Origin of the sequence: Rubrobacter marinus, from assembly GCF_011492965.1 — a bacterium.
Lineage (GTDB): Bacteria > Actinomycetota > Rubrobacteria > Rubrobacterales > Rubrobacteraceae > Rubrobacter_F > Rubrobacter_F marinus.
Window position 1 is genome coordinate 1407803 of sequence record NZ_CP045121.1, and the last position, 115343, is coordinate 1523145.

The 115343-nt window shown below is 67.6% G+C and carries 111 protein-coding genes and 4 pseudogenes (2 of these 115 running past the window's edge); 81 read left to right on the top strand and 34 right to left on the bottom strand.

The window, feature by feature from the left end; all coding sequences use genetic code 11:
• The 10 genes from GBA65_RS07230 to GBA65_RS07275 all read left to right on the top strand — a co-directional run.
• Positions 1-242, top strand: partial view of a hypothetical protein gene (locus tag GBA65_RS07230; protein ID WP_166395995.1) — the 3' portion only. The gene continues 139 nt to the left of window position 1, outside the view; only the last 242 of its 381 coding nucleotides appear in the window; its start codon lies off the left edge, out of view; it ends in the stop codon at positions 240-242.
• Between the two features lie 2 nt (positions 243-244).
• Positions 245-505: a hypothetical protein gene (locus tag GBA65_RS07235; protein WP_166395996.1), complete on the top strand. Its 261-nt coding sequence runs from the start codon at positions 245-247 to the stop codon at positions 503-505.
• Between the two features lie 89 nt (positions 506-594).
• Entirely contained in the window at positions 595-2397 is a 1803-nt protein-coding gene (locus GBA65_RS07240; protein ID WP_166395997.1) for a hypothetical protein, read from the top strand.
• A 168-nt stretch (positions 2398-2565) separates the two neighbouring features.
• Positions 2566-3054, top strand: a complete 489-nt coding sequence (locus tag GBA65_RS07245) for a nuclease-related domain-containing protein (RefSeq protein WP_166395998.1) — start codon at positions 2566-2568, stop codon at positions 3052-3054.
• Complete coding sequence (locus GBA65_RS07250) at positions 3051-3848, top strand: hypothetical protein (RefSeq protein ID WP_207956212.1); 798 nt, start codon at positions 3051-3053, stop codon at positions 3846-3848. Before GBA65_RS07245 ends, GBA65_RS07250 begins: the two co-directional genes overlap by 4 nt.
• Positions 3779-4480, top strand: coding sequence for a hypothetical protein (locus GBA65_RS07255; RefSeq protein ID WP_166396000.1), 702 nt, complete (start codon positions 3779-3781; stop codon positions 4478-4480). The genes GBA65_RS07250 and GBA65_RS07255 overlap by 70 nt, the downstream gene beginning before the upstream one ends.
• Before the next feature lie 527 nt (positions 4481-5007).
• Positions 5008-6369 (top strand): hypothetical protein, encoded by a 1362-nt coding sequence (locus GBA65_RS07260; protein WP_207956213.1) that lies wholly within the window; start codon positions 5008-5010, stop codon positions 6367-6369.
• Positions 6370-6397: 28 nt separating this feature from the next.
• On the top strand, positions 6398-7153 hold the full coding sequence (locus GBA65_RS07265; protein WP_166396002.1) for a replication-relaxation family protein: 756 nt from the start codon (positions 6398-6400) through the stop codon (positions 7151-7153).
• Positions 7150-7548, top strand: a complete 399-nt coding sequence (locus tag GBA65_RS07270) for a hypothetical protein (protein WP_166396003.1) — start codon at positions 7150-7152, stop codon at positions 7546-7548. Before GBA65_RS07265 ends, GBA65_RS07270 begins: the two co-directional genes overlap by 4 nt.
• Before the next feature lie 197 nt (positions 7549-7745).
• Complete coding sequence (locus GBA65_RS07275) at positions 7746-7925, top strand: hypothetical protein (RefSeq protein ID WP_166396004.1); 180 nt, start codon at positions 7746-7748, stop codon at positions 7923-7925.
• 91 nt (positions 7926-8016) lie between these two features.
• Here the strand turns inward: GBA65_RS07275 and GBA65_RS07280 are convergent.
• Positions 8017-8888, bottom strand: a protein-coding gene (locus GBA65_RS07280) for an IS5 family transposase (RefSeq protein ID WP_407691074.1) whose coding sequence is annotated in 2 segments (ribosomal slippage) — positions 8017-8519 and positions 8519-8888 — 873 coding nt in all. Because the reading frame shifts where the segments join, the coding sequence is not laid out codon by codon here.
• A gap of 264 nt (positions 8889-9152) precedes the next feature.
• Here GBA65_RS07280 and GBA65_RS07285 point away from each other — a divergent pair.
• The 6 genes from GBA65_RS07285 to GBA65_RS07310 all read left to right on the top strand — a co-directional run bounded on the left by GBA65_RS07285 (position 9153) and on the right by GBA65_RS07310 (position 15373).
• Positions 9153-9497 (top strand): hypothetical protein, encoded by a 345-nt coding sequence (locus tag GBA65_RS07285; protein ID WP_166396005.1) that lies wholly within the window; start codon positions 9153-9155, stop codon positions 9495-9497.
• Positions 9437-9709 (top strand): hypothetical protein, encoded by a 273-nt coding sequence (locus GBA65_RS07290; protein WP_166396006.1) that lies wholly within the window; start codon positions 9437-9439, stop codon positions 9707-9709. Before GBA65_RS07285 ends, GBA65_RS07290 begins: the two co-directional genes overlap by 61 nt.
• Before the next feature lie 412 nt (positions 9710-10121).
• Complete coding sequence (locus GBA65_RS07295; RefSeq protein WP_166396007.1) at positions 10122-10835, top strand: hypothetical protein; 714 nt, start codon at positions 10122-10124, stop codon at positions 10833-10835.
• Positions 10836-11232: 397 nt separating this feature from the next.
• The gene (locus tag GBA65_RS07300; RefSeq protein ID WP_166396008.1) at positions 11233-11727 is read left to right on the top strand and encodes a hypothetical protein; all 495 of its coding nucleotides are present in this window, start codon (positions 11233-11235) and stop codon (positions 11725-11727) included.
• 153 nt (positions 11728-11880) lie between these two features.
• A complete protein-coding gene (locus GBA65_RS07305) occupies positions 11881-13116 on the top strand; it encodes a hypothetical protein (RefSeq protein WP_166396009.1) in 1236 nt (411 codons plus the stop codon).
• A gap of 547 nt (positions 13117-13663) precedes the next feature.
• A complete protein-coding gene (locus GBA65_RS07310; protein ID WP_166396010.1) occupies positions 13664-15373 on the top strand; it encodes a competence protein CoiA in 1710 nt (569 codons plus the stop codon).
• A gap of 265 nt (positions 15374-15638) precedes the next feature.
• Here GBA65_RS07310 and GBA65_RS26220 read toward each other — a convergent pair whose 3' ends face one another.
• The 6 genes and pseudogenes from GBA65_RS26220 to GBA65_RS07335 all read right to left on the bottom strand — a co-directional run bounded on the left by GBA65_RS26220 (position 15639) and on the right by GBA65_RS07335 (position 22993).
• Complete coding sequence (locus GBA65_RS26220) at positions 15639-15866, bottom strand: pentapeptide repeat-containing protein (protein WP_407691049.1); 228 nt, start codon at positions 15864-15866, stop codon at positions 15639-15641.
• 7 nt (positions 15867-15873) lie between these two features.
• Positions 15874-15978, bottom strand: a pseudogene (locus GBA65_RS26225) (pentapeptide repeat-containing protein); the annotation flags it as partial.
• Positions 15979-16090: 112 nt separating this feature from the next.
• On the bottom strand, positions 16091-16807 hold the full coding sequence (locus tag GBA65_RS07320; protein ID WP_166396011.1) for a hypothetical protein: 717 nt from the start codon (positions 16805-16807) through the stop codon (positions 16091-16093).
• 88 nt (positions 16808-16895) lie between these two features.
• Positions 16896-20450 carry a VWA domain-containing protein gene (locus tag GBA65_RS07325; protein ID WP_166396012.1) on the bottom strand — a complete coding sequence of 1185 codons (3555 nt, stop codon included), beginning with the start codon at positions 20448-20450 and terminating at the stop codon, positions 16896-16898.
• Positions 20451-20684: 234 nt separating this feature from the next.
• Entirely contained in the window at positions 20685-21350 is a 666-nt protein-coding gene (locus GBA65_RS07330) for a response regulator (protein WP_166396013.1), read from the bottom strand.
• Entirely contained in the window at positions 21347-22993 is a 1647-nt protein-coding gene (locus tag GBA65_RS07335) for a sensor histidine kinase (protein WP_166396014.1), read from the bottom strand. Before GBA65_RS07335 ends, GBA65_RS07330 begins: the two co-directional genes overlap by 4 nt.
• Positions 22994-23380: 387 nt before the next feature.
• On the opposite strand from GBA65_RS07335, the gene GBA65_RS07340 reads away from it, so the two are divergent.
• Both GBA65_RS07340 and GBA65_RS07345 read left to right on the top strand, forming a co-directional pair.
• Complete coding sequence (locus GBA65_RS07340; protein WP_228281735.1) at positions 23381-23587, top strand: hypothetical protein; 207 nt, start codon at positions 23381-23383, stop codon at positions 23585-23587.
• Between the two features lie 53 nt (positions 23588-23640).
• Complete coding sequence (locus GBA65_RS07345; RefSeq protein WP_166396015.1) at positions 23641-24195, top strand: hypothetical protein; 555 nt, start codon at positions 23641-23643, stop codon at positions 24193-24195.
• A 264-nt stretch (positions 24196-24459) separates the two neighbouring features.
• Here the strand turns inward: GBA65_RS07345 and GBA65_RS07350 are convergent, their stop codons facing one another.
• The gene (locus tag GBA65_RS07350; protein ID WP_166396016.1) at positions 24460-24870 is read right to left on the bottom strand and encodes a hypothetical protein; all 411 of its coding nucleotides are present in this window, start codon (positions 24868-24870) and stop codon (positions 24460-24462) included.
• Positions 24871-25257: 387 nt separating this feature from the next.
• The gene (locus tag GBA65_RS07355) at positions 25258-25752 is read right to left on the bottom strand and encodes a helix-turn-helix domain-containing protein (RefSeq protein WP_207956215.1); all 495 of its coding nucleotides are present in this window, start codon (positions 25750-25752) and stop codon (positions 25258-25260) included.
• A gap of 319 nt (positions 25753-26071) precedes the next feature.
• Here GBA65_RS07355 and GBA65_RS07360 point away from each other — a divergent pair, with 319 nt between their 5' ends.
• The 3 genes from GBA65_RS07360 (at position 26072) to GBA65_RS07370 (ending at position 27962) form a co-directional block, all read left to right on the top strand.
• The gene (locus tag GBA65_RS07360) at positions 26072-26488 is read left to right on the top strand and encodes a TIR domain-containing protein (protein ID WP_207956216.1); all 417 of its coding nucleotides are present in this window, start codon (positions 26072-26074) and stop codon (positions 26486-26488) included.
• Positions 26485-27486, top strand: coding sequence for a caspase family protein (locus tag GBA65_RS07365; RefSeq protein WP_166396018.1), 1002 nt, complete (start codon positions 26485-26487; stop codon positions 27484-27486). The genes GBA65_RS07360 and GBA65_RS07365 overlap by 4 nt, the downstream gene beginning before the upstream one ends.
• 65 nt (positions 27487-27551) lie before the next feature.
• Complete coding sequence (locus tag GBA65_RS07370; RefSeq protein ID WP_207956217.1) at positions 27552-27962, top strand: hypothetical protein; 411 nt, start codon at positions 27552-27554, stop codon at positions 27960-27962.
• A gap of 216 nt (positions 27963-28178) precedes the next feature.
• Here GBA65_RS07370 and GBA65_RS07375 read toward each other — a convergent pair whose 3' ends face one another.
• Positions 28179-28916, bottom strand: coding sequence for a DUF6338 family protein (locus GBA65_RS07375; protein WP_166396020.1), 738 nt, complete (start codon positions 28914-28916; stop codon positions 28179-28181).
• 1054 nt (positions 28917-29970) lie between these two features.
• Here GBA65_RS07375 and GBA65_RS07380 point away from each other — a divergent pair.
• From GBA65_RS07380 to GBA65_RS07420, 9 genes are all read left to right on the top strand, one after another.
• A complete protein-coding gene (locus tag GBA65_RS07380; RefSeq protein WP_166396021.1) occupies positions 29971-30315 on the top strand; it encodes a DUF6883 domain-containing protein in 345 nt (114 codons plus the stop codon).
• A gap of 7 nt (positions 30316-30322) precedes the next feature.
• Positions 30323-30562 (top strand): DUF4926 domain-containing protein, encoded by a 240-nt coding sequence (locus GBA65_RS07385; protein ID WP_166396022.1) that lies wholly within the window; start codon positions 30323-30325, stop codon positions 30560-30562.
• A 371-nt stretch (positions 30563-30933) separates the two neighbouring features.
• Positions 30934-32427, top strand: coding sequence for a hypothetical protein (locus tag GBA65_RS07390; protein ID WP_166396023.1), 1494 nt, complete (start codon positions 30934-30936; stop codon positions 32425-32427).
• A 288-nt stretch (positions 32428-32715) separates the two neighbouring features.
• Entirely contained in the window at positions 32716-33153 is a 438-nt protein-coding gene (locus GBA65_RS07395) for a single-stranded DNA-binding protein (RefSeq protein WP_166396024.1), read from the top strand.
• Between the two features lie 122 nt (positions 33154-33275).
• Positions 33276-33932: a hypothetical protein gene (locus tag GBA65_RS07400; protein WP_166396025.1), complete on the top strand. Its 657-nt coding sequence runs from the start codon at positions 33276-33278 to the stop codon at positions 33930-33932.
• 858 nt (positions 33933-34790) lie between these two features.
• Entirely contained in the window at positions 34791-35000 is a 210-nt protein-coding gene (locus GBA65_RS24115; protein ID WP_228281736.1) for a hypothetical protein, read from the top strand.
• 163 nt (positions 35001-35163) lie between these two features.
• Positions 35164-35592 carry a hypothetical protein gene (locus tag GBA65_RS07410; RefSeq protein WP_166396027.1) on the top strand — a complete coding sequence of 143 codons (429 nt, stop codon included), beginning with the start codon at positions 35164-35166 and terminating at the stop codon, positions 35590-35592.
• Positions 35592-36143 (top strand): hypothetical protein, encoded by a 552-nt coding sequence (locus GBA65_RS07415; RefSeq protein WP_166396028.1) that lies wholly within the window; start codon positions 35592-35594, stop codon positions 36141-36143. Before GBA65_RS07410 ends, GBA65_RS07415 begins: the two co-directional genes overlap by 1 nt.
• A 43-nt stretch (positions 36144-36186) precedes the next feature.
• Positions 36187-37065: an ArdC-like ssDNA-binding domain-containing protein gene (locus GBA65_RS07420; RefSeq protein ID WP_166396029.1), complete on the top strand. Its 879-nt coding sequence runs from the start codon at positions 36187-36189 to the stop codon at positions 37063-37065.
• A 98-nt stretch (positions 37066-37163) separates the two neighbouring features.
• Here the strand turns inward: GBA65_RS07420 and GBA65_RS07425 are convergent, their stop codons facing one another.
• Entirely contained in the window at positions 37164-37514 is a 351-nt protein-coding gene (locus GBA65_RS07425; protein WP_166396030.1) for a hypothetical protein, read from the bottom strand.
• A gap of 1615 nt (positions 37515-39129) precedes the next feature.
• Here GBA65_RS07425 and GBA65_RS07430 point away from each other — a divergent pair.
• Entirely contained in the window at positions 39130-39798 is a 669-nt protein-coding gene (locus GBA65_RS07430; protein ID WP_207956218.1) for an alpha/beta hydrolase, read from the top strand.
• A gap of 217 nt (positions 39799-40015) precedes the next feature.
• On the opposite strand, the gene GBA65_RS07435 is transcribed toward GBA65_RS07430, so the two are convergent.
• Complete coding sequence (locus tag GBA65_RS07435; protein WP_166396032.1) at positions 40016-40489, bottom strand: GNAT family N-acetyltransferase; 474 nt, start codon at positions 40487-40489, stop codon at positions 40016-40018.
• A gap of 423 nt (positions 40490-40912) precedes the next feature.
• On the opposite strand from GBA65_RS07435, the gene GBA65_RS07440 reads away from it, so the two are divergent.
• Entirely contained in the window at positions 40913-41053 is a 141-nt protein-coding gene (locus GBA65_RS07440) for a hypothetical protein (protein ID WP_166396033.1), read from the top strand.
• Between the two features lie 415 nt (positions 41054-41468).
• On the opposite strand, the gene GBA65_RS07445 is transcribed toward GBA65_RS07440, so the two are convergent.
• The 5 genes from GBA65_RS07445 to GBA65_RS07465 form a co-directional block, all read right to left on the bottom strand.
• Complete coding sequence (locus GBA65_RS07445) at positions 41469-41912, bottom strand: vitamin K epoxide reductase family protein (protein WP_166396034.1); 444 nt, start codon at positions 41910-41912, stop codon at positions 41469-41471.
• Positions 41913-41914: 2 nt separating this feature from the next.
• On the bottom strand, positions 41915-42601 hold the full coding sequence (locus tag GBA65_RS07450; protein ID WP_166396035.1) for a DsbA family protein: 687 nt from the start codon (positions 42599-42601) through the stop codon (positions 41915-41917).
• A gap of 722 nt (positions 42602-43323) precedes the next feature.
• Positions 43324-44028, bottom strand: coding sequence for a response regulator transcription factor (locus GBA65_RS07455; RefSeq protein WP_166396036.1), 705 nt, complete (start codon positions 44026-44028; stop codon positions 43324-43326).
• A complete protein-coding gene (locus GBA65_RS07460) occupies positions 44021-47002 on the bottom strand; it encodes a PAS domain S-box protein (protein ID WP_166396037.1) in 2982 nt (993 codons plus the stop codon). Before GBA65_RS07460 ends, GBA65_RS07455 begins: the two co-directional genes overlap by 8 nt.
• A 29-nt stretch (positions 47003-47031) precedes the next feature.
• A complete protein-coding gene (locus GBA65_RS07465; RefSeq protein ID WP_166396038.1) occupies positions 47032-48771 on the bottom strand; it encodes an ATP-binding protein in 1740 nt (579 codons plus the stop codon).
• 186 nt (positions 48772-48957) lie between these two features.
• Here GBA65_RS07465 and GBA65_RS07470 point away from each other — a divergent pair, with 186 nt between their 5' ends.
• The 24 genes from GBA65_RS07470 to GBA65_RS07580 all read left to right on the top strand — a co-directional run bounded on the left by GBA65_RS07470 (position 48958) and on the right by GBA65_RS07580 (position 74183).
• Positions 48958-49788, top strand: a complete 831-nt coding sequence (locus GBA65_RS07470) for a sigma-70 family RNA polymerase sigma factor (protein WP_166396039.1) — start codon at positions 48958-48960, stop codon at positions 49786-49788.
• A 199-nt stretch (positions 49789-49987) separates the two neighbouring features.
• Entirely contained in the window at positions 49988-50416 is a 429-nt protein-coding gene (locus tag GBA65_RS07475) for a hypothetical protein (protein WP_166396040.1), read from the top strand.
• Entirely contained in the window at positions 50409-51428 is a 1020-nt protein-coding gene (locus GBA65_RS07480; RefSeq protein ID WP_166396041.1) for a diacylglycerol/lipid kinase family protein, read from the top strand. Before GBA65_RS07475 ends, GBA65_RS07480 begins: the two co-directional genes overlap by 8 nt.
• Before the next feature lie 13 nt (positions 51429-51441).
• A complete protein-coding gene (locus tag GBA65_RS07485) occupies positions 51442-52089 on the top strand; it encodes a hypothetical protein (protein ID WP_166396042.1) in 648 nt (215 codons plus the stop codon).
• Positions 52086-52838 carry a PRC-barrel domain-containing protein gene (locus tag GBA65_RS07490; protein ID WP_166396043.1) on the top strand — a complete coding sequence of 251 codons (753 nt, stop codon included), beginning with the start codon at positions 52086-52088 and terminating at the stop codon, positions 52836-52838. The genes GBA65_RS07485 and GBA65_RS07490 overlap by 4 nt, the downstream gene beginning before the upstream one ends.
• A 425-nt stretch (positions 52839-53263) precedes the next feature.
• Entirely contained in the window at positions 53264-54316 is a 1053-nt protein-coding gene (locus GBA65_RS07495; protein ID WP_166396044.1) for a YncE family protein, read from the top strand.
• Between the two features lie 9 nt (positions 54317-54325).
• Positions 54326-55438 carry a S1C family serine protease gene (locus GBA65_RS07500; protein WP_166396045.1) on the top strand — a complete coding sequence of 371 codons (1113 nt, stop codon included), beginning with the start codon at positions 54326-54328 and terminating at the stop codon, positions 55436-55438.
• 297 nt (positions 55439-55735) lie between these two features.
• Entirely contained in the window at positions 55736-57205 is a 1470-nt protein-coding gene (locus tag GBA65_RS07505) for an ABC transporter permease (protein WP_166396046.1), read from the top strand.
• Position 57206: 1 nt separating this feature from the next.
• On the top strand, positions 57207-58154 hold the full coding sequence (locus tag GBA65_RS07510) for an ABC transporter ATP-binding protein (RefSeq protein WP_166396047.1): 948 nt from the start codon (positions 57207-57209) through the stop codon (positions 58152-58154).
• Between the two features lie 401 nt (positions 58155-58555).
• A complete protein-coding gene (locus GBA65_RS07515; RefSeq protein WP_166396048.1) occupies positions 58556-59341 on the top strand; it encodes a hypothetical protein in 786 nt (261 codons plus the stop codon).
• A 152-nt stretch (positions 59342-59493) separates the two neighbouring features.
• Positions 59494-59967, top strand: a complete 474-nt coding sequence (locus tag GBA65_RS07520) for an STAS domain-containing protein (RefSeq protein WP_166396049.1) — start codon at positions 59494-59496, stop codon at positions 59965-59967.
• A 130-nt stretch (positions 59968-60097) separates the two neighbouring features.
• Positions 60098-60406 carry a hypothetical protein gene (locus tag GBA65_RS07525; RefSeq protein ID WP_166396050.1) on the top strand — a complete coding sequence of 103 codons (309 nt, stop codon included), beginning with the start codon at positions 60098-60100 and terminating at the stop codon, positions 60404-60406.
• Positions 60407-61184: 778 nt separating this feature from the next.
• Positions 61185-61970 (top strand): TerC/Alx family metal homeostasis membrane protein, encoded by a 786-nt coding sequence (locus GBA65_RS07530; RefSeq protein WP_266096554.1) that lies wholly within the window; start codon positions 61185-61187, stop codon positions 61968-61970.
• Positions 61971-62396: 426 nt separating this feature from the next.
• Positions 62397-63389 (top strand): hypothetical protein, encoded by a 993-nt coding sequence (locus GBA65_RS07535; RefSeq protein ID WP_166396051.1) that lies wholly within the window; start codon positions 62397-62399, stop codon positions 63387-63389.
• Between the two features lie 112 nt (positions 63390-63501).
• Entirely contained in the window at positions 63502-64149 is a 648-nt protein-coding gene (locus GBA65_RS07540; RefSeq protein ID WP_166396052.1) for an HAD family hydrolase, read from the top strand.
• Positions 64150-64329: 180 nt separating this feature from the next.
• Positions 64330-64740 (top strand): hypothetical protein, encoded by a 411-nt coding sequence (locus GBA65_RS07545; RefSeq protein WP_166396053.1) that lies wholly within the window; start codon positions 64330-64332, stop codon positions 64738-64740.
• 504 nt (positions 64741-65244) lie between these two features.
• Positions 65245-66045: a phospholipase D-like domain-containing protein gene (locus GBA65_RS07550; protein WP_166396054.1), complete on the top strand. Its 801-nt coding sequence runs from the start codon at positions 65245-65247 to the stop codon at positions 66043-66045.
• Between the two features lie 106 nt (positions 66046-66151).
• On the top strand, positions 66152-66946 hold the full coding sequence (locus GBA65_RS07555) for a heparan-alpha-glucosaminide N-acetyltransferase (RefSeq protein ID WP_166396055.1): 795 nt from the start codon (positions 66152-66154) through the stop codon (positions 66944-66946).
• Positions 66947-67344: 398 nt separating this feature from the next.
• Positions 67345-68979 carry a molybdopterin-dependent oxidoreductase gene (locus tag GBA65_RS07560; RefSeq protein ID WP_166396056.1) on the top strand — a complete coding sequence of 545 codons (1635 nt, stop codon included), beginning with the start codon at positions 67345-67347 and terminating at the stop codon, positions 68977-68979.
• A 531-nt stretch (positions 68980-69510) separates the two neighbouring features.
• The gene (locus tag GBA65_RS07565; protein ID WP_166396057.1) at positions 69511-70035 is read left to right on the top strand and encodes a hypothetical protein; all 525 of its coding nucleotides are present in this window, start codon (positions 69511-69513) and stop codon (positions 70033-70035) included.
• Between the two features lie 152 nt (positions 70036-70187).
• Positions 70188-70841 (top strand): DUF389 domain-containing protein, encoded by a 654-nt coding sequence (locus GBA65_RS22895; RefSeq protein ID WP_207956220.1) that lies wholly within the window; start codon positions 70188-70190, stop codon positions 70839-70841.
• Between the two features lie 240 nt (positions 70842-71081).
• Positions 71082-71456: a hypothetical protein gene (locus GBA65_RS22900; protein WP_207956221.1), complete on the top strand. Its 375-nt coding sequence runs from the start codon at positions 71082-71084 to the stop codon at positions 71454-71456.
• 133 nt (positions 71457-71589) lie between these two features.
• Complete coding sequence (locus GBA65_RS07575) at positions 71590-73095, top strand: DUF2254 domain-containing protein (RefSeq protein WP_166396058.1); 1506 nt, start codon at positions 71590-71592, stop codon at positions 73093-73095.
• Positions 73096-73118: 23 nt separating this feature from the next.
• Positions 73119-74183 carry a mechanosensitive ion channel family protein gene (locus GBA65_RS07580; RefSeq protein WP_166396059.1) on the top strand — a complete coding sequence of 355 codons (1065 nt, stop codon included), beginning with the start codon at positions 73119-73121 and terminating at the stop codon, positions 74181-74183.
• 320 nt (positions 74184-74503) lie between these two features.
• Here the strand turns inward: GBA65_RS07580 and GBA65_RS24120 are convergent.
• Positions 74504-75292, bottom strand: a pseudogene (locus GBA65_RS24120) (formate/nitrite transporter family protein).
• A 30-nt stretch (positions 75293-75322) separates the two neighbouring features.
• Positions 75323-75901: a calcium-binding protein gene (locus GBA65_RS07595; RefSeq protein WP_166396061.1), complete on the bottom strand. Its 579-nt coding sequence runs from the start codon at positions 75899-75901 to the stop codon at positions 75323-75325.
• A gap of 1051 nt (positions 75902-76952) precedes the next feature.
• On the opposite strand from GBA65_RS07595, the gene GBA65_RS07600 reads away from it, so the two are divergent.
• The 3 genes and pseudogenes from GBA65_RS07600 to GBA65_RS24125 all read left to right on the top strand — a co-directional run bounded on the left by GBA65_RS07600 (position 76953) and on the right by GBA65_RS24125 (position 79361).
• The gene (locus tag GBA65_RS07600) at positions 76953-78140 is read left to right on the top strand and encodes an AI-2E family transporter (protein WP_166396062.1); all 1188 of its coding nucleotides are present in this window, start codon (positions 76953-76955) and stop codon (positions 78138-78140) included.
• Between the two features lie 598 nt (positions 78141-78738).
• Positions 78739-79065 (top strand): annotated as a pseudogene (locus GBA65_RS25810) (DedA family protein); the annotation flags it as partial.
• 95 nt (positions 79066-79160) lie between these two features.
• Complete coding sequence (locus GBA65_RS24125; RefSeq protein ID WP_228281737.1) at positions 79161-79361, top strand: DedA family protein; 201 nt, start codon at positions 79161-79163, stop codon at positions 79359-79361.
• Positions 79362-79617: 256 nt separating this feature from the next.
• Here GBA65_RS24125 and nhaA read toward each other — a convergent pair whose 3' ends face one another.
• Both nhaA and GBA65_RS07615 read right to left on the bottom strand, forming a co-directional pair.
• The gene (gene nhaA, locus GBA65_RS07610) at positions 79618-80916 is read right to left on the bottom strand and encodes a Na+/H+ antiporter NhaA (RefSeq protein WP_228281738.1); all 1299 of its coding nucleotides are present in this window, start codon (positions 80914-80916) and stop codon (positions 79618-79620) included.
• A gap of 509 nt (positions 80917-81425) precedes the next feature.
• Positions 81426-81800 carry a hypothetical protein gene (locus GBA65_RS07615; protein ID WP_166396063.1) on the bottom strand — a complete coding sequence of 125 codons (375 nt, stop codon included), beginning with the start codon at positions 81798-81800 and terminating at the stop codon, positions 81426-81428.
• A 1514-nt stretch (positions 81801-83314) separates the two neighbouring features.
• Between GBA65_RS07615 and GBA65_RS22905 the strand changes: the two genes are divergently transcribed.
• The 3 genes from GBA65_RS22905 (at position 83315) to GBA65_RS07630 (ending at position 86337) form a co-directional block, all read left to right on the top strand.
• Positions 83315-83632 (top strand): hypothetical protein, encoded by a 318-nt coding sequence (locus tag GBA65_RS22905; RefSeq protein WP_207956223.1) that lies wholly within the window; start codon positions 83315-83317, stop codon positions 83630-83632.
• A 258-nt stretch (positions 83633-83890) separates the two neighbouring features.
• Positions 83891-85138 (top strand): cation:proton antiporter domain-containing protein, encoded by a 1248-nt coding sequence (locus tag GBA65_RS07625; protein ID WP_166396064.1) that lies wholly within the window; start codon positions 83891-83893, stop codon positions 85136-85138.
• A 290-nt stretch (positions 85139-85428) separates the two neighbouring features.
• Positions 85429-86337 carry a Gmad2 immunoglobulin-like domain-containing protein gene (locus GBA65_RS07630; RefSeq protein WP_166396065.1) on the top strand — a complete coding sequence of 303 codons (909 nt, stop codon included), beginning with the start codon at positions 85429-85431 and terminating at the stop codon, positions 86335-86337.
• Positions 86338-87102: 765 nt separating this feature from the next.
• Here the strand turns inward: GBA65_RS07630 and GBA65_RS26230 are convergent.
• The 3 genes from GBA65_RS26230 to GBA65_RS07645 are packed head-to-tail and all read right to left on the bottom strand — an operon-like array spanning position 87103 to position 89077.
• Positions 87103-87684 (bottom strand): cation-transporting P-type ATPase, encoded by a 582-nt coding sequence (locus GBA65_RS26230; protein ID WP_166398397.1) that lies wholly within the window; start codon positions 87682-87684, stop codon positions 87103-87105.
• 54 nt (positions 87685-87738) lie between these two features.
• The gene (locus tag GBA65_RS07640) at positions 87739-88719 is read right to left on the bottom strand and encodes a universal stress protein (protein ID WP_166396066.1); all 981 of its coding nucleotides are present in this window, start codon (positions 88717-88719) and stop codon (positions 87739-87741) included.
• Between the two features lie 4 nt (positions 88720-88723).
• On the bottom strand, positions 88724-89077 hold the full coding sequence (locus GBA65_RS07645) for a hypothetical protein (protein WP_166396067.1): 354 nt from the start codon (positions 89075-89077) through the stop codon (positions 88724-88726).
• 553 nt (positions 89078-89630) lie between these two features.
• Here GBA65_RS07645 and GBA65_RS07650 point away from each other — a divergent pair.
• The 18 genes from GBA65_RS07650 to GBA65_RS07735 all read left to right on the top strand — a co-directional run bounded on the left by GBA65_RS07650 (position 89631) and on the right by GBA65_RS07735 (position 108701).
• Positions 89631-90953: a GAF domain-containing protein gene (locus tag GBA65_RS07650; protein WP_166396068.1), complete on the top strand. Its 1323-nt coding sequence runs from the start codon at positions 89631-89633 to the stop codon at positions 90951-90953.
• A 318-nt stretch (positions 90954-91271) separates the two neighbouring features.
• Positions 91272-91910 (top strand): V-type ATP synthase subunit D, encoded by a 639-nt coding sequence (locus tag GBA65_RS07655; protein ID WP_166396069.1) that lies wholly within the window; start codon positions 91272-91274, stop codon positions 91908-91910.
• On the top strand, positions 91907-92287 hold the full coding sequence (locus tag GBA65_RS07660; RefSeq protein ID WP_166396070.1) for a hypothetical protein: 381 nt from the start codon (positions 91907-91909) through the stop codon (positions 92285-92287). The genes GBA65_RS07655 and GBA65_RS07660 overlap by 4 nt, the downstream gene beginning before the upstream one ends.
• A 4-nt stretch (positions 92288-92291) precedes the next feature.
• Positions 92292-94286: a V-type ATP synthase subunit I gene (locus tag GBA65_RS07665; protein ID WP_166396071.1), complete on the top strand. Its 1995-nt coding sequence runs from the start codon at positions 92292-92294 to the stop codon at positions 94284-94286.
• Positions 94287-94357: 71 nt separating this feature from the next.
• Positions 94358-94576, top strand: a complete 219-nt coding sequence (locus GBA65_RS07670) for an ATPase (protein WP_166396072.1) — start codon at positions 94358-94360, stop codon at positions 94574-94576.
• Between the two features lie 13 nt (positions 94577-94589).
• Positions 94590-95195, top strand: a complete 606-nt coding sequence (locus GBA65_RS07675; protein WP_166396073.1) for a V-type ATP synthase subunit E — start codon at positions 94590-94592, stop codon at positions 95193-95195.
• Positions 95192-96652 (top strand): V-type ATPase subunit, encoded by a 1461-nt coding sequence (locus GBA65_RS27005; RefSeq protein ID WP_166396074.1) that lies wholly within the window; start codon positions 95192-95194, stop codon positions 96650-96652. The genes GBA65_RS07675 and GBA65_RS27005 overlap by 4 nt, the downstream gene beginning before the upstream one ends.
• Complete coding sequence (locus tag GBA65_RS07685; RefSeq protein WP_166396075.1) at positions 96649-98436, top strand: V-type ATP synthase subunit A; 1788 nt, start codon at positions 96649-96651, stop codon at positions 98434-98436. Before GBA65_RS27005 ends, GBA65_RS07685 begins: the two co-directional genes overlap by 4 nt.
• A 20-nt stretch (positions 98437-98456) precedes the next feature.
• Positions 98457-99881, top strand: a complete 1425-nt coding sequence (locus tag GBA65_RS07690; RefSeq protein WP_166398398.1) for a V-type ATP synthase subunit B — start codon at positions 98457-98459, stop codon at positions 99879-99881.
• Entirely contained in the window at positions 99878-102700 is a 2823-nt protein-coding gene (locus GBA65_RS07695; RefSeq protein WP_166396076.1) for a cation-translocating P-type ATPase, read from the top strand. Before GBA65_RS07690 ends, GBA65_RS07695 begins: the two co-directional genes overlap by 4 nt.
• Positions 102701-102877: 177 nt before the next feature.
• On the top strand, positions 102878-103342 hold the full coding sequence (locus GBA65_RS07700) for a hypothetical protein (RefSeq protein WP_166396077.1): 465 nt from the start codon (positions 102878-102880) through the stop codon (positions 103340-103342).
• 214 nt (positions 103343-103556) lie between these two features.
• On the top strand, positions 103557-103874 hold the full coding sequence (locus GBA65_RS07705; protein WP_166396078.1) for a hypothetical protein: 318 nt from the start codon (positions 103557-103559) through the stop codon (positions 103872-103874).
• Entirely contained in the window at positions 103871-104242 is a 372-nt protein-coding gene (locus GBA65_RS07710; RefSeq protein ID WP_166396079.1) for a hypothetical protein, read from the top strand. The genes GBA65_RS07705 and GBA65_RS07710 overlap by 4 nt, the downstream gene beginning before the upstream one ends.
• 192 nt (positions 104243-104434) lie before the next feature.
• Positions 104435-105358, top strand: a complete 924-nt coding sequence (locus tag GBA65_RS07715) for a sodium:calcium antiporter (protein WP_166396080.1) — start codon at positions 104435-104437, stop codon at positions 105356-105358.
• A 64-nt stretch (positions 105359-105422) separates the two neighbouring features.
• Positions 105423-105800 carry a hypothetical protein gene (locus GBA65_RS07720; RefSeq protein ID WP_166396081.1) on the top strand — a complete coding sequence of 126 codons (378 nt, stop codon included), beginning with the start codon at positions 105423-105425 and terminating at the stop codon, positions 105798-105800.
• Between the two features lie 266 nt (positions 105801-106066).
• A complete protein-coding gene (locus GBA65_RS07725) occupies positions 106067-106987 on the top strand; it encodes a DUF5996 family protein (protein WP_166396082.1) in 921 nt (306 codons plus the stop codon).
• 849 nt (positions 106988-107836) lie between these two features.
• Entirely contained in the window at positions 107837-108160 is a 324-nt protein-coding gene (locus tag GBA65_RS07730; protein WP_166396083.1) for a hypothetical protein, read from the top strand.
• 223 nt (positions 108161-108383) lie between these two features.
• Positions 108384-108701 (top strand): hypothetical protein, encoded by a 318-nt coding sequence (locus GBA65_RS07735; RefSeq protein WP_166396084.1) that lies wholly within the window; start codon positions 108384-108386, stop codon positions 108699-108701.
• 238 nt (positions 108702-108939) lie between these two features.
• Here the strand turns inward: GBA65_RS07735 and GBA65_RS07740 are convergent, their stop codons facing one another.
• Together GBA65_RS07740 and GBA65_RS07745 are read right to left on the bottom strand one after the other, a co-directional pair.
• Positions 108940-109245: a DUF4383 domain-containing protein gene (locus tag GBA65_RS07740; RefSeq protein ID WP_166396085.1), complete on the bottom strand. Its 306-nt coding sequence runs from the start codon at positions 109243-109245 to the stop codon at positions 108940-108942.
• Between the two features lie 78 nt (positions 109246-109323).
• Entirely contained in the window at positions 109324-109692 is a 369-nt protein-coding gene (locus tag GBA65_RS07745; RefSeq protein ID WP_166396086.1) for a hypothetical protein, read from the bottom strand.
• A gap of 645 nt (positions 109693-110337) precedes the next feature.
• Here GBA65_RS07745 and GBA65_RS07750 point away from each other — a divergent pair.
• On the top strand, positions 110338-111153 hold the full coding sequence (locus GBA65_RS07750) for a universal stress protein (protein WP_166396087.1): 816 nt from the start codon (positions 110338-110340) through the stop codon (positions 111151-111153).
• A gap of 242 nt (positions 111154-111395) precedes the next feature.
• On the opposite strand, the gene GBA65_RS07755 is transcribed toward GBA65_RS07750, so the two are convergent.
• The 8 genes and pseudogenes from GBA65_RS07755 to GBA65_RS07790 all read right to left on the bottom strand — a co-directional run.
• On the bottom strand, positions 111396-111773 hold the full coding sequence (locus GBA65_RS07755; RefSeq protein ID WP_166396088.1) for a hypothetical protein: 378 nt from the start codon (positions 111771-111773) through the stop codon (positions 111396-111398).
• Between the two features lie 127 nt (positions 111774-111900).
• Positions 111901-112356 (bottom strand): cupin domain-containing protein, encoded by a 456-nt coding sequence (locus GBA65_RS07760; protein ID WP_207956224.1) that lies wholly within the window; start codon positions 112354-112356, stop codon positions 111901-111903.
• A gap of 98 nt (positions 112357-112454) precedes the next feature.
• Positions 112455-112709: a YgaP family membrane protein gene (locus GBA65_RS07765; RefSeq protein ID WP_166396089.1), complete on the bottom strand. Its 255-nt coding sequence runs from the start codon at positions 112707-112709 to the stop codon at positions 112455-112457.
• 185 nt (positions 112710-112894) lie between these two features.
• The gene (locus tag GBA65_RS07770) at positions 112895-113215 is read right to left on the bottom strand and encodes a DUF6176 family protein (protein ID WP_228281928.1); all 321 of its coding nucleotides are present in this window, start codon (positions 113213-113215) and stop codon (positions 112895-112897) included.
• 174 nt (positions 113216-113389) lie between these two features.
• Positions 113390-113725, bottom strand: a pseudogene (locus GBA65_RS07775) (tryptophan-rich sensory protein); the annotation flags it as partial.
• A gap of 63 nt (positions 113726-113788) precedes the next feature.
• The gene (locus GBA65_RS07780; RefSeq protein ID WP_166396091.1) at positions 113789-113941 is read right to left on the bottom strand and encodes a hypothetical protein; all 153 of its coding nucleotides are present in this window, start codon (positions 113939-113941) and stop codon (positions 113789-113791) included.
• 2 nt (positions 113942-113943) lie between these two features.
• Positions 113944-114297 (bottom strand): hypothetical protein, encoded by a 354-nt coding sequence (locus GBA65_RS07785; protein ID WP_166396092.1) that lies wholly within the window; start codon positions 114295-114297, stop codon positions 113944-113946.
• 88 nt (positions 114298-114385) lie between these two features.
• Positions 114386-115343, bottom strand: the 3' portion of a protein-coding gene (locus tag GBA65_RS07790; protein ID WP_166396093.1) for a glutamate-cysteine ligase family protein. It continues 641 nt past the right edge of the window; only the last 958 of its 1599 coding nucleotides appear in the window; the start codon falls outside the window, past its right edge; it ends in the stop codon at positions 114386-114388.

Sequence of the window (115343 nt, forward strand, 5' to 3'; positions counted from 1 at the left end):
GCTACGCCGCGCAGGTCGGGAAGACCGGCACGGAGAGCGCCGCTTTGCTCACCCGCTTCGACGTCGAGAAGACGACGCCAGATACCGCCGAAGGCTACGCCCGGTTCGAGACGGGCGGCGGCTACGGACCCGACGGCGAGCTCGCCGGCAAGAAGCTTGCATACCGCCAACGAATGGTCCTGGCACGCTCCGGCTCGGTCTGGAAGGTACGGGCCGCCGAGAAGGTAGAGGAGACGCGATAGCTATGTTGCAAGAGTTGGTGTTTCTCGCCCAGGCTGAAGACTATGGCTTCTGGAGCTCGACAATCTCGACACTGAGAGGCGTGGGGTTGGCCGTCTCCGGGGTGGGCCTGATGATCTCCATCCTCATAAAGGGCGCCGCCGGCACGAACGGTGATCGGCACGCACTCGCCGCGAGGGTGGCCGAGGGCGTGTTCGCCGGCCTCTTCGTGGTGCTGCTCGGTTGGTTTATCTACGAGAGGATGATCGAGTGGACCCCGCTGTAAAGGGCGCGCGACACGTGCCCGCGCCGTCTGCAAACGCTCGAGGAGCGCGTTACCCGACCCGCCCGTCGAGCATTGGGGCTCGTCGCAGGGTGATGCTGGTCCTGACCATGTTCTTAGCCTTCTTCGCGACACTGCCGACCACGGCCCGGGCAGCCTCCCCGGCCGACGAGGCCTGCCGCGGCTGGTACGGGGAGCAGGCCCCCGACGAGCAGGCCCGGGAGGACAACGAGGCGCAGGTGGGTCAGGACGTGGACGAGGATGGCTGCACCGGAATGCTCGCGACCCCCGGCTCGAACGGCCCGGTCGAGGGAGCATCGACAGAGGAAGACACGCCGGAGAAGGACGGCGCCTCCGGCGGGGAGGAGTTCGCACAGGCAGAGGGTCCGCCTGACGCGCCCGGAACGACCACCGGGGAGGGGCAGCCAGAGTGCGCCGAGCGGTTCGAGTCCGATACCCCCGAAGAGCAGACGCGCGAGCGGGAGGAAGACCGGCAGTTCAACGTGGACAACGACGGGGACGGGTGCATAGCCGAGGAGCCCGCGGAGGACTCCACCGGTATGGACGGAACGCCCGCCGATGCCCCTTCGGGGGAGGGCGTCCCAAGAGGGACCTCCGGGTCCGCAGACGACGGTGGCCTGACCGGGATGGTTCTGGGCTTCTTCCGGGGCATCCTGCAATGGTTGTGGGACAACACCTTCGGTTGGGCCCTGGAGCAGATGGCCGAGGCCTTCGAGACCGACCTGCTCTCCCTGCCTACCCTGGAGGGTCGAGGCGACCTGCTCGGATTCTACACGGGGGCCGTTGAGAAGCTCAGGCCCGCGATCCTGGTCGGCATCCTGCTCCTCGGGATTCTCATGATGGTCCGCTCGGACAACTACGACCTCGCCTACGCCGGCTTCCAGGGGCTCCCGAAGCTAATGGGCGTGGCGATGGCGATGGCCTTCCTGCCGCAGTTCATGGGAGAGTTATCGCGCATAACCGCGGGCATCACCGACGCCTTCTTCCCGAGCAGCGGGGACGTGAACGGCGCCGGCCAGGAGCTCTTCAAGGCGGCCGTCGGGAACATGGCCGTGGCGAACTTCTTGAACGTCATCTTGCTCGTAGCGGCGGCCTGGGTCGGGATGTTGGTGATGATCGTGGCGCTCCTGAAGAGCGTCCTCTACGCCGTCCTCTTCGTCGCCGGGCCCTTTGCCCTCGTCGCCTCGCTCGTGCCCGGCCTCAGCTCGCTCGCCGGCTCCTGGTTTCGGGGCGTCCTCGCCTGCGCGGCGATCCCCGCGCTGTGGTCGATCGAGCTCGGCGTCGGCGTGCTCGCGGTCGAGAGCCCGCAGGCGTTCTTCGGCGAGGGGGCGAGCACGCTGGGCTTCGTCTCCGAGGGCGCCGTAGTGGCCGTAGGCGCCATCCTTATACTGTGGGTGATGTACAAGACGCCGTTCAAGGTCATCGAGTGGGCCTTCAACGTCCAACTGCCGGGCCGCGGGGGACTCGTAGGCTTGGCGAAGACAGCGGCGAGCTTGGCCGTTGGCATACCCGTCAAAACCGCAGTGGCCTCCGCCGTAAAGAGCGCCACGAACCGCACCTCCAGTGGTTCCACCGGGGGCACCGTGACGAATTCCGGTGGGGGTAGCGCGAACGGTGCGTCGCCGCAACGCATGCCCGGTAGGACGGAGAAAGCCGATAGCGGTGAGGCGACCCGGAGGATCCAGCAGGCCCGGCGCCAGGGCCAGCAGGCGCGCAGGGCCGAAAACGTCTCCAGGAGCACTCTGAAATACCTCAAGCAGATGGACGTACGCGACGAGGGCAAGGAGAGGTTTATGCAAGGTCGACCGCGCGGAGGCAGAGATACCGGTATGGGCGGCAGCCGCACTGGCGATCGGTCGTGGGACAAGCGGTAACCGAGAAGCGGTGAGCCGTCCGACGAAGCGAGAGGCGCGAACATCCGCATCCTCCAGACGACGATTCTGCTAGCGCTGCTCCTGGAGCTCCCGAGTGGGAGTGGTCGGGAACGGCATCGCCCCTCCGCCAGGGAGAAGAGGATCGCGCGTGCCGAGAGGAGGGAGCTTGTGCGATCGGCGCTGCGTGCCACGGCGGCCCACGGCTACTACGTCTTCGACGAGCTCATGACCGAGGAGGCCGGGACCATCGACTTCCTGGCCGTGGGGCCCGTGGGCGCGTGCGTGATCGTCGTGCGCGAAGAGGAGGGAGACGTCACCGCGGACGTGGACGGCGCGCTGTACCTCAACGGGCGGTGCTTCGAGGACGACCCTAAGCGTCAAGCCGAGGACCTCGTGGCCGCTGTGAACTCAAAATTGGCAGACACTGGAGCGCACACTTACCACGTCGTCTGCTTCACGCGGGCGGAGCTCTACTACCTGGGCGAGAACCCCGACGAGACACTGAAGGGGATCTGCCCGACTTGGGATCTGGCTCTGCCTTTTGCGAGCGCGCCGACGGCGCATACGCCGGCCGACGTGGCGGAACTGGCCGACCGGATCAGCGAGGCCTACGGACGCCCTCCATTCGTGATCCCGGAGGGAGTCGATGCCCGGTGAGCACGCGTACCGGCAACCAGGGAAGCGACGGGATGCCCACCAGCCGTAAGCGGTACGACAAGAAACTCGTTCGCGACAGGACGACCGAGCTGCTTGCCATCCGGCTGGGCCCGGGCAAGGACCAGGGCGCCAGGCTGGTGTGGGGCTGCCCGGCCTGCGGCAAGCAGGACAAATACTCCGTGAAGAGGTCGGAGCGGAAGGGCGGCTGCCTGGTCGAGGACTGCCGCCTCTCGGGCTACGACGACGTCTTCGGCATGCTGGCCAAGCTCGAGGGCCTCGACTACCACGCGGACTTCCTGGCCGTGCTCGCCAAGGCCTACGAGCTGCTCGGGCTGGAGCCCGCTGGCGGAGGTGCCGAGCCCCCAGCAAAGGCCGGTATCCGGAAGAACGTCGGCGTCACGCCGCCGGTCAAGGTCTCCTCGAAGGCGTCGTCTCGGGCAGTGCCGGTACGTCAGCGCGCCGCGGACTCGAAGAACCGGGAACGGCGCGGCAACGAGGAAGACGTCCCCGAGAACCTCGACGCACGCCTGGACCTCGCCGGACGGGTGTACAGGCGGATACTCGAGCTCTGCCCCCTGGAGACCAGTGACCGCAGCTACCTCAGAGCTCGCGGGCTCTCCCATGAGACCATAAGGAAAGGGCGCTTCGGCACCGTGACCGCCGGGCGAGCCCGTCACCTCAAGGGGTACTCCAGCGCGAGTTCGGACGCGAGGAGTTGCTGTCGGTGCCCGGTTTCTCCGAGGACACGGAGAACGGCCGCTTCAAGTTCACGCTCACCGGGGACTACTTGTTGATCCCTTACCACGACGCGAGGGGCCGCGTCACCACGATCGAGGGCCGCTGCGTGGGGGAGCCGCCGGAGGGGATGGGCAAGTACGTCTCCTTGCGCCGTGCGGGTAACCACCTGTATCTCTTCCCCGGTCACCGGCCGGAGGACACCTTGGCCGTCTGCGAGGGCGCGATGGGAGCGATCGTGGCCGCCGAGTGCGGGCTCGCGGTCGGAGCAATCATGGGTTGCGAGTGCTTCCGCGCCAGTTCCTCGCTTGAGACGCTCGACGGCGATCCTGGTGACCCGCTTCTGGAGCTGAAGGGCACGGACTTCGGCGGCCGGACGGTCCCGTACATCCCGGACGCCGACGATCCGCCGAACCCGAACGTGCTCAAGGCAGCCCCCAAAGCGGCGCGTTGGATCGCAGAGCCCCAGAACGGCCGTGCGGCCGTGGCACTGCTGCCCGTAGGGGCCGACCTAGACGAGTGGCTACTCTCCCTGCCGGCAGGAACCGAAGAGCGCCGCGCACGCTTCGCCGCGCTCCTGGCGGAGGCCAACCCGTCCGAAGAACACGTCGAACTCTCCCCGGCTCCCCCACAGAGAGGAACCAACCCAAAGCCCCTCCCGCAAGGACGGAAGGGGCCGGTGCGCCGTTAGCGCGGACCGGGGCGGGAGGCGGACGGCGGTCGGAGACCCCGGTTCAAGCTTGGCCGCAGCGGCGCCACGAGACCGCCGATCGTACCCCCCCGAACGGTACGACTCCGGATGGCGGCGCCGAGAAGGGCGGGCATGGCTCCGGCGATGATGTCTCTTCGCCGGCCGCCTCGACCCTCGGGGACACTACGAAGCCTGTGGTTGAAGCCCCCGCGTCTCAGACCGGCTTGTGGGAAGGGGCGGGGGACTTAGACCCGAAAGTTTTTAAGGTGAAGGACGCGGCTACGGAAGCTGACGGGCGGGCGGAGCAGCGTGGAGTTTCCCGGGGCGCACGCAAACTGCGCGATGAGGTCTACCGGGCCATGATCGAAGCCCTGCCGCCCAAGAAAGAACACCTCGAGGCGCTCGAGAAGGAGGGCGTCATGCCCGCGACGGCCCGGGTGGGGCGCTTCGCCTCCCTCGACCGGGACCGGGCCGAGCGGGTCGCTACCGAACTGACCGGGCGCTTCGGCGCCAAGAGGCTCCTCCGCGTGCCCGGTTTCGAGCCAAACGGTGCGAGAAGGATTCGACTCTCCCTGGCCGCAAGCTCCGCTGAAGAGCACGTGCTCGTCCCCTGCTTCGATGTCGAGGGCATGCTCTCCGGCGTCGAGGCCCTGGCGTTCGATCCCAAGACCGGCAATCTGGAGGTCGAAGAGACGGTGCCGCTCGGAGGAGCGGGCAGCCATCTCTATGTCTTTGCGTACTATGAGCCCGGGCAGGTGGAGGGCTTCTGCGAGGGGGTTCTGGGCGCTCTGCTCGCCGCCCAGGAGGACATCGTGGTCGGCGCGATCGGGGGCTTCAGGCGCTACGGGGCCGCCTCGGGTCCCGCCGGGAAGCGCCAGCCCTTGGACGCGGTGCTCCCGGAGTTGGAAGGGGTGGACTTCGACGGGAGGATGGTCGCCTACGTTCCGCGCGCAGGCGCTGCCGTCGGCGAGGGGAACGCCCGCTATCACGAGGCGACGGTGGCGGCCCATTGGCTCGTCGAGCGTCAGAACGGACGACCCGCCGTGGCGGGCCTGCGAGGCGAAGGGGAGCCCGTCGAGAACCAGCATGAAGCAGACGCCGGCGGCCCCACCTCACTGGGGGAATGGATCCTGTCTCTGCCGCAGGACGAAGTTAGGGAACGCCTTCGCGAACTCTTCCCTGAGAGTCCCGTCAGAAACGCAGTGCAGGAAGGCGGAGACTACGGGAAGGATGCGGTCTGCAACAGGGAAGACGTGCCCCCGCCGCTTCCGTCGAGGACCCTTTACGGCGCCCTCGCGCTCGCCGCCGCCGTCGCGTCCTCCCTCGACGCCCTGCTCGTTCGCCTGGACAGCTTCGCCGGGCACGTGGTCGTCGGATCCGGAGGCGAGCAGGTACTCTACCCCGGACCCCTGGGCCCTCTCAGGCGCCTAGCCGACTCGTCGCCCTTCGACGTCCTCCACGAGCTGCACGCCCCCGCCGCGCTCGCCGCCGGCCTAGTGCTGGCTCTCGTTCTCATCGCCAGGGCCCGTCGGTGCCACCTGGCGCGCTGGAGCGCGTCCAGGATGCGCCTGGAGAAGCGGTGGGAGTTGCACCGGGCGCCTGGTAAAACCGCCTCCCCGCGCTTCCCCGTCACACCGGGTGAAGCTCTCGCCGCGGCACTCGCGTGGATCTTGACCTTCTTATTCGTGGGCTGGATCACCCGGACTACGGAGGCCCTGTCGTCTCTAGCCGAACAGCTCGAAGCCGCGCCGGATGTGGGAATTCCCGTCGCGGACCCGCCCCTGATCTCCGCTGGCGCCGCGACGCTGCTCTCGGCGTTCATTCTCTGGCGGCGCCGGTCCATAAAGGTCGCCGAGGCGAGGATGCTGCAGGGGAAGGTACGACATTGAGCATGCGCCCCGACGATAGGGGGTCTGAGTGACGCTCGCGTCTGGTAAGGCAGGTACGCTGACCCCCAGGGACCAGGACATCCTGGAGACGATCTTCTTCTGCCGCTATCTCTCCACGGGGCAAATAGCGGCGCTGTTCTTCACCAGCACGAGCCGCGCCCGCGCCCGTCTGCCGGAGTTGCGGAGGAAGGGCTACGTCGAGGGGCGCACCATGTACGTCAGGGACCCGACGTGGGAGGATCGCGCGGCGAGGGAGACCGTCTGGCACCTCAAGAAGGCCGGCTTCGACTCGGTGGTCGAGACGCTAGGCCTCGAAGAGGCCTACGTTCCCAAGCCGCTCCTGCCCAGGCAGGCCCGTCATTACGTGCTCACCAACGAGCTCTACGTCGCCGCCAAGCCCGGCCTCGACGCCGAACTCGGTCCGTACCCCGAATGGGAGTGGCGCCACGAGAAGCGCGCCGCCTACGCTGGCGAGTACGAGAACGTCCCCTACGTCCACAAGCCCGACGCCCACATCGTCTTCTGCGGCCACACCTTCATCGTGGAGAGGCAGACAGCGGAGTCGAAGATCGGGCCGAAGGCCATCCAGAAGAAGGTCCACGACCACAAACGGTACGCTACTCTGAAATTAAAGACGCCCACCGAGGTTCTCTTTGCCTGCGATGATCCGGCGGTGGCTCAAAGAGCCGAACGAATTGGCGAGCAGCATGGTCTACGAGTAATGGGTGGGGACGTGACAAGTATCGCCGATTACGTGTACGCGAGCGCAGTACGGCTCTCATGACGACAGCGGAGTTCCTGCACGAAGCTACCCGCTGTTCAAGGGAGAGGCCTGCGAGCAAGACCGCTGCAACGGCGCTGACGGTCGGTAGTGCGCTCCACGAACCTCCGCAGTCGGCGTACGAGGAGCAGGACGCGCTGAGGGAGCGGGGGCGCGAGGAGATCGAGGAGAGGGTCGTCTCCCTGAAGCTGCGCCTCCTCTTCGACGAGATCGCCCGCGTCGACGAGAGTGCCGTCGCCACGGCCCCCGGAACCGGCGAGGGGCGATTCTGGCGCTCCCTCTCGTCCTCCCTTTGGGCGGAGGCGGAGGAGATGGTCCCGAACCCCGAGGACCTGTACACACACCAGATGACCGCCCTCCTGAGGAAAGCGGCGCGGGAGGACGAGTGGCGGGCGTAGGGCGCTTGCCGGCGCTACTTCACCTCCCTTCCCGCTAAAAATCTTGCCCGTCTGCCGGACGTAGGGTGCACCCGGACGGACCGGTACGAAGCGCGTTGCGCGGCCTTCGGGTTTTCCTGCTCGCTTCGGTCCCCTGGCTCCCTTGCAGTAAGGAGGCATACCGAAGGGACGTGCTATCCGTGCCGAAAATCGGACGCATGGGCGGAAGCAGAGGAAAGATCAGGCCCGGCGAGTGCGGCCACGTGGCGCCGGTGATCATACGCGAGGTGGAGCACGGCTACGTGGCCAAGTGCCTCACGTCCGGCACCGACAGACCCGCCAAGGAGAGCTCGGAGGAAGCCCTCAAGGCCCTGCAGGAGCTCGCGCGAGGTCGGTAGCGCAACGACCGACGAACGCCGCCGGGTTCCCTCGGGGCTTCAAGTGCCGCAGAGTACCTGCCATACTTTCGGCTAGGGCCTGTCTGACGGCTCACGAGGACAGCCAGACCATCAGCGAGACGATGACTACCGTCGCCCGGTAGTTGCACGCCCGCTTCTCGTACCTCGTGGCGACGCCGCGCCACTGCTTGAGCCGGTTGACGCACCTCTCCACCACGTTGCGCCCGCGGTAAGCCTCCGCGTCGAAGAGCGGCGGCCTGCCCCCGCGCCTCTTCCTGCGCTCCTTCTGGTCGCGCCTCTCGGGGATGACGTGCGGGATGCCCCGCCGCCTCAGCAGCTTCCGGCACGAGTCGTGGGCGTAGCCGCGGTCGGCCAGCAGCCGGTGGGGCCGCTTCCGGGGACGGCCGGGAGCTCCGTCGGGGCGCGCCACCCGGATGCCGTCGAGCAACGCCCCGAGCTCGGGGGCCTCGTTGCGCTGCCCGGCCGTCACCAGCAGAGAGAGCGGGCGGCCCCTGGCGTCGCAGGCGAGGTGCAGCTTGGTCGAGAAGCCACCCCTGCCGCGCCCCAAAGCCTCGTCGTGCGTGTGCTCTACCCCCCTTTTGAGTCACGACCGCTCGGCCGGTGTCGCGCGCCGGCGGCGTGCTGGTGCGCCCGCACCACCGTCGAGTCGACGCTCACCTCCCACTCCACCCCGCCGACCGCGTCGGACTTCGTCTGCGCGTGGGCCAGCAGGCGGTCCCAGGTGCCGTCGCGCCGCCAGCGGACGAAGCGGTCGTAGCAGGTCTGCCAGGGGCCGTAGCGCTCGGGCAGGTCGCGCCAGGGCGAGGCGGTCCTCAGCTTCCACAGGATGCCGTTCACCACCCCGCGGTGGTCGCGCCAGCGCCCGCCGGGCCGGCCGTGCTCGGGCAGAAGCGGCGCGATCCGCTCCCACGCCCGGTCCGTGGTCTCGCCCCGCTTCACCATCGCCATCGCCCCCTCGGCTCCGTCCGCTCCACGGCGAGAAGCTAGCACGACGATGGCGAGCCGTCAGATAAGCTCTAAGCCACGAAAGCTCTGCCGGAAGTCAGACCTCGCCATCGATCCCCCAGCGTGGAGCCGGAGCGACGGCGGCGGAGAGCCCGTCCCGACCCCCGCCCGACGGTCGGCGCTGTTGGGCCGACCGACGCGGGTTCCCCAATACGGCCGCCGCCAACTCCTTGTGGCGCGGTGCCAGGGGAAGGAGTATCGGTGGGTCAAGAACGGAAAGAAGGGTTCGATGGCCTGGTGAGGCTGGTGCGCGGGCGCATCAGCCTCACCAGGAACAAGCGTCTTCGGGCCGCACTCTCGGAGGGCGGCGACCCCTTCCAGCGCCTCTCCGAGGAGCTGCTGGCCGCGGTGGTGATCGAGTGGACGAAGGATCGTCCGGACGGTAGCCCCCCGGCCTCTGCGGAGGACCTCTCGCCTCGGGAGCTCGGCTCGTTGACCAACCGGGTCGCAAGACGCCTGGAGAGGCAGGCCGACGAGGGGACAAGGTGGTTGGCGCCCTCCGGCGGGAGCCCGGGTATCTCGACGAGGACGAAGTATCCGAGATAGAGGAGAAGCTGAGGAGCATCACGAAGCTCGCGGGCCTGAGCCCGCGGGAGAGGGACGTTTACGAACTCTCGCTGCACCCCGACGTGGAGGAGGCCGAGATACCGTACATACTCGGCCTGGAGCCCGAGTCGGTCACCAAAACCAAGTACCGCATGATGAAGAAGTTGAGGCAAGCGGCTGCTGAGGGCGGGTACTCGGAAAAGTTTGAGTAATTTCTGGGAGAACTGTCCATAATCGGCTGCACCAAGTGCATAGCAGGTGACGACGAAGGTTTCCCGCTTGGAGCAGTAAAACGGGGTCGCCCTTGACGGACTCGTCGTAACCCCCGAGACGCACAGCGGGACAAATCTTGTCCGCTCAAGGCCAGATTTCCGGTGCCAAGTGTTACGGGTATTGACTTCTGCAATGGTGGTCTGTATTCTGGCTCAAGTTGTCGGACTGCGCCCAAAAGCGGGCGCTCTTACTTTTTGTACGTCTTTCGCCGTTTCCGTGGGGGGTATGACCCGGGTGGATGGTACCGGCCTGAGCGCGCGCGCACGGTTGATGGAGACCCGACGCGGTACCTGGGTGGACGAAAGCCTTTTTCCGGATGCCCACCGTGAATGCCTCGAGATTATCGGGCGGGTGGCCCGCGAGACGGAGGACTCCGGCATCGTGGAGCTTCTGAGGGGCGAGAGGAAGCACCTAGACGACACCGAGCTTGGCGAGCGCATCAGCCAGCGGGAGAAGAGCTACGCGCGGTTCGGGTGGGAATACGGCAGCCGGCACTTCAAATGGGATGCGATGGAGCTTTTCGCCGAAAGGGTCCGCGAGCACGAACTTCCGGAGGAGCGCGAAGCAAGGTCGTTGGCTTTCAGGGCGCGTGAGCATGTGGACGAGTGCGGGGCCTGCGGCCACTCGTTGCTCCCCGGAGAGCCCGTGCACTTCGGGGCGGAGGTCTACGTGGGCTTCCCTCCGATCAGGTGGCGGTGGGTGGATCCCCCGCTGGTCGGCAAGCCCCACTACCAGCGCACGGTGCTGTGCGGATCGTGCTCCCCGGAGTGGTTGACGCCGGGCAGGGGAGACGTCGTCGCCCAGCTCTGCGCGAGGTGCGAGAGGCCGATGGTCTATCGGCTCACGGCCTCGTCGATGCGCCGGACCTTCTGCTCCGAGGATTGCGGGCGCGCCTACCGCGACCAGCTCCGCAACCAGAGCCGCAAGGAGAGGGGCGCGGTCGAGCGCGAAAAGGTCTGCGAGGTCTGCGGCGAGGAGTTCACCGCGGCCCGCAAGGACGCCAAGACCTGCTCTCAGGGGTGCAAGCAGAAAGCGTACCGGCGTCGGCGGAGGAAGCCGGGGTAGGACCGGCGATGCAGCCTCCCACGCCGTTCGGCGCAGTTTTATTGCCCCGAAGGTTCGCGCGACGGGCCGGCGAGTAGACCGCTAGTAGACCCCGCGAACCTCATGCAGTACCTTTTCCTGTAGGTTAGGAAAGTAGCGCGAAGAGCCGCCCGCCGGGGCGGCTTTGTCGTTGCGGATCAAGTGCAGAGCCGAGCCGTCCCGCCGGGGCGGCTCTTTCTTTTGCGAGGTGCTCGCCGTGGAGAATGGCGTCTGATGCTGCCCGTTAAGGTAGCAAAACATAGCTCTCGAATAAGCGCCGGGGTTAACCCCCCGGCCCTTTTTATGCCCTTTTTCGGGTCCTTCCCGGCCGGCACCGGCTCGCCCCTGCACTTTTTTGGCCCGGAGGCGGCTAGTTAGTATGGGTCTCTACGCCAACAACCTCCACCGGCTGGCCCGGTTCCTCGCCGGGGCTCCCCCCGACGCGGCGACGATGGTGCTCGCTATCCTCGGACGCCCGGATCTCCTCGTCGGCTTCGCGGCGTGGGCCTGGAGCACCGCCATCGGGGACGTCTTCATGACGGTCGTTCTTCTGATACTCGGGGTGTGGGTGTGGCCCAGGCTCCCCTACCCCGTGCGGCAGCACCTGCTCGCCCTGCGCGAGCACTTCCTTCCGTTCGCCGGATCCGACGGTCCCCCTCCATACGAGCAGGACCGCGCCCCCCGCAAGGCCGGGCCACGAGCCGGGGAGCCTCCACTCGAGGAGGTCGAGCTTCTACGCCAGGAGCTGAAAGCGTACGAGAAGCGCCTCGAGGATGCGGAGGCCGCCAACCTGCAACAAAGCCGGCGTATGGAGCGGCTGGAGCGGGAGTCGGAGGAAGCCCGACGGCCGTGGTGGCGGTTCTTCTCAAGGTAGCATCCCGGCTGCCGACGGATTGCTTCCGCTCGTCGCCAAGATTCTGGCGAACTCTCAAAAAACCTCCGATTTTCGGCTAGAGACCTCGCAAAACGGCACCTTTACGTAGTGAGCCCAATCCCGGGCCCCTAGAATTAGAGAGGAACGATCATCATGCGATTCGACTTCGGGAACATCAACGACGCCCTCTGGGCCTTGGACGCCTCCGAGCAGGCCAGGGCCGCCATCGACTACCGCAGCATCGCCGAGATCGCCAGCAGGGCCAACCTCGCCTTGAGGGCCGCCGACGTGGCGGCCGGCTTGAACCGCCCCTTTGTGCCACCGGAGCCGATCGCGCGTCTCGCCGCCGCAGACTCTTCGGCCAGTTCCCTCGCCTCCGTCGCGGAGCAGGGCCGGCGGTCCGCGATCGGGGCGGCGTTGTCGGCGACGGAGATCTCCCGCCCGAGCGCGCTCGGCGGCCTGACCTTCCCGAAGCTTGACGCGGGCATCTCGGGGCTAGCGCGGTCCATAACCCCCGCGTTCGACCATCTGGCGGGCGCCCGGGCTCTCGCGGCCCCCGAAATCTTCGGCTTCACGCGCGGGCTGGGCCGTCTGTTCGACAACTACTCGCACGCGGCGGACTCGATAAACAAAATCTTTGAGGCGGTCCCGCCGCTCGCAGACTGGCCCCGCATCGACTGTCCCCGCATCGACTGTCCCGACGTTGGTTTACCGGCGGAGGAGCCGTTCGACTCCATGGTCTTCGCCGCCCTGGAGGTCTGGGACGAGTTCGGCCGGGGGCGCTGCGGCGCCGCGGACGCCTTCATGACGCGGCGCCTCAAGCTCCGCCGACCCCGGACCCGTTGGACGGCCTACGACCGGCGCCAGGCGCTGTGGGTGGTTCTTAGGTCGGCCTTCGAGCGCCCCTCCGGGGACGGCGGCCTGCCGCCGTGGATGGAGATGGAGGACGAGGGGGAGGTCGCCGCCTACCTAAGGACCGCGATCTTCGCCGAGGTCCGGCGCATCGAGCGGGACCGCGAGGTGCCGGAGCGGGTCTGGTGGAAGGAGAAGGACCTGCCGGAGGGCCTCTCGGAGGACGAGAAGACAGAACGCGAGAAGCCGAGCTTCGACCCGGAGATCATGCGGCTGATCCGAGGGACGACGGAGGATCCGGCGGACGTCGTGATCCGGTGGGAGTCGTACGAGATCGACGCGCGCTTCCAGGCCCTCGCGCTGCTCCACCACCACGGCACGCAGCGGGACCGGGACATGGCGACGCTCGTGCTCAAGGGGTACGAGCCGGTCGACCTCGCGCACGTCTACGGCTGGCCCAAGGTGCAGGCGTTCCAGCGCAAGGCCCGGACCTGGAGGGTGAAGAAAGTTGGGAAACTCCCCTTCGGAAGTGGCTAGAAACCTTCGGTAAACGCCCCTTTACGGGACGTAGGGACAAATCAGGGGGACGGCGCCGGCGCCGTCCCCCTCCGATCGTAGAAAGGAGGTGATGAGGTTGGCCGGCAAATCCAAGAAGGGCTCGGGCTACGCCTATCGCAGCGCGATCAGCGGCAGGTACGTGACCAAGAAGCACGCCCAGCGCTCCCCGAAGACGACCGTTCGGGAGAAGAGGTAAGGACACAGCCGCATCGCGGGTGGAGGGGCCCGGGCAAGTTACGGACCCCTCCATGTTCTTGCCGTACAGGCACACCGGCACCGTGCCGGACTTCTAAAGTGCCCTCGTCTTCCGTGCCGATAACGCGCCAGAAGGACTACGATACGGACCTGCGCGTGAGGAGGGTAAACGCTGCACGCCGCGCCGGAGCATAAGGTCGCGCTGATTCTGTCCGGCGACGACCGCGAGGGGGCAAGGGAGGTCCGCGCGCCAGACCTACAGAAGCTCTGCCGGAAAAACCCCAACCACGCGGAGGCGCGGAGCGTCTCGCGATCGTCTGGCCTCGGCCTCTTGCGCTGCGCCGTTTGTGGGACCCGCCTAGTTAAGAAGTTTGGTCTGATCAATGCATGGCACTTCGCCGCAGTCCCCGGACAGGCCCCCTGCGACCACGAGAGTGAGACCGTCGAGCACCGCGAGGCGAAGCTCGCGCTCTTCGAGGCCCTACGACGCGTCCTGCACGAGGGCTGGTCGGTCCTCCTCGAGGAACGCCTCCCCGACGCGAACCGCAGGCCCGACGTCTTGGCCGTCCACGCGAGCGGTCTCCGGGTCGCCTTCGAGGTGCAGTACGCTGACCTACCAGAGGAAGAGTGGAGGGCGCGTCGCGAGGACTACGAGGCCGCGGGCGTCCGGGACTACTGGCTCCTCGGCCACCTCCGGCAAGAGAAGGAAAGGGACGCCCTCGCGGACCTTCTGGCCACGGAGGAGGGCCAGAGGGTGGCATACGTCGGACGGTGGGAGGACGCGACCCCCGACGAAGCCGGCGTCCGGGTTGAGGAGCCGCTCTTCCTCGATCCCGACGGCCCCGGCCTCCTGCCGCCGGGCGCCGCCGCGAGGGGACGCCACCACGATCCCGTTAGGTGGGCCGGGTACAGCCTCGACGCCTTCTCGCTTTCCGAGGAGGGCGTGTTGACCACCCCCGCGAACGCTCTTCGCGAACGCCTAGAGCGCAAGCGTCTGGAGGAGGAGCGGCGCCGCGCCAGGCGCGAGGAGGCCGCGCGCAAAGCCAGGGAGATCGACGCCGAAAGTCGGGAAAGGAGGCGTAAGTGGGCGGCGGAGAAGAAGGCCGAAGAACGAAGGGCCTGGCTTTCCTCCCCCGAGAGGGCCAGGGCGCTCTCCCTCCTCGGCAAACGCCGTCTCGCGGCATTGGAGGAGGAAGGCGGGCTCGACCGCAACATCTACGCCCCTCCGGGGCGCTGGAAGACGGAACTCTTCCTCGCCTGCGTCCACGGGCGAAAATCGGGGACCGTCTTCGACTGGTTCGGGGCTGCCGGAGGAGTGCTCCGCCGCTACAGGCACTCGAATTTGGAGAGTTGGGCGTGGAAGGCGCTATGGGCCTTCCTCGATGGCCTAGAGCGCGAGGGGCTCGTCGAGTTCCACGAGCCCGACGTTCGGGGCAAGCGAAGGTACTGGAGGACGACCTCCGAGGAGACCCTGGCGAGGCGGCGCCGGGACCTCGCGCAGAGGCAACAGGAGGAGGAACGGAGGCTCGAACGCGCCCGGCAGGAGGCGGACGAGATGAGCGTGCTAGAGGCGAAGTGGGAGAAGAACCGCCTGAGGAGGCTGGAGCGGGAGCGGTGGGAGGCCGAACGCCTACGAGCTTGGTCATTGCCCGAGGATGACCCTTACCGCGAGGCGGGAATGGACCGTGCCGAACGAGCCCTCTCTTGGCTCTCGTCATCCGAACGCGGGGAAATCCTAAAGCTACTGGGTGAGGGCAAGATGGTCCTGCTCGAGCGTGAGCACCCCGACGACCGGGCCATCCTGACGCACCCCGGCGAGTGGAAGAGCGTGGTCTTCCTGCTGTTCGTTCGCGGCAAGGCGGGCCAGACCTTTGCTGGCAGCGATGTGGCGAGCGAGGTGGGCGAGCACTACCCCGAGGCCCCAGAGGGTTCTACGGCGCCTGCCACCAGCGACCGCGCCGTGCGAAGCTTCCTCCTCGCTCTGTGCAGGGCCGGACTCCTGAGGGACGTCGGAAGTGGCCGTTACGAGGTGACCTCTTAGTGGCCACGAAATTCACATATGCGTAAGCGCAGGACGTAGGTTTGGAATGCGAAGAAACTTGTAGCTGAGTTACTATCCCAGTGCGGACTCGCTCTGCATAAAGCTTTCGAGTAAGTTCGGCACGGGTACGGTCGTGGCCGAAAGCGTAGTCGTAGACGTGGACGGCATGCCATTGGACATAGATGTAGGTTCCGAAGCGAGTAAAGTCGCGGACCTCTTAGAAGCAAAGCCTGCCAGCAGTTGCGCCCGGACCTCCGGCGACCCCTTACCGAACTACGCCCTGCATCACGGCGTCCGTGATGTCCGCCTCGTCCAGGTCGACGCCGCGGAGGTCCGCCCCGTGAGGTCCGCCCCGACAGGTCGGCGTGGCGCAGGTCGGCGCCCGAGAGGTTCGCCTCCCGCAGGTTGGCCCGTCCGAAATCGGCCCCCGCAGGTCCAGCCCGGACAGGTCGGCCCCGACAGGTCCGCTTCGGAAAAATTCGGGTCCTGGCACTCGGCCCCGCGAGCCTCGCGCCCTTCAGGATCGCGCCCCGAAAGTTCGTCTCGATCAGCTCCGTGCGGGAGAGGTTCGCGTCCGAGAGGTTTGCGTCGACCAGCACGGCCAGGGAAAGGTCGGTGTCGGAGAGGTCGGCGCGCGAGAGGTCCGCCCCGAGAGGTCGGCCTCGTCCAGGGACTGAAGGCGGAGGTCGGCGCCCTTCAAGTTGGCCCTGGCGAGGTTCACTCCGCGCAGGTCCTTTCCCGAAGGTCCCGTTCTTGAAGGTCCGGACCTCCCGTCCCTGCGGCATTACCACGCCGTACTACACCCCCGACTTCATCCGCAACAGCTGCGGGGCCTTCCCCTCTTTCCGACTGCACCCCGGTCTCGAGCGCCAATTCGTACCAGTCCCACAGATTTACGTTACCGGTGTCGGAGACCTTCGCGCGGCTCTTGCGGATCATCTCCGCCAACTCCTCTGCCGCCTCCTCCGACACCCGAAGGTCGCCGGTGCGTCTGGCGCGGGCGAGCTTGCCCACCGCGTGGATGCGCAGCCCGGGGTCCGGGTCGAGCTCGCGGTAGCGATCGGCGAGCCTCTCTGCCTCCTCGTAGTCCCCCGCGAGGAAGGCGGCCTCCGCCGTGGCGGCCACGCTCATGAAGTCGTCCTCGTTAAGCCTCTCCTTGAAGCCCCCGAACGCCTGGCCGAAGTGGCGCCGGGAGAGCTCTTGCTCGCCCAGCATCCTGTAGAAGTTCCCGATCATCTGCCGGTTCTGCCCGTAGCTCTCGATGGTCCGTAGGAGATACTCGCGCGCCTCGGAGTCGTGCAGCCAGTAGAGGCAGCGGGCCGCGCGCTCGAGCGTCGCCGCGAAGGCCCGCCCGTAGCGCTGCTCTTCGAACCCCATCATCCTGCGGGCTTCGTCGAGTTCCTTGCGTATCTGCTTTCGGTTCGGTTCCAGCATCTTCTCCCCGAGGTTAAACTTACTGGGGGCGGGTCGCAAGACCCACCCCCGACCCACTACGGTTACCGGGCGTCGACGCCGTAGATCTTCACCCCCGTAGCCCCCGTCCGTTCGGGTCGAGCGGATCGGACTTGAGCGCGGCTGTGGCGTCGTCCAGCTTGCCCAGGTTGGTACTCGCATCACCATACCCCACCAGCACGGCCTCATAGGGAGCGCCACCAAGCACCTTCTCGAGCTCCAGGGCAGCGTCACCGATCTTGGGATCCTCGGCGAGCTTCATGGTGTCGAGGTAGCGATTGCTCTTGGCGTTCAGCCAACTGAAAGCGGGCTGGGTGCGCTTCTGCCCGTCGACGGTGGAGCGGTAGAGGCTGCTGTTCATAGACAGATCCGCCTCCTTACCCTTCACCTCGACCACCACGAGCGTGCCGTCGGGCTTCCTCGCCACGATGTCGGGCCCCACGCTCAGGTACTTCTCGGTCCTGCCCTTGCTGTCCGGGGTGGCGAGCTTGAGCGGCTGGTTGCGGCCAACGTAGAGCACCTCGTAGTTGAGGTCCCGAAGAATCTTGACGGACGCCTCCACGGCCAGGGCCTCGGCCTTCTTGCCGGACTTGGTCAGCTTGGCCTGGTTCCATAACAGCTGGCCCTTGTCGTCGGTGGCGGTCCTGACCGTGTTCTCGAGGTCGGCCTTGCTGAACGACGCCTTGCCCGTGATCTCAACACCCTCGCCGAGGTATTTCTTGATGAGGGCCGGGTCGTTGCGGGCCGCGGCCAACTGTTGCTTCGCCGCGTCGTCGAGGGGTACGTCGTCTCCCCATCCCGCTGCGCCCAAGGCAGCGAACATGAGGGTCGGGTGGTCGGCGAACTGCACCGTGATCCAGCGGGCGGTCGGAACGAGGAGGTTGTCGGCCCAGGAGATGAAGGTGGCGAAGACCTTCACCGTCTTGGCCGCGTCCCCAATAAGCGGCAGGAGCCCTATGGCGTTGAGGAAAGTGTCGACCAAGTCGCCCCTCACCAGCGAGGCTATGGTGTCGCGGACGTCGCCGATGACGAGGTAGCCGCTCGCCAGCCAGCCCGCGAGGTACCCGAAGGTCTGGTGGTAATCGTAGGGGTCGAGCCCCCAGTCGGCGAGGTTCTGCCCGGCGTCGCCCGTGACGAAGCCCATCACGATGGCCGCACCGTGCTCGACGGCCGTCAGGTCGTAGCTGAACGGATCGGACTGCTTCTCTAACTCGACCGCGTCGTCGCGGTGGTCATTATCGGGGTTGGCGTCGAGGGGGTCGAAGTTCGCGGCGAGCTCGGTGGCATCGTCGACGCCGTCGACGTCGGTGTCGATCATGGTCGCGCTCAGGCCCATGTCGACCTCTTGGAAATCGTCGAGGGTGTCGCTGTCGGTGTCGGCCATGGTGGGGTTGGTCGGCATCGGGTAGTAGCCGCCGTCGAGGCCGGTCGCGAGCTCCCCGGCCTCCTCGCCGTCGGTCGCGCCGTCGCCGTCGGTGTCCTCGTCCTTCGGATCTGTGGTGACGGAGACGCCGTTGCCCCCGACGAAGCCGTTGATCTCGGCGCAGTCGGAGAGGCCGTCCTTGTCGGCGTCCTCGTCCGCCCCGGGCGCGGGCTCGCCCTCGGCGATGCCCCTGAATACCTGCGGAAGGTCCTCGGCGCTGGTGACGTGGTAGAAGTCTCCGCCCGTGCCCTCGGCGATGGATCGCAGCAGGTACTCGTCGGTGCTGTAACCGAGGCCTATGGTGTAGACGGCGACCCCGGAGTCCTTCGCCCTCCTGGTCAGGGCGTCGTAGTAGTACCCCTCGCCGTCGGTGAGGAGGATGACCGCCTTGAGGTGCCCAGGCTTCGCGTTTCTGTCGAGCTCGTTCAATGAGGTCTCGAGCCCGGCGGCGATGTTCGTGCCGCCCGATGAATCTATGCGGTCGATGGCGGCCTTGGCCGCCGCGCGGTCGGTCGTGAGGGGCTGCAGGAGTTTGGCGCGGCTATCGAAGTCCACGACGGCGGCCTGGTCGCCTTCGATGAGGGCGTCCACGAAGGCCTTCGACGCGGTCTTGCGGTACCCGCGTGGGTCGTTCCAGCTCATTGAGCCCGAGGAGTCGATGTCGAGGACGACGTCGAGGTTCTTGAGGTTCGGGTCGGTCGGGGCCCTCGTCCCGTCGTCCTCGCACGCGACCTGGGTGAACGACTTTTCCCAGGTCGGGATGTGGAAGAGAACGAACGTCGTGAAGTGGTCGGTCTCGGCCCAGGCGTAGCCGCCCGAGACGTCCACCCCGCCCTCGTTGAGGGGCACGAAGACGCGCGAGCCCTCGTCCCAGTACATCACGCCGAGGTTCTCGACATCGCCGCCCGGCACCTTTGCCCGGTCGAACGGGATCTTGACCCGCGCCTTCTCGAACGGCTTCTCGGAGGTGACGTCCATTGCGGAAGAGGCCTGCCCCGGCATGCCCTGGAACAACTTGTCCTCGGAGAGGTCCTTGAACTCCACGCCCCGGGCCACGTCGCCGGTGCCCGTCATCTCGACGGCGACGCCGCCCTCCTCGGCGGACTCTTCGGTGGTGTAGGTCTCGAAGCCGTCCGCGGCGCCGTCGCCGTCCGTGTCGGGGTTCTTCGGGTCCGTGCCGAGGCGCTTCTCGGAATCGTCGGTGAGGCCGTCGGCGTCGGTGTCCTGCTTGTTCGGGTCGGAGAAGCCCTCGAGCTCCTCGCCGTCCTCGAGGCCCTCGCCGTCGGTGTCGGGCTTGAGGGGGTTCGTGCCGGCCTCGACCTCGTCGCGGTCCGTCATCCCGTCCTCGTCGCGGTCACTAGTCGCGGGGTCGGCCTTAGTGGGGTCGGTGCCGAGCTTGTAAAACTCGTCGCCGTCGTTCGCGCCGTCGCCGTCGGTGTCGCCCTTCTTCGGGTCGCTGCCGAGCTTCTTCTCCTGGTCGGGGAGGAGCTTGTCGCCGTCGGGGTCGAAGGCCTTCCACAAGAGGTCCGAGGCCGCGTCCGCATGCCCCCACGCCTTCTGGTAGTCGCGGATCGCGTCGACGGGCATGCCCTTCTGCGACTTGTCGTCGCCCTTCTGGAGCTCCTGTCGGGCCCGGTCGAGGGCGAGCTGGCCATCCTTGGGAAGGTCGGCGCCGAAGATGTTGGTCGCTCCGAGGGCCTTCTCGGTCACGAGCCGGTCGGCGCGGTGGACCTTCTTCAGGGCCTCGCGGGCCTTCTCCTTGACCCCCTCGTCGACCTTCGGGTCGGCGAGCATCCCCCTGAGGCGCTTGGCGGCGTTCACGTCGTGCTCGAAGGCGGAGCCGTCCTCGAGCCAGTTGTCGCCGCGGAAGGTGCCGTCGATGGAGGCCCGAAGCTCCCTGAGGATGTACTCCTTTCGGTCGTCCTTGCCTGGCGGCGTCTCGTCAGGGTTCGGGTAGTCCATCGACTCCACGACCTTTATCGCCTCGAGCTTGGCCGCCTTCGCGGTGCCAGCGGCGACGGGTGTGCCGTCGAGGTCGACCTTCGAAGGAGAAGACGAACCATCGGCTTGGCCTTGTTGGGCCGCTACCGCCTCCCGTGATGCGAGGAAGGTCGGCGCCACGGTCGAGAAGAGCACCAGCGCTGCGAGGAGGATTAGTACGATCCTTGGCGGCGGTCCGTAAAACTCCCCGCCGCTTCGCATACGCACACCCCTACCCAAGATTCGGCCCACTCCGACGCCCCTTTCCTCGCTCGTTGTAGCGACGGCGCGTGGCGTTCCGTCGACGACCGCGCCCCCTTGCCCCCGGGCCCGGACGGACCCGAGAAGAATGGTGCCGCACCTCGCGGGCGCCGTCATCCGAGGAATCGCTGATTTTTGCGTATAACTTTTGTGATAGATCGTGGGCGGGAGCTGGGGTAGCCCCCGCTACCGCTCTTAACGCCCTTCGACCTCCACCGCGCCGTGGCGTAAGGCGAAGACGAGCGCCTGCAACCTGGACTCGACGCCGAGCTTGGTGAGGATGCCGGTAAGGTGGGAGCGCACCGTGCCGGGCCCCACGCGAAGCCTCCTCGCTATCTCCTTGTCGTTCAGGCCGTCGGCGAGGGCTTGCAGGACCTCGAGCTCCCGGCGTGTCAGCCGGGCCAGCGCGGCGCGGGCGTCTCGGTCCTGCTCGCGGCGCTTGACGGCGAGCCTAACCATCTCGAGGACCTCGGAGGGCGGCATAATCTGCTCGCCCGCGGCCAGTCGCCTAATCGCGTTCGTTATCTCGTCGAGGTCGGCCGCCTTATTGAGCACGCTCGAGGCACCTGCCTCCACCGCCCCCGCGAGCCTGTTTTTGTCGGAGTGGGCGGTCAGGACGAGCGCCGAAGCTTCGCGGTTGGCGGCGCGTAGGTCGTCGATGAGGTCCGTGCCCGACCCGTCGGGTAGGTCCAGGTCCAGGAGCGCTACGTCCGCACCGCCGTCCAAGCCTCCCAGGGCTCGACGCGCCTCGGCCAAGGTTCCCGCCTGGGCGACCACGGAGAGGTCGGGCTCTTGGTCGAGGACGAGGGCGAGCGGGATCCGCGAGGAGGCATGGTCGTCGAGAAGCAGCAGGCGAATCATGCCTTCCCCTCCTCGTCTATCCGCCGGCGGGTGCCGCCGTCTAGGAGCTCCAACTCGAAAGAGAAGACCGAACCCTCGCCGGGGGCGGAGTGCGCGGAGAGCTCCGAGCCGTGGGCCAGGGCGATGCGGCGGCTTAGGTACAGCCCGAGTCCCAAGCCCTCGACCTTACCTCCTTCGGCGTCGCGCCCCCTCCCGAACTTGTCGAAGATCCGCTCGAGGTCGTCGGGGTGGATGCCCGCGCCCCGGTCCGCCACCTCGACGAGGACGCGGTGACGGCGGCCCCCGCAATCGCCGGAGGTTACACGCAGCTCGACAGGCACCCCTTCCGGGGAGTGCTTGGCCGCGTTCGAGAGGAGGTTCCTCAAGACCTGGCCTATGCGGGTGGGATCGGCCAGCACCTCTTCCTCCTCGGCACCCTCGGGCCGAACCAGTAGCCCCACGGAGTGGTCGCCGGGGAGCGACTCGGCGAACCCCTTGGCGTCCTCGAGGAGGGCGCCGAGCCTCACGGGGCGGGGCTCCACCCGGAAGTCGTCGCGCTCGGCTGAGGCCGTCTCCCGGACATCCTCTACGAGGGCCTTCAGAACGTCCGTCTGCTCGCGCATGGCGCCCAGGGCGTAGGAGCGCAGCTCGGGATCGGCAGCCCCGCCTCGCTCGAGGAGGTCTGCGAGCCTGCGTACCGCCGCTAATGGCCCGCCGAGCTCGTGGGCGACCATCGCGGTAAAGTCGGCCTTCATGGAGGCGAGCTCCCCGAGGCGCTCGGCTCGCTTCCTTTCCGTACCGAGGAGCAAGGCCCGCTCGCGCGCGATACGCGAGAGTTCCGCTATGCCGCCGACCACGACCACCGCCACGGAGGCCGCGCGAAGGACGTCGGCCGAGGCGAGGACGGGGCCGTAGACCGACGGCACGAAGACGTTGTGCAGCTGCGCGCCGGCCAGGAGCACCATGACCGAGGGCAACCATCCCGGCACGTCGCCGAGCCGGTACGCGCGCGACGCTCCGATCGCCGCGGCGGTAGCAAGGACGAGTGGCGCCGCCGAGAGCGCCGCGTACCATCCCGTCGACGCCGGCAGTTCCTCCCCCAAGTCGGGTAACGGACCGGGGGGCGGGGGCGACACCAGTGGTGGCAGCAGGCCTGCGGTCGAAGAGACCGCGAGCCCCGCGGCCCCGAACGCGAGGAGGACGGCCAGAACCGTCCTCCACCCCAGTGGACGCGCCCTGCTGGGAGCCAGGCCGAAGGCGAATAGAGCTCCGCTGGCGGTCCAGGTGAGCAACGCCCCGTAGGCGGCCGCATCGGGGTCGCGCTCCGTGTCCGACATCGCCCCCGCGTAGCCGAACCCCGCGTTGCCGAGGCCGAGCACCAAGAGGCCGGCAACTACCCAGGACAGTCGCCCGGAGGTGGTCCCCACGGTCCCCGCTGCGCAGAGGAAGAGCGCGAGCGCCCCAAACATCCTGGCGCAGGCTGCCGCCGCCTCCACCCCCGCCTGCGCCCTAGGCGCCTCCACCGCAAAAACGGCGTCCTCGACGACCAGCACGGCCGCCGCCCAAAAGGCGATCACGAGAGCCAGGGCTAGCGCGATGAAGGTGACGAAACGTGCGGTCGTGCTCCAGTGCCCTCCCAGCGGAAGCCCCCCAAAGTTTCTCAAGGCGGATCGTCGAGACCGGAAACCTTTCGGGCCGCCCGCTTTCCTGCCACTCTTGCGTCGCGGCTCCCTCGACCTATCCCTGTTGCACCCCCGACACGCCACCCCTCTAATATGCCTAGGTTACTTGTACCGCCAATCCGGCGCAACGGAAGCGGGTCCGCTTCCTTGCATTTGCCTCACGCAGCGAACCCCTCCACCCACAGAGGTGGGCTCAAGCGGGCGATGCAAGACTGGACAGAGGATCGCTGCAAGCTGAGTAAGACAACGTACTCCGAGCGGAAATCTCGGTAAAGTGACCGCAGTGCTCTGAGAGCGCGGTAGGGTGACGAGGACCGGTTCGCCTTCGAGGCCGACGGCGCCGCCACCCACCGGGCGCGCCTACACGGGTTGCCCGCCGACTACGACCTCGAGCTCTACGACGCCGGTGGCAAGAGCGCGGCGGCACCGGCGGAGCGCGGGAAGAGGTCGGAGGAGGTGAGACGTAAGCTGCCGGCGGGGCGGTACTACTTGAAGGTCTCCGGACACGACGGGGCGTGGAGCGCGCGGCTGCCCTACCGGCTCGACCTCGAGACGGTGGGTCCCGCCAAGCCGTAAGAGGAGCGAGACGGTCGAGGCAGCAGTGGACGAAACGGATCGAGGAGCGTAACGTGGACCCCGACAGGCTAGGCCGGACGGTGGTCTCGGGGATCGGGGCCGTGGCGGTAGTCCTGGTCGCGTGCCCGTTGGCTTTCTACGTCGCTCTGCCGGGCGAGGCCTTCAACCCCTACTCCTCCGGGTCGGGGGAGCGGGCGGAGGGCACCGATCCGATCCGCGCCGCGGCTTACTCGCTAGTTTTCGTGGCATTCGCGCTGGCCGGTGCCCTCCCGGCTCGGGCTCTCGGCCTCGGTTGGCCGGGGGACTTCGTGCTATCCGGCGTCGCGACCGGGATCCTGCTCGTGGTGGTACTCGCGGCGGGACCTTCCTACGGTAGGGTCCTGGCCGCCGTGGTGGCGGCCCCGGTGCTGGTGGCGCTGGTTGCCTCTTTGCTGACGAACAGCACCCGAGCCACCATGATCGTCGCCTCGGGTGCGGTAGCCTTCGTCGTCGCGGTAGCCGTTGTCTACTCGACCTCGACGCTGGCCGGCTTCGCTGTGGGTTTGTCCGGGTGGGTTCTTCTTCCGGCGATGGCTGGTCTGTTCAACCCCACGGGCACGGCCGATTGACGCTGGCCCCGGCCCCGGGCGGTGGTTCCCCCGTACGCCGCTCGAGTAGGAGTACGCCGTCGGTTTCCGACCCCGAAGTCGGTTACGAAAGCAACATCCATAGCGGCAACGAAAACGGCCGGTATCGGCGCCGCCCTCCCGGGAGGGGGTTTTGGGACTTTGTTTTGTGGAGGGGTTTCGGTGCGGCTCTTGCGTTGCATTACCCGTGGTTTTGGTGCGCGCCCGCGTAGGGGGAGGGGGTTTCGAGACGGACCCCCATCTTTGTCATCGACGGCGGCCACGTCGCTTCCGGGGCCTCGGTATTCGGCGGGGTGGGGCGTCGCGGAGCGCGTCCTCTATGCGTTGGGCCCTTCGGCGTTCGGCTCGTGCGTCTTCGCGTGCCCTTTGCTCGTCCTCCCGGGCCGCGTCCCTCTCGGCCTCCGCGCGACCCAACTCGCGTGACAGGCGTTCCACCTGCCCCCGCAGGGCGTCCTCCGTGGGAGGCGGGGGAGAGGGAAACCGGCGCTTGAGGACGTGCTCCGTCCAAAAATGGGAGACGGCCGCGTCCGCGACCTTGCTCCCCAAGTAGACCAGCACGGTCCAGGCACCCGCGAGCAGCATGGCCGCGACCGGGTGCTCGGGCACCACCTGCGAGAGGATTGCCAAGAGGCGCAGTATGTCGTAGTAGTGTTCCACTACTTACTAGGTGCGTTAGGGAACATTCGATGCAGGGGCAAGCCCACGGGGCCCCACAAGACCCCGATAAACGGCACGAAAAAGGCCGAGGTGTGATCCCCAGCCGAGTGCGTTATGCGGTTGTCGTGCGACACCCCTGCGGAGGGCATTAGGGATCGTCCTTCACGGCGTCACCTCACGACGAAGGCCGTCCCCGGAAAGGGACGGCCTATGGAGTTACGGGGAAGCTTTTACCTAAACAGGCGAAATGCCGAGCGAGAGCGAACCTTTCCCCCGGCGAAGAAAAAGTCATTCACGCGGGTAGGTGGAGCAAACGGGAAGCGGCCTCCCTGCCGCCCCAATACATTAAACAATCGAAAACGATACAGAAGTTGCCGTGCATCACGCTCAGTAGGTCCACGGCTCCAGACCCTGCGGCTCGAGCCCGAAGCCGGGGTGCTGCTTATAAAGTCGGCGGGCCTCGTCCTTGGCGCGGCAGATGGCGAGCCACCTGGCGTAGCGGTCGAACGGTACGCCGCGGGAGGGATCGTACTTGCGGCAAGCCTCGTAGAGGCCTTCCGGACCGGCCCCGACGAGCTCATCGATGTCGCCCGGGTTCAGAGCTAGCCTGCGGGCGGCCTTCTTTATGTAGGGTAAAGCCTCGTCCCTAATGCCAACAGTCATCCTCACGCCAACGTTGGGGTTCACCGCTTGAGCGTGCAGCTCCGGCGCGATCTCCGACGGCTCGACACCAAGGGCTCGGGCGAGCTTCGAGATGGTGCTCCTGTGGGGCCTCTGCTGGCCGTGCTCTACGCGATGAATTGTCGGCCTGGAGACGTTCGATAGCCCGGCCAAGGCCTCCTGGGTAAGCCCCCGCTCCTCCCGCATTTCCCTCAACCTCAAGCCTCGGGACCTCCGTCGCGGGTCGGTGCTAACAACCGGAGCCATTCGGACGAGAACAGTTCCGAACACAACTTCAAAGTATGCATTCTATTGTACCTGCGCCGGGTCACCCTCGCAAAGCCCGGTGGCGAGGCTGGACAGCAAGGAGAGTTATTCATACCGGGGGGCATGATCCCGGAGCGGTGGTGGTACCCAATCTTCCGAAACTTGGGGTAGTAGTACCTAGTAACGTGAGTAATATTCGAGAAACGCTTCTTCGGAAGCTGCCAGATCGGGGGGAGCAGCTTCCGAACCAACCCCACTTACGTCAAGAAGGAGCATGATGGCAGATCCACGCGCGTTCCTCAGTTTCGACTTCGACCACAACAAGCAGTCAAAGGATCTGTTTGCCGGGCAATGCAACTCCAAGTCGCCCACGCCCTTCACCGCCTTCGACTGGTCCTCGAAGACGTCCTTGCCCCAAGCGCAATGGGAGGCTGAGATAAAAAAGAAGATTAATCGGACCAACATGCTCATCGTGCTCGTCGGCAGGTCGATGGGCACCGCCACCGGTGTGGTCAAGGAGATCGCCATGGCGAAGAGTCAGAACGTCCCGGTCTTCGGCGTCTATGTCGACGGCGCCAACACCTTGAGCACACTCCCGACCGGACTCCCGCGCACCCGCACCGTGGCTTGGGACTGGGCTAAGGTCGCGGCGAAAGTTCGCCAGATGATGAACGAAGGCAAGAACGTTTGAAGCGCGCCCTTCTCGTCGGGATCGACCACTACCCGACTGTCGGGTCGCTGTCCGGCTGCGTCGCCGACGCCACTGCGCTCGTCGAGGTGCTGAGGACCCATGCCGACGGGAGCCCGAACTTCGCCACGGATCTGATGATCGGCGAAGCCGGGGCCGAGGACGTAAGCCGCGACGCGCTGCGCGACGCCCTCACGCGCCTGTTCAACAATGCCAAAGACACTGACCTGCTGTTCTACTTCGCAGGGCACGGCGGGCAAACGTTGTGGGGCGCTGACCTGGTCACTCAGGATGCCACGTCCAACAGCCTCGGCGTTTCTATGAACGACCTCATGACCCTGGCCAACGACTCCCCGGCCAGGAGCGTAACCCTAGTGCTGGATTGCTGCTTCGCTGGCGACTTGGGTAACACGCCTGGCCTCCAGTCCTCTGCGGTTTCGGACCCATTCCGCTTGAACAAGGCCTTGCTCCGCGAGAACGTTACCGTCTTGGCCGCGAGCCGACCGACCGAGACTTCCGCCGAGGTTGCCGGGCACGGCGCGTTCACTCGCATGGTGCTAGATGGACTCGAGGGCGGGGCCACCGATCATCTTGGCAACGTGACGAGCTTGGGCCTGTACGCCTACGTGTCCCCGGCCTTCGATGCGTGGCAGCAGCGGCCCCTCCTCAAGGCCCACATCACGGAACCGCCCGTCCTGCGCGTCGGGCCGCCGTGGATCGAGCCAGCTCTGCTTCGGCAACTACCGGATCACTTTCCGAGCGCCGACGCCCGTGTTCCGCTTACGCCGGCGCACGAAGGCGAAGGAAGGCCGTTCCCGCCCGGGCAGAGCGGGACCCCGGAGCAGCAGCAGTTCGATTATTTCGGACGGCTTCGTAACGCCAACCTTGTGACCACCGACGACCGGCGGGACCACTATTGGGTGGCGATGAAGGGCGGAGACGTTTATCTTACTTCGCTTGGTCGATACTTCTGGAAACGTGCAGAAAGAGGAGTTCTGTGACGGCTATTGGGTGTACGGGTCACCAGACGCTCAGTGAATTGACGCGGCGCCGGGTTGCGGCGGCCATGGCTACGGAGATCGCGAAGGTCGAGGACGAGCTCGTCGGTCTATGCAGCCTCGCGGTCGGAGCCGACCAGATTTTCGCTAACGTCCTCCTGGCTAGTGGAGGACGCCTTTACGCCGTCATCCCCTGCCGAGGCTACGCCGGCACCTTCGACGACGAAGCCGCACGACAGGAGTTCGAGCGCCTACTCTCCGCCGCGCACGAGGTCATCGAACTCCCCTTCTCCGAACCCAGCGAAGAAGCGTTCATGGCCGCGGGACGTGCGGTCGCAGACCAGTGCGATCTTCTCCTCGCCGTTTGGGACGGTCAACCCGCTGGTGGACTCGGAGGGACAGGCGACGTCGTTTCCCATGCAACCGACCGGAGTAAGAAGGTAAAGATACTTTGGCCCGAGGGCTCCAGCAGGTCCTAATACGCGGCCGTTGAGCGAACAGCCCTAAGAATTCAAGCTCCCGTATGGGAAGACTACTTCCCGGAATTGCTCGACCCTCCGGAGCCGCCCGAGCTACCGGAACCTTTGCCCGCGTTATTAGTTGCGCCGGAGCCTTTCGGAGGCTTGCGGCCCGGCTTGTTATTGCCCCCGCCGTACCCCCCATGTCGCTCCATGCCACCGCTGCCGGATCTTCTTCTACCCATGATCACCCTGGCCTTCATAATTTTGATCCACGCCTCCACCCCTGCGTTCTCCGTTCTCGGCGCTATCGCTCGCAGAGTCGTTGGAGGAGACGTCTATCGCAACGAATTCTACCAACTCGCACTCGTCGAGGTTAACGACCGCGCCGACGCTCGCATCCACGAGCTCGCCGAAGCTTCCGTCCTCCCGGAGCTTCCAAGCCTCCTCCACGTACACCTGAGCGGGGTTGGGGAAGGAGGAGGCGAACGAGTACTGGCCGAAGTAACCTCCGAACGAGTCGCCCTCCTTGAGCGTGAAGCGCATGTAGCAGACGGGCTTGTTGGTCGTAGGGTCGATGCTGGCCTGCGGCCCCTTGCCGGAGAAGAACCAGTCCCAGGACGTGGGCGTGGGATCCGGGACCTTGTCCTTGAGGAAGCCCTTGGTGCGCGAGCGTACGTAGAACACCGCCAGGAGGACGGGGACGACAAACGCCTGTGCGACCGTAAGCACGAATAGCAGGCCATAGTACAGCCAATCGCCCAGCCCACCGCCCGCAAGTACCAACAGCAAGTACGGCCAGAATCCCACCGCAAGGAGCATGAAGCTGTATGACAGGGCGTCCAGAAATGCGGCGCTCGCTTCGCGCCGAGCGGAGGGTACCAGCAGATCGTAAACCTTGACCAGAACGATGCCGGGCACCACAAAGTAGAGGAATAGAGCTAACGCCTCTGGAGTTAAGATTCCGGCATCCACTTCGGCATCCTATCGTGTCTCGGGGCCGACGGGTACCTCGCCCAAGGAGGCGAGTAGCAGAAACTCCCCCAGGCTCGTCGGCAGCGGCAGCACGCCCCGGCGGGAGTACCCCGACGCAAACACGAATTTCGCCCCCGAAGCCCGGTAACGAAAACGGCCGTTTCCGGAACCCCTGCGCCGACGACCAGGAGGAGGTTTTAGAAGGGCACTTTCCCTGTAACGAAACCCGTGCTGGAAACATCGTAGCGACAGGTGCATCTGGGGACGGGTTTCAGGAGAATAAGTGGGCGGTCGCAAACGGCGGCCAGGAGAGCAGGGAATTATGTTGGCGCAGAACACCGTTGATGTAGGGTTCTGCTCGCCGCATACCCGGATTAAGCTATTGCGTGGTGCTCGCCGGATGCGCGGGTTTGACGGGGATATTTTCGGCGCACGCTGGGCGAGCGTTTGGCGAGCGGTACCTCTGAGCACGGCGCTCGCCAAACGCTCGGGGCGAGCCGCGCGTCCCTGCGGCCCGTACGGCGCCTGATAAGAGGGCTACGCCCGTCGTCATCCAGTTAGGCCATGTCGGAGGGGCTCAAATGCCTCCCGAGGGCCCGATAAACCCCCGTTTCCCTACCTTTCGACTCCGACAAATTCCGCGTCATCACGCCGATGAAGCCACGGTACACAGTCCGCTAGTCTGCTCTTTACGCGGTCTTCGCGAGGGTGTAGGCTCCCTGTAATCGCATTTGCTGCCGGTTTTCCTTCGGGGTTTTCGCCACAAAAACGTCCCAAGACGCTGGTTTCGGGGTCTTTTGCCGTAAAGGACCCAGAGAACGAGATCTACTTCCCGATGGATAGAGATTCTGACTGGATCGTGAAGCCGCTGGATAGCGTCGCCTTCTCCTACACACGCCGTACGACTGAGTTGGAGCTTCGCCTTTGCGTGCAGGCCTTCGAGGTTCTACAAGGTAGAGCGAGATGGTAGACGCGGTAGAGGAGGACCTTGCGAACGTCGCCGGGCCTCCTCTACCTACATACGATGGAAATTTGAGAAAGGAGGAAGGGGTGCATGGATCGATTGCCGGACGCGGAGCTGGCGTACGTGGAGGAGCAGAAGGTGACCGGGTACCTGCTCGCGTTCGGGCACCCGGATGGGCACGGCAAGGCGGTGTACTTTTCGGGCTTCGGTTTCCGGTCCGAGGAGTGGCGGCGACTGGCGGACGCCTTGCTCGAACACGCCGCAGGCGAGATCGTAGAGCGGGAGGAGACGCCGTTCGGCGTACAATACGCGGTGGAAGGTCCCTTGAGGGCGCCGGATGGCCGCCGGCCGTCGGTGCGCTCGGTGTGGGAAGAGAGACCGGGAGGTCGAGGGCCGCGGCTGGTCACCGCCTACCCGGGATCGAGAAGGAGGTGAGGACGCCGTGATCGCGGAGCACGAGAGGGCGGTCCTGACTCGGGACGTGCCTGAAAAGGGCCTGAAGGCCGGCGATGTCGGTACGGTGGTTTCGGTGCATGCGGCGCGGGTCGACGACGAGGATCGCGCCGGATACACGCTGGAGTTCATGTCCCCGGCAGGGGAGACGGTGGCGGTCGCCACGGTCTTCGCCGACGCCGTCCGGCCCGTCGGCCCCCGAGAGGTCAACCATGCCCGGGCCATCTAGGGCCCCAAGGAGGACGATCAGGCCGGAAGCCGAAGCCCTGCTAAAGCACGACTCAGATTCGCGCGAAGCACTGGCTGCGGAGCAAAGGTGTTTTAACAGCGGATAGAGAGAAGGACGGGCCGCGGAGATCTCCGCGGCCCGTCCTTCTTGTTCCGGCCGCGCCAGCTCCATTACACCGGCTAGCGGATGACAACGGAAAGGAGAGATCTATGCGCTAGGCAAGCGGAATGAGGAGCTCTCCGGCTAGCGCAGCCGGGGACCTCCTCCAACCAGGAGAAGGAGGACCCCGCCAAAGGGTCGTCTCGAGAAAAAGGCTGAAGGCCGGGAGCTGGACCCTCCCGACCTTCGTCTCCCACGAAAGGAGAACAACCATGACGGAGTATACCGCAACGTCCGTGCGCGCCCTGATCGAGGGGCTCGAACCGCTGAAGGTGGACGCCCCGGGCGAGGAGGCCCTCTCTGGCGCCACCGAGTACCTGGAGGAGCTGGAGGGGCTCATCGGGAGCTTGCCCGCCGCCGAGCGCTGTGCGGCGATCTCGGACGTCGCGCTCGAGTCCGGACACGCCCTTTGGGTCCCGATCGCCCGCAACTGCCGGCTCTCGGCCGGCGTCGCCGTCGAGGACGGCGGCCTGCTCTCCTTCGCCGTCGGCGACGAGAGCGCAGGCGGGGCCCTCACCGCCCATTTCTCGGCGAGGTCCGCGGCCGCACACGCGCTCTTTGGCGGGAAGTCCCGTGTTCGGGAGGCCGAGTCGAAAGACGACCCGCTCGGCTCCGACCCCTTTCCGGAGGACGAGCGCGACGAGGGCCTGGTCGAGGCCTTGAAGGCTGCTGGTTGGGCCGTGCCGACCGCCAGGCTCGTCGACGACCTCGCGCCTGAGCTGCTCGCCTGGGTGGCGGGGCTCTCTGAGAGGGGCGTCGCGCATCTCTTCGCGGAGGGGGACGGCGTAGTCCTGGCGATGGCCGGCTCCACCGCGGGCGACAGGAAGAAGGCGGCCGAACGGCTCCCGGCTTCCCCCACACATCGAACGAATTTCCGGAGGGCCTTCGGCGTCCTGACAGACGCCGGCGATGCGGGCTCCCACTACTCCGAGGAGGAGGGGTGGGGCCTGACGGCGAGAGCCGGCAAAGGCTCCCCCGATCGGGAGCTTGAGGTCGCCGCCGAACTCTTCCGCGCCTCTCGCGCCGGGTCGCTCGCCGTGGCCGGTACGAAGGCCGAACGCCGGAGGATCGAGGCGAACCGCAAGCGCATGCGCTCCGAATGCGCCGCCCGTCGGCGCCGCGGCGAGGAGCTTGCCGTGAGGCCCGCGCGCGAGATCGACGCGGGGAGGCGCGAGGCCCACGAGCCCCACTGGACCGAGGACTCGGAGCTCGGTCGTCGCACGGAGCGGGCGCGCAGGAGCGGCCGGGCGTCCTACGACACCGCCCGCGCGGTCTACCTCCAAGGGCTCCCGACCCCGGCCCACCGGCTGCTGCACCTCCTGAGGCGCGAGGGAGGCGCCGTCCGCGAGGAGGAGTTCCTCTCCCGCCGCGCCAGGCTCGCCGGCCCGACGGCGGTGAACCCCGAGGCGTCCCTGAGGGCGGCTCTGAGCGAGCTGGCCGAAGCCGGCAAGGTGCGGCGCCTCCGGAGCCGCAGGACCAGCGAAGTGTTTCTCGCCGCGACCGAAGGGCTCGACGAGACGAGCTTCCGGCGGAGCCTCAACGGCCTGATCCGCGACGAAAGGTTCGGGATCGTCAGCCCTGGGTCGAAACCGACGGCGTGGAGCCGGAAGGCGAGGAGGGCGAGGAGATCCTGCTCGACCGAGACCTCGACGACGTCTTCCAGAGGAGACCGGCCGCGAGGCCCTGCTCGACGTTCTCGCCGATGAGAGCGCCTTGGAGGAGATCGAGGCTCTCATTACTGAGTAACGAGCAACGGGGACCATCACCGGTGGTCCCCCAGCCTCCACGGTCGGCCAACATAGGCGCACCGAGCCCCCTTTTTGTCTGCTGGCAAGCATGGTAGTTCAAGCAGCGTCCTCGTGCAGCCGGAGACGAGCGGGCGGCGAGGCCTCGCGGGACCTCCACCAGGGGGTGAAGGAGGTCCCGCGCAAGGGGCCAGATCAAACGGTGCGTTCGGCGGCGGGTCGGTCGGGCGCGGGAAGGAGTTGCCGATCATGGCGAGTCTCAACAGGGTGATCCTGGCTGGGAACATCACCAGGGATCCGGAGATCCGGTTCACCGGCCAAGGGGTGCCGGTGTGCGGCTTCGGCTTGGCGGTCAACCGCGTGAGGTCCAAGGACAAGGACGCCGTCGACTTCTTCGACGTCAGCGTTTGGCGCGAGCTCGGCGAGGCGGTAGTTAATCACAAGAGGAAGGGCGACCCCATCCTCGTCGAGGGCCGCCTCCAGTACCGCTCCTGGAAGGCCAAGGACGGTTCCAGGAGGAGCAAGGTGGACGTCGTCGCCGACAACGTCCAATTCCTCGGCACTGGTAACAGTTCTTCCGAAGGTAAGGCCAGGGACGGCGGCACCTCCGCCGGGTCCGCTTCCCGGCACGGACGCGACCGGGGCGGGAATGACGACGATCGGCAGACCAAGCGACCGGCCTTTTAGGCGAAGCGTCGCGCAAGTTGACGGAACGGCCCGATCGGGGCGGAGCTTCGGCGCCGCCCCGTCTCTCCTGGCGAAGGGAGCAGGCGCCGTGGGAGTGCGGAGCGTACCTTAAGGAGGAGGTTTTGGGCGAGACCGTTGTGGTCTTTCTGTCGTTGGTTCTGTTCTCGATCGCCAGCGCGCTAGCGGCTATGTGCCTTTTGTTCAGGCGACGAGAGCGCCCTCACGGGCAAACTTCCGGGCTCTCGAGGCGCGTACGAGAGAGGGTCCGGCTACGTATCGCCGCGTCCCTGCTGGACCTCGGCAACCACTTGATGCTCTGCGACGAGGAGCGGAGGGCCCGGCAGTTGAGGAGGAGGCTCTCCGGGCGTCGGGCCCGGCGCCTCGGCCTTGAGGCTGTGGCGCTGCGGTTGGGGGCGAGGCGGGCCGACGAGGTCACGCTCGAGCTGACCGTGGGAGGGCGCAGGCAGGAGGACAATCCTTCCAGGATGCTCGTCCTCTCTTGTGTGGTCCACCACCCGGTACGTGCGGAGCACTCGGCGGTGGAAGGTCTTCCCCAGGCCGGCGACTGCACGTGGTACTGGCGCGTCGCGAATCGTCCGTCTCCGGGGTACCGCGGACCGTCGACCACGTGCGAGGTGCCGTCGCTGGAGCGCGCCCTCGTCGCCTACCACGCCCGGCCCTTCCTTCCATCGGGACAGGGCGGACGCTTCCTCGACGAGGGCTTTCACGACAACGCGACAAGGCCGGGCGCTACGAAGGACCCCAACGCATCCGCATGAGAGGAGGCTCGGAGGGAACCGGCCTGGCGTCGTCAGCTACGACGTCGCCGTACCATCCGTTCCGAAGAAGCGGCCGTATCACCGGACGACGCCCACGAGAAGGAGCCCGGGGTGGGGGAGCGATGTCTAGGCTGCGCCTCTCTAGAGCGCAACGAGGGAGGAGGACCTGTGAGGAAGCTTTGGAGAATGCTTTACGGGACCGACAACCCGGGAGGCTACGTGGGGCTACTCTGTGGTGTAAGGGAGCAACACTCCAGTGGGAAGCTCTCCGATCCCCGCTCGGCCTACTTCGAGTACCCTGGGAAGGCCGGGGCGGCAGAAGCTTGGTGCTTAGAGCGCTCGGCCGAGGGCCGCGAGGCCTACTTCTGCGCCCACCTCCTGATCGCCCGCAGGAGGACCAAGGAGAACGCCGCCCCGGTCCTCGCGCTGTGGGCCGACGCCGACGGTTCCGTCCCGTCGGTCGGAGCCCCGGAGCCCACGGCGGTAGTCGAGAGTTCACCCGGCCGCCGGCACCTCTTCTGGCGCTTGAGCCGCCCGCTTCCGCCGCGCGAGGCGGAAGCCCTCAACCGACGGATTTCTCGAGCCATCGGCGCCGACCCTTCGGGATGGGACCTCGGGCAGCTCCTCAGACCCCCGATACCAGGAACCGCAAGTACAACCCGCCCCTCCGGTGAGATTACTGGAGCTCACGGACGACCACTACCATCCGCGCGAGCTGGAGCTGGCGCTTCCCGAAGCGGAAGCACCGGAGCCCCTACTTCGAGGAGCAGGCGTCCCGTCGGCTCACACCCGTCGCCCGACCTCTCGCGACTCTCCGGCCGGACGCGAGCCCTGATTTCGCGCGGCAACCGAGGTGCCATGAGGACCTACCCGAGCCGCTCGGAGGCGGACTTCGCCGCTTGTCTCGCCATGTTCGCGGCCGGGTTCTCGGAGGCCGACGCCTGGGCGGTGATGACCGACCCCGCGCAGGGCATCTCGGAGAAGTACCTGGAGAAGGGCCGCCACGGCGACGCCTACCTCTCCCTCACCATCGGGAAGGCCCGGGCGTTGGCGCGGAGCGCGGGCTAGGCCGTCCCCAAAGCAGACCAAACCTCCCTCTTTTTCCTGCGTCACGGGTATCGCGGGACCTCGTTCCGCTACTCCTCCGCGCCTTCGAAGCGGGCCTTTTCGTCTCCTCCCACGAGTGAAGGAGCCGAAAAAGCGGCCCGAGCGGAGGAAGGAGGGGAGACCGTTGCACGCGAAGGAGGTTCACCACCGGGTGCCTCGTCACCTGCTCACGGCCTACGACAGGATGACCGCACACCCCGAGCTCGACGGCGAGGGCATCGGGCTGGCGCTCGAGTTCGTGGAGCGCGCGATGCGCTACGGCGTCGACGACGCCGACTCCCTCACCCGCGAGGAACTGGCCAGGAGGATCGAGTCCTCCCGCGTCGAGCTTCCGCGCGGGGAGCACCGGGAGGCGCACGCGGCCGACTGGCGCGAGTGGGGATCGTGGGGAGGGAGGACGACCCTCGCTCGCTACGGCCGTCGGTACTTTCATCACCTGGCTAGGAGACGCTGGAGGCAAGTCTCCGCCGCTGAGCTGGCGAGACTGCGGGAGTCGTGCCGGGAAGTGATCGCCGGGAAGCGGGGCTCTTATGAAGCAGAAGGGGCCGCCTGATGCGTCCGCCGACGGAGAGGCAGGCGGTCCTGGCGGCCAGGCAGCTCCACTACCACCGCGCGAGGCTCGGCTGGCTCAAGAACAGGATGCGGGAAAACGAGGCAACGCTCTCGCTGTACCTGGCGGGTCTGGAAACCCGCGCCGCGATACTTCCCGGCGGCTACCAAATCTCGGGCGAGCACGCGTCGCCCGACCACGGCGTCGCGATCGAGAAGCTGGCGCCCTCGGCCTCCTACGAGCAGCTCTCCTTCCACGTGGGGGACGGCGAGACCGCCCACGAAGCTCCTTCCGGAGTCCTGCCCGACGGAGGGGAGCGCCAGAGAGCCGCCGAGGGAGAAGGACGGCTGACCTACGCGGAGAGGGGGTGCGTACGCTGCTTCGACGGCGTGGTCCACGTCGGCGGCCCGGCGGAGGTGAGGACCGCTCCCTGTCCCGACTGCTGCGGGACCGGCAAGGTCCTCTCCTACCTGTATCCCAGGCCGAAGGGCCGCCGCGGACCGTGGCCGCCGGAAGAGCCTGCGCAGAGACGACGCCCCGGGGACACGCGCTAACGCAACTCGAGAGACGGAACCACCGAGAGGAAGGAGGCACGTCGTGAAGGACTACGGGACCGAAGCCATGGAGGGCAGCGAGAGGAGAGACCGCAAGGTGCGCGAGGCCGTGGAGCTTCTCGACGCCGGTGTGGAGAAGGTACTGGACGGGGACGAGTTCAAGCGCTACCTCGCCTTCTCCGCCAGGTTCTACCGGTACTCCGCGAGCAATTGTTTGCTCATCCTGATCCAGAGGCCGAACGCCACCCGGGTGGCGGGGTACAGGAGGTGGCAAGAGCTCGGACGTCAGGTGAGGCGCGGCGAGGAGGGGCTCAAGATCCTCGCGCCGATCTTCCGCACCGTGGAGGACGAGGAGGGCGGCGATAAGCGACGCGTGCTTACCTCCTTCAAGGTCGTCAAGGTCTTCGACGTCTCCCAGACCGATTCGGTCCCCGGGGCCGGGCCGATGCCGGAGAAGCCGCGTCCGAAGCCGCTCAGCGGCGACTCCGAGGCGGCGCGGGCGCTGGGCCGGTCGCTGCTAGCCTTCTCGGAATCGGAGGGCGTTCCCGTCACCGAGGACGACGCCGAGCTCGACAGGCTCTCACCGGGCGCCAGGGGCGTGTACCTGCTGCGCGAGAGGCGCATCCTCCTCAGGAGCACCCTTCCGGCCGACGGTAGGGCGAAGACGCTCGCCCACGAGTTGGCCCACCACCTACTTCACCGGGATGCGGAGGCCACCGAGGCGGACCGCCCCGCCCTGGAGGCCGAGGCCGAGGGGACGGCCTACGCGGTGCTCTCGTACTTCGGCATCGATGCCTCCGAGTACTCGTTCACCTACGTGGCGCGTTGGGCAGAGAGGAAGGAGGTTGTCAGGGCCGCTCTCTCGAACGTCCAAAGGACCGTAAGAACGGTTATCGAGGCGGTGGAATGGGGCATCTCGTAAGTATTAGAAATGTCGATACGGGCGGTGCAGCCGACACAAGCGGGGCGAGTGTGTGGAGTACGCTCGTCCCGAGCTTGCTGTGGCGAGCGTGCGGTCTCTCAGGCACCGGCCGTGGGCGCGTCGTCGCTTAGGTACTTCGCGGCTAGTATGCTGAGAACCCCCACCACGAGACAAGTCACCTCCATGGGTCCGAGAAAAGGCGCTCCACCCCAGAACAACGGCATCGATATCGTGACCCCCTTGACCAGTAACAGCATTACGCCCATGCCGCTCACCACGCTGCGTATAACCAGGGCATCCCTCTGCCAGAAGCCAAGGTAGGCGAAGAAGGTACCGACGGCAGCGTGATAGAAGCTCGTCGCAACGGAAACCCCTACGACGCCCACCAGCCCTGCTAAACCGAGTAATACGAGAATTAGCCCCACGATGCGCGCGTACAGCCTGAGCACTGCTCACCCTCCTCAGGAAGATTGTCGCACGACGCCAACGTCTTCGCAGCACAGCTTCTACGACGTGCCACGTCCCCCCTAGTACCGTCCTCGCGCGATCTCGTCGGGCGATGGGCAAGGTACACCTACGAATACCCGTTTTCCCGAGACCCTCGAGGGGCAGATCGGAGCAGATGGACGAGTGTGGCGGGGCGGCGCTATCGAGGACTAACATCGAGATCCGCCGGCAGCAGCTCTCCGTGCTTTTCCTTCGAGCGCTTCACGCGCTTTCTCGAAGTCTTGCCGCGCTACTTGCGCGCATGAGGCATGGCGTAAATTTCGCGCACGATGCGCGCAGGACAGGCCCTCCCTAAGGCTTCCGGTCCCGCAACGCCTCCCCTCTTTTCCGGCTTGTCCTTCTTCGTTCCAGGGGTCTCTATCCTCTTGTCCAGCTCGCTAGCCTCCGGACTTGGGTCGGAGGCAGCTTATAACAACCTGGAGCGTCTAGTTAAGCGTTTGTAAAGGAAACCCGGATTTGCTTGATGTGCGTCCAAGGGCGAATTACGGTTTGGACTTGGTCCGAAGGCGTCGCCGGGCACTCCCGAGGGCGCCGAGACCGGTAGAGACCGAAGTGTTCTTCAGAGGAGGCGTCAGCATGAATGGACGTAATACGACCACACGCGCGGCTGTCGGCGGCCTTTTTGGCGCCAGCTTGGCAGCCGTTACGGGGAGCACGCCAATAGGGGTGGTTGTCGTGGCGGCGCTGGGGGCAGGACTTGCGATCAAGTCGTCCGCGCGCCGTCGTGACCGGCGAGGTCGACAGCCATAAGGCGGCTCCCTATCCTCAGGCTCGTTTTCTACGGCACGAACTTGGTTGGCGATTATTTAGCGAGTCACGGCTAGCCGCGGCTCTCGAATACGGCCTGTCCCGCGGGTCGTACGTTTCAACTTCGAGATATGCACCTCTAGTCGGCCTTGAGCATGCCCGGTTGCCGGGCGTACTCTTCGTTAGCTTGCACCCTCACTCCTTCTCGACGGGGCCGGTCGTCTCGTTCTCACTGTGGGTGCTCCGTCATCGCTCGCGACTGTTCGTACGAGTTCGCGCCGTAGGCGGATCGAAGCCCGGTCTTGTCGGCCGCGCGAGCGAGGCGGGGCGCCGAGTTCCTTGCGGTTTCTCTACCGTCTCTTAACCGAAGCTTTCCGTGCGAGGGCGGGACGCTAACCGCACCGTGGGATAACCGGTCCTCATTGGGACGCGTTAGGGACTCACCGTGCTCCATCGGGGCCATTCCTGCGTCTCGCCGGAACACGGGCATGAGGAGGCTTGAGGTGGGGAAGACGAGGACCGTCGAGAGCGATATCCCGGGGAGGATGGATCGGCTGCCGTGGGTACGGTGGCACTGGCTCGTGGTATTCGGGGCATCCCGAACCGGTAGGTCGGAACGTGGGTGAGGGCAAAAGGTGACGGGCAAGAGGGAGATCAGCAGACGGCGTTTCTTGAGGCTCGCGGGGGGAGCGGTAGGGGCCGCTTCCGCAGGTTTCTTCGCCTCCAATGGGAGGGAGGCGGACGCCTCGCAAAAGGTCGAGAGGTCGTCGAAGCGGCGGAAAAACCAAGGGGCGAGCGGATCGGGGTCGCTTGCTGGCCAGGCCGAGACCGACACGTCCGGACGTTACGGTGCCCGCCGGGCTTTACCTACCAGGCCTCGGCTCCGAGCGCGACGGCCTCCTCTACGTCCCTAAGGGCTACCGGCCCGGCGAAGAGGCACTGCTGGCCCTGGTGCTGCACGGCTCGATGAGCGACGCCCGACGGGGCATCGCCCCGTTTCTCGGCCCCGCCGACGAGGCCCGTATCCTCCTGATCGCGCCCGACTCGCGTGACTGGAGGGACTGGGACATATTCTTCCCCGGCCACTACGGTCCGGACGTAAGGTTCATCGACCGGGTGCTCGAGCAGGAGTTTGCCCGCCTGGCCGTAGACGCCGATAGGTTGGCGGTCTTCGGCTTCTCGGACGGTGCCTCTTACGCCCTCTCGCTCGGCTTGACCAATGGGGACCTGTTCACGCACGTCGCGGCGTTCGCACCGGGTCTGATGCGGCCCGCATCCTACAGAGGGAACCCGTCGATCTTCGTCGCGCATGGCACGCGCGACGATCTGCTCGACATCGACAAGACGAGCCGCCGGCTCGTGCCACGGCTGGAGCGTAAAGGCTACGCGGGACGCTACGTGGAGTTCGACGGCGACCACACGGTGCCCAACGAGATCGCCGAGATGGCCGTCGACTGGTTTGTTGAGGAGCGAGTCTAAAGGGACCGCACGCCGCGGCACCCGGGTTACCCAGCGGGAGCTGGTTTTCAACAAGCTGCGGGGATGTGGACCAGCAGCCGGACCGTCGCGTGCTTATGCGTCGCTAGCGGTACCTCCGTCTCATTTCCTTACGCGGAGGCGCTGCAGCGGTCCCTCCGCCCGGCGAACCCAACCGCCTCCCGCAGACCTTTAGCCGCGGTCTCGTGGCGACCGTGGCCTAGTACGCGTTCAAGGCCTTGCGGAATACGACCAGGTCGTCGCCCGCCGCCCAGTAGTCGCGGACGCGCGCCTCCTCCTCGTAGCCGCACTTGACGTAGAACGCGCGCGTGCGGTCGTATTGCGGCGACGCGGAGGTCTCGATCAGCAACAACCGCTGGCCGCGCGCCCGCAAGTCCTCCTCGACGCGCCGGAGCATCGCCGCCCCGCGCCCCTGCCCCTGTCGGGTGGGCCGCACGGCGATCATCGTGAGATCCCAGACCCGATCGGCGGCGAGCTTAGGTCGGTAGTACGCGACCCCGAGCGGACCGCCCTCGTCGTCGATCAAGCAGACGTGGCCGTCGTCCTCGTTGGCGTCGAAGTAGTCCGCCATCATGCCCTCCACGAACCAGGCGTCGTCGGCGGAGAACATCTCGGCCGCGACGACCAGATCGACCACCGCCGCCGAATCCTCGGGTGTCGCCGGTCGGATCAAGGGGTCCTCCAGTGGTGTCCGTTTGCGAGGTTGATGGGCGCTTCCGACGCCTAACCTAGTAGCTTACCAGCGCCGTCACCGCTGGTCGGCCCATGCGTCCCACGCATCACAGCAAGGTTTCTCTCACTGAGGTGAAGATCGGTACCGCAAGGGGGTGAGCACCACCGATCTTGGATCTACCGCGACACCTTAACACTCTTGTAACCGTGAGCCGCCGTAACCTTGCAAACCGTTAACCGATCTGCGGTAAGACCATAATGAGCGGTAGGAGCAATAGCGAAAGGATCTCGGATGACCGACACCACAGCGAACCGCAGGCCCTTCGGCGCCCAACCCCTTGGGCAGCAAGAGGGCATAGCCAACGGACCGGGGAGGTGTGTGGGGTACACGGTTTGTGATCCTCGAGGGCGCAAGATTGGCAGCGTGGCCGAGCTTTTCGTCAATGACTTCGACGAGCCGGAGTACATAAACGTAAAGATGGGACTCCTCGGGCTGAAGACCGTTCTGATACCGGTAAGCAACATTGTGCTGAACGCGGAGCGCCGCACCCTCGTGCTCCAGTAGCGGCCGAAGGAGAACCAAGAGGGCAGCGCGATCCCGGCTACAGAACCCGAGCTGCCATTTCTTACGGATATCACCCGTCAGAACACCGAGGGCTCTCCCACCCTTCCTTAGTACAAGCCGAGAGGAACTCTAGCCGCGACCCCGACCCCCTGGGAGGAGCGGCATATGTATAAGTCTCCTTCGTCGTGACCTTCGGGCTTCAGAGGGCCACGTAGACACCCGGGAGGGTCTCGAGGAACACGACCCTCCGAAACGAGCGCAATTTCCCTTCGTCAATCTCAAGGGCGCCCTACAGCAAAGCTGTCCTTCCACTTACATCAGGTTGGACCGATTTCGAGGGAAGCCGTGGCCTGTATGCCACACGAGAAGCTGCTCCTCGGGGTAGCTTTTGGTGGGAGTGGTGCGGATAGTGGGCCTACCGATGAGTCGGTAGGCCCACAACACGGAGGGTGGCGCAGACCAGCGCGGCGGTAATGACCGCCGCGCTCGCCACGCACCACTGGCAGATGGCTTCGATCACGAAGATCTCTAGGTAGGTGAGGTAGGTGCTGAACAGCGTGCCCGACAAGGCGAGCAGCAGAACGAGGTAAGCGCCCGCCTCACCCTTCAGGACCGATGCGAACAGGAGGCCCGTGTACCCCGCGAGCCCCAGTACCGATACCGGGACGGAGAGCACGGATGCATATTGGCTGGATTGCACCGTGTCACAACCGTCGCTCCCGGCGACGCAGAGGGGATCTATGCCGGCGAAGTGCACCCAGGCGAGGTAGGCGCTTATCGAGATGCCCGCAACCGCCAGCCCGGCGAGTGCCGTCCGGAGCTTCCCTCTCTCCGTTGCACTCTCTGCAAGAGAGGCCAACTCTATGAACCTCCCGCTGTGTCGATCGCTGCCGAGATCTCCTCGAAGGTCTTCGCTCCCACCAGCTTCTTTTCTCCACCAGGACCGCTGACGACAAGGGTAGGCGTCGAGTTCACCCCTGAGGCCTCGGCCTCTGACCTAACCTTCTCCAACTCCGATCCTGCGGCGTCGCTGTCGAGCCCGTTTTTCCACGCGATCGTATTGAGACCGCTGATCTGTTGAGCGAGCTCGTCGAGGAACTTGCCGGTAACGTAGCCAGAGTTCTGTGCGCCCTGGTTCTCGAAAAGCAGCGAGTGATACTGCCAGTAGAGGTCTTGCTCGCTTGCGGCAAGAGCGGCCCTTGCGGCTTCGAGCGAGTCTTCGCCGAGGAAGGCCATTGGCCGTGATTCCAGCTTGACCTCGCTAGTCCTGACGTATTCCTGCACCACCTTCGGGAGGACCTCCCGGCTAAGCTGGCCGCAGTATGGGCACTGAAAATCCTCGTAGATCGACACCATCACCGGCGCGTCGGCCTCGCCGAGCGTCATCCCGTTCTGGGGTATCCCCGAGTACAGCTCTTCTGAGCTGCCGGTACCCGCGCCGCCTTCCAACTGGCTAAGCGCGACCAGGAGCGCCGTCACGAGAACGGCGGCCGCCACGGTAAGGGCGATCATCACGCGCCGCGATCCCGCCGCGTTTGTCCTCGTCATTGATGCACCTCTTTCGGGTGTACTGGCGGCAAAAGCGCATCCTCCGAGTCTTCTCGACGATGCTTCGGGGGTAGGGCTCCTGCCATCCAGCCTTCGTGCTCTATGCCACCCTGTATGGGGAGTAGGGTCGCGTAGAGTCCCTGCTTTGGGACAGAAATCTCTTACTCTAGCTAAACGAAGGCTTAGGCGGCGGCACTTCCGGGGAGCGGGCTACGCTAAGGAGGACGTCGAGAGGCGGGAACGAGAGCGCAAGACTGACCACGCGGGCGGATAAAGCCTTCGGCACGGCGACGAGCGCGGCAACCACGAAGGAGACCCCTGAAGGATTCGCGCCCCCGGACGCCCCGTCCGCGCCATGCGACGAGTACGTAATCCTCGGGCAGCCGTCAGCGCCGCAGTAACCGGCGGCGTCCAGCTGCGGAAAAAGTCACGAATGCGGCCACCAGCAGCGCGAACAACAATCGCGGCAGGCTTGTCCTGGATCTCACCACGCATGGAGTGTACATACCCTGGGGCAGTCCGTGCCGCAGGCCCATTCTCCGAATCACCCGCGCCGATGGGCGATACGGAGCGTGCTCTATGGGCGCCGCTCCCGAGCCCGCGCCGCTCCGGCCGCGGCCTGGTCCGTGGGGCAACACCCGGGCCAGGGGAGGCGAGGCCGCGCGGCGCGAGGGGTTAGCCCCCGCCCGATCAGCCACTTGGGGCGCACGCATGGCGGCCCCTCAGAGCTCGGCGAAGCGGTAGCCGACGCCCCGGACGGTCTGGACGTAGCGGGGGTTCTTGGGGTCCGGCTCTATCTTGCCGCGGATGTGCTGGACGTGGACGTCGGCCGCCCTGGGCTCTCCGAAGAAGTCGCCGTCCCAGAGGTGGCGCATGATCTGCTCGCGCCCGTACACCCTGCCCGGGTGGCCGGCCAGGAGCGCCAGGACGTCGAACTCCTTGGCGGTGAGCTCCACGGGGTTCCCCTCGACGGTGACCTGCCGCCTCAAGAGGTCGAGCATCAGGCCCGGGAACTCGAGCCTCCTCTGCTCCTCGGGGGCCTTGGAGCTCAGGCGCCGCCGCCTGAGGTGGGCGCGGACCCGGCTGACGAGCTGGCGCGGCGAGAACGGCTTGGTCACGTAGTCGTCGGCGCCGACCTCGAGGCCGACCACGACGCTCGTCTCGTCGTCGCGGGCGGTGAGCATCAGGATCGTCACGTCTTTCGCGGGACCGCCCGAGCGGATCTCGCGGCACACCTCGACGCCGTCCATCCCGGGGAGCATCACGTCGAGGACGACGAGGTCGAACGGCTCGGCCTCTCCCCTCAGGCGCTCGAGCGCCGACTCCCCGTCCCCGACCGCCGACGTCTCCATGCCTTCTCGCGAAAGGGCATGCTCTACGACGTCCCTGACGGCCGGGTCGTCTTCGACCACGAGTACCTTAGACATCTCTTACCTCCGGCAGTTGGATCTTTACCTTCGTCCCGACGCCTTCCTCGGATTCGAGGGAGATGTCCCCGCCCATCCTCTCTATGAGCTCCTTGCAGATCGCCAGCCCCAATCCGGAGCCGCTCTCCTGTCCCGCGCCCTGCCTACCCCGGTAGAAACGCTCGAAGACGTGGGGGAGGTCGACCTCGTCTATGCCCTCGCCCTCGTCTTCCACCGTGATGGTACCGGCGCGGGCCCGCAGCCAAACGCGTCCGCCGCGTGCGGAGTACTTCACAGCGTTGCTGAGCACGACCATAAGCGCTTGCTCGAGCCACCTGGGATCGGCGCGTACCCAACCGGCCTCATCGCTCTCTACGTGTAGCTCCAGCCCCGACCTCTCCGCGAGCGGCTTCATCGGCTCTACCGACGCCTCCAACGTGCTCCCCAGGTGGACGGCTTGTGGGGCGAACTCGCCGAGGTCCGAGCCTACCCGGGCCAGTCGCAGCATGGTGTCCGAGAAGCGTTGCAAACGCTGGCCCTCGGAGTGGATGTGACCCAAGAACAGGCGCCTCGTTTCGGGATCGTCCTCGTCCTCGGTGAGGAGGAGCTCCGCGGCGCCGAGGATGGTGGTAATGGGCGTCTTGAACTCGTGGGCGGCGTTGATCAGGAACCGCTGCTGGCTGGCCTCCAGGCGCTTGCCTTCGGAGAGGTCCTGGATCACCACCAGCACTCCACCCTTCCCCTCGTCGAACCCGGGCACGTACTCCAAGCCGATCTGCAGCACGGTCTCCCCGCTGGCTACCCTGGCCTTTGCGCTCTCCTTCTGTCGGGCGCAGCGGGAGACTGCTTGGGGTAGCTTAAAGTCTCCCCAGGGGTCCGGCGTCTCGTCGGGAAAGTCTCCGGCGCCCAGGCTGAACATGGCGCGGACGGCGGGGTTGGCGAAAACCACGCGCCCCTCGACGTCGGTAGCCAGGACCCCTTCGGAGAGGTGGTCCAGGATGATGTCGAGTGTGGCCTTCTGTTCCTCCAGCTGAGCCGTGCGCTCCTGGACGCGTCTCTCTAACTGCTCGTTGAGCCGCCGGATTTCTTCTTCGGCCTGCTTGCGCTCGGTGATGTCGCGCGCGATCCCGACCACGTGCGTCTCGCCCCGCCAGGTTACCGTGTAGCTTGAGCCTTCCATCCACAACCAGGACCCGTCGGCCCTTCGGGCACGGAATCGGGTCAGCGGAGCGTTCTCCCAATCCGCGAGCTGCGCTGTATCTTCCTGTGGTATGAGGTCGAAGGGGCTCATCGCCAGTAAGGCCTCGGCCGTGTACCCCAACACGGCCTCGTGAGACGGGCTGACGTAGGTGTAGCGGGCCTCCAGGTTCGTCATGCTGATGAGGTCGTGGGCGTTCTCGGCGATCAGGCGAAACCGCTCCTCGCTCTCCCGGAGAGCCCTCTCCACGCCCTTGCGTTCGTCGATGTCTTCTACGACGGCGATGAGATACTTCGGCTCTCCGGACGGCTCGCGTACGAGCGAGACCGTAAGGTTGACCCAGACCGACGAACCCTCCCTCCGCAGGTACCGTTTCTCCATCGAGTACGTCCGTATCTTGCCCTCCAGCAATCCTCGAACCTGTACCAGGTCGGCGTCGAGGTCCTCGGGGTGGGTGATGTGCTGGAAAGTACGCCGGAGGAGTTCCTCCTGGGTGTAGCCGACGATGTCGCAAAGCTTCTGGTTCACCCTCAGCCACCTGCCGTCCACGCCGACGTGCGCGATGCCGACGGCGGCCTGTTCGAAGGTCGCCCGGAAGCGCTCCTCGCTCTCCCGCAGTCGCTCCTCGGCTCGCCTCCCCTCGGTTATGTCGTAGAAGACCGCTGCCCCCGCCACCATACGTCCGTCGCGGTCGAGGATCGGAGAAGAGTTGACACGCACCGTGGCCCGGTCGCCGTCCCCGCGCGTGATTACCATCTCCTCGTCTCGCACTTCCTCACCGGTTCGGACGGTCCGTACGAGCGGAAACTCCTCGGGCGCGTAACGTTCCCCATCGGGACGCAGGCCCTCGTACTCGTCGCGCTCCCACCCTCCGAGGTACGGCGGGAGGGGGCGACCCCGGATCTGCTCTGCGCGCTCGTTGGAAAGAACGACCTTGCCGGAAGGGGCCTCGGCGATGACGACGCCCGAGGGCATCTGCCGCAAGACCGCCTCCAGGCGTGCTCGCTCGGCCTCCAGCTCCGACGTACGCTCGGCGACCCGCGCCTCGAGGTTCTCGGCGAGGTGCCTGGCCTCTTCCTCCGTCCGCCTTCGCTCGGTGGTTTCCTTTGTGACGCCGAGCATCCTCGCTGGCCGACCCTCGTCGTCGCGGAGAACTCGACCTTGTGTGGCTATCCAGCGGATGCTCTCATCGGGCTGGACCACGCGGTACTCGACCCCGTAGTCCTCCCCTCCTTCCAAGGAACGGGCTATTGCGGCTCGCGCAAGCTCGCGGTCCTCGGGGTGGATGTTTTCGGGGATCGCTTCGGGACCTCCCGAGAGACCGTCGGAGGGGAGGCCAAGCAGGCGTTCGGGGACAAAGGACCGGACGACCTCGCCGGTACGGAAGTCCCAGTCCCAAACCCCCATCCCGGCGGCCTCCATCACCAGCCGCAGCCTCTCCTGATCCACCCTCGACGCCCGCTCCTGCCGCCGACGCTCTGTTACCTCGCGGACGACGCCGCATACCGCCTTCCGATCGCCGTAGTCGACCGCCCTGGCGCTTGCCTCGACGTCGACGATCGAGCCGTCCTTGCGACGGTACCGGTACTCCTCGATGCGCCGGTGTTTTCCCGCCAGGACGAGCCGGACGTGCGAGTCCAGGTCCTCCCTGTCGTGGGCGAAAAAGTCGTAAATGCGCATCCCGTGTACCTCGTCGGAGGCGTACCCGAGCATGAGTTGGAGAGCTTCATTGCACTTCAGGACGTGCTTGGTTTCGGCGTCGTAGGCGAGGAAGCCCTCGGCAAGTTGATCGCCCACGGCCCAGCGAGTGGCTTCGTCGTACGAGGTCACTCGAGACCTTCCCGAACCATCGATTCCTGGGGCAACTTCCGTGCCTCCGGCAGCTCGATCCTTACCTCGGTGCCCACGCCCTCCTCGCTTCGCAGCGAGATCGTGCCTCCCATCCTCTCGACGAGCTCCTTGCAGATCGGGAGCCCAAGGCCGAAGCTCCCTCCCGCGCCGTCCTTCTCGGGGTCCCGACGCCCGCGATAGAAGCGCTCGAAGACCATCTCCAGGTCCTCCTCGCCGATCCCGCTGCCGTCGTCCTCGACCGTTACCGCTTCGGCCTCGATGCGTACCCTTACCTCGCCTCCTCGTGCCGAGTGCTGCACGGCGTTGTTGAGCACGACGAGGAGCGCCTGCTCCAGCCACTCGTGGTCGGCCCTCACGTGCCCTCCCCGTCCTCGCACGCTAAGGGCGAGTCCCGCGCTCTCCGCGAGCGGTTGCATCCGTTCTCCGGCTTCGCGGGCCACGCCGTCGAGGTCCAGGGTCCTGAGGTCGGGCTCCTGGAGGTCGTAGCCGGTCCGCGCCAGCCTGAGCAGGGTCTCCGAAAGCCTGCGCATGCGCTCCGCCTCGGAATGTATGTGGGCGAGAAAGCGCCGACGGACCTCGGGATCGTCGTCGTCCTCGGTGAGAAGGAGCTCCGCGGCACCCAGGATGGTGGTGATGGGGGTTTTCAGCTCGTGGGCGGCGTTCGCGAGGAAGCGCTGCTGGTTGGCCTCCAAGCGCCGCCCCTCGGAGAGGTCCCGGATCACCACGAGCACCCCGCCGCCCCCGCCGAAACCGGGGAGGCGCTCCAGCTTGACCTGCAAGAATGTGTCCCCGTCGCGCACCCTCGCCTCCGAGCAGCTTTCTCTGTTCGCGCAGCGGGTGACCGCTCGCCGAAGATCGAAGTCCTTCCAGGGATTGGGTGTCTTGCCCAACGGTCCCTCGCCGTCCCCGAGGTCGAGCATCCGCCGGGCGACGCTGTTGGCGAAGACCACGCGGCCCTCGGGGTCCGTCGCGAGCACGCCTTCCGAGAGGTTGTCTAGGATGGCGTTGAGCGTGGCGCCGCCCTCCTTGAGCCGGAGAAAAGAGTTCTCGAGCCTCTCGGCCATCACGTTCAGGGTCCCGGCCAGCTCCCCAAGCTCGTCGTTAGGTCCCGGCTCGATGCGCTGCGAGAGGTCGCCGCCCCCCATCGCGCGGGCGCCGAGAGCGATTCGCTCGACGCGCCGGCCGAGCAGGGTGGCCAACAGCAGGGCGAGGCCCCCGCCCAGGACCGAGGCGACAGCCGCCGCCTCCACCCCGCTGCGCAGGAAAAGCCGGTAGACGACGTCTTCGGCCTCCCCGGGCGCGAACACCAGCCCTCCGTCGAGGTTGCCCTCCCGGATCAGCGGGGCCACCGCTACCCTCTGGTCGCCCATCGTCTCGTTTATGCGCTCCCCATCGGCAGCGCTCCGCAGGAGCTCCCCGGAGGGCGAGATGACGTTCTCGCCCGCGCGGGCTACGACACGGCCCTGCCGGTCGACGATGAGCATCTCCCCGCCGCTCGTCTCGGCGGCGAGCTCCAGTTCGCGCCGGACATCGCTGGCCTCCGCTCTCGAAACCGCGCTCGCCGCGGCGGCCGCCCGGGCGAACGTCCGGTCTTCGACGTAGCCCCCTAGCCGGGCCCCGGCGGCGGGGAGCACGTAAAGTAGCACCGTGGCGACGGAGAGCAGCACGATCAGCACCGCCGCCAACGGCATCCAGACCCGAAACTTGAAGTTCATTTCGATGAATTGTACCCGAGCACCTCCGAGCCTCCGCCGGCATGTAAGCGGCATTAACCGAACCTTTACAGATTCTTAACCGAACCTTGCCGACCGCCAATCGGCCCCTGCAAGACTCCTTACCGGACGCCCCAAAGGGGCTCGGGAAGCGAAGCACGCTAACACGGACGAGGAGGCTGGTAAGAGATGACGATGCAGGCGCCGGAGCTACTGATGGGTTATATGGCGCACCTTGGTCGGAACGAGCTACTCTCCCGCGACGAGGAGCGAAGTCTAGCTAGGGCGACCAAGGCCGGCGACGAGAAGGCCCGCCGGAGGCTGATCGAGAAGAACCTCAGGCTCGTCGTCTCCGTCGCCAAGAAGTACCGCGGGATGGGCCTGCCGTTCGAGGACCTGATCCAGGAGGGGAACATCGGCCTGATGAAGGCCGTGGAGAAGTTCGACCCCGACCGGGGCTACCGTTTCTCGACCTGTGCGACCTGGTGGATCCGCCAGGCCGTGCAGCGCTCGGTGACGGACAAGGGGCGCACCATCCGCGTGCCCGCCCATATGGCCGAGAAAATCAAGGACGTAGCGCGCGCCTACAACGCGCTCTTGGCCGAGCGCGAGCGCGATCCCTCGGAGGAGGAGGTCGCGGAGAGGCTCGGGTGGGCCACCGACAAGGTGCGGCTCGTGGTAAGCGCGATGCCTGATGCCACCAGCCTCGACTTGCCGGTTGGCCCCGAGGAGACGGCGCGTATTGGGGACTTTGTCGAGGACGAGGGAGCCCCGGACGTATCGGACGAGGTCGTGCGGGCCCGCGAGGTCGAGCACCTCCGCCTCGCCGTGCTTCGCCTCCCCGACAGGGAGCGGCAGGTTCTCGTCAGGCGCTACGGACTCGATGGTCGTGAGCCCGCAGGGATAGCCCAGCTCTCCGCGGAACTCCGGCTCCCCCGAAAGCAAGTCGGCAAGCTACAGCGGAGGGCGGAGCAGGCCATCCAAACCGGCGCGGCCACCTCCCAAAAGACTGTCGCATGACCGATCTTGAAGGCTCGCAGTCCCCGCCCGTGGGACGCGCCTCGACGCCCCTTCCGCAGAGGACCAACGGCGGTTTTTGCACAGGTTCTGCGTTCACCGAGAACGGTGGCTAGGGGCATGAAGCCGGCTAATGATGAGAGGGCTCTTCGGGATGCGCAACAGAACGGCGGGTGCCACGGAAGGTATTCGGTGGAGGGCGGTGGCCATCGGTTGGACGGCGGCCGTTTTGGCCGGAATCGTGATCAGTACGTTGTTGAGGCTGCTCTACGGGTTGCTCCTCGGACCGGAAGTCGAGCGCGGCTCATTCACAGCCGCGGCGGTGGTCGTCTCCCTCGTGGCGGGCTTCCTCTCCTACCTCCTCGGGGGCTACCTCGCCGCAAGATCGGCGCGGTACTCGGGTCAAAAGCACGGGACGCTAGCGGCTTTCGCCGGCCTGACGGTGGGGATCATACTCACGTTGATCCTGACGCCCTTCGAGATCGTCTTCGCGGAGGGCGTGGCCTTACCGCCGTCGTGCTTCGGCCTCACGGGCGACAGCGTGTCGGCCGGTCTTGCCCTGTTCGCGATCAACGTTTTCGGCGCTCTCGTCGGTGGGACTATAGGCGAACCTCTCCATACGGATGGGTGACGATGGGGGCGGCATCGGGGGCCGCGCGATGAGCGCGGCTTGCGCAGAGGGAGCGCCCGTGCGGGTGATCCACAACCCGACGTCTGGGGGTGGTGCATGGGACGGAGAGGCCCACCTGCGCGCCGCTCTGGCGGACCGAGGCGTCGAGTGGGTCCGCACGGGGCGCCTCGGGGAGGCGCGCGAGGCCGCCCGCGAGTGGCGCGACGGTCTCCTCCTGGTCGTGGGGGGCGACGGTACCGTGAACGAGGCGGTGCACGGGTTGGGGTTGGCCGGGTTCCCCGAGGGGGTCACCCTCGCGCTCTTGCCGACGGGCACCGGCAACGATCTCGCCCGAACGCTGACGGTGCCGGCAGATCCGAAGGATGCTCTGGAAACGGTACGCGCGGGCCGTACGCGCGTCTTGGACGCTGCGAGGGTCCGCTCCGGGGAGGTCGGCGAGAGGTTTTTCGTCAACGTCGCCGTCGGCGGCGCCGGGGAGATGGTCTCCGAGGCTGCGGACGACGAGAGTCTCAAGGGCCGGTGGGGAGAGCTCGCCTACTCGAGGGCCTTCGTCGAGGTGGCCCGAAGCTTCCACGCGCCTGTCGTCAGGCTCGTCGTCGACGGCGAGGAACGCCGCGTTCGGGCGTTGAACGTGGCGGTGGGCAACTGCCGCTACGCGGGCGGCGGCTGGCCGGCCATCCCCAGGGCAAATCCCGAGGACGGGCTACTGGACCTCGTGGTCGTTGAGGAGGCCGGTCTGTCCGGGCTGCTCGGCCTCGGCCGGAAGGCCCTCACCGGGGCGGATTACCTGGGGGACGAAGGGGTCTTCTTCGCCCGCGGGAGGAGCATCCGGGTGGAGACCGTGCCTCCGGGCGGGTTCGGGTTCAACGCCGACGGCGAGCTCGTAGGCCGCGGTCCCGTCGACTTCTCGGTGATCCCCCGCGCCCTGAAGGTGATCGTCGGTTCGGGCTACGCCCCGGAACCCCCGGAAAGACTTTCCGATCGGGCTCTGCGCGTGGTCTCGCAGGCGTGAACAGGAGGCGATCGTGAACTGGCAGAACGTCGATCAGGAGGGTGCCGCCATTTCCAACGTCCTGAACGTGCGCGTCATCGGAGCTGGCTACTACTACCTGGTCAAGCTCTACCGCGAGTGGATCCGCCGGAGCAAGGAGGAGCGCACCGCCGGCGGACGGCCTATGGTCGTGGTCAGCGCCGACTACAGCCGACTCCCCAATGTCGGCACCGTCGTGCGCAACTTCAACAAGGCCCCCGCGAAGGAGGCCTCCTTCGCGTTCTCGGCCCCCGTCGTCGCCCCAGACGGCCTCGTCGTCTCGGACCTGCCTTACCTGAAGAAGGGGCTGCCCTTCCTGGAGCCGGAGGGGCAGATCAGCCACCTGTGGGGCCGCCTGCCGGACCTGGCGCCGGTGCTGAGGGAGAGGGGGCTGGAGGACGGCATAAGGCTGACCACGAGCTACAAGGACCTGGCGGGCGAGTCCTACGAGACCGAGTGGACGCTCGACCCTCTGCTCTTCGAGGGCTGCGGGATCGGCAGTTCGAAGCGCATGACCGAACTGGCCGACGCCGTGGAGAAGATCCCTGGTTCCTCCAGCAACGACGGAGGGCGTCGCGGCAGATCCGGCGAAAACGAACGCTACGGAACAACAATTCGGAAAGGAGATGCTCAATGCTATTGAGCGCGAAAGAGCTGAAGGGGTACTCGATCCAGACGACGAATGGCAAGGCCGGCATCGTGCAGGGTCTCCGCTTCGACGACGAGGGCTGGAAGGTCCGCTACGTCGTCGTCAGGGCCGGCGGGTGGATCGCCAACCGGCAGGTCCTGGTCGTCCCCGACCACGTCGAGGGGGCTGACCGGGACGCCCGCGTCTTGCGCGTGGATCTCACCGAAGAAGCGGTGAAGAACGCCCCCAGCGCCGAGACCGATCGTCCGGTCGCGGAAGGGGAGGAGGCCGCACGCCTCGAAGGCTACGGAGCTTCCCCTTACTGGGGCAGCGGCTGGGAGGCCGCAGCGGGCGCCGCCCCGATCCAACCGGGGCCGTACGTGCGCGATCGAGCGGCCGAGGTCGGCGTTCCGCGCGAGGAGGGGGACCCTCACCTCAGGAGCACCGAGGAGGTCGAAGATTACTCCATCGGGACCACCGACGGCGGGGTGGGACACGTCGAGGACTTCGTCGTGGACGACGAGGGGTGGGAGATCCGCTACGTCGTAGTGGACACGCGCGACTGGCTGCCCGGCAAGAAGGTGCTGATCTCGCCGCGCTGGACCTCCTCCGTGAGCTGGCCGCAGAAGGAACTGTACGTGGACCTGACGCAGGACGAGATAAAGGGCGCCCCCGAATGGGACCCAAACGCTCCTCTGGATCGCGAGTACGAGACGCGCCTCCACGAGCACTATGGACGACCGCCGTACTGGGTCTACCGCTAGAAGCTCCGTGAAAGGATACTGCCGTAGCTCCCGGTCCGGGCCCGCCGGTCGTACACGCGTCGTGCGTAGGCCCGGAGGAAAAAACGAGCACGAGGGAAACCCAGAGACGTACTGCGGCCGATTCTCCGGCGGATGGGCTCACCCGCAAGCTTTTCGCGACCGGGAGCCGGTTCCTCCACCGGCCCCCTCAAGACGGGTAACGCCGGGAGGGGCCACGACGGACATCGGTTCGGCCGCTCGGGAGGGTGTCGCTACCGCCTCAGGCACCGTTGTTGGGGGGCGCCGGGTCCTCGTGTCCCACAAACGGAGGGCTTCGAGCGAAAGCGGCGCAGCCCTTGGCAGCAGAACGCAGAACAAGAGAAAGGCTTTCTGGCGTGACACGTACGTTCGATGACGACGGTCGAGCCTCTGGGGCGCAGGGGCGGTTGTCGCGTTGGTCCCTCGGCCTGCTCCTAACGGCGTCCGCCCTTCTCCTCGTGGGGTGCGAGGGCGGCGATGAGGAGGGGGCTGGCGACAACCTCGACGGGCAGGTCGTAGCGCTGGAGACGGAGGTTCCTTTGAGGGCCCCGGCCTACCAGCCTGCCTCGGGAGGGGCCCTCCTGGCCCTCACCGAGGACGGCGACGGGATCGTCAAGCTCGAAGTGGAGGAGCCCGAGGGCGGCCTCTTCGCGGGACCCGACGAGCAGGACCCGCGACTGGTGGTCGCCGGGGGCGCGGACCTCGAGGGCGAGAGCGCCGGGGAGAACATGGCGCTCGACCGCAACAGGGAGGGCCGCGCCTTCGTGCCGCAGCCGGAGCTGGACCACATCCAATCCCTGCAGACCGACGACCTCTTGGAGATCCGCACCTTCGACGCGGGCGAGCCCCCCGTTCGGGTCGCTATGAGCGGCCCCCAGAACGCCATCTACGCCCTCTCCGCCGACGGCAAAACAGTCACCGCGGTAAGCTTCGACACATTCGACCCCGTGGCCGAGAGGCGCGTGGACGGGGGCGAGGAGACGCTCATCGCGACCTCGCCCGACATCGAGGACGAGTTCTGGCTCGCGGGCCCGGAGGGCGTCTCTGCGCACGCGTTCGGGACCGACCCCTTCCCCGAGGGAGAGATCCCCCTCGACGCCGCAGCCCTCGCCGTCGACGCCGAAAACTCGGAGAGGGCCTACGCGAGCGAGACCGGCACGGGGCGCATCGTCGCAGTCGAGCCCGAGAGGAGCGGCGGGGGGCTCGGGGTGGTCGAGGAGCGGGACCTCGGCGAGCCCGTCTTGTACCTGGCCGCGGAGCCGGGTTTCCTGCACGCGGTCACCCCACAGAGGCTGGTAACGCTTGACGCCACGAGCCTCGAAACGGTTCAGGCTGTCGAACTTCCTCCGGAAGCGGGGGAAGAACCGAATGGCATCGCAGTCGGGGAGGAGGGCGTCTTCGTGACACTCGAGGGGGAGCGCCTCGTGCTGCTCTTCTCCAAGCCCCCGACAGAAGAGTAAGGAGGAAACATGAGACGTTCGTTTTCTAGGGAGAAGAAGGCCGGGGCCGCCGTCGCCGTCCTGGCGGCGTTGCTCGTGGCGGGTTGCGGGAGCGGCGGAGAGGAAGAGCAAGGGGGTGCCCCAGAAGGGGAGGGGGCCGCGGCGGCTCAGGGAGGCGACGCCTCCCAAGCGGTGGCGAACTGGCCGGTCGACGAGATCGCCGCCGAGGTCGAGCCCTCCGTCGTGCAGGTGAACGTCGAGGCGATCCAGGAGACTCCCTTGGGCCCGCAGGAGGGCGAGGGCTTGGGGAGCGGCGTCATCTACCGCGAGGACGGCTACATCATCACCAACAACCACGTCGTCGAGGGGGCCGAGACGGTGAACGTAGCGTTCGCCGACGGCTCCACGGAGGAGGGCGAGGTCGTAGGGACCGACCCGTCCACCGACCTCGCCGTCGTGCGCGTCGATCGGGAGAACCTGCCGGCGGCGGACTTCGTGGAGAACCTGGACCTCAGGCCCGGCGAGCTCGCGGTCGCCGTGGGGAGCCCGTCGGGGTTCCAGTCCACGGTGTCGCAGGGCGTGATCAGCGGCCTCAACCGCGAGGTGCCCGCCTCGCTCACCGGGGGCAGGCAGGAGGAGGCGCTCGTGGACCTCATACAGACCGACGCGGCCATCTCGCCCGGCAACTCCGGGGGCGCCCTGGTCAACGAGGACGCCCAGGTCGTCGGCATAAACGCCGCCTACCTGCCGCCCGCCCAGACCGGGGCGGTGAACATAGGCTTCGCCATCCCGTCGCCGACGGCGATCTCGGTGGCCGACCAGATCATCGAGACGGGGCAGGCGACGCACCCGTACCTCGGCGTCGGGGTCTCCAACCTCACCATGGAGATCGCCGACCGGTACGGCCTCCCCACCGAGACGGGGGCGCTGGTCACGCAGGTCGAGTCGGGGAGCCCGGCCGACGATGCCGGCATAGAGCCGAGGAGCGTGATCACGGCCGTCGGCGGGGAGGCGATCCGCGACACGGGAGACCTGCTGGCCGCCCTCAGGGACTATGCCCCCGGCGACAGGGTGGAGATGACGGTCGTGAACAACGGCGAGGAGGCTCCGGTGACGGTGGAGCTCGGGGAGCGCAATCGCTAGACAACCGGACCGCTGCAAGAGCGAGGATACGCAAAGTACGAGGGCAAAGGGAGGTCACGGGGTCTGCTCTTTTGCGTGTGAAGATCCGGCTGCGGGGGCGGGCCTCGTCCCGCAAAGAGGGTGCCCCGCGGCGTGACTGTACACCGCCCGATGACCGGGCACAGATGAGCGACGACTCTGGCCTCGGGTGTTGGGTTGGGGTACGTTGCGGGGAGAGCGGCCGGTCCCGGCCCTTCATACGGTTGCGCCGGTTCCCAGCGACAACGAAACCGGTGCGCTAGCACTAGGAGGCAGGAATTGAGGATCGGGGCGGTCGCCGCGAAGGAGTTCTGGGCGTTGGTGCGTCAGCCGCAGCTTCTGCTGCTCCTGCTCGTGGGGCCGGTCCTGATCATGACGGCCTTCGGCTTGAGCTTGGACGTGCGGGACATCCTTAGGCCGCGCGCCCTCGTGGTGGTCAAGCCCGGCAGCGAGGGCGCCGAGCTCTTCGAACGTTACAGAGAAGAGTTCACCGACCGCACGCAGTTCGTGGGGACTACTGGCGACCTGGAGTCCGCGAGGAGGCGGCTCCAGAGGGGGGAGGTCGACGCCGTGATCACTATACCGCCCGATCCCTTGGGAACCGTCGCGAGCGGCGAAAGGACGCCGTTGGGGGTGGTCTACAACACGATCAATCCCGTCTTCGGGACCAGGGTGCCCGCCCGCGCTTACGCCCTGGTCCTCGACCTCAACCAGAGCCTCATAGAGACGACGATAGGCGGCGAGATCGGGAACCTGCGCACGATACAGGAGCGGCTGAACGAGCTCGACCGCCGGCTCGAGGAGGCGAGCGCCGCCGCGGAGGAGTTAGCCTCCGAGGAGGCCCAGACGGTCACGACCGAGCTCGACGAGGCGCTCGCCACCCTGGAGGGCTCCTTGGGAGCGCTGGAGGAGTCCGAGGCCGTCGAGGGGGACGTCTCGGAGACGCTCAGGGGGATCAACGACGCACAAAACGTGCTCGGAGAGGTGCGAGAGGTCCAGAGGGAGGGGACTATCGGGGAGAGAAGCGGGCTGACCGACCTGCGAGAAAGCGTCAACTCCGCGCAGGAGGCGCTCGCGGCGCTGCCCGACGACGTCTCCCCTCAGGTGCTCACGAACCCCTTCCGGCTCGAAACCGAGAACCTGGCCACGCCCCCGGACGTCGTGGGCTTCTACGCGCGGGGGGTGCTCGCGATCCTCGTCCAGCACATCTCCGTGAGCCTGGCCTCGTTGGCCGTGGTGCGCGAGCGCCTGAGCGGGGCTTACGAGTTCTTCGAGGTCTCGCCCTTGAGGCCCGGGGAGCTCCTGGCCGGGCAGTTTCTGACCTACCTCGGGCTCGTGCTCGGGGTGAACCTGGCGGTAGCTGCGGTGCTAGCGGGGTTTCTGGGCGTCCCTGTAGAGGGCGGGTACTTGAGGATGGCCTTCGCCATGGTGCTCCTCACAGTAGCGTCTTTAGGCCTGGGGTTCCTGATCTCCGCTCTCGCCAAAAGCCAACTCCAGGCCGTTCAGGTTTCGATGCTCCTCCTCATAGCGAGCGGCTTCTTCGCGGGCTTTCTCTTCCCTTTGAGCGAGATGAGGGGGCCGGGCGTACTCGTCTCGAACTTCCTGCCGGCGACGTACGGCATAAGGGCGTTGCAGGACGTCATGATCCGGGGCGAGACGGTCTCGACCTACGACCTCGCAGGGCTGGGCGCGATGGCGATAGTCGCCCTGGGCGCCGCCCGGTTCTTTGTGGGCAGGAGGAAGCACTAGCGTGGCGGCGATACGGGCGGAGGGGCTCGTCAAGCGCTTCGGCGGGGAGGAGGTACTCAAGGGGGTAGACCTCTCGGTCGAGGAGGGGGAGATCTTTGGCCTCATAGGCCCCTCTGGCGCGGGCAAGAGCACCCTCATGCGCTCCCTTACCGGTTACCTCTCGCCCACGCAAGGGGAGGTCGAGGTGCTCGGCAGGGCCCCGGTCGCGTTCGGGCCGAAGGAGAAGCGCCGGGTCGGGTACATGCCCCAGGGCTTCGTGCTCTACGGCCAGCTCTCCGTGCGCCAGAACCTCAACTTCGTCGCCGGTCTGTACGGGCTGCGCTTCGGGGAGCGCCGGCGGCGGGTGCGGGAGACCCTGGAGTTCGTCGAGCTCTGGGAGCACCGGCGGAAGGTCGCCGGGGACGTCTCCGGGGGGATGCAGCGCAGACTGCAACTCGCCGCGGCGATCGTCCACGAGCCCGAGCTCCTCTTCGTCGACGAGCCCACAGCGAACCTCGACCCGATCCTCAGACGACGTTTCTGGGAGGAGTTCCGCTCCTTGCGCGACGAGGGGCGCACCATCTTCGTCACGACGCAGTACGTCGGCGAGGCCGAGCTCTGCGACCGCGTCGGGCTTTTGGCCGGCGGTAGCATCGTCGCCGCAGGTACCCCCGATGAGCTCCGACACCAGGCTTTCGGCGGCGAGAACATAGAGCTGCATGTGGCCGGCGAACCCAGCCGCCTCACGGAGCACCTCGGCCTCCTTGAGGACCTGGGGAGCGACGTCGAGGTTCGCGGAGGACAAAACGGAAAAGGAGAAGCCGTGAGCGTCGTGCGGCTCCTCGTGGACGACGCCGATTCAAAGCTACCCGAGGTCCTCAAGGCCTTCGACTGGGCTGACATTCGCTCCGCCAACGTCCCCAAGCCCTCCTTCGACGAGGTCTTCTTCCGCCTGGTGCGGGAGCAGTAGGAGGTAAGTTCCGGCTTCGCGTCCGCAACTGTTTCGGAGGTACCAGTGAGATTCTAGGGATTGACGCATCTCACGAGGCCTCGGCATCCCCTGCCAGAGGGTCTACCTAGGCGGCGTGCCCGGGGTAGCAATAGCGTGTTGGAGGGCTGGATGCGTAGTGACGCATCAAAACCGCGAGCGCGGGGCGCCAAGCCATCGGCCTCCGGCTATGTACAAGATTCAACCGCTGTGGGTTCAGTATTTCGCACTTAATCCTCCCTTTACACAACGCTTACGGCCCGCTTATCGGCCGGAGTTAGAACGTGGGGGACGTGTAAAGGCGCGAGGGCACGAGGCACATCAGATACATCAATTGTGTTCTCGATGCAGCGCCGAGCAGGTTCACGAAAGGAGAGGAGCGGATGGGCAGGCGCAGAGATAGAGGGGTAGGCGGCGATCGGGCCGTCGAGCCCGAGGAGGCCGGGGCGCACGGCAACGATCCGGATGCCGTGGAGGTCCACCGCATCGGCGACGGGGGTCGGAGTGACGGCGTGGCAAGCGAGGAGCGGCCCGCAGGGGGAGCCGCGGAGCGCGAGCGGGAGCCCGTCGAGCCCAACCGGCCGACGGCGGTGCCCTACCCCGAACGTCGAGGGGGCACCGACCTGGTAATGCGGCGCGACAGCGCGAGGTGGGGTCCGATCTGGGCGGGTTTGATCACGGCGATCACGACCCTCCTGCTGCTTCAGCTGCTTGCGATCGGGCTTGGGCTCGTAGGCGTCAGCGCGGAGAACACCGGGAGCGCCTGGGTGCCGGCGATCGTGGGCCTCATCGCCTTCTTTACCGGCGGCGCGGTCGCGGGGATGACCTCCGCGGTGAGGGGGGCCGCGACCGGCTTCCTCAACGGCTTTTTGGTGTGGGCGTTGGGCACCGTGCTGATCCTGGTGCTTTCGGCTCTGGGGCTCGGCTCGATATTCGGGGCCCTGGGTAACGTGGTCGGTCAGCTCGGCCTGTTCGGTCCGGGGGGCGTGAACGTACCGAACCCCAACCTGCCCAACGTCAGTCCCGACCAGCTCGCCAACGCGGTGAGGAACGGAGCGATAGGCGCGTTCTTTGGGCTGTTGGTCTCGGCCATCGCCGCTGCTGTAGGTGGCTACCTCGGCGGACGCTCCAAGGAGCCCATCGGCCACATGGCCCAGGACAACGACTAACGCAAGCCGCCGGTGCTCTCGGTCTTCTAAGCATCCGTCTCGGCGGGGGGATCGATCCCCCCGCCGAGACGCGTACATTGCAGCATGTCGTTCGGCCACTGGCATCCTCGCGCTCCGTTCAAGGATGGCTCGCACTGAGGGAGGAAGTTGACGTGGAGAACTCGACCAAAATTCGCATTCATGAACCAAGCCAAGTGGGCATACTCGTCGAGCTCTCCGGGGAGTTCGACGTTCAGGCAAGGAGAGCCCTCGGCAAGACCCTGAATAGCGCCGCGAGTTGGGGTTCGCCGGTACGCGTGGATCTGTCCGGGGTAACTTTTATGGACTCCGCTTGTCTCTGGGAGCTCGTGGTAGAGTACTGGCTTTATCGCGAGAACCTCGCGCTGTGCAACCCCTCCCCGCAGGTCGAGTTGGGCGTGGCAGCGTGCGGCCTGGAGGGCTGGATCGTCTTCCGCCCGAGCGAAGAGACTGCATCTCGCACCGCCGACGGGTTGCCCCCGAAGCCTCGGGAGAAGAGCACCGAAGCCGCAGAGAGCACAGCGGGCAAAACATTACTCGATACACGTAAAGCACGTAAACGCCGGGCGACCGACGTTGCGTATCGACGGCGAGGGCCGCAAGGTTAACCGCCTCGAAAAGCGAGGCCGACCATGCCAGCTTGAACGAGTTGGCCTCACCAGGCTTCCAGCAAGGAGTAGCAGAACTGCGCGTTCTTTTGCGCTGTTCCTGGAGGGTCCGACGAGAAGAGGAGAGATCATGGAAGGGACAACCGGAGTGGACAGGGCGTTCATTGGGCGAGCGCTCTGCATATGTGGCTTGATGTTAGCGGTAGTAGGAGCCTACTTCGTCTCCATGGCGACCGAGGCCGTGGGGATCGCCCTGGGAGTAGCCGGATACTACCTCGGAGCGCGCACCCTCGGGAGCGCGACGATCCTTCTGTGTACGGCCGCCCTGTTTGTCGGACTGCTCGTGGGGCAGGGGTTCGTTCCTGGCCCCTACGATGGGGACGCCGACGGGGTAAAGGAGTCGATACAAGACCCGCTTCCTCCGGGGTACCCCGACTAAGTTGTTTCTCTCGCCAAGGGCCGGACAAGGCTGGGTAGACCGCTCAACGTTCTCGCAATAGGCAGGGGAGTGGGACGTGGGAGCGGGGACAGCACGCAGAGAAGCGCAGATCCTTCCTCAGGACGCGTCCGCTCACCGGTGCGGCGGGTAAGAGCGGCACCACGGTGGGCAGCCGCGAGGGACAGCGATCCTGACGCCGGTGCCGGACGTGAACCGGGACTATCTCCCTGCTCGAAGACGAGCAATGCCCTGCGGGAGAACGGCGAGTAGGTTACCGCGATGAGTACCACCCAAGACGGTTGAAAGCCTCGTTGGGGCCTCTCGCGGTTGACGTGATCGCGCGCCACGGCCCCTTGCACGGGAAGGATACACGTTCAACGTACACCTATGACGCCCTGACGTGGCTGCCGATGCGGGCCGGCCGTAGGTGAATACGTTGCGTAATGGAGAGGAGAGCACGTGCAACATAGGTCCACCAAAAATCCTCGAGGGGTAGGTCTCGTAGGAGAATGGGTATTGGGTCCAGACCTGAAACGTTCGCAGCCCTCAAAAATTCGATCGTCGCCAGCCGCGTCTCCCCATCGGAACGACTGGGCGAGGGGGAGGAGGGGCGGGTGAGTGCCCCCGCGAGCGCGACTTTCCCCTTTTGGGCGTGGGCCGTCTTCGTCGGGCTCGTGGTCGCGCTGCTCTGCCTCGACCTCTTCGTGCTCCACCGCAAGGCCAAGAGATACCCTTTCGCGAGGCATTATGGCTGTCGGGGTTCTGGATCGCGGTCTCCATGGCTTTTGGCGGCTTCGTCTGGTTCGTCGGGGGGCCGGACGCGGCGGGCAGGTACCTTACCGCCTACCTCGTGGAGAAGTCCCTCTCCATCGACAACGTCTTCGTCTTCGCCGTGATCTTCTCGGGCCTCGCCGTGCCGGAGAGGTACCGCTACCACGTCCTGTTCTGGGGCGTCATCGGCGCCCTGGTGTTCCGGTTTCTCTTCATACTGGCCGGCTCGGCCCTGATCTCGGCCTTCTCCTGGGTGGTCTACGTCTTCGGCGCGTTCCTCGTCTTCACAGGCATCAGGCTGCTCCGCAGCGGGAACGACGAGGAAGCGGATCCCCAGGACAATCGCGCGCTGAAGCTCCTGAGGCGCGTCTTGCCGTTCACCGAGGACTACCGCGGCGACCACTTTTTCGTGAACGAGAACGGCAAGCGCTACGCGACGCCACTCCTGGCCGCCCTGGTCGTCATCGAGGCCTCGGACGTTATCTTCGCCATAGACTCGGTGCCGGCGGTGCTCTCGCTTACCCAGACCACCTTCGTGGCCTATTCGGCTATGGCCTTCGCCGTCCTGGGCTTGAGGGCTTTGTACTTCGCCCTGGAGGGGCTGGTCGACCGCTTCGTCTACCTGCACTACGGCCTCGCCGCCATCCTGATCTTCCTCGGAGCGGAGTTCGTGCTCCAGGGTTTCGGGATCCACGTCCCGATCTACGCTTCGCTGGCGATCATCGCTGCTGTCATAACGACTTCCATCGTCTTGTCATTGAAGGCCACGAGCGGGGAGAAGACCTCGGGGTGATAGCCGCGCGAAGCCGTTGACGAACCGTGGGTTAGGGCCGTAAGTTGCCTTTCGGTCGTCGACGAGGACGGGGCGGAGGACACGCAGGCCCATCATCGTCCGACGGTGCTTCCGTTCTTGCGTGGCATCCCCAGAGGTAGGCACCCCAATGCCCGGCCATCTGTCCCGTTCGGATCGCGCTCGGTCGTCGTCTCGCTACACCTTCGCCGGCGGATTACCGGCATCCTCGTCGCGCAAACCGCCTGTAAAGATAGCTTAACGCTACTTTGACCGAGGGCTAACGACCCCTTACAGCAGACCAAACTCTTCGCGGCACACTGGGGTGCGCAACGGTAAGCGAGAGAGGAGAGCCACCGACGGTCAGGACCCTTACCCAGGAAAGACGCTTGCGAAGTTGGACCGACGAAACTTTTGGAGAAGATGCTTGTGAGAGAAAGGAAAGCCAGGGCCCTCAGTGTAGGCCGCGAGGACGGTCGCTTTCGTACGTGGGGCGTGGGGCTGCTGCTGATGCTGGCATCCGCGTTGTTCCTCGCCTCGTGCGGCGGCGCGGGCGACGAGCCGGCGTCGGGCAGCGGAGAGGAGACGGTACCGGCGGGGGAGGAGGCCGAGTCCGCCGGGCAGGCGCGCGCGGCCAGCGTGGCCGACATCCTCGACAACCCGAGCGAGTTCTACGGCAACACGGCCACCGTAAGCGGCCTCGTGACCGAGGTCGTCGGCCCAAATGCCGTGGTCATCGGGGGCGGCGAGTTGGTCAACGAGGGGCTGCTCGTGGTGGGCGCCCAGCAGCTGGATCAGATCGTGGAGGGCGTCCCCGAGGGCGAGGCCTTCGAGATCCAGCAGCAGGACCTCGTGCAGGCCACCGGCAACGTGCGCGAGTTCAACCTGAACGAGGTGGAGCAGGAGGTCGGCTACGAGCTCGACCAGGGCGTCTTCGGGGAGTTCGAGGGTAGGCCTGCGGTCGTCGCGGACTCCTTCGTGCTGACCCCGCAGGCCGGCGGCACCACGATGATGCAGCAGGGCACGAACGTCGGCATCACGGAGATCGTGGACCAGCCGGCGGAGTTCTACGGCCAGAACCTGACGGTCAGCGGCGCGGTCGCCGAGGTCATCGACCCCAACACGTTCGTGATCGTCAACGAGCAGACGGCCGAGCAGGAGGGCCTCTACGAGGCCGAGGCCGGCGCGCTCGGGGAGCAGGGCGTCCTGGTGTCGACGAGCAACGGCCCCAACCTCACGGAGCAGCAGACCGTTCAGGTGACGGGGACGCTCGAGCAGTTCGACGCCGCCACGTTCGAGCAGGAGATGGGCGTCCAGTACGACGTGAACAACGAGTTCGTCTCGGCCTTCGCGGACGGGCCCGCCATCATGGCGACCCAGGTCCAGCCGATGATGCAGGGCGGCGGCACGACGAGCCAGTAGGACGGCTCGCGGGCAAGCACCCGCCACTTGCGGGGCAGGCTCTAAAGGGGCGCCGGACGTACCGGCGCCCCTTCTCGCGAGCCGTCGCGACTCTTTCGAGAAAGGTGCCAGCATGACTAAAGCGATGTTCTTCGATCTCGACGGTACGCTGACCGACACCCACGCGCTGCACATCGCGACCTGGCTGGAGGTCTTGAGGCCCTACGGCCTGGAGGTGGACATGAGCCTCTACAGGGAGAAGTTGCTCGGCCTGTCGAACGAGGAGGCAGTAAGGGAGCTTCTGCCCCACCTCGGCGACGGGGAGAGGTCGGAGCTTCTGGAGGCTGAGGCGAAAAGCTACCGGGGACGTGCCGACCAGGTAGGGCCGATTCTGGGCCTCGGCGCGCTGCTGAAGGAGGGGCGCCGGCAAGAGATGGGGATCGTGCTCGTAACCAACGCCCCCAGGGAGGACGCGCGCCGGTCGTTGGAGGCTTTAGGCCTCGACGAGGCCTTCGATCCGATGATCTTCGCCGAGGAGGTGGGCGCCGAGAAGCCGGACCCGACCCCCTACCGCGTCGCGTTGGAGAGGCTCGGGTTCCAGGCGGGGGAGACCTTGGCCTTCGAGGACTCGCCGAAGGGGGTGAAGTCCGCCGCGGAGGCGGGCATCCCGGTGGTGGGCCTCGTCTCCACGCACGCGCCGAACGAGCTCAGGGAAGCCGGGGCCGAGTTCGTCGTCGGGGACTTCGCGGACCCGGCAGTCTACGAGCGGCTAGGTCGCTGATGCGCCTGCCCGCAAACTTCGCCCGGAGCCGTACCATGGGCCGCGCAGGCGGGAGGCGGGCGGAGGAGGGGACGATGAGGGAAGTGCGGAGTACGGTTGCGCCGACACGGACGGGACGCGTACGCCCCAGAGTTCCAGAGGCGGCGCGTTGCGGACCTGCGCGGGCGAGGTAGCGTTTTCGTGAGCGAACAGATTTCGAGGGCGCAGAAGGCGACGGTGTGGGGCCTGGCCCTCTTGGGGGCTGCCGCCGCCGTTGTGAGCATCGTCTTCGGCTTCTACCAGCGGTTCTTCTGGTTCGACGAGGCGTTGCACGCCTACAACTTCTTTGCCCTCACGCTGCTCTTGGCGGTCTACGCCTATGGGGCGGTGCTCGCGGGGGCGCGGACGCACGGGTACCTGCTGGTGCTCTTTATAACCGTGTTCGGCCTGGGGCTGGGGGCGCTGTGGGAGATCGCGGAGTTCGGTTACGACCACTTTATCGCCAGACCCAACGTCATCCTGCCCAAGCTCGACACGATAGTCGACATGATCTTGGACACAGCGGGCGCCCTGGTGGCGGGGATCACGTGCCTGAAGATGCTGAGGAGGTAGGTTCGCCGCGAACGCGGCGTCCCACCGGCGGGCCCTTGCTGCCCCCGTACGACGAATGAGGAGTGGACCTGTTGACGAGGACGATGCTCAAGGCCCTGCTCTCCGCGTTAGCCGCCTTGCTCGCGGCGGAGGCCGCGCTCGTGGGGGCGGTGGAGGCGACGGCCGCGCTTCGGCGTCGGGTACGCCGGCCGCCCCCGGAGGGGTTCCCGTGGGAGGAGCAGCCGGAGGTGGAGCTGGAATCGGGGGGCGGGCTGAAGCTCTACCCCGAGTACGAGCGGCTCTACGAGGACATGATCCGGGAGATCGAGGGCGCGGAGCGCAGGATCTTCATCGAGACGTTCATCTGGCAGGACGACGGCTGGGGCGCCGCTTCCTGGACGCGCTCGCGAAGAAGGCTCGCGAGGGGGTCGAGGTGTACGCGGTGTTCGACGAGGCCGCCAACCTCGGCCAGCCCGCCGCTTTCAGGCGCTTCCCCGGGAGATCGAGCTGCTGCGCTTCCGCCGGGTGAGGGGGACGAAGGACGCGCTCAACCCGCGCAGCGCCCACCGAGACCACCGCAAGATCCTGACCGTCGACGGGAGGGTGGCCTTCGTCGGCGGCTGGAACATCGGCGTCCTGTATACGAGCTGGCGCGGGACGCACCTGCGCGTGCGCGGGGAGGAGGTCCACGAGATGGAGCGGGCCTTCACCGACTTCTGGAACACGTACCGCCGGGACGGCCTGCCGAAGCTGCCGCCGGTGCGCGCCCGATCGTGGGACCCTACGCTCGCCTTCCACGTCAACGACCCCTACTCCCACACCTTCCCCATCCGCGACGAGTACCTGAGGGCCATCGACCGAGCCGACGAGCGTCTCTACATGACCACGGCCTACTTCACCCCGGGGCCCGCGTTCAGGACCGCGCTCGTCAAGGCCGCTGAGCGCGGCGTCGAAGTCGAGATCCTGATCCCGGAGAGGTCCAACCACGCCCTCGTGGACTGGATCGCCAGAAGCTACATGGGCGAGCTCCTGAGTGCGAGGGTCCGTATCTTCGAGTTCAAGGACTTCATGCTCCACGCGAAGACCGCGACCGTCGACGGGGTATGGTCCACGGTCGGCTCCTCCAACGTCGACACCTTGAGCTTCTTCGGCCTGCACGAGAGCAACCTGGAGGTTTACAGCGAGCGTCTGGCCGCCCGGATGGAGCGGATGTTCGAGCTGGACAAGACGAACGCCGAAGAGCTCACGCTCGAGAAGTGGAAGGACCGCCCAGCCTACGACAAAGCCCTGCAGTGGGGCATCGCGCCCCTCAGGATACTGGGCTGATCGCGTCAGCTCCACGAGCGCGTAGGGCTTCCTCGACCCTCGCCTCGCTCCCCGGCGTGCTGGGGTCGCGCGGCTTCCCGGCGTCGCCCGCCGTTCGGGCGCCGGTTTGACGCCCCGAATCCAAACGGGTGCCTCCCGAGGGCGGCCGGCGAAGGCCCGGCGCTACTGGGAGGTGGACTTCGCCCGGGGGCTGGCGATGGTCGCGGTGATCTTCTACCACCTCGTCTACGACCTCGACGTCCTCGGGGGCTTCCCGATCGAGTCTACCTCGGGCTTCTGGGGAACCTTCGCGGATGCGAGCGCCTTCGCTTTCGTGTTCCTGGCGGGTCTCTCGCTCTCTTTGAGCTCCGCGAGGGCCGGCCGAGCGGGCGAGGATCGCGGCCCGTTCGGCAAGTACCTGCGGCGAGGGTCGAGGATTTTCTCCTACGGCCTGCTCGTTACCGTGGTGTTCTGGGTATTCGACCTCGGGGTGGTCGTCTTCGGCATCCTGCACCTCATCGGGGCCTCGATCGTGCTCGCCTACCCGTTCTTGCGGCTGAGGCTCGCGAACCTCCTCGCTGGCGTCGCCCTCGTGGCGGTTGGGGTCTACCTACGGGCGAAAGGCGTGGACGCCGCCGGTACCCTGGGCATCCTGCTCGCGCCTTTGGGCGTCGACCCGGAGGGCTTTTACATGCCGGACTACCGGCCCCTCCTGCCCTGGTTCGGCGTCGTGCTGCTCGGCCTCTTCTTCGGCAACGTCGCATACCGGCAGCGCGGGGCGGACGCGGAGAGCTCGGACGCGCCTCTCTTTGCTGCCCCGCTCGCCTTCCTGGGGAGGCACACCCTCCTCGTCTACCTTATACACCAGCCTATTTTGATAGCCGTGCTACGGGTCACGGGGGCGATCGAGCTCGGCTTTTAGCCAAATTTCCGGGCGCCCGCCGATACTAACTCCTTAGTTTCTCTTACCGGTTTGCTAACCGGATCTTTCCAGTCCCTTAACATACTTGGCTTACTTTATGGGAACCGTCCGCGCCTTCGGGCCTTCGCCCGTAGCGTGCGGGAGGGGCACGGCCATGAGAGGTCGCGCCCTGGCCGAGATCGAGAACTGACGCTTTCGAGTTCTACCGCGGCGAGGAGACTCTGGATCGAACGGACGAAGACACGCGACGCGAGGTCGCCCGCTCACCGTCGTGATGGAGCAGGCACCAGAGCTAAGAGTGCAACGTGTAGGGGTGAGAGAGACCGCCATCTTGGGCGCGGTTCTAGCGCCAGATACGGAGAAGGGAGCAAGGCTTGAGACCAGGATACAGAGCGCCGTTGGCAGGGGGCGCTGGCATGGCGTTGGCCCTCGGCCTCGCGGAGTTGGTGCACGGCGTATACGCGCTCGTGCCTTCTGTGCCGGTCGCGATCTCCCAGCGCATCATCGAGCTGACGCCCGGCGCCCTGGCGACGGCGGGGATCGGCGCCCTGGGCAAGGCGGCGGCCCCGGTCCTGATCGCCGTCGTCGTGGTCTCGGCGCTGCTGTCGGGCGCCGGCCTCGCCGCCCTCGCCCGGCGTTCCCGGCTCGCGGCCCTCGCGGGCGTGGCGGTGCTCGCGGCCGCGGCCCTCTTCGCGGCGTTTATGGAGCCGTTTATCGCGCCCGTCGCCACGGTCCTCACCGTACTCGGCTCTTTGGGCGCAGGCACGCTCGTCTCGGGCCTCCTGCTCCGCTCCTCCGGCGTACCCGGCGGTGAGGGCGCCGGGCCGGAGGATGCAAGCGAAGAGGCGTCCGCCGAGCGCCGCGAGCCCGAGCCCTTCTCCGGCAGGTACCGCGAGGCGCACTCCGAACGCGGCGTGGCGGTGAATCGGCGCGGGTTTCTGGCGTTGGCCGGCGGGGCTGCGGCGGTGGGGGCCGCGGCCGCCGGTACCGGGCGGTTTCTCACCGGCGAGGAGGACGCGGAGGTCACGGGCGCGAGGCCGCTGGAGAGCACGCAGAGGGGTGGGCCTGGCCAAGCCGTACCGCAGGTCCGAACCAGCGTGCCGCCCCCTCCCCCGGAGGCCTCCATCGAGGTGCCCGGCATGCCGCCCTTGATCACGCCGGCCGAGGACTTCTACGTCATCGACACCGCCCTCTCCTCGCCGCGCATAAACCGCGAGCGCTGGACGCTCAACGTAAGGGGCGCGGTCGAGAACCCCGTGGAGTTCTCGTACAACGACCTCATGTCCCTGCCGGTGATCGAGGCGTATATAACGCTGGCTTGCGTCTCCAACGAGGTCGGCGGCGGCTTGGTTTCCAACGCGAAGTGGACCGGGGTGCCCCTCTCGGAGGTGCTAAGGGAGGCCGGCGTGGCCCCGGACAGACTAAACCGGGCCAACGAGCAGCTCGTCGGTCGCAGCGTGGACGGGTGGACGAACGGTTTCAGGACGCGTACGGCCTTCGAGCGCGAGGAGGCGCTCGTTGCGTTCGCGATGAACGACGACGAGTTGCCCCTCAAGCACGGCTATCCGGTCCGCCTCGTCGTCCCCGGCCTCTACGGCTACGTCTCGGCGACGAAGTGGCTCACCGAGATCGAGCTGACGGACCGGGGCTACGACGCGTACTGGATCCAACGCGGCTGGTCGAAGCAGGGCCCCGTCAAGACCCAGAGCCGCATCGACACCGTCGAGCCCGGCGCCACGGTGCAGGCCGGACGAGTCCCCATAGGGGGGGTCGCCTGGGCCCCCACGCGTGGCATCGAGCGCGTCGAGGTATCCACGGACGGCGGAGAGACCTGGAACGATGCCCGCCTCGCCGCCCAGCTCGACGTCGACGCTTGGCGCCAGTACGTCTACGAGTGGGAGGCCGAGCCCGGAGAGTACGTCCTGAAGGTACGCGCCACGGACGGCGAGGGCGAGACTCAGACCGCGGAGGAGGCCGCGCCTATACCCTCGGGGGCCACCGGATACCACACCATCGAGGCGACCGTCGTTTGAGTACGTCTCCCGAGGGTGCATTCCCCCTCCTCTCCCACGCGAGGTCGCTTTGCCCCACCCGGCAGAGGCCAGAGACGACGGGACGGACTTTCCGTACGCCTTCTGAGATCGATGGTGACGAGGCGACCCCAGGTTCGGCGCCTCGCATCCGGGACCGGAGCATGCGTCCATGACGCAGAACCGCTACCCGAAGGGCCGGCGGGACGGCCTCCGGGAAGTTCGTGGCGTCGTCGGGCTGGAACGCTCTTCGGACTCCCACAACGACGCTCGTCGTAGTGTTCGTTCTGCTCGTGCCCGACCGGAGCATCTTCGCGGGCCTGCCGGAACGACCGTTTTGCGCCCTTCTCGTCGCTTCGGGTCGAGGCGAGCCGACTTTGTTCTCGCGTACGTTTCGATCAAGGTGGGCGGGGCGGAACGGTTTCCACCCGGGGGAATGCTGGGGGGATGGAAGCGTGTGCTGTGTCGCGCCCGCGCGGCTCCCATCGTCCCTCGCTCGGTGTCGTGCGGTACTAGTGCTCGAGGAGGAAGGATATGAAGAGAGAAGTAACGGACGAATGCGCTGTCCGCGGCGGCCGTTCCGGCCGAAGGGCGTTCTGGAGGCTCCGGTTGGCGACCCTGCCGGTCTTACTGCTGGCGGCGCAGGTCCTCGTCGCCTGTGGTAGCGGCGAAGAGCCGGCGCCCGAGGCCGCGAACATGCCCGTGGAGGACCCGAGCGAGTACTACGGGACGATGAGGGCCTTCGGCGGCGAGGTCGGCGCGGTCCTGGGCCCCGACGCGTTCGTGATGGTCGAGGAGGCCGACCGGGCGGAGGGACGCTACCCCGAAGGCGTGCTGGTCGTGAACGACACCGGCAGGCCCCTGGAGTCCGAGCTCGCGGTAAGCCAGCCCGTCTCGGCCTACGGCGGGGTGGAGCAGCTCCAGCCCGGGGAGGCGGAAGAGGAGACGGGGCTCCAGTTGGACCAGGAGGCGCTCGAGCAGTACGAGGGCGGGCCCTGGATGAGCGCGACGTCGGTCGACGTCCCCGAAGAGAATCAGCAAGAACAAACCACCCGCTGAGCCCCTTGCTCATCTGGCGCCCCACGCCCGGCGGCCTCCAGGGGATCTGCCGCCGCAGTACGTGAGACGCGGGGACGAGGGACGGTAGGCGCGACGCTGCGGGGAGCCGAGCAGGTGCAGGCTCCGATGATGTAGGCTGGAGGTTGCGACGGTTGTTGATCTGGGTGCCCGAGGGGGCCGGCGCGAAGGTAAGGGAGGTCGCCCACGGTCACGGCGCCGACGAGACGGTCTCCTTCGCGGGCCAGAGCAGCAACGGACCGGTGGACCTCACCCTTCTCCACGTCCCGAACCGCCGGCTCGGCGCCCTCCTAGACGCGCTGAACTCCGTAGACGGGCTGCACGTCTCGATGTTCCCGCACGGGGTGCTGAACCTGAAGCCCCCGCCCGAGGAGGTGCCGCGGCAGGTCCGCGACGTGACCCTGCGCAGCCCTCTGGAGATCTTTCTGGGCGGCTTGCAGAGCGTGGGCTCCTGGCGCGGCTTCTTGGGCTACGCCGTGGCCAGCGGCCTCGTGGTCTGGATCGGGTTGTACACGAACACCGTCTACCTCCTCGTCGCGGCGATGCTCATCGCCCCCTTCGCCGGTCCCGCGATGAACGCCGCCGTCGCCACCGCACGGGGGGATCTCGACCTGCTCGGTCGTACCCTGCTCCGCTACGGGGCAGGCCTCGCCGTCGCCGTCGCCACGGCCGGTCTCATGTCGCTCGTCCTCGGCCAGCGCCTCTCCACCACCCTGATGGAACAGACCGCCTCCATCTCCACGACGGCCGTCGTCCTGCCGCTCGTCGCCGGGGCCGCGGGGCCATAAGCCAGGCCCAGTCCGAGAGGAGCAGTCTGGTTTCGGGGCGGCCATCGGGATGCTGGTCGCTGCGGCCCTCGCCCCGCCCGCGGGCTCGTCGGGATGGCCGCGGTCCTCGGGAGTGGGCCATGGCCAAGGCGGGGCTCTTTCTGCTCGGCCTCCAGCTTGCGGGCGTAAACCTGTCGGGGCGCTGGTCTTCCGGCTGGTCGGCCTGGGCCCGGAAGGGTCCCGTTACTCTCGCGGACGAGGTTGGGTGCAGGTGGCGTTGTCTGCGGCGACCCTGCTCGCTCTCGGGGGTTCCTGGCCTGGCAGTTCGGCGACCCGCCCGAGTTGCAGCGGGCGAGCCTGGCCCGGGAGGCGGAGGTCGTCGTGCAGAGGGCCGTCGGGACCGGCGGTCCCGTCCGGGTCGTCGAGACGGACGCGAGGTTCGTTAGGGCCGACGTCCCGAACGAGAACACGCTCTTGGTCTCGACTTACGTCGAGCAGGAGGAGACGACCCCCGGGGCGGCTTCTTCGGCGGATTCCACGGAGCGGGCTTTGCAGGAGCGGATAGGCCGGGAGCTACGCCGGGAGATCTCCGAGGCTACTCCCCTGGTCGACGTGACGGTCCTGGGCCAGAGTTGAGGAAGTTTTGTGCATTGCTTCGGGAGGAGGACTTCGTGCGTGAGGGCGGGGAGGATGGGCTGATGGTCCGCGAAGGAGGATGGGCGGCGGGCGACCTCCGCTGCGACCTCGCGTCAGGAGGTGCAGGAGGGCCATGACCATCACGCGCAGGGGCGATGGGGGAGGCTCGTCCGGCGGGAAGTTGGGCTCGTTCTGGGAGAAGCTCAATTCAAGCTTCTGGTTTGTTCCCGCCGTTTTCGTGTTGGGAGCCGTGGTGCTGTTCTTCGCCACGCAGTACCTGGATCAGCTTCTGCGCGCGGATCTGGCTTCGCTACCCGTCGTCTTCTCCGGCGGCCCTTCGGCCGCCAGGAGCGTGCTCGCGGCCATCGCGGGGAGCGTCATAACCACGGTAACGACGGCTTTTTCGCTCACCATCGTCATCCTCCAGCTCGCCTCCACGAGCTACACCCCGCGCGTCCTGAGGAGCTTCACCTCCGACCGCAGCGTGCAGGTCGTCCTGGGGACGTTCATTGCGACCTTTTTGTACTCGCTGTTGGTCCTGAGGATCATCCGCGAGGCCTCTGCCGAGGGCCGGTCTTTCACCCCGGTGATCTCGGTGACCGTGGCGGTGGTGCTGACCGTGGCGTGCGTGGCGCTCCTGGTCTACTTCATCGCCCACGTCGTCAACCTCATCCAGTCCTCCACCATCGTTCAGACGGCCCGTAGGGATGCGATGGAGGTCATCGAGAACCTGGACGACCTGGGAGACGCGCCCGCCGAGGACCCGAAGGCTCCGGAGGAGCGCCCGGAGTTGCGAGGCCTGCTCTCGGAGGAGCCCCTGGTGGTACGGGCCCGGCAGAGCGGCTACGTGCAGTACCTGAACGCCGGCGAGGTCGTGGAGGCGATCGTCGGTCGTTCCAACGCGCCCGAGGGGGGAACGCTGGTCGTCGAGATCCCGTTCGGACCCGGACACTTCGTCGCCGCGGGTCTCCCGCTGGTGCGCGCCTGGCCCGCGAAGGAGCCGCGGTCCCTGGAAGACGTCCACGACGCCTTCTACTTCGGCAAGGAGCGCTCGTTCCGCCAAGACTTCGCCTTCGGCCTCAGGCAGCTCTCGGACATCGCTCTCAAAGGCCTCTCGCCCGGGGTGAACGACCCCACGACCGCGATGCAGGCGATGGACCAGGTGGAGGTCATGTTCGTGGCCCTTGGCGAGAAGGCGATGCCCCCGCGCGTCCGCGAGCTGGAGGTCGGCGGCGCGAAGGTCGTCCTGAAGGTCGCGTACTACGGCTTCGACGACGTGGTGGGGCTCGCCTTCGACCAGATCCGCAGGGCCGCCTTCACCAGCGGGCAGGTCGCGGTCCTGGAACGGTACCTGGAGATCCTCGGCCGGGCCATAGACGCGAACCGTATCCCCGAGCGCCGCCTCGCTCTGTGGGCCGGCGCCCTCACGGTGGCCCGCCTCGCCCCGAACGAGGTCTCCGACCCCCGGGATGCCACCGAACTCCTCCTCGGCGCGGTGAAGCTCGGGGAGCGCCTGGTGGGAGCCGGGGTGGGCGTGGAGGCCGACCTCGAAGAGCTCTCCGGGCTATCGGAGGATCTTCCGGAGGGCGGCAGGATCCGGGGGGCCGTGGAGGAGGTCTTACGGGGCGCGACCCGGTAGGCTCGAGGCAGGGGAGGATCTCGTTGTTCGACGGCGGTGTTTTAAGGGAAGCTTTCGAGGGGCTTGCGGGGGTGGTCGGCGGACCGGAGGTCGGTGTCCGGCTCCTCCTGACGCTCTTCGTCCTCGCCGGGGCGCTCGCGTTGCGCCGCGTGGCGTCGCAGGCCGTCCGGCGACGGTTCGGGACGATGGGGCAGGGCGGCGGGGGAGGGCCGTCCGAGGCAGGAAGGGACGACCGTCACAGCGCCTACTGGATCAGGAAGGTGTCGGCCTACGCCGTCTGGGGGGTGGCGGTGCTGCTCGTGATCTTTATTTGGGCGGAGTTCGGTCGGAGGTTGGGCTTCGTAGTGGGGGCAGCTTCGGCCGGGGTGGCCTTCGCGTTGCAGAACGTCCTGGGCTCCTTCGCCGCGTGGCTCGGTATCCTCGCGGGAGGCGTCTTCAGGGTCGGTGACCGGGTGATGATGGGCGGGGTGAAGGGGGACGTCATAGACCTCTCGCCCCTGAGGACCACGGTTATGGAGATCGGGAGCCCCGGCGCCTCCGAGGACTCAGACGTCTGGGTGCGCGCCCGCCAGTACACCGGCCGCGTCGTCACGGTCTCCAACAAGGCGTTCTTCGACGAGCCCATCTACAACTACTCCAAGGACTTCGACTACGTGTGGGAGGAGATCTCCGTCCCCGTCTCCTACAAGACGGCCTGGGAGAAGGCCCGCGACATCCTCCTCGAGGAGGTGGAGGGGGCCACGCGCGGCTTTAGGCAGGAGAGCGCCGAAGCGCTCGCCGAGATGTCCCGGCGCTACCTCGTGGGGAAGAGCGAGGTGGAGCCCCAAGTCTTCGTCAGGCTCACGGACGATTGGGTCGAGCTCTCCGTCCGGTTCGTGATCCCGACCCGCTCCGCCCGCTCCCTCAAGAGCGGCATCTCCGAGAGCGTCCTCAGGCGATTCTCGGAGGAGAACGTCGCCATCGCCTCGACCACGAGCGAGATCGTCGGCTTTCCGTCTCTGCGAATAGAGGGCCTCGAAGAGGCGCTCGACGCCCTGCGCCACCGCGACGGCGACGGACAGCCGGGGACCCGGGCAAGGGAGGACTGAGGAGGCACGGGCGAGTGATACCCTTGCCCAGAGGACAAACGGGGGTTGCTCCGCGGACCAGCGCCCGTGCCGAGCATTGCCCCGTCAAGGTCGATCTGGCGTCGTCTGACGCACGCGGACAGCGCAACTACGCCGGCGAGTAACGGGCGGCGAACCTCCTCGTCGGCATCCACGGAAAGGATAGGATCTGATACCTCACCGATCCCGCTTTGCCCAGATTCGCACCCGGGCGCGAGTCCTTCGTCAGTAACCCGCTCACGTTGTTGTGGACCTTGGTCCCTCCCGCGCGATCTCCGGCGCGAGAGGCGGCCCCTCCTGTGTCATAGGTCTACGTCCGAGTTCGGGAGTCGCTCCTTGTCGGAGCCTACTACCTGGCCGAAATTCAGCAGCGTGACGAGGACTACGCCCCCGATGGTATTGCCCAACGTGGCCGGGGCGAGGAAGCCGGAGAAGAAGTCCCAAAGCGGCGTTTCGCCGGCGAAGACGCTCATCAGGACCTCCGTCGAGCCGGCGATGCAGTGTGCGAGCCCCGCGGCCGGGATGAGGAAGGAGAGGACGTAGATGGAGAAGGCCTGGGAGATCGTGTCCCTGCAGGCCGACACTACCCAAGCTACGAGCGCCACGAGCCACCCGCCGAAGACCGCTTTGAGGGTCAGAGTCCAGAACCCGGGCTCCAGGTTATGGGCGGCTTCCTCCAGCAGGAGATCGAAGGCCGCGGGGTCGAGCAGGTTCCCTTACGTCACGGCGACGGCGAAGATCGCCGCGCCCAGGACGTTGGAAGTGAAAACTACCGCCCAGAACCGGAGCATGTTCGCCAGGCCGTTGGTCTCGTCCAGCACCACCGTAACGGGGGTAACGGTGTTCTCGGTGAAAAGCTGGGCGCGCCCGAGGACGACGATGAGGAACCCTATCGGGTAGAACAGCATGGCGACGAGCCCTACACCGCCGGCCATCGCCCCCACGACCCCTAGGGCCAGCGCGGAGAAGGAGATGTTGAGCCCGGCCGCGAGACCGCTGAGCGCCAGTCCCGCGTTGGCGCGCTGGAGGTTCTCGCGCCCGTCTTCGATGACGGTCTCCAGGATTTCCGGCGCCGTCTTGAGGGCGGCCACGCTACCTCCGGGCTCGAGCGTCTGCGTCCCCTACAGGGTTACGACGTTCTCGCAATCGGAGACGGTGTCCGTCTCGTCGACGACGCAGGTGTCGTTGCCGGGACCGCCCGCGACCGTGTCCGCCTCGCCGTCCCCGGCCCCGAACAGGAAGTCGTCCCCGTCGCCACCGTCGAGGTTGTCCGCGCCGGCCTGCCCGAAGATGGCGTCGTTGTTGCCGAAGCCGGAGAGCGCGTCGTCGCCCGCGCCGCCCCGCAGCAGGTCGAGGCCCGCGCCGCCTTCCAGCCGGTCGTTGCCGGCGTCGCCCTCGATCAGGTTGTCGCCCGCGGCATCGGAGAGGAGGTCGTCGCCGCCCATACCGGACAAGGCGTCCGATCCGGGCGCGCCCCGGACGAGCTCCCCTGCCTCGGAACCCATGATCGCCTCGCCGACACCGGTGCCCCCAAGCGCCTCGCCTGCCTGCTCGCCCGCGTTCGACAGCGTATCGCCGATTTCGGTGCCCGAGAGCAAGCCCCCTTCCGCTTCCTGGGCGAGAGCGGCCCCGCCGGTGAACGTCAACGCCAAAGCACCCGTGGTCAGGACGAGGGCCGCCCGTCTCGCGATCCGCTTCATCCGCGTACCTCCTTCGTTTCCCCGCCTGCGGGGAGGTCGTCTACAACGACCCGCAGTCTAGGACGCGAATTGCGGGTGCCCGGTTAAGGGTGTGTAAGGGGAACGTAAACCCGCCAGTGGTGCTTCTATGATCGAGAAGATACGCGCAGGGGGAGCGTCCGTACAATGCATACGGTCTGCCACTCGACGCCTCGGAAAGACGGACCGGTCGGCAGAGACGAAGAGCGCGAAGCCTTTCTAGTCCCTCACGGATCGTGCGCGGCTTCGGCCGCCTGCAGTCAGCGACACCGGCCGGACGGCCGCAACTTAACGGAAACCTTACCGCTTCTTTACTACCCCTGGTCAACGCTTCGTTCGTGTCTCTTACCATGCACATAATGGGCCATTCGCTCGGAAAGCGAGGTGGTTTTTGAGGTCCGATGAAACGTGGGTGGGGGCGAGGGTACGGGTGCGGGAGGGCTGCCAAAAGGCGGACCTGCGGGGGCGCGTCGGCACCGTGGCGAAGGCGTATGGTACCCGCGACCGAACGGCCCTGCACGTACGTTTCGACGACGGCCTGTGGCAACTTCTGTGGCCCCGCGACGTGGAGCGGGAGGGAGGAGCTACACGGCACGATGGTGGTCGAGGTGATGCGACCTGCGGAAACGGAGCCGGATGAGGGCGTCGATCGGAGGCGCATGCGGGAGAAACCCGAACCGGCCCACCGGCAGGTGGTACGACCAAGGGAGGCCAAAGCGTGTTCGACCCCGAGTCTTCGGGGGCCGCAGCGCAAAGAAGATAGTTAATGCTTCGGTTTGCCGACATTCCCAAGGGCTACCGCGCAAAGACCGAACTGCTGCCCGGGGGCGGATCTCACGACGGGGGCGGACGGGGTTTCGAGCCTTCCGTCGAGCGAGCATTCGGTGCGAACGCGCACCTTGTGGACGTGGCCCGGCAAGACGGCGCGGACGATCCGGACTCTCGCGGTGTACCCTCGTGGTCGATGTAGACGCAGTTGCCCGGGAACGATGAGGCGAACTGGCCGCGGAGGCAAGGAGGTGAGGGAGAAGTAGTGAGGCAAGAGGCTTTGAGGGCGCGCGATCTGTACAGGGCGGTCCTCCTGCTGGCGCTCCTGGGGCTGGTAGGGCTCTTCTTTGGCCAGATCCTTCAGTTCCTGGTGGTGTCCTTCGTGGCATTGTTGCTCTCCCTCGCGCTCGCGGCCGGAGCGAAGCTCTTGGCCCGACTCCGCCTGCCCAGAGCGGTCGGCGTGATCGCCACGCTGTTTATTCTGTTCGGGGCGTTCGTCGCGATGGGATACGCGCTCGTCCCACCCTTGATAGAGCAGTTCGGTCAGTTTTTGGGAGACCTCCCGCGTATCCTGGCGATGCTTCAAGAACAGATCGGTCCGCGGGCCTCCGGGGGGGATCCGTCGGCGACACAGGGTGTGATCGCGCGGCTGGAGCGGGAGATCTCGGGCTTGCTCGCGACCCTCAACTACGACCCTTTAGCCCTGGCGAGGGACGCTTTGGGGTTTTTGAGGACGGTGTTGGGCGTGGCTTCCGTCCTGATCGTCCTCGTCGTGGCGGCGGTCTACGCGGCGATCGAGCCCCGCCCTATCGTCGAGGGCTTCTTGCGCCTTTTCCCGAGGCACGGGCGGGACCGAACGCGCGCGTTGCTCGCCGACCTTCGCGTTACGCTCACGCGGTGGATGTGGGGTACGGCCGTCGACATGACGACCGTGGGCTTGATGACCGGGCTCGCCCTCCGGCTCGTGGGATTCGAGTTCCCTCTGCTCTTCGGCGTCCTGGCGGGGCTCCTCACCATCGTCCCGTTCTTCGGCCCGATAGCCGCGACGGTCCTCGTGGGGCTCGTCGCGCTGGCGGAGGGTTGGGTGCACGCGCTCGTCTGCGTCAGCGCGCTCGTCGTCGTCCAGCAGATAGAAGGCAACGTGCTCGTCCCGCTCATCATGCGTCGGGCGATCCTTTTGCACCCGGCGGTGATAGCCCTCGGCATTCTCTTCGTCGGATGGACCATCGGTCCCCTCGCCATACTAGTCGCCGTCCCCATCCTCGCTACCGCGCGGGTCCTGATCCGGCACCTCTGGATCGAGCGCGTAAGTCCGACCGAGGAAGGCCGGGCGGGTGACGGGCGGCCCGGCTCCGAGGAGAAACCGGAAGGAAGCAGTGGCGGGGGCCCGAAGGGGGAACAGGTCCGGACCGGTGCACACGAGCGGGCGCAAGGGGCGCGGAGGCTGCCCTGAGCGCCCTAAGTTTCCGCTTCCGCGCGACGAGCAAACGTTTCCTTTACTCGTCCTTAACCGTAACTACGCGCAGCGTTTGTAAGCTGACACGCTAGAGCCCTCGGGCTGTTCACTCCGGGAAGCAAGAGCGGTACGCGCTTGAGTTCGATCTTGCGGGAGGGGTGGCGGTCGTTGTGGCGGCGGGCGCCAGAGGCGCGTCCGGGAGGTACGGCTTGACGCTGGCCCTTAGCAACGAACTGTCCCCGCCGGTACTTGGACCGCCCGACGGGCTCGCCGATGGACGAGGCGTAAGCGAAAGGCACGAAGCGGAAGGGGTCGGTTTGGAACCAGAGTTCTGCGAGCTCAGGAACCCACGGGTCGTGATCGGGGTGAAGACCCGTAGCAGTGTCCACGGGAGGCTAAGATCGATGGACGCGGTACTAGTGCTTCGGGACAGCCCACGGGTCAAAGACCCTACCTGCGGATCGCGTGGTGCGAGGAGTCGGGCTCGCGAAGGGTACTCACGGCGCGGAAGAGGCCCCGGTGTCCCGAGGGGTTTTGACGCAGGGACGCGTGCGCTCGAAAAACACCCCCTGTCGCCTAAGGCAAACGGGTCACGATGAGCGACTCGCTGACTGGCCTCGCAGGATGGGTTCTCGGCGTCATTCAATCTCTGGGCTACGTGGGCATCGCCGTCCTGATCGCGCTGGAGAACCTGCTTCCACCCATCCCCTCGGAGGTCATCCTTCCTCTCGCCGGCCTCCTCGTCGGGCAGGGGCGCTTCGCGTTCCTGCCGGTGCTGATAGCCTCTACCGCCGGATCACTCGCCGGTGCCCTGGTGCTCTACGGCCTGGGGCGGTGGCTCGGCGAGGAACGCCTGCGCCGGTTCGTCAAGAGGTATGGCCGATTCCTGCTGCTGGACGAGTCGGACCTGGACCGTGCCGTCGGGTGGTTCGACCGCTACGGCGGGCCCGCCGTTTTCTTCGGCCGGCTCGTCCCGGGGTACGAAGCCTCGTCTCCGTACCCGCGGGTACGGAGCGCATGCCCGTCTGGCGCTTCGTCGCCTACACGCTTGGCGGCAGCGCACTGTGGAACGCGCTGCTCGTCGGTTTGGGCTGGTTCCTCGGCGAACGCTGGACGTTGGTGCGCCAGTATGGGCAAGTGGTCCAGTACGTGCTGCTGGCGGCCCTGATCGGCGCGGTCGCCTGGTTCGTCTGGCGCCGATGGGGGAGGCGCAGGTGACCGGCAGCTCGTCGGGAAGAGCCGGGACCGAACCGTCCGCGCTCCGGTAGCGCGACACGGCTTAGCGTGCTCCGCGCAGCGGCCGTGTACGCACGCTCGTTGTAAAGATCTTGCGGGCACGAGGTCTCGTGCCCCCGGCAAACTTCATATCCACGTGCGCATCATCGGGCGTCGTAGGCTGACCTACGACGCCGAAGTCGCTGGCGCCTAAAGAAGCTCAACACCTCCTCGGACTCCAAGGTCTTCCTGACTCCTTCTAGCGCGAGGTGGAGGCTCCCCTGAGGATCGTCCAGCCCACCACCCCGGCGATCAACGAGGCGGCAAGGATGCCCAGCTTGGCCGCGTCCGCCAGCGCCCCGTTCGGGAAGGCCAGGTCCGTGATGAAGAGGCTCATGGTGAAGCCGATCCCGGCGAGCCACCCTGCCCCGTAAATGTGGCGCCAGGAAATGCTTCTCGGCAACTCGGAGACTCCGCTTCTCACCGCGAGCCACGCGAACAGGGTGACGCCGATCTGCTTGCCGAGGATCAGCCCGGCCACGATGCCCAGGGTCACCGGGCTGGTCAGCGCCTCCGCGGCACCTCCGCCGAGCGCGACGCCGGCGTTTGCCAGGGCGAAGAGCGGCATGACGGCGAAGATCACCCATGGGTGCAGCGCATGCTCGAGCTCGTGCAGCGGTGGCTCCAGTTCGTAGGCGGCGCGATTGAGCGCGTGCAGGGCGGCTTGGCGGTCCTCGTTCGCGAGCACGCCGTCGCCCTTCTCGCCGGATTGCTCGAAGCGGTCGAGAACGTACCTGCCGCGCTCGAGGAATGCTTTTGGGGCGATGAAGGATCTGACCGGCACCGTGAACGCCAGAAGCACCCCCGCTATCGTCGCGTGAACCCCCGAGAGCAAGAACGCCAGCCAAAGCCCAATGCCGAGCAGGGCGTAGACCAGCGTCCTACCCACCCCGATCAGGTTGGCCACGATCAAGGCGACCAGGAAGAGCGCTGCGAATCCTAAAGCTCCCCAAGAGATCTCCGCCGTGTAAAAAAGGGCGATCACCAGGACCGCTACTATGTCGTCGACGATGGCCAGCGCCGTCAGGAACACCTTGAGCGCCACGGGTGCCCTCTCTCCGAGCAACGCGAGCACGCCCAGGGCGAAGGCTATGTCGGTGGCCATCGGTATACCCCAGCCGGCCGCGCCCTCCGTCCCGGCGTTGATGGCGGCGTAGATTGCGGCGGGCAGTACTGCCCCGCCCAGGGCCGCGGCCACCGGCAGCGCCGCGCCGCGCAGGGAGGACAGCTCGCCCACTAAGATCTCGCGTTTGATCTCCAGCCCCACGACCAGGAAGAAGACCGCCATCAGGCCGTCGTTGATCCAGTGGGTGAGGTCCTTGGACAGCGAGTAATCTCCCAGCCCCACAGTCAGTTTCGTGTGCCACAGAGCGGCATAGCTCTCCCCCCAGGGGGAGTTGGCCCACGCGAGGGCGATCGTCGCGGCGGCTACTAGGAGTATGCCGCCGGAGGACTGCTTGCGGGTGAAGTCTTGGAAGGGACGCACGATCCTCTCCACCGGACGTCCTTCCGGGCTCACGTAGCGCGTCCTCCCTTCTGGACTTGAGCAAGGGGCACCCCCGATGTTTTCGGCCGGATAATCGGTTCGAGTACGGGTAAAGGCACGCGAAGATAGTAACGCGTCCGGCCTCCACTCACGGTCCGCCGGACCTCGGGTCTTTTTTGGAGCAGGCCGTGCTGCACGAGGGCCTTTGTCGTGCAACCGTTTGCGCCCGTCGTGAACGTATCCGTGGCGCCGCAACGACACTCGGGAGGACATCATGCTCTCGGCGCCCAGACGGGCACGGGGGCACCGAAGGCGCGGTCGATGGCTCAACCGATGGCAGTGACGAGGACGATGCCGCCCGCCAAGGAGGCAAGCTCACGCGGGGTGGTGAAGAGGCCCAGCCGAAGATCCCGTGTCCGGGTATAGCTCCTCCGTCTCCGACGCGCCGGAACAAACGATCGACCAGCGCGTCCCCGCCCTACTTCCGAGGAGGGAACGGGCCTCGATCGTCGGTATGGTGCTCAAGACCTCCTTCCGTCCCTACTGCTGCCCCCCGAACTTTGCGTTCCGTCGGACAAGTACCTGGCGGCGAGTACACTCCCCAAGCCGAGCACCAAGCACGTTGCCTCAAAGGGACCACGATCGAAGGACCCGAACCAAGCCACACCGATCGGAAACGAGGCCAACTTTACCACCAGCAGCAACACTCCCAAGCCTCCGACCATGTGACGGACGGTCGCAACGTCCCTCTGCAAGAAGCCCGCGTAGGCGAACAGCAGGCCCACTCCCACGTGGTAGAAGCCCGTCAGCGGGCCGAGGCCCCACAGGTTCGAGAAGCCCACAACACCGGTCATCAAGAGCGCCACGGCCGCCACCCGCACGTACAGGCGCAACACGAAACGCTACCCTTCCCTCGTGGTTACGTCGGCGCCCCCCGGTCTCGGCACGAGGAGGGGGCCGAGGAGGCCTTCGAACCCCTGGTGGGGCGAAACATGCCTCGGGGTACTGCCTCCCCTACGGGGCTGGCACTACCCGCGCCGCGCCTGAGCAAGAGTTCACGAGCAGCGCGGCTAGGCCTTTGAGTCGGGTGCGATGCGTTGGATGCTGTCTGTGATCCTGAGGTGCCCATCCGTGCCCTCGCCAAACCGACCGCCGCCAGGCCACCCCCTGCTCCGCCGCGAAGCCTCACCGCCAGCGGCCCAACCCTGCTTCCTTTCGACGATCGGCCACAGACGCGGTCGCCCGGCCCGACGGGCGATCTTTGCCATGGCTTTTTCCTCCCCGTGTGACCTTGCGGTACCAGCCCTCGTCTGCGCGTGGTACTCGTACCCATCCACTTTGTAAAAAACCACATCTCATGCGCGAGCGACCGCAAATGTATGGGATAGGGGTAAGGGTTAATGGGCTACGACGACCCGGACAGCGCTGCCTTTACCGTACGCTAACAGGCCTTTACCTGGAGCTAACGGTGGCGAGCGACAATAAGGGAGCCGTTGCGGACCGGCGCCTTTCTACCTCCCCCGTTTCCACGCCGGTCCGCGCGGCGCAGTCTCCCCCTACCTGTCCATCCTTCGGTTCCGTACGACACCGGGCACTCTGTACCGTGCCGCCCTAGCCCTCGGGTCGCCGGCCACCCTTGCGGTTTCGGCAGAGCCCTCGTCTGTAAACGCCCGAGCGCTGTTGATCGGGATCGGCCTTCGAGCAAACGAACTTTCTCGGCACGTCGGCTTGCTTTGCCGTCCAGCAGGAGCCGGTCGCGGAGGTTCGACGCGCCGAAGCCAAAGCTTTACCGAACCTTTGCGGTTCCTTAACGAGCGAGGGGTAAACCGGAGCGAGCGACAGCGGTTCGAGCAACGAGCAGGAGGCACAAGTCCGAGGCGCACGGCGCGAAGAAACCGTCCTCTTGTACGAGAGTAGGAAACAGACGAGGTCTGCCGCTGGCCGTCGCCGCGAATTGCCGCAGCGGGCAGGTGGCGGATGACAAGCGCACCGGTATTCGTTTCTCTTCTCGCTGCTCTCGGCCTGGCCGTCGTGCACCTTTTCTCCGGCAGGCTGCGCTTTCTGAATGGTACCCCCCGCAGTATCTGGCTCTCCATCGCAGGGGGCGTCTCCGTGGCCTACGTCTTCGTGCATCTGCTGCCGGAGCTGGCCGAGGGGCAGGAGGCGATCGCCGAGGCCCTGGGGCAGGGTTTTCTGGCCCTCTTGGAGAGCCACGTGTACCTTTTGTCGCTCGTGGGTCTCGCTACCTTTTACGGCCTGCAGCGCGCGGCCAGCTCGTCAAGCAAGCGCCGCAAGGGGGCAGGGGAAGATCGGGCGAGCACCGGTGTGTTCTGGCTGCACGTCTCCTCGTTTACCGCTTACAACGCCATCATCGGTTACCTCCTGCTACGGCGGGAGGCGGGAGGCGGGCGTGTCGCAGGGGCTTCTCCTCTTCTTTCTGGCGATGGCCCTGCACTTCGTGGTCAACGACCACGGTCTGCGCGAGCAACACAAGTCCGCTTACCGCCGGGTTGGTCGCTGGGTCTTGAGCGCCGCGATTCTCCTGGGCTGGATGCTGGGCCTTCTGGTCGAGGTTCCCGAGTTCGTGGTCGCCGCGATAACCGCCTTCCTGGCCGGCGGGACCGTACTCAACGTCCTGAAAGAGGAGCTGCCCGAGGAGAGGGAGAGCCGCTTCTGGGCCTTCGCCCTCGGCGTCGCCCTGTACGCGACGATCCTGCTGGCGCTGTGATGGTTCTCCCTCTAACAGGCCTCGGGCGGGGCCGACCAGACCGCTGCACGCTGGCAGACGTATATTTCGAGCGGGGGTTGGCGCGCGGTCCTTCGTCGCGACGGCTGTCGGACCCGTCTCAGGGCTCCGTTCCGCAGGCCGCGAGCGAGGAGCACGGTCGACGGGCCGGCGGCACCGTCACGGCGAGCGAATCATCGAAGAGGGGGACGCAACGCTGGCCAATGCGACGTTGCGGCGCGGAGGACGGGTGAATAGGGGTTGAGCGAGTTGAACGTGGGGCTGGTAACCGTGGGGGCGCTTGTCCTCCTGCTTGGACTGCTCTCCAATTCGATCCATCGGGCGCCCATCTCCACGCCCATCTTGGCCTTGCTGGCCGGCGTTCTGGTCGGGCCCGCCGCGTTCGGCCTGCTCGACCCGGCACGCTGGGGCGATCAGCAAACGATTTTGGAAGAAGCGACGAGGCTAACGCTCGCGATCTCGCTTATGGGGGTGGCGCTCAGGCTGCCCGGGCGGTTCTCCTTGCGCAACTGGCGGACGCTCGCGGTGTTGCTCGGGTTCGTGATGCCGTTCATGTGGCTCGCGAGCGGGCTCTTGGTGTACCTGCTGCTGGGCCTACCCTTCCTCGCGGCCCTGCTCGTCGGCGCCGTGATCACGCCGACCGACCCCGTGGTCTCCAGCACCATAGTCACGGGCGGGTTGGCGGAAAAGAACCTCCCCGCGCGCCTCAGGCACACCCTCTCCGCGGAGTCCGGCTTCAACGACGGCCTGGCCTACCCCTTCGTACTCCTGCCCATCCTCCTCCTCGCACGGCCGCCCGGTGAGGCCCTCTCGCACTGGCTGACCCACACCTTGGTGTGGGAGGTTGTAGCGGCCATGATCTTCGGCGGACTCGTGGGCTACGGGGCGGGCGAACTCGTGGAATGGGCCGAGGCGCGCGAGACGATAGGGGAGAGCTCCTTTCTCGTCTACACCATCGCCCTCTCCTTCGTTGTCTTGGGCGCCGCGAAGCTCATTGGCACCGACGGCATCCTCGCGGTCTTTCTGGCCGGGCTCGGCTTCGACCGGGCGGTGAAGGGCGATCGGGAGCAGCAACGACAGGTACAGGAGGCGGGGACGCGCTTCTTTATCCTGCCCATCTTCGCGCTGCTCGGCACGAGCATACCGTGGCGGGGGTGGCTGGAGCTCGGCTGGAGCGGGGTAGTGCTGGTCCTGGCCGTGCTTCTCCTGCGCCGGTTGCCCGCCGTGCTGGCGACGCGCCCGCTCATGAGTGGGGTAAGGGGACGGGGCGAGACCCTCTTCCTGGGATGGTTCGGCCCCGTCGGCGTCGCCGCGCTCTACTACGCCAACCTCGCGCTGCAGGAGACGGGGGTCGAGGAGGCCTGGACGGTCGGCAGCCTCGTCATCTGCGCCTCCGTGCTCGCCCACGGCGTGAGCGCTACCCCGCTGACCCGCCTCTACGGAAGGCGCCGCGCCCCTGATCGGGACGACGGCAAGGGGTGCCGGTAGGTGCAGATGCGGGGGAACTCGCGGGAGGGGCTGCCCACAAAGGTCACACGACCGAGTGGCCGCCCGACGCTCGTCCGAGAACCGGTTAACTCCGCGCTGCTGGTACTCGAGACAGTCTCTGGCCGTCGCGCCGTGCTACTGCTCCCAAAGCCCTGACGGGTCCGTTCGCATCGGAGGTTCGCGATGGTGGAAAACTCGGCAACTGCAAACGCCCGTAAGCTCGTTTGTTGGGCCTCTGATCCCGTTATCGAGCAGGTTCGTCGATCGTGGGACGCACGGAGTGTGGTGGCGTGAGCCGCGGCGTTTCGAGGTACTTCGCGGCGGTCCCGTTGGTAGTTTTGCTGATCGCGGGCTGCGGCGGGGAGGGGGGGACACGGCTGGCCCCGCAAGAAGAGAACGCTTCGGCCGCAACGACGATGAGCCAGGCCGGCGACGTGGAGGCCGAAGAGCCTGACCGAAACGCGGAAGGCAAGCCCTCCTCCTGGTCGGGGCCCGAGAGCGGCGGGGGCGAGGGGGCGGCGAACCGTATCCGGGATGTCGAACTCGACTACCTGCGGGGGTACGATCGGGTGAGGATAGCCTTCGGTTCCGGGGAGGGGGAGGCGTCTAGGATCCCGCGCTGGTCGGTGGAGAAGCCCCCGGAGGGCGGGTACGTCCGACTCCTCTTCCCGGGCGTGACCTCCACGCAGACCGCAGGGGAAGATCTGGCCGGGCTCACAACCGACGCCTACTACGTGGTCCAAGCGTCGGACGGCGGGCTGTTCGTCGACGTGCTCGCCCTCGACGCCTTCGAGTACCGCGTGACGGAGCTTACGGAGGCGGGCCAACTCGCCATAGATTTCCGCAACGCGCCGGGCGGGCTCACTTGTCCGGCGGTCCAGGCCGAGAACGTGGTCGTCACCGAACCGTGCGAGGCCGAGGAGGCGGTGGCGGGCGAGCCGCTCCCCATCGAGGGTTACTCGCGCAACCCCAAAGGCTCGATCGTCGCGGTGCTGCTCGACGAGCAGGGTGCTCCCATAGCCAGGGAGACGATCCGGGCCGAGGACGGGAACGGTGCCTGGGGACGCTTCGAGGCGACCATTACGGCACCACCTGCTTACGAGGGATTGGCTACCCTGCGGATCGGGGACGAGAACCCGATCGGGACGCAAACGGGGGCGGAGGTACCCGTGTTCTTTGGCGTGAGCCAGGATGGGTGAACCGCGCGCGGCGCTACCAACGGCCAGGTCTCGGGACCGGAGTTGGCCCAAGGATTAAAGGACGCAGTTCTTGCTGCCGCCCATCTCCATCCTGCCGTCCCTAGGGCGTCTAATCGGCGATGCCTCCTCGTCCGCCAGTGCCTTCGCCGCAAAGGGGTATCCGTCGTGGAAGCCGAAGGGGCAAGGGCGCCGCCGTGTTGGAAGGCAAGGCGTGGATACGGCAAACCATCGAGGCGCCGGAGCGTAGGAGTAAGGCACGAGCGTTACGACGACCGCCCGCCTGCACTAGCGAGACGCTGCCGCGGCGCGGCCGCAAGAGTTGCCGCCTCGAGAGCTACGTCGGCAGTCTACGTGAAGACTCTGCGGACCATGATGAGCAGCAGGTGGCGAACAGCATGCGCTTGCGTCGAGGACCACCGGTTCCGGGGAGCGGTGTTCGAACCATCGACCTAAGGAAGGCTTGCCGGGAGTATGCCGAGAAGGGGCCGTGACTAAGGATTTGCTGATGTCGGGGTGGCGGGCCGCACCCCGAGGAAGGAGGGGGGTGAGTGGGGAGCGCGAACCCGCCACGCGCCGACTCCCCCGCGGTAGGGCTTCGGCGTAAAGGGCCCGTGAAGCTTGCGTTAAGCGATCGCAAAAAGGTTTCGCGGGGAGGGGGCGCCGGCAGCGATCGGGACGGTATTGTCGGACGACCGGTGCAGTCCGAGGGAGGGGAACAACTCGCCGCCACCGCCGAAGCGTCACAGGCCTCTCGCGCGGAGGGCGTTAGGACGAACGCGACGGCGAGCTACCGTCCGCGTACCGCGTACTTCTTTGGCCGCGAGGACGAGCGCGGTTCTTTGCGCAACCCGCCTTCGCCTGCCGTTGGCGGCCTACTCCGGCGGAGGCCAGCCTTGCCCTATATGGGCGCGGCGACCAGGTCTTCTCGATAGCGTGTCCCTTTTTGCGAGCGCTCGGCGATACTTCGACTGGCGCCGGGTGCTCGCATCCGTACCCTCGCCACGCCGCACTCGACGGCGTTTGGACTACGATCATCTCCGCGCCGTCGAAATCGTCCCCGACGAAAAACGTCTCCGGTTCCACAGGGAGGACCAGTTCGGCATCGGCCCCCGGGTAGCTTTCTCGCACGAGGCCGAAAGCACGCTCGACGGCGCCGAGGAGGACGTAGATCAGGGAGTCATTGACTCGGCGCAGGAGGATGCGCAAAACGCCGTCGCCCCTGGCCCGCCCGAGGGTGTTCGGGCCAGACGCTTCGAGCCGTTTTTGGCCTCGGCCTCCGTCAGGCCGGCCGGAGAGCTGCCGACAAAACGTCGAGAACCTCTGCGGTCTCGAAGGAGTGCCAGTCAGCGTCGGACGGTCTCGTACGGCTTGTCGCCGTGGGCAAGGTTCTCGTCCGTCGTTTCAGGCGTGGTGAACGGTGTCTCGCCGCCGCGCTTGTTCGGTGTCGGCCCCGGTCCGGGCGCCCCGGCTCCGGGGGAGGATCAGCACCGACCCCGTGTGGGCCCGCGCGATCTTGGTCGAGACGCTGCCGAGGCGCGCCCGCCTTACCGCTCCCAGGCCCCGGCTGCCGACGGCCACGAGCGTCGGCTCCACCGTCTCCTGCGCCACTTCCAGGACCGTCATCGCGATCCCGTCGATGCCGTCGCTCCCTTCGTCGATCACGAGTCGCGCCTCCGGGCGCCTCCCCAAGATCTTCTCTAGCTTCCTCGCCCTCTCGCGCAACGCGGCCTCCGCGTCCCGCAAGACCTCCTCGACGATGCGGGCCTCTTCCTCGCTCCTCCCGCGCGAGGTCTCAAGGAGCCTCGGGTAGACCTGGACCATGAGGGCCTCGGCCCCCAGGAGGCCGCCGATCTTCGCCCCAAGTTCTCCGGCCCTCAGGGCGTCCTCGGAGGAGTCGTCGGCGATGAGCACCCTCGCCGGCGGCCAGGAGGAGGCGTCGTTTCCCGGACGCACGATCAGGACCGGGCAGTGGGAGTTGTGCATGACGCCTTCGGAGACGCTGCCCATCAGGAGGCGCTTGACCCCGCCCAGGCCCCGGCTGCCGACGACGATGAGGCCGGCGCCCATCTCCTCGGCGCAGCCGAGGATGCAGTCCACCGGGGAGCCCATGAGCAGGTGCGCCCCCGAGACCTTACCTCCCGCCTCCTCGATAAGCTCCACCCCTTCCTCGAGCATCCGCTGCCCGCGTTCGCGGGAGGCGAAGGGGGAGTGTAGCCTGAGCGCCACGCTCATGTACTCGCGGGGCGGGACGAACTCGAAGGCGTGGACGACGTGCAGCTCCGAGCCGCTCCTCCTGGCGAGGTCGATCGCCGCCAGGGTCGCGACCGCCGCGTCCTCGGAGCCGTCGGTGGCGAGCAGGATCTTCCCCGGCGAGATACCCATCTCCCTAATCTCCCCGTACGGAGGCGAACGCTGCCTCCCTCGCGCGCTGCTGGGGATGATCGTCTGAGGTGCCTTCCAAGCAGGAGCTGAGAAAGCCTTCCCTGTGCACGAAAGCAGCGTTCGCCTCCCGTCCTGCCGGACCCGGGTCCAGCAGGACCCCGCTCACGCCGCGGCAGAGCGTCATGAGCATCGAGGAGAGCTCGCCTTCGGGAAACTCCCTCACGTGCCATCCCGCGCCGGGGAGAGCCGAGCGGAGGTAGCGCTTCGCCGTCGCCTCCTCAGCGAATACCGGCAGCACCTCACCGCCCGAGGGCAAGGAGAGAATCAGGGGGTCCAGGGCGCCGTTGACGCGCCTCACGATCAATCGTCGGGTATGCCCCCGAAGTCGGGCGCGGGAGCGAGGAGCGCCGCACCGCTGCCCCCTCCGCACGCCTCCCCGCCTCGCTTCCGGGACCGCCTCCAGAAACAGCATGCGCCTCGTGCCTCCTCTTCGTGTTGTCCGTCTTTGGTCCGGACCTTTATCCGCCGCAAACCTTCCGCTGCGACCACGACCCTTCAGGGCAGTAATAATCCTTCCGTGGCAGGAGCGGTTCGTGAACAAAAAGCGGCGTTCGTTTGACCAAAGTTGTTCATTTACGGGGACGGCGGTTGTAGTAACCTCCTGTTCGAAAAGGGAGGTCGTATGAGCTTGATCTCGTCCGGAGCGGTCGCACCAAACGGCGGGCTATGCGCGTCTGGGACTGCGGCACGCAGGCCTCTACGGTGGGCGGCTTGGGGACCACGCGGCGGAGACCGGCGTGCCGCGGCGTACCCGGCGCCGTGAGGGAGGTGCCCGAGCAGGAGCTCCGGGGAGCCCGTCGTCGCGGGACGGGCTGGAGACCCGCGTACGCCAGAAGGAGGCCGTCGCCTCTTTGGGCATCTTCGCCCTCTCGGGGCCGGAGCTACAGGTTCTTCTGGACGAGGCCTGCGCGCTCGTGGCGAGGACCCTCTCGGTGGAGTACGCCAAGGTCCTCGAGCTCCTCCCCGACGGCGAGCGCCTGCTACTCCGCTCCGGCGTAGGCTGGATGGACGGGTACGTGGGGAGAGCTACGGTCGGGACCAACCTCGAGTCGCAGGCCGGCTACACCCTCATCTCGGAGGGGCCGGTCGTGGTCGAGAACCTGCGGGAGGAGGTACGGTTCAAGGGCGCGCCTCTCCTGCACGACCATCGGGTGACGAGCGGCGTTACCGTAGCCATCCTCCTCGAGGACAGGCACTTCGGCGTGCTCAGCGCCCACACTAGCCGCAAACGCGCGTTCGCCGATCACGAGATCTTGTTCCTCCAGGACGTCGCGGACGTCCTCGGCGCCGCCATAGAGCGCAAGCTCGGGGAAGACGATTCTCGAAAGAAGGTTACCGAGCAATCGGAGAGGGCCGAGGCCGCCGAGCGCCGCTTCGAGTTTCTGGCCGGGGCGAACGCGCTGCTCTCGGCCTCCTCGCACCTCGACTACGCGGCGGTGCTCGACACCACGGCACGCCTGGCGGTGCCCGCCGTCGCCGACTGGTGCTTCGTAGACGTGCTGGAGTCGGGCGGACGGATCCACAGGGCCGTGGTGGGGACCTCGGGCTCCGGGGACGCGAAGCTCGCCGAGGGGCTGCGCCAGAAGTACCCGCTCGACCCCAACCTGCCGCACGGCACGCCGAGGGTGCTGAGGACCGGAAGATCGGAGCTCCTCCCGGAGATAGACGATCCGGTCTTGAGGTCCATCGCCCGCGACGCCGAGCACCTCGGGGTCCTCCGCCGCCTGAAGCCCCGCTCCTACATGTGCGTGCCGCTCCGGGGGCGCCGGAGGCCGACCGGGGCCATAGGGTTCGTCTCGGCCGAGAGCGACAGGAGGTACGGCCCCGACGACCTGGCGCTCGCCGAAGGGCTCGCCCACTGTGCGGGCCTCGCCATCGACCACGCCCTCAATCGCGTCCCGGAGGAGGAGATGGCCCGCGAGATCCTGCGCCTCTCCGGCCGGGGTCGCACCGTCGTCGCCCCGAGCGCTGACGCTCCGGAGCTTACCCGCCGCCAGCTCGAAGTGCTGAACCTCATGGCCGAGGGCATGCCCGCCAGGGAGATCAGCCGCAAGCTCCACCTCTCCGAGGCCACGGTCAGAAACCACGTCCGCTCCGTCAAGCAGGCCCTCGGGGCCCGCTCGCAGCTCGAAGCCCTCGCCCAGGCCCGCAAGCTGGGCGTCCTCCCCCGCTAGCGGCTCCCGTCCCCCGGACGACTTTGACCAAAAGTCGCTACGAACTTGGCAACAAACGACGATGGCGCTCGAACCCTCGCGTTTTACATTGTGCCCATCGACGCGGTAGCCGAGTTTTGGGGACAGTTATGAGAGGGGAGGCCCGATTGCAAGCGACGACATTGTCGCCGCACCCCGACGGTAGCGGACCGTACGCGAGGCGGTCGACGGGAGAGCGGGGTACCGTGCCCCGAAACCAGCCGTCCGCAGCCGACGGGCCACGCACGCACGGGCTCCCCCAACCTCCGGCGGCTACCGCGCCCCCTTCCGAGCTCGACGTTGCGACGGGTTAGCGCGACCCGCAGCGAGCTCCTGGGGAGGCGGGCGAGGATCTCGCTCGCCGAGACCGGGCGCGACCTCCTGAAGGAGAAGCGGACCGCCCTTATGAGGGAGTTCGACCGCTTGAGCCGGTCGGCGCTCGCCGCAATGCGGGACCTGGAGGACCGGGCGGGCGAGGCGCGAGCCTCCCTTGGCGAGGCGGTCGCGCTCGACGGCCCCGAGGCCGTCGGGTCGGCCGCGCTCGCCGCGTCCGGGGACGTCGGCGTGGAGCTCGAGACGAAGAGCGTCGCCGGCGTGCCCATCGTCGAGCTGGACCACGAGCCCGTCAGAAGGGCGCGCGACGCGCGCGGCTACAGCCTCTCGGCGACCACGCCGCGCGTCGACCGGGCGGCCGAGGACTTCGAGGCGGTCCTCGAAGGGCTCCTGGACGTGGTCGCCGTCGAGATCTCCCTGAGGCGGCTGGCCGAGGAGATCTCGCAGACTACCCGCCGGGTGAACGCCCTGGAGAACGTCGTCGTCCCCGGGCTCGAGGAGGAGCGCGACTACATCGCGATGGTGCTGGACGAACGGGAGATGGAGAGCCGCGTGCGCTTGATGCGGGCGAAGGGATGCTCGGAAAAGGAAGGGAAAGAGCATTGAGAGAGACCGACGGCAGGGCCCTGAACGCGGCATCCTCGAACGGCAAGCCGCCCGGGGAGACGGCGCTCGAGTCCGTCCGCCGGCTCGAGGAGACGCTCGAAGGCAAGCGGGAGCTGCAGGCGGCGGTCGAGGGGCGACTGAAGGCGGCGCGCGAGGAGGCCGGGCGCATCGTCCGGGAGGCGCGCGAGGAGGCGCGCCGGACCCTCGAGGAGCGGCGCGGGCAAGCCCTCGCCGCCGCCGACGAGGAGGCCGCCCGCGTCCTCGCCGGGGCCGAGGCCACGGCGGAGGACCTGCGTGCCCTGGCCGCGAAGGACCGGCCGGAGGCGGTGCGGGCGGTCGTCGGGCACGTCCTGCCGGCGCGGGGCCGGGGAGGTTAGCGCGTTGCTCGCGAAGATGGCGAAGGTCCGGCTCGTCGGCCCGAGGGGCAGGTTGGATCTGGTGCTGGAGGAGCTGCACAAGCTCGAGCTCGTCCAGCTTGCGGACGTCAAAGGGGAGCCCTACAGGGTCTCCCCGCTCCCCGAAGACGACCGGAGGCTCGCGCGCGCCAGCGAGGTCAGGTTCCTCGTCGCGGAGCTCGAGGCCCTGCTCGACCTCCTCGGGCCGGACGCGCACCCGGGGCGGGGCGACCTCGTGCCCGGCGAGGTGGACGTCTCCTACGTCCGCTCGCGCCTTGCGGAGGTGGAGCCCGCCGTCGAAGGGCTCAGGGGGCGCATCGAGCATCTGGAGGACGAGAAGATCGTGCTTCCGCGCTACCTCGAACCCCTGGAGAACCTGCTCCCGCTCGTGCCGGAGCTCGCCGACCTCGAGGACCACGAGCTGGACAGGCTCCGGCTCGACACGGTGGCCCTCGTCCTGAACACGACCGATCTGAGCGTCGTCGAGACGCTCCGGCGGGAGCTCGCCGAGGTCTTGGGCTCCCGCTTCGAGCTGGTCTCCGAGGAGATAGAGGACGGCGCTATCGGCTGCGTGCTCGTCTTCTCCCACGACGACACCGCGGCCGTGCACGAGCTGCTCGGCCAGGAGCACGTCCGCCACGCCACGCTCCCCGAGGGGTACGAGAGGCTCTCCCTCAGCGGCACCGTCGCGGCGATGGAGGGGAGGCTCGAGGAGCTTCCGGCGGAGATCTCCGCCGCGAAGGAGGAGCTCGACGCGCTCCTCCGGCCGCACGAGGAGGAGTGGCGCACCCTGCTCGCGGGCCTCCGCGCCGAGCTCGAGCAGCTCGAGGCCGCCGATCTACTCGGCGGGACGCGCCGGGCGTTCGTCGCGGCCTTTTGGGTCCCCAAGAGAGACCTGCCCCGCCTGCGCGAGGAGCTCAAAGCCCGCGTGGGGGCCGAGGTGGTGGTCGAGGAGATGCCGGTGGACCGCTACGACGGGACGATGCCGGTCCTCATGAACAACCCCAAGCCGGTCAGGCCCTTCGAGGGGCTGGTCCGGTTCCTGGACCTGCCGCGCCCCGGCACGCTGGACCCGACCGGCCTGATGTCGCTGTTCCTGCCGATAATCTTCGGCGCGATGGTCGGGGACGTGGTCTACGGCCTCCTCCTGCTCGGGGTGGCGCTGTGGATGAAGCGGCGCTTCACCGGGCCGGGGATGCTCAAGGACCTCGGTTCGGTGCTGCTCGTCGGGTCGGTGTGGTCGATCATCTTCGGGTTCGTCTTCGGCGAGGCGTTGGGGAACCTGGGGTACGACCTGCTCGGCTTCGACTGGGCGCTGTGGTTCTACCGGCCCGACGGGCTCGTGCCGCTCCTGGTCTTCGCGCTCGCCCTGGGGGCGACGCACGTCGTGCTCGGGCTCCTGCTCGGCATCTGGCAGGGCTGGCGGGAGCGGCACCGCGGCGAGGTCGCGGAGAAGGTCGGCACCCTCATCGCCCTCGCCGGGGTCTTCGGCCTCGCGGGCCTCGTGGCCGGGATGATGCCGTCGGGGGCCGTAACGCCCGCGGTCGCCGCGGTGGTCGTCGGGCTCGTCCTGATGATGGCCGCGCACGGCGGAGGGATGGGGCTGCTCATGGGGCCTCTGGAGCTTATCGGGGCGCTGGGGAACGTGCTCTCTTACCTGAGGATCGCGGCCGTCGGGCTCGCGTCCGCGTACCTCGCGATCGTCGCCAACGAGTTCGCCGCGGTGGCGCCGCTGTGGATCGGGATCGTGATCGCGGCCTTCTTCCACGCGCTCAACCTCGCGCTCGCGGGCTTCAGCCCGATGATCCAGGCGATGCGCCTCCACTACGTGGAGTTTTTCGGCAAGTTCTACGAGGGGGGAGGCCGCCCGTTCACGCCCTTCGGCGCCCGGGCCGCCGGTCCCCCGGCCGAGGCCAGGGATGCCCGGGAGGACGCCGTCGAGGCGGAGCCCCGGGAGGGGAGGGAGGTGGCCCCGATCTAGGAGTCGCGCGGGTTAGGGACCACGTTGTTCCGGCGCCACCGGCGCCGGGTCGAGAGGAAGGAGAAGGGCTTATGGAACTGGGGTTGATCGCGATAGGTGCGGGGCTCGCCATCGGGCTTGCGGCGCTCGCTTCGGGGCTCGCTCAGAGCCGCATAGGGTCCGCCGCGATGGGCGCCGTGGCCGAGAAGCCGGAGCTCACGGGGCGGGCGATCCTGCTCATGGCGATCCCCGAGACCCTCGTGGTCCTGGGGTTCGCCGTGGCGGCCATGATCATCCTGCTCCTCGGCTAGGGGGACAACGACGTTGAGCCCCCTGAAAGACCTGCTCGCCGCGATACAGGCCGAGGCGGACGAGGAGCGCGCCCGCGTCGAGGCCGAGAGCCGCACCGAGGCCGAGGCTATCCTGGCTGCGGCCCGGGAGGAGGCGCAAGCCGTCCGCGACGGCATCTTGCGCTCCGGCGAGCCCGGCATAAGGGCGGAGGCCACGCGCCGCGTCGCCCTGGCGAACCTGGAGGCTGCGCGCTCCTTACGCCTCGTGCGCGAGGAGTCCTACAAGCTCCTCGTCGCCGGCGCGCGCTCCGAGCTCGCCGCCCTGCGCGAGGACCCCGCCCGCTACCGCGACGCCATGTTCGCCCTCTTCGGGGAGGGCCTCGCCGCCCTCCCCGACGCCGATACCCTGCGCGTCGACCCGCGGGACGAGGCCCTGGCCGCCAACACGGCGGACGGCCTCGCCGTCGAGACCGCGCCCATACCTCTAGGCGGCCTCGTGCTCGAGAGCGACGACGGCAGGACCCTGCGCAACACCTTCGAGGACCGCCTGGCCAACGCGGACCCCGACCTGAGGCTCTGGTATGGCCGCCGGCTCGACGCCCTCGCGGCGGGCGTGGAGGCCGCGGGGGTGGCTCGTTGAAGATACTCGGCCGTCCCGTCGCGCGCGCCGACTTCGGCTACGGCAACGCCCGCCTCAGGGCGCGCAAGGCCGGCCTCCTCGCGGGCGACGACTACGAGGCGCTATTGGACAAGGACGTGGAGGGTGTTTTGGGCTCCCTCTCCTCGACGGCGTACGCGCCCGAGGTGGAGGGGGCCCTCACCCGCTTTCACGGGGCGAGGAGGCTGCACGAGGCGGTGAAGGGGCACCTCGTGCGCGCTTTAGAGGAGATGCGCTCGTTCTACGCGGGGAGGGCCCGCGAGCTCGTGGACCTCATGCTCTCGCGCTGGGACCTCTCCAACACCGTCGCGCTGTTGCGCGGGGAGGCGACGGCGCCCCACACCGAGGAGGCGCTCCAGAACGTCGTCCCGATCGGCCCGTTCCCGGGCGCCTACGCGCGCGAGGTGGCGCGCCAGAACGAGTTCGCCGCGGCGGTCGGGCTCATGGTTCGCTGGAAGCTCCCCGACCCCGAGACCGCCCGCAGCCTCGACGATGCCTGGCCCGACTACGAGCGAACCGAAGACCTCGCGGGCCTGGAGCACGCCATCGCCGCCGCCTGGGCGCGGCGCACGGCCGACGCCCTGGAGCGCACGGGCCCGGAAGGCGAGACGTTGATGCGGTCCTTCGCGCGCGAGATCGACGAGCGCAACCTGCTCGCGGCACTCAGGCTGCGCGAGGCGCTCGCCCGCGGCGAGACGGACGCGTTGCCCGTCCTCTCGGGCCTCGGGCCCTATCTTCCGGGCGGACACATCAAACTCTCCCGCCTGGACGATGCCATCCGGCTCCCCGACCCCGAAGGGGTGGCGGCCGCGCTCGCCGACGCCGGCGCTCCGGCATGGCGCGCCCCGCTCGAGCGGTGGGGGCGCAGCGCGGACCTCGTGGCGCTGCAGGGGGAGCTCGAGGCGAGGCGCGTCCGCGACGCGGTCTCCCTCTTCTATAGGGGGATCCCCTCGGGGTGGACATCCCCCTGGCGTACGCCGCCGCCAAGGAGAACGAGGCGAGGAACCTGCGCCTCATCGCCGAAGGCGCCTCCGGGGGGCTCCCCCCGAGAGGGTGCGCTCGCGCCTGATCCTGCCGGAAGCGGGGGGCGAAGGGTGAGCCGCCTCATAGTCCTCACCACCCCCGACCTCGCGCCGGGCTACCGGCTCGCCGGGGCGGCGACCGTCGGTGTGGCCTCGCCCCAGGAGGCGGAGGCCACGCTGCTGGAGCTCGTGGACGGGGAGGGGGGCGTCATCGCCGTCCACGAGGCTTACCACGCGCGCCTGGACCGCGAGCTCCGGCGCCGCTTCGACGAGACCTTGAGCCCGCTCGTCGTGCCGCTCCCCGAGGGCGAGGCGCACGAGGCCGAGGGCGGGAGACGCGAGAGGCTGTTGAAGATGCTGTGGCAGGCCGTGGGATACGAGATCACGTTCGACGCCGAGGGAGGAGCCGCACGATGACACAGACCGACGTTCGCAGCAGACCCGACCGGGGGGCGCGCATCGACGGCGAGATCTGGCGCGTCTCCGGCCCGGTCGTGGTCGCCACGGGCCTCACGGATGCCCGCCTGTACAACGTGGTCTACGTCGGGGAGGCGAGGCTGCCGGGGGAGGTGATCCGGCTGGACGGCGAGAGGGCCACGATCCAGGTCTACGAGGACACCTCGGGCCTCCGCGTCGGCGAGCCGGTCGAGGACACCGGCGAAGCCCTCACCGTCGAGCTCGGCCCCGGCCTCCTCGGCGGCATCTTCGACGGCACCCAGCGCCCCCTCCCGACCATCGCCGCGGTCGGGGACGACCCCTACGGCGCGCCCACCATCGGGCGGGGCCTGCAGGTGCCCTCGCTGGACCGCGAGCGCCGCTGGACGTTCGTCCCCTCGGTCTCCGCGGGCGACAAGGTCGGCCCCGGCGACGTTTTGGGGATCGTGGCGGAGCCCACGGCGATCTCGCACAAGGTCCTCGTCCCCCACGGCGTCTCGGGCGTCGTCGAGGAGACACGCGAGGGCTCCTTCACCGTGGAGGAGCCCGTCGCCGTAGTCGGAGGGGAGCCGGTCGCGATGCTCAGGCGCTGGCCGGTGCGCGAGCCGCGCCCGGTGGCCCGGAGGCTCGACCCGGAGGAGCCCCTCGTGACCGGCCAGCGCATCCTCGACACCCTCTTCCCGGTCGCAAGGGGAGGGACAGCGACGATACCGGGCGGCTTCGGGACCGGAAAGACCGTGCTGGAGCAGTCGCTCGCCAAGTTCTCCGACGCCGACGTGGTCGTGTACATCGGCTGCGGCGAGCGGGGGAACGAGCTCACCGAGGTCCTGGAGGAGTTCCCCGAGCTCACCGACCCCAAGACTGGGGCCTCGCTCATGGGCAGAACCGTCCTGATCGCCAACACCTCCAACATGCCCGTCGCCGCCCGCGAGGCTTCGATCTACACCGGCATCGCCATCGCCGAGTACTTCCGGGACCAGGGGCTCGGCGTAGCCCTCATGGCCGACTCCACGAGCCGCTGGGGCGAGGCCCTGCGCGAGGTCTCCGGCCGCTTGGAGGAGATGCCCGCCGAAGAAGGGTACCCGGCCTACCTCTCGACCCGCCTCGCCGAGTTCTACGAGCGCGCCGGCTCCGTGGTCTGCCTCGGCGCCGACGAACGCGAGGGCTCTGTCACCGTCGTGGGAGCCGTCTCCCCGGCGGGCGGGGACTTCTCCGAGCCGATCACGCAGAACACTCTACGCCTCGCCGGCACGTTCTGGGCCCTGGACACCTCGCTCGCCCGCGCCCGCCACTTCCCGGCCATCGCGTGGGGGACGAGCTACACGCTCTACGAGCTGGACGGGTGGTTCGATCGGGAGGTCGCGGATGGCTGGTCCGACGGTAGGGCCTGGGCGCTCGACCTCTTGCAGAAGGAGGGGGCGCTCCTGGACATCGTGCAGCTTCTCGGGGCGGACGCCCTGGCGCCCGCGCAGCGCGCGATCCTCGCCACGGGGCGTCTGATGCGCGAGGACTTCCTGCAGCAGTCGGCCTTCGACGAGATCGACGCCTACTGCGCGCTGCCCAAGCAGCGCCACATGCTCCGCGTCGTTCGGGCCGCTCACGAAGCGCTCGTCGCCACCGTTGGGCGCGGGGCGGCGTCGGAGGCCGGGGCGGCCGTCCCGGCGCTCCGGGAGGTCTCCCGCATGAAGTACTGGCCCGACGAGGAGGCGGAGGGGCGGGCCTCGGATCTGATCGAGCGCATAAGGAAGGAGATGGAGGAGCTTTGAGCGAGAGGAGCCCGAACGGCATGACGCAAGCCATCGCAGGCACGAACGGCCGCGCGAGCCTCTTCTCCCTCGAGCGCCGGACGGTAGGCTACGTCTCGGGGCCGTTGCTCGTCGCCGGGGGCGCCGAAGGGGTGGGCTACAACGAGATCGTGGACGTCGTCGCCCCGAACGGGGAGACGCGGCGTGGGCAGGTCCTCGAGGTCGAGGGCGACAAGATGGTCGTGCAGGTCCTCGGCGGCACCCGCGGCCTCGACCGGCCCGCAACGAAGGTCCGCTCGCGCGGCGAGGTCGCGACGATGGCCGTAGGGTCCGACCTCGTCGGGCGCATCCTCGACGGCTCCGGCCGGCCCACCGACGGCGGCCCCCCCCTGAGGCCCGCCGCGTACCGGGACGTGAACGGCGCGCCGTTGAACCCCTACGCCCGCGCCCATCCGTCGGATTTTATAGAGACGGGGATCTCGGCGATCGACGGCCTGAACACCCTCGTGCGCGGCCAGAAGCTGCCGATCTTCTCGGGCTTCGGGCTGCCGGCGGCGGAGCTTGCCGCCCGGATCGCCGAAGGGGCGAGCGTGGTCGGCGAGGGGGAGGGCGACTTCGTCGTGGTCTTTGCGGCGATGGGCGTCACCCACCGCGAGGCGGCCTTCTTCAGGAGGCGCTTCGCCGGGAGCGCCGCCCTCGAACGGAGCGTCCTGTTCCTCAACCTCGCCGACGACCCGTCTGTCGAGCGCATCCTCACCCCGCGCGCGGCGCTCACCGCCGCCGAGTACCTGGCGTGGGAGGAGGGGCGCGACGTCCTCGTCATCCTCTCGGACATAACGAATTATGCCGAAGCCCTGCGCGAGGTCTCGGCGGCGCGCGAGGAGATACCGGGCCGAAGGGGCTACCCCGGCTACATGTACACGGACCTCGCCTCCCTGTTCGAGCGGGCCGGGCGCGTCAGGGGCCGCCCCGGCTCGGTGACGCAGCTCATGATCCTCTCGATGCCCGACGACGACATAACGCACCCCATCCCGGACCTCACCGGCTACATAACGGAGGGCCAGATCGTCCTGAGCCGCGAGCTCGACCGCAGAGGCATAGATCCGCCGATAGACGTCCTCCCCTCCCTGAGCCGCCTGATGAACGCCGGCATCGGCGCCGGCAAGACGCGCGAGGACCACCGCCAGGTCGCCGACCAGCTCTACGCCTCCTTCGCCCGGGGCCGCGAGCTGAGGCGCCTCGTCTCCATCGTCGGAGAAGGCGCCCTCTCCGACGAGGACCGCCGCCAGCTCGCCTTCGCCGACGACTTCGAGGAGAAGTTCGTCGGCCAGGGCGTGAACAGGCGCTCCATCGAGGACACCTTGGAGACCGCGTGGCGTCTGCTCGGCCGCTTCCCGCCCGACGAGCTCAAGCGCATAAAGCCCGAGACGCTGGAGCGTCGCCAGACCATGGAGGAGGGGCTATGACGAGGGGGGCGCAGACTCAAGCATCGAAGGCTCCCGAGCACCCTGAGCGCGGCTGGCACGAGCTCGACGTCGGGGCCGTCGCCTCGGCTCTCGGGACAGATCCGTCGGCTGGCCTGAGCGACGAGGAGGCTCGGCGCAGGCTCGATGAGTACGGGCCCAACGAGCTCGAGGAGCGGGCCGGGCGCACGCTCGGGCAGATCATCTGGGAGCAGGTCTCCTCGATCCTGATCCTCATCCTCGTCTTCGCCGGCGGTATCGCGGCCCTCCTCGGCCGCCCCTACGACACCGCGGCGATTCTGGCGATCGTCGTCCTCTTCGTCGTGCTCGGGGTGGTGCAGGAGTATCGCGCCCAGAAGGCGATCGCCGCGCTCAAGCAGATGGCAGCGCCACAGGTGCGGGCAATGCGCGCAGGACGCGTGGTGGAGCTTTCGGCGCGCGAGCTCGTCCCGGGAGACCTGGTGCTGCTGGAGACCGGCGCTGTCGTGCCCGCGGACATGCGGGTGGTCGAGAGCGTCAACCTGCGCGCCGGGGAGGCCGCGCTGACGGGCGAGTCCGAGCCCGTGGACAAGACCACGGCGCCCATCGCGGGCGCCGACACCCAGCTCGGGGACCGGGCCAACATGGCCTACCTCGGCACCTCGGTGACCTTCGGTAGGGGGTCGGCGCTCGTCACTGGCACCGGCATGCGCACGGAGCTCGGCCGCATCGCCGAGCTGATCCAGGACGTCAGGCACGAGAAGACGCTCTTGCAGCGCAGGCTCGACGGGCTCGCCAAGGTGCTCGCCCTGATCGCGGTCGTAATCGCCGCCCTGGTGTTCGCCACCGGCCTCGCGCGCGGCGAGGACACCGCCCTGATCCTGCTCACCGCGGTCAGCCTCGCGGTCGCCATTGTGCCCGAGGGCCTGCCCGCGGTCCTCACGTTCACCCTGGCCTTAGGCGCGCAGCGCATGCTCGGCCGCAAAGCCCTGATCCGGCGCCTCCCCGCCGTGGAGACGCTCGGCTCGGTCACCGTGATCTGCTCGGACAAGACCGGCACCCTGACGCAGAACCGCATGACGGTTCTCGCGCTCCGCTCCCCGGACGCGCAAGCCGACCTCGGCGAAACCTTGCGCGAGCGCGGACCCAAAGCCCGCCTCGAGCTCGACGACGAGGCCGCGCTGCTGGCCCCGCTGCTGGCGTCGGGCGCCCTTTGCAACGACGCGATCCTCGACCCGAAAACTCTGGAGGCCGTCGGCGACCCGACCGAGGGCGCGCTGGTGGTCGTCGCCGCCCGCTACGGCCTCGACAAGCCCGACCTCGACGCGACGCTCCCGCGCGCGGCCGAGCTCCCCTTCGACTCCGGCCGCAAGCGTATGACGACCGTACACGAGGTGCCTTCCGGTGACCTCGGGGTCGTCGAGGGGCTGCGCGCGGTGGCCGACGGTCGCCCGTACGTGGCCCTGACCAAAGGCGCTGCCGACGCGCTGGTGGAGCGCTGTGTCTCTCTGTGGAGTGGCGGCAGGATCCTGCCGCTCGACGACGCCGGGCGGGAGGGGCTCGGCCAGGAGATCGAGGGGCTGACGGCGGGCGGGATGCGCGTGCTCGCCGTAGCCGCCCGGGGGCTGAAGGAGCTCCCCGGCGAGGGCGACGCCGAAGGGGTCGAACGGGGGCTCGTCTACCTCGGCCTCGCTGCGATGGTCGACCCGCCCAGGCCCGAGGCCCGCGACGCCGTGGCGACCTGCAAGACCGCCGGGATCCGGCCCGTCATGATCACCGGCGACCACCCCCTGACCGCCCGGGCCATCGCCGCCGACCTCGGCATGGCCGCTCCCGACGCGCGCGTCCTCACCGGCCGCGACCTCGAAGCGATGGGCGCCGGAGAGCTCAGGGAGGCGGTGCGTGAGGTGAACGTCTTCGCCCGCGTCTCGCCCGAGCACAAGCTGCGCATAGTGGACGCTTTGCAGGAGGAGGGCGAGGTCGTCGCGATGACCGGCGACGGGGTGAACGACGCCCCCGCCCTCAAAAAAGCGGACATAGGCGTCGCGATGGGCTCCGGCACCGACGTCGCCAAGGAGGCCGCCGAGGTCGTCCTTCTCGACGACAACTTCGCCACCATCGTCGCCGCCGTCGAGGAGGGGCGCGTCGTCTACGACAACGTGCGCCGGTTCGTGCAGTTCTCGGTCTCCGGCAACGTGGCGAAGGTCCTCATCGTGGCGATCCCGCCGTTCTTCGGGCTGCCGCTGCTGTTGGTCCCGATCATGATCCTGTTCTCGAACCTTCTCACCGACGGCCTGCTCGGCCTCGGGATGGGCGTCGAGCGCGCCGAGCGCGACACGATGCGCCGCCCGCCCTACGCCCCGACCGAGGGCATCTTCAGCCGCGGGATCGCCCAGCACGTCACGACCATCGGCCCCGTGCTCGGCGCCGGCATGATCCTCGTCGGCTGGCTGGCCTGGCGGGCGGCGGGCGGCGCGGGCGCCGTTACCGCCACCGAGGAGGCGCTCGTCGCCACGACCGTGTTCACGGTGCTGGCGTTCGCGCAGCTCGTCCGCGCGCTCTCCAACCGCTCGTTCCGCGAGCCGGTGTGGCGCACGGGCCTCGGCGGCAACCGGGTGCTCCTGGCGATGATCGGCGCCGCGCTCGTCCTCCAGCTCGCCGTCGTGTACACGCCGTTCTTGCAGAACGTGTTCCAGACCGAGCCGCTCCCTCCGGTCACGCTCGCCGCCGGCGCCGCGGCGGCCGCGGTCATGCTCTGCGTCATGGAACTCGAGAAGGCGCTGCGCAGGAGGAGGACTCGACCCCTCGTCGCGTCGCCTGGGGAGGCCGGGGGTGGCGGCTGAGGTCCACCACGACCGCCCGGCAGGGGCGAGGGGGCCGCGCGTCCGGCGGGCGCCCGAGACCTTCTCGCAGCGTGGCGTGGACGGGGTCGCCGGTGAGGGAGCGGAGGGCCGTGTCTTCCGCGAGACGCCCGGGGCCGCTCGGCGCCCTCCCGGGCGTCTCCCGGAGGAGGAAACGAAGTGGGTAAGATTCGAGTCCTCGGGACGTGGCGAACGCCGACGGAACGCGCAGGCGGACGCGTCTCGGACGGGGTCGCAAAGTACCCGGGAGAGCGGGTGAACGCCCGCGATCACGGAGTCGTGTCCGCCGGACCCGGTGGGCTGCGCGTCGTGATCGCGCTGGGGCAGGAGTACAACGTCTACGGGGAGGCGTTCGCCAGCGCCATCCTCTCTTACCGTCCGCGCGCGGTGGTCGAGCACGTCCCGCCCGAGGAGCTCGACGGGGCCGTAGCGCGCCTGGAGCCCCTCCTCGTCATCACGGACAGCGTCGGAGACGCGGCCGACGCGAGCGTGCTCGCCAGGGCCGAGATCTCCGCGGAGCCCGCGGAGCCGTCTAGGTTCGTCGTCGGGGGCAGGTCCGGGAGGTCCTCAACCCGTCGCTTGGGGACCTGCTCGCCCTCGTGGACGATACCGAGAGAACCATAGGCGGAGGAGACGGAGGTAGGAGCATCCGACGGAGGGAGGAGGTGCCTGACGTTCAGGAAAATCTCCTGGGGACGGGTGACGACCCCGGCGGAGGACCTTCGGAGAGTTAGGCGAGGGAGGAGGCGCTCGTGGAGAGCAGGCAAACGGGGGCGACCGGGATGACGGGGCCGACCTACGCCTCGCGGATGGAGTGGCGGCGCCAGCAAGAGCCCTGATGCCCGAGGAGTGGCGCGTCGGCGAGGGCGAGAAGCCGGCAGAGGAGCTCGTCCGCTGGGGCGGCGTGCTCGCCCACGTGGATCGCTACCCCAACCCGGAGGCGCCGGCGAAGCTGGTCGTTTTGCACGGCGGCGGAGGCTCCAATCGGGCGGCGTGCGGCGCGGTCCCCGACCTGCGCGGTCGCGGCTCCCGCCTCGAGCTCGAAGGCCCCCGCACGGCGGAACCGGAAACACCCACGGCCCGATGTAGGGGGCACCGGCGGGACGCCTACACGAAGTCCAGGAGCATAAGAAATACACGAAGGAGGAGAGCATGACCAAGCTGACGTTAGGTTTCGGGGTAGCTCTGGTCCTGGTCGGGGTGATCGGTTACGCGGCGTCCGGAGCCGCGGGCACAACGGCGCTCGTACCGGCCTTCTTCGGCGTGCCGATGGCGGTGGCCGGCTGGATGATGGCGCGGCCATGCTCGCGCTTCGCGGGCCTCTACTCGGCCGTCGCGCTCGCCGCGATCCTGACGCTCGGGAGCCTGCGCGGGGTGAAGGCCCTGCTGGGCGGGGACTCGTCCGTTGCGTCCTTGATCCAGCTGTCGCTCTTCGTCGCGAGCATCGCGTACCTCGTCGCCGCCGGGCGCGAGGGGGTGAGCGGCAGTCGGGGCGGCGGGAGCGCGCGGCCGGGTTCGGCGTGAAGGAGGTGGGGAAGAACCGGGCCGGATCTCTGGTGAGGAGCGAGCGAGAACCGGGCGGCTTGGCCTGGTCTGCCGGGCAGGAGTGGGTGGGATGAGGGGCAACCGGTCTCGCCCCTCCGGCTCGAGGGCCTGTCCGGGTAGCCCGACGTTGCGGGATGCCGCAGTGGCGGGGATGGCGCCGCGAGGGACGGCTTGAACGCGTACGCCTTGCTGGTTTTGGGGGTGCTGTGCGCCGGATTGGGCGGGGAGATATTCGTGCGTGGCATCGTCGGGGTGGCCGATTGGGCGCGGGTGCCGCCGGGCATCGTCGCGGCGACGTTCGCGGCGTTCGCGACCTCCAGCCCGGAGCTCTCGGTGGCGGTGAACGCGGCGCTCGAGGACGCGCCGAACATCGCGCTCGGCGACGCCCTGGGCTCCAACGTGGTGAACGTCGCCCTGATCCTGGGTGCCACGCTGCTCTTCTCCGCCATCCGCGCCCCGCGCGACAGCGTACGACGAGATCTACCGGTCGCGCTCCTGGCCCCTGTGGTCGTCGGCGTGACGGTCTTCGACGGCGAGATGTCGCGGGCCGACGGGGTCGTGCTGCTCGGCTTGTTCGTCGCCTGGCTCGTTGCGATCACCTTCGAGGCGCGCAAGCAGAGGAGCGTTGCGGACGAGGTGCTCGGGGAGCGGAGCGGTCCGCGGGCGGCGCTGCTCTGCGCCGCGGGGCTCGCCCTCCTCGTCGCGGCCGGGCGCCTGATCGTGACTAGCGCCGAGCAGATAGCTCCCGCCCTGGGGCTCGACTACTTCGTCGTCGGCGCGACGGTGGTGGCGGCGGCGACCGGCACGCCGGAGCTGGCGGTGGCCCTCGTCTCGGCGCTGCGGGGCCACGAGGAGGTGGGTCTGGGCACGATCCTGGGCAGCAACGTCTTCAACGGCCTCTTCGTCGTCGGGCTGGTGACCGTCCTTTCGCCCTTCCGCGTCGCGGTCGACGAGGTGGCGGTGGGTCTGGTCTTCGGGCTCGTCACCGTGGCCGCGACGTGGCCGGGGCGAGACGGCCTGCTCGGGCGCCGGCGCGGTGCATCGCTCCTGGCCCTCTACGCCGCGTACCTGACCACGATCCTCTGGATCGGGTAGCCTGAACCTGGGGGCGTCTCCCGGGGAGAAGGAGCATATAAAGGGAGCGAAGGAAGGAGATGGAATGTTCGCGAGAATAAGCACCTTCGAGGGTCTTGCCGAGCAGACGGCGGAGGGGATACGCCTGGCGCGCAGGCAGTTATTGCCGGTCGCGCGGCTCCAGGAGGGTTTCCGGGGCATGTACCTGATGTTCGACCCGGAGAGCGGGCGCTCCCTGGCCATGACGCTCTGGGAGACGGAGGAGGACATGGCGCGCAGCGAGGAGGCCGTGCGCCGGGCCCGCACGGAGAGCGCGGCCGTGGCAGGGGAGAGAGTGGCCTCGGTCGAGCGCTACGAGGTGGCCCTGAGCGAGCCCGTGACCGGGGAGGAGGTGGCGGGTGAGTCCCTCGGGGGACACGACCGGGATGCCTCTCCGTCCGCCCCTCCCGATCCGCGTCCCTGAGAGGGCCCGCCGGGGTATGAACCCGCACGCGCAATAGCCAGGAGCGCGCCGGGATCGGACCGCCCCGTCGCTACCACGTGCCTCGCTCTCGTGAGCGACTGCTCCGACTGCCGGAGACGCCGCGGAGTACGCTGCCGGGTTGTGATCGGGGTTTCGCGGCCTCGTGCTTGCGGGCCGAGGGACGCCCATCCGGAAGGGATGAACTCCGGCGACGAGGGCTACGGAGGCGAGTCGAGGACGGACGAAAGACGAAGGAGGAGCCGAGGATGGATGCCGGATCGACGTTCCTTTTGGAGGTGGAGCTACCGCCTCTGCCGTTAGATGAGTGGGAGGACACCAAGGAGACGCTGCACCGCTACTGCCAGATAGTAGGCAAGGTCCGCATGGAGCTCTCCCCGCCGAGAAACCACTGGTGGCACGTCACCCTCTACGTGACCCCGCACGGGCTTACCACCGGACCGGTCCCGTACCGGGCGGGAACCTTCGACCTCTCCTTCGACCTGCTGGAGAACCGTCTCCTCGCGACCACGAGCGAGGGCGGGGCGTTCGGCTTCGCGCTGGACGACCTCCCCGTCGCCGAGTTTTACGGCAGGCTCTTCGATGGTCTCGGCTTCTTGGGCATAGAGGCCTCCATCAACACCAAACCCTTCGACCTCGACGACGAGCACACGCTGGCGGAGAACACCCGCCACCGCGCCTGCGAGCGGTCCCACGTGCGGCGCTACCACCGCGTGCTCGCGTGGGCGAACCAGGTCTTCGGGGAGTATGCGAGCCGCTTCAACGGCAAGCAGAGCCCCGTGCACCTCTACTGGCACAGCTTCGACCTGGCCGTGACGCGCTTCTCGGGAAAGCGCGCGCCGTTGCCCGAGGGCACCGACCCCGTCACCCGCGAGGCCTACTCGCACGAGGTGATCTCCTGCGGCTTCTGGCCCGGGGACCGGAATGTGCCAGAGCCCGCCTTCTACTCCTACACCGCACCCGAGCCCGGGGGCCTCACCGAACAGCTCCTGAGCCCGGACGCGGCCGCCTGGCAGGAGGGCGGCGCGGCGCTCTTGCCCTACGAGGAGGTCCGAAGCAGCGCCTCGCCGAGGGATACCCTGCTGGGATTCTTGCAGAGCGCGTACGAGGCGGGGGCGAAGACCGCGAACTGGTACGCCGCAGACCTCGAGGCGAGAACCCCAGGGTAGGGGGCAGACAGGCGCGAACGGTACAGTGGGAGGGGCGGGGAGCCTCGGCAAAGGGACGGGTTCGCCGCCGGCCCTGCGTTTGGCCCCGTGCGTCCTCGGGGCCGGGGACGAGATGGGTCCTCGCTGCCCGCGCCCGAGCTTGCCCGGCCGGGTGCGACTTCCGCGACGGGCTAACGAAGGGGGTCGTGCGGGGCCCGAAGCATCGCGGTTCCCGCCAAACCGACGAGCGAGTGCCAGCGTCGGGGTGCGCGGGCTCTTCTGCTCCCTTGGCCCGTGCTTGCCGCCGAACAATGACTAATTTATTGAGCAATTTCGTTGATCCCCGGCGGCGCCCCTTCGCATAGATTGTGCCCGTAGGCCGACCCGAAGGTGGCGAGGTGGAAGCCGCGACGAGGCGCAGGATCGGACCCGAGAGCGCGACGGCGACCGTCGCGGTCCGCGAAGCTCTCGCCCGGCGCTCCGCTTGCTCGGGGACGCCACCCGGGTTCCGGAAGCGGCTGTAGCCGAGAAATCGGTCTCCGCCGTCGGCCTCGAAAAGAAGGTAGGGCGCAGAGAAAGAGGGGTGAGCGGGTTGCCGGACACGCTGAGCGGGCTGGAGACGCAGGGCCAGATCAACGGCCTGCTGGACGAGATTTGCGGGGTTCGCGACGGGCGTCGCCGAGGGGGAGGCCCCGAACCGGGCGATCAGGAACGGGCAGGGCTCGCCCTGCCTCCGTCCGCAGAAGACGGTTGCCGGCCCGGCTCGTCCAGCACGGCGAGCCCGAGCGGGCCGCCCGACGGAGACGGGTAGCAGGAGCACGGGTACCTCGGGGTCCACAAGCCGCGGGGAGATCGGCAGAAGGAGGCGACGTGCAGCGGAAAAAGAACACCTTTTGGGCCAATTTCTGGGCCAAGATCTTTGGGCCCTACCCGTCCCGGCGGCTCGAGAAGGTGCTCGACTACATCATGTACCGGATCAGCGACGGGGCGAACCTCAGGGAGGTGACGCAGGAGGAGTACGTCAGGCGCAACGCCTCCCCGGACGAGGTGGAGAAGATCCTCGACAACCCCAAGCTCGTCGCGGCCGCCCGTAAGGCGATGGGCGAGGACTTCTCCTCCGGGGAGCTCGCCCCGAGCTCCAGGCCGGCCATAGAGGGACAACACACGCCCGAAAGCGACACCTTCAGGAGTTAGCCCCTGCGGAGGGCCCGAGGTGCCGGAGCCGAACGGTGCTCGAGGACGACGCCAAACGCGTTCCGGTAGGTTTCGAAGGAACACGCGCCGGGTTTGCGGAGCGAGCGCGCCCGTACGATTGCGTCCGGGGATAGGAAACGCGCGCCTCGGGGGTAGCGGAGTGGCACGAGCGAGGGGTCGTGGCGGAGGTGCTCGTTCGAAGGGGGGGTACCGCGTCTCGGAGTTGAGCCTGGTTATGGTGCTGCTCGCCGCCGTAGCGGCGCTGGCGACGGTGGCACGCAGGATCGGGGTCCCGTACCCGATCCTGCTGGTCTTGGGCAGCCTGGCGCTTGCGTCCGTGCCGGGACTCCCCAGGGTCAAGCAGGACCCCGAGATCGTGGTCCTGCTCTTCCTGCTGCCTCTGTTATTCCTGGCGGCTTACTCGAGGAGCGCTCCAGGGCATACCAGTGCCTCGTACACGAGCTGGTCCGGGCGCAGCGCGAGCGGCTGGTCCGGCTGCGGGACGAAGGCGAGATCTCCGACGAGGCGCTCCATCGCATAGAGCGCGATCTCGACCTCGAAGAAGCGCGCCTGGACTCGTGAGCCGGACCGTACCGCGAAACGCGGTCCCACGCGGCGTCGGATCGAACTGAGGGTCCTTGCCGCATTCTCGAACGTTCTACCGCTCCCAAGCAGTCGGCTAGGCTGTGTGAAAGAGGATCCACCGCTCACGCCGGCAAGAGGACCGGCGGAAGCCCGCCGGTCCTCTTGCGGACCCGAGGCCAACGGCCTCGGGTCCCTCAGTGCGAGGGGGAGATCCTACCCCCTCGGCGTCCGCTGAGCTGCGGGGCGAACTCGAGGGTGCCGATCAGCAGGAAGAGCACCCCGAGCCCCCGGCAGTGGCGCCTCGCCCAACCGGCGTAGTAGTAGGCCGCTACCCCGAGGGCGCCGACGACGAGGTGGATCGCGTTGTGCAACGCGTCGACGCCCATGAACCCGAACAGCAACCCTTCGTCCGTCGTGATGCCGGGGACGAACCCCAGGAGCCCGAGCAGCACGAACGCGATGCCCACCACCAGCGAGAAGGTCCGCGCCGTCTCGCTCATCTCCGTCTCCTTCCCCGAGAGCTACCCAGTTCCCCGTGCGTGCTCTCCGCCGTCAACGGTGAACCCAAGCGCAACGCCTCAGGGGCTGGCGAGCGGGTCGGTCGGCCCCACGAGGCCGGGCAGCTCGCCCATACCCGCCACCAGCACGATCAGGAGCATGACCGTCGAAACGACGACCGTGAACGCCCCCGGTCCCCTGGCGCCCAGGGCGTACCCGGTGATCCCTAGTGCGATTCCGACCGCCTCGGGCGAGACGTCCACGCTGATGATCCCCAGGGCTGCGGCGAAGAGTCCGGCCATGCTGGCCACCCACCCGAAGAACACCCCGAGCGCCCCGACACCCCCGGAGGCCCGCCCCAGTGACCCTTCGGTTACCGCTCCTGCCTGCGGCGCGGCGACCGGAGGCGCAACCCCCACGATCGGCCCGGCCGGCTTCGTCGTCTCCAACCGTACCTCCCTTCCCAGGAAGAACTTGCGGACGCAATTTATCCGTCGGGCGCACTCCTTCCATCGCGAACATTTGCCAAATAAGTAGCAAGATTGTGCCAATTCGGTTGTTCTTCGGCCGGCGAGCGGCGTTTTGCGTCGAGGGGGAGGGCGGGTGTTGGACGGCGGCCATCTATTACCTTGAACCTCAGAGGGATGCGTCGCCCCTTCGGCTTCGAGCTTCACCGTGCCGTCGAGATGACCGACGGACGTTCGACGCATACGGGCAAAATAGCCAAAATAGCGTCCCTCTATAGCCAAGTTTGGTCAGGGCGTTCGGCCTGCGTCGTGCCAAGATCTTGTTACGGCAGGCGGGCGCCCCTTCTCCCCCCTCCCTTCACCTACCACCGTTAGCGCCCGCCTCCGCCACCGATCGCAGGCGTAGGGCATGGAGGAGCCAGGCATGGAAACTTCGCCGAAGTTGGGTCACGAGTAGCGGTGCACCATCGGAAGGAGGAGCGGCGCAGCATTGGGCGGTCTCCGCTTCGGGCAGAGGCCGGACGGGCGATGTAGGTCGACGAGGAGCAGCGTAGGGATGGAGTTTCCACGGAAGATTTTGCTCGCTATGGACGATCCGGGGGAAGCAGGCCCGCCGGCCGCGTTGCGGTGGACCTCGCCGAGGGGGGAGGGGCCGCGCTCTACTTGCTGCACGTGGCGCGCGCGATCCCTCCGCACGTCTACGCCGAGGTGAGGCCCGACCTCTACCAGGACCTCTACGAGCAAGAGGTGGAGGAGCTGCTCTTCGAGATGGCCGGGTGCGTGGAAGAGGCGGGCGGCAGGGTGGCGGGGGCGTACTTGAGGGTCGGGCCCACGGTCGAAGAGATCCTGGGTTTCGGCGAGGAGGTGGGCGCCGGTATGTTGGTCCTCGGCAGCCGGAACCTCGGTCCGTTCGGGCGCCTCCTCCTGGGCAGCGTCTCCGAGGGGGTGATCCGCTCCTCCAGGATACCGGTCCTCGTGGCACGGGGCGTCGGGCAGCGATGGCCCCCGGAGCAAGTGGTGGTCTGGGACGGCGGTTCGGACGGCGCGAAGACGGCGAGGGCCCTGGCCTCGCGCCTGGGCGACCTCTTCGGGACGACGAGCCTCGTTCTGCCCGCCCGTCCCGAGCCCGCCGTACGCTCTGCCGCGAAGACGGAGGTGCGTGGGAGCCCTCCCACGGAGACCCGACTCGTCGCGGGAGATCCGGTAGAGGCCATATTGGACGCCGTCCGCGAACGCGAACGCTCGCTCGTGATCGTCGGCGACCCCGGCCCGGGGACCACCCGGCGCGCGAGGACGGGCGACGTCCCGATCTCGGTGCTGAGGGCCTACGGGGGACCGCTGCTGATATGCCCTACCAGGCCCGGGGTCGAAGGAGAGAAGGGCGAGGTCGCGCCGATGATCCGGCGAAACGAGCGCGTTCCCACCAACGGGACCGGACGCTGAGGCTCCGCCGGGCCAACCGCCCCCGGTACGTCGTACCCCATCGGTGATGAGGCGGGGCGTACCGGGGAGCCGGCGTTCCCGACCGGCCGGGCCGCGGTCGTGCCCCGCTCTCCGGTTGCACTACCGCGGAAGCGTCGCCGGAGGCGCGGGTTACCCGCGGGAGGGCGCCCTTCGGCAAAGTCGCCGCCGGTTCCCGGTATGCCCCCCGGCCACGCGGCGGGAGCGCGATGGGAGACGGTCGCTCAGGACGGGTCTTCGAAGATGAGCCAGGAGCCCTTGACGCCCGTACCGTTCGTGCGGCTGTTCCGGCCGGGGATGACGTTCATGAGCCGGGAACTTTCGTGGGCGAAGGTCTCGAGGGCCTCGGCGGCCTCCCCGGAGTGCACCACGAAGACGACGCGGTGTCGCCTCACCACGTCCTCCACGGAGGTTTGTCTGGCCTCCTCCTCCCCGATGGCCTCCGCGAGAAGCTTCTCCCGCTTCGCCGCCTCCTCCCAAAGCTTGGCTCGGTGCTCGGCGAGCTCGGCCTCGCGGACGCCCTCCCGCCTGCGCCACTCGTCTATGTGGTCCTCGATACGGTGCAGGATCCTCTCGGGGAGGAACCTCCGTTGGGTGTTCACCAATCTCTCCTCTCCGGGCGCCTGAAGGGGCCCCTTTGCCTTGACGGTACGCCGCTCATCGCCTACGGGGCTGCCTCCATCCCCTTCCACGGGACTCCTGCGTGGAACGGATTGCCGAGGGCGAAGCTCACGCGGGGAACAAGGGCCCCTTGATCTTGTCGAACGACACCTTGCCCTTTTGCTCCCTCTCCCGAGTCCCGCTCGTGGCGGCCGTCTTTTCCCTGGCGTAACGCTCGGCCCCCGAGAAGTCGAGCATCGTGCACGGCTCGTCGCCCACGGTCCACGCGTCGTGGCCCGGGGGGATCGTCATCGCGTCCCCGGGGCCGAGCTCCCCTTCGGAGCCGTCGTCCATCCTGACGTGCAGGCGCCCGGAGAGCACGTAACCCACGTGCGCGACCTGACAGCTGTCGGTCCCCGCAACGGGCTTGACGTGCTCGGACCACCGCCACCCCGGCTCGAAGACGGCCCTGCCCGCGACGACATCACCGCCGAGGTTGACGACGTCCATCCTGCCCTTCTCGAACGAGCGGACCTCGTCGGGCGAATCCAGGCTCTTGCCCTGCATACGCGCTGGCGCTTGCATGCCCTGCCTCCTCTCCCGAGCGACCCCCTACGGGCCGCTCATGACCATTTCTCGGGCGGGGCAACGACCTCGTGCGGGTCCTCGCCCCACCAGTCGTTTCAGTGCTGGGGCGTCGTCCGCCGCGGCCCTGACGGAGGGGCCTCGAGGTTCTTGCGCCCCTCGAAGTAGCCGCCGACGATCGGCCCGGCCAGGCAGAAGTTGAAGGCCCCGGCCGCGATCGGCGCCAGGCCGATCAGCCCGACGACGATCCCCGTCGTCCCGCCGATCCAGATCCCGGACGCGATGATCGCCAGCCCCAGCACCACCCTGATGATGCGGCCCATCGGCCGCGACATGAACCTCGCGAACGCCATGTCTCTCGCCTCCTTCGCTCGCCCTTGATTGCGCCCTCAATGTAATTAGCGAGGTCAGGAACGGCATGAGCGGGATCGATCATCTCCGTGGTCAGGATTGCTCAATCTCGCGGCCGTGGAGCGAAGTGGTTTGGTGGCGACACGAAAGGAGCCCCGTCCCGATCCAGGGAGAGGCATCCCGGAGCCTACCGTTCCCGGCGGGCGCTTATGTTCAGCAGCTCTTCCGCCTCCGCACCGCCGACCAGTACCTCGCCCATGACCCGGCGGTGCTCGGCGTCGATCGGCAGCTTCGAGTCCGCGTAGGCGCGTCGTGCCTTCTCCGGGTCGTCGACCTCCATGACGTACACGAGAACCGGCCCGTCGGAGCCCTCGAGCAAGAACGCCCTCTCGTGCCGGGTGCCCTCGTTGCGGAAGGTCTCCAGAACCTCGCCTTCGCGGTCTTCGATCTCCTTCATCCAGCTTCTCAGGTCGTCTACCTTGGCCTCGCGAACACGAAAGAACCCCATTTCGAGCACGTCGTGAACCCTCCTATCCTGCAGAATGCCTACTCTTTGACAGAAGCGTACGCAAGGCGCGCCACGAGCCGCGTCGAGCCCGACTCGCGACGCTCGAGGTCCCTCTTCGCCCTACGTCGCCCGGTGCCCGAGGAGCCTCGCCTTACGGGCTCTCGCCCCTCGTCGCTAGTAGCCGGGATCGTAGCCGAGCAGCGGGTCCGGGTTGCGGGCCGCCCCGTAGGCCGCCACGGGCGTAGCCAGCGTCAGCCAGGCGAGCAGCGTACCGAGCGAGAGGGCGACGTCCCTGCGTCCGCTCTTGAGACTCAAGGCTACGCTGGCTACCGTCAGGAGCCAGTACGCACCGGTCCAGACCAGCGCCAGGATCGGGCTCTTCTTGCGGAAGTAGACGTAGGAGAAGGTCGAGTACAGCGGCCAGCTCGCGCCCTGCAACAGGAGGAGGGGCCGTCTGCCCCGGGTGCTCTCGGGCGAGTTGAGGAGCCTCAGGTTGCCCCACAACACGCTCGCGTTGTTGACCGTCCACGCGGGCCCGAAGGCCCAGGAGGGCGGCGCGAACTGCGCCTGCTCCTAGCTTTCGTAGAGCTCCCTGGCGTCCTCGGGGCTGAAGGCCGCCCATGAGGGGAGGTTGGCCAGGAGCCCGAAGCCGACCGCGTACCACCACCGGTAGCGCTCGGGCCGGAACGCTGCTCTGGCGAGTTTCTTGAGGCGTGCCTCTTCCATGCTCAACCTTCCTTTGGTTCGCGGAGCCTGCCCGTACCCCATTCGCGCGGTCCTCCGTCGACGAGACGCTCGACGTAGATCGGGGCCCGTGCCGCAGAAGCTCCCTCGCGCCAGCGTCCGCGCAGCCGCACCAGGTTCGCGCGCACCAGGGCGCGGAAGGCGCTCGCCGCGTCCTCCTCCGCGATCCCCGCCCGTAGGCACAGGCCCCGCAGGTCCTCCGGCTCGAGCTTCAGGACTGCCTCCCCGGCATCGTGGGCCTCTTCCAGTTTCTCCCTCAGCAGCGAGAGCAACCGCCGGGTCCCTTCCTCCCGCCGGTCGCCGAACCGTACGGTCCCCGTCGCGCCGTTCTTCATCACGACCTCCTCCTTGCTGGCTTCTCCGGTGTCTCCCTAGTGTCCGTCGTCTCTCTCCGGTGTAGCTGCCTCCCGGTAGAGGCAGGCCCCGTCACGTGGCGATCGCGAGGCCGGCTTCGGGGCGAGGCTCGTCGTGCGGCGCCCCGAAACGGTCCTTCAGCGCCGATACCTGTACCTCGAGCTCGCCGCAGGCCTCCAGAACCAGATCCAGGCCCTCCTCGCGCGTGAGGTGGGAATAGGGATACGCGCTCCGTAGCCGCGACTCCGTCGTTGCGTATCCCCCGTCCGGGGTCTTCAGCCAACCAACGGACCGCATCTCCGCCCCCTCCAGAGGCCGGGCGAACGCGCCCAGGGAGTCGAGGTAGGCGGCGACCTCGGGAGAGGGGGCCCCGACTTCCACGGCCGCGCGCAGCAGGCGCCCGCTCAGGAGGTCGAAGGACGGCACGAGCAACTCGCCGTCCTGGACCTCAAGGGTTCGCGTCTCGGCGGTGGGCTTTACCCGCAGGCGATCTCGCCGGAGCCTCTCCGCGGCCCCGTAGACCGTCGCGCACGCCGCGAGGACCACCTCCGGGAGGTTCGAGTCCATGGTCCTGATCTCGACGGTCCCGTGGCGGCTGAGGCGCACCGGGTTCCACGAGAACCTGTCGGAGACGCCGCAAGTTCGTGCGAACAAACGGCGCTCCACGCCCGCCCCGCCCATCGCCCCGAACCAGGCCCGGGCTCGTCTCCTCTCGCGCTCGACGAGGTCCTCCACGTCCTCCGCGTAGGGCGCGAGGCCGCCGACTTCTTGCAGCGTGGCATAGACCCCGTCGACCCCGAGACCGCCCCTGTATCGTGCCGTGCGGGCGGCGAGACCGTCGGCGCGCCCCTCGTAGAAGGGGCAGGACCGGGTCAGGGCCACGAGCGCCGGGTCGAAGGCCGTGGCGAGGTTGTAGAGGTCGAGCATCTCCCGGCGCGCTTCTTCGCGGGCGTCCCTGGCCACCTTGACGTCCGGCCACGCCGTCCCCGGCGGCAGCTCGAGGTGCAGGTGGGTCCCGGCGCACCTGCCC

What these genes read in the sequence shown, in the direction of transcription:
- GBA65_RS07465 (WP_166396038.1), bottom strand. Translation starts at nt 48,771, where the DNA reads ATGAACTTCAAGTTTCGGGTCTGGATGCCGTTGGCGGCGGTGCTGATC.
- GBA65_RS07500 (WP_166396045.1), top strand. Translation starts at nt 54,326, where the DNA reads ATGAGACGTTCGTTTTCTAGGGAGAAGAAGGCCGGGGCCGCCGTCGCC.
- GBA65_RS07525 (WP_166396050.1), top strand. Translation starts at nt 60,098, where the DNA reads ATGGAAGGGACAACCGGAGTGGACAGGGCGTTCATTGGGCGAGCGCTC.
- GBA65_RS07765 (WP_166396089.1), bottom strand. Translation starts at nt 112,709, where the DNA reads ATGGCGTTCGCGAGGTTCATGTCGCGGCCGATGGGCCGCATCATCAGG.
- GBA65_RS07720 (WP_166396081.1), top strand. Translation starts at nt 105,423, where the DNA reads ATGTTCGCGAGAATAAGCACCTTCGAGGGTCTTGCCGAGCAGACGGCG.
- GBA65_RS07300 (WP_166396008.1), top strand. Translation starts at nt 11,233, where the DNA reads ATGGGTCTCTACGCCAACAACCTCCACCGGCTGGCCCGGTTCCTCGCC.
- GBA65_RS07705 (WP_166396078.1), top strand. Translation starts at nt 103,557, where the DNA reads ATGCCCGAGGAGTGGCGCGTCGGCGAGGGCGAGAAGCCGGCAGAGGAG.
- GBA65_RS07780 (WP_166396091.1), bottom strand. Translation starts at nt 113,941, where the DNA reads ATGGAAGAGGCACGCCTCAAGAAACTCGCCAGAGCAGCGTTCCGGCCC.
- GBA65_RS07515 (WP_166396048.1), top strand. Translation starts at nt 58,556, where the DNA reads ATGGGCAGGCGCAGAGATAGAGGGGTAGGCGGCGATCGGGCCGTCGAG.
- GBA65_RS07595 (WP_166396061.1), bottom strand. Translation starts at nt 75,901, where the DNA reads ATGAAGCGGATCGCGAGACGGGCGGCCCTCGTCCTGACCACGGGTGCT.
- GBA65_RS07275 (WP_166396004.1), top strand. Translation starts at nt 7,746, where the DNA reads ATGGGCGGAAGCAGAGGAAAGATCAGGCCCGGCGAGTGCGGCCACGTG.
- GBA65_RS07395 (WP_166396024.1), top strand. Translation starts at nt 32,716, where the DNA reads ATGGCGAGTCTCAACAGGGTGATCCTGGCTGGGAACATCACCAGGGAT.
- GBA65_RS07695 (WP_166396076.1), top strand. Translation starts at nt 99,878, where the DNA reads ATGACGAGGGGGGCGCAGACTCAAGCATCGAAGGCTCCCGAGCACCCT.
- GBA65_RS07455 (WP_166396036.1), bottom strand. Translation starts at nt 44,028, where the DNA reads ATGTCTAAGGTACTCGTGGTCGAAGACGACCCGGCCGTCAGGGACGTC.
- GBA65_RS07640 (WP_166396066.1), bottom strand. Translation starts at nt 88,719, where the DNA reads ATGGGTATCTCGCCGGGGAAGATCCTGCTCGCCACCGACGGCTCCGAG.
- GBA65_RS07575 (WP_166396058.1), top strand. Translation starts at nt 71,590, where the DNA reads ATGACCATCACGCGCAGGGGCGATGGGGGAGGCTCGTCCGGCGGGAAG.
- GBA65_RS07540 (WP_166396052.1), top strand. Translation starts at nt 63,502, where the DNA reads ATGACTAAAGCGATGTTCTTCGATCTCGACGGTACGCTGACCGACACC.
- GBA65_RS07480 (WP_166396041.1), top strand. Translation starts at nt 50,409, where the DNA reads ATGGGTGACGATGGGGGCGGCATCGGGGGCCGCGCGATGAGCGCGGCT.
- GBA65_RS07690 (WP_166398398.1), top strand. Translation starts at nt 98,457, where the DNA reads ATGACGCAAGCCATCGCAGGCACGAACGGCCGCGCGAGCCTCTTCTCC.
- GBA65_RS07470 (WP_166396039.1), top strand. Translation starts at nt 48,958, where the DNA reads ATGACGATGCAGGCGCCGGAGCTACTGATGGGTTATATGGCGCACCTT.
- GBA65_RS07670 (WP_166396072.1), top strand. Translation starts at nt 94,358, where the DNA reads ATGGAACTGGGGTTGATCGCGATAGGTGCGGGGCTCGCCATCGGGCTT.
- GBA65_RS07770 (WP_228281928.1), bottom strand. Translation starts at nt 113,215, where the DNA reads ATGGGGTTCTTTCGTGTTCGCGAGGCCAAGGTAGACGACCTGAGAAGC.
- GBA65_RS07710 (WP_166396079.1), top strand. Translation starts at nt 103,871, where the DNA reads ATGACCAAGCTGACGTTAGGTTTCGGGGTAGCTCTGGTCCTGGTCGGG.
- GBA65_RS07235 (WP_166395996.1), top strand. Translation starts at nt 245, where the DNA reads ATGTTGCAAGAGTTGGTGTTTCTCGCCCAGGCTGAAGACTATGGCTTC.
- GBA65_RS07360 (WP_207956216.1), top strand. Translation starts at nt 26,072, where the DNA reads ATGATGGCAGATCCACGCGCGTTCCTCAGTTTCGACTTCGACCACAAC.
- GBA65_RS07450 (WP_166396035.1), bottom strand. Translation starts at nt 42,601, where the DNA reads ATGACGAGGACAAACGCGGCGGGATCGCGGCGCGTGATGATCGCCCTT.
- GBA65_RS07370 (WP_207956217.1), top strand. Translation starts at nt 27,552, where the DNA reads ATGGCTACGGAGATCGCGAAGGTCGAGGACGAGCTCGTCGGTCTATGC.
- GBA65_RS07740 (WP_166396085.1), bottom strand. Translation starts at nt 109,245, where the DNA reads ATGAGCGAGACGGCGCGGACCTTCTCGCTGGTGGTGGGCATCGCGTTC.
- GBA65_RS07380 (WP_166396021.1), top strand. Translation starts at nt 29,971, where the DNA reads ATGGATCGATTGCCGGACGCGGAGCTGGCGTACGTGGAGGAGCAGAAG.
- GBA65_RS07325 (WP_166396012.1), bottom strand. Translation starts at nt 20,450, where the DNA reads ATGCGAAGCGGCGGGGAGTTTTACGGACCGCCGCCAAGGATCGTACTA.
- GBA65_RS07530 (WP_266096554.1), top strand. Translation starts at nt 61,185, where the DNA reads ATGGCTTTTGGCGGCTTCGTCTGGTTCGTCGGGGGGCCGGACGCGGCG.
- GBA65_RS07270 (WP_166396003.1), top strand. Translation starts at nt 7,150, where the DNA reads ATGACGACAGCGGAGTTCCTGCACGAAGCTACCCGCTGTTCAAGGGAG.
- GBA65_RS07415 (WP_166396028.1), top strand. Translation starts at nt 35,592, where the DNA reads ATGCGTCCGCCGACGGAGAGGCAGGCGGTCCTGGCGGCCAGGCAGCTC.
- GBA65_RS07330 (WP_166396013.1), bottom strand. Translation starts at nt 21,350, where the DNA reads ATGATTCGCCTGCTGCTTCTCGACGACCATGCCTCCTCGCGGATCCCG.
- GBA65_RS07565 (WP_166396057.1), top strand. Translation starts at nt 69,511, where the DNA reads ATGAAGAGAGAAGTAACGGACGAATGCGCTGTCCGCGGCGGCCGTTCC.
- GBA65_RS07320 (WP_166396011.1), bottom strand. Translation starts at nt 16,807, where the DNA reads ATGCTGGAACCGAACCGAAAGCAGATACGCAAGGAACTCGACGAAGCC.
- GBA65_RS07760 (WP_207956224.1), bottom strand. Translation starts at nt 112,356, where the DNA reads ATGCAAGCGCCAGCGCGTATGCAGGGCAAGAGCCTGGATTCGCCCGAC.
- GBA65_RS07390 (WP_166396023.1), top strand. Translation starts at nt 30,934, where the DNA reads ATGACGGAGTATACCGCAACGTCCGTGCGCGCCCTGATCGAGGGGCTC.
- GBA65_RS07685 (WP_166396075.1), top strand. Translation starts at nt 96,649, where the DNA reads ATGACACAGACCGACGTTCGCAGCAGACCCGACCGGGGGGCGCGCATC.
- GBA65_RS07305 (WP_166396009.1), top strand. Translation starts at nt 11,881, where the DNA reads ATGCGATTCGACTTCGGGAACATCAACGACGCCCTCTGGGCCTTGGAC.
- GBA65_RS24115 (WP_228281736.1), top strand. Translation starts at nt 34,791, where the DNA reads ATGAGGACCTACCCGAGCCGCTCGGAGGCGGACTTCGCCGCTTGTCTC.
- GBA65_RS24125 (WP_228281737.1), top strand. Translation starts at nt 79,161, where the DNA reads ATGCCCGTCTGGCGCTTCGTCGCCTACACGCTTGGCGGCAGCGCACTG.
- GBA65_RS07725 (WP_166396082.1), top strand. Translation starts at nt 106,067, where the DNA reads ATGGATGCCGGATCGACGTTCCTTTTGGAGGTGGAGCTACCGCCTCTG.